The sequence below is a fragment of the Bradyrhizobium sp. WYCCWR 13022 genome (assembly GCF_030435535.1).
In the GTDB taxonomy this organism is placed as follows: domain Bacteria; phylum Pseudomonadota; class Alphaproteobacteria; order Rhizobiales; family Xanthobacteraceae; genus Bradyrhizobium.
The window spans coordinates 1-114,705 of sequence record NZ_JAUIZJ010000018.1 but is presented as its reverse complement, the minus strand read 5'-3'; the positions used below and the strand labels follow the sequence as shown (position 1 = coordinate 114,705).

Sequence of the window (114,705 nt, the reverse complement as noted above, 5' to 3'; positions counted from 1 at the left end):
GGATGACCGACTGGGCGTGACCCTTGGAGCGGCGCACGATCGCGTGGATGCGGGCGACCAGCTCGTCCTTGTGGAAGGGTTTGGTCATGTAGTCGTCGGCGCCGACGCCGAGACCCTTGACCTTGTCCTCGATGCCGGCGAGGCCGGAGAGGATCAGGATCGGTGTCTTGATCTTGGAAACCCGAAGCTGCTTGAGCACGTCGTAGCCCGACATGTCCGGCAGGTTGAGGTCGAGAAGGATAATGTCGTAATCGTATAATTTACCGAGATCGACGCCTTCTTCCCCCAAATCGGTCGTGTAGACGTTGAAGCTCTCAGACTTCAGCATCAGCTCGATCGACTGCGCGACGGCGCTGTCATCTTCAATCAGCAAAACGCGCATGCCAGTTCCCCATAGTCGCCGCTCCTGGGCGTCAGGTCGGCCGCATTCGCGGCACTCAACAAAACGCCTTTGAACAACTGATTCGGATCCTGACAACAGATGGTTAACAAATCCTGATTCTGGAACGCAAGTCCCCCCGGTGCAATTTTTGTCGAATCGCCCTAAGGTCTTGCGCGCGAAGCAGCTTTCGTTATCCGGCTCCGTTCAAGTTCCACTTTAAGAGACGGGCCTAACCGACTCCCGCGACTCAGCCTTCTTCTGAAGGGGAGTCACGCTCAGTCACAAAGACAGTGACGTAATGATTAATGATGCGGGTAAACACGAAGTTAAGCGGCGTTCAGAAATATGGCGAAATTTAAGGGTTTCGCCGCGGACGCCCGGATATCGAAGGCGGTCCACCTTAATGAAGCCCCTCTCATGAAGGCGCTCTCTTGATGAAAGCCCTTGCCGAACAGATCGGCGATATCGACGGCGTCAATATCTACGGCCGTGTCGTCGGCGTTCGCGGCCTGATGGTCGAGGTGGCCGGCCCGATCCATGCGATGTCGGTCGGCGCGCGGCTCGTGATCGAGACCGGCGCCAACCGGTCGATCCCCTGCGAGGTGATCGGCTTCTCCGGCAACAACGCCGTCGTGATGCCGTTCGCCGGCCTCGACGGCGTGCGTCGCGGCTGCAAGGCCGTCATCGCCAACGCTGCCAATCTGGTACGTCCGTCGGCCGCCTGGCTCGGCCGCGTCGTCAATGCGCTGGGCGAGCCGATCGACGGCAAGGGGCCGTTGCCGCAAGGCGCTTCGCCGATGCCGTATCGCAATTCGCCGCCGCCGGCGCATTCGCGCAAGCGCGTGGGCGCGCCGCTCGATCTCGGCGTGCGCGCGATGAACACCTTTCTCACCTGCTGCCGCGGCCAGCGCATGGGCATCTTCGCCGGCTCCGGCGTCGGCAAATCGGTGCTGCTGTCGATGCTGGCGCGCAACGTCGATGCCGCCGTCAGCGTCATCGGCCTGATCGGCGAACGCGGCCGCGAGGTGCAGGAATTCCTGCAGGACGATCTCGGCGAGGAGGGGCTGGCGCGCTCCGTCGTGGTGGTCGCGACCTCCGACGAGCCGGCCTTGATGAGGCGGCAGGCCGCGTATCTCACGCTCGCGGTCGCCGAATATTTTCGCGACGAGGGCCAGGACGTGCTCTGCCTGATGGATTCGGTGACGCGCTTCGCCATGGCCCAGCGCGAGATCGGCCTGTCCGCCGGCGAGCCGCCGACCGCCAAGGGCTACACGCCGACCGTCTTCACCGAGCTGCCGAAGCTGCTGGAGCGCGCCGGCCCGGGCCTCGGCGAGGGCGCCATCACCGCGATCTTCACGGTGCTGGTCGACGGCGACGATCACAACGAGCCGATCGCTGACGCCGTCCGCGGCATCCTCGACGGCCATATCGTGATGCAGCGCTCGATCGCCGAGCGCGGCCGCTACCCCGCCATCAACATTCTCAAATCCGTCTCCCGCACCATGCCGAAATCGGCCGACCCGCAGTTCTGGCCGACCATCCAGAAAGCACGGGCGGTAATGGCGACCTACGCCGACATGGAGGAGTTGATCCGGCTGGGGGCCTATCGGGCCGGCTCCAGCCCCGAGGTCGACGAGGCGATCCGCCTGCACGAGCCGCTGGAGGCGTTCCTGCGCCAGCGCAAGGACGAAAATGCATCACTTGCGGACGGCTACCGCCAGTTGGCGCAAATCCTCGGGAATTTGGAAACGGAACGCTAACTTTGTCCCGTCATCATCCGATCCCACAGAGTAGTAGAGCCGGTCTTGGCCTCAACGGGGCCTGTGGGGAGACCGGTGCCGTCCCACGTGCAGCCAAGGGACTTCTGGGGAGTACGAGTCGATGAAGTCACGTGATACCCTCATCCGCCTGAAGAAGTTTCAGGTCGACGAGAAGCGCCGCCGGGTCGCCCAGATCGAGTCGATGATCGCCGACTTCCAGCGGATGTCGGTGGATCTTGAACGCGAGATCCAGACCGAGCAGGACCGCGCCGGGATCAACGATCCCTCGCATTTCGCCTATCCGACCTATGCCAAGGCCGCCATCCAGCGCCGCGAGAACCTGACCCGCTCGGCCGACGAGCTGAAGGGCCAGCTCGAGGAAGCCAAGGCCGCGCTCGGCGAGGCCTTCGAGGAGCTGAAGAAGGTCGAGCTCCTGGACGAGCGCGACCAGGCCCGCGAGCGCGCCGAGGAAAATGCTCGCGAGCAGGCCGATCTCGACAGCATCGGCTTGATGCGTTCCCGGATCGGCGCCGTCGCGTAAGCGGCCGCCGGCGACAAAACCCTTGCGAATTTGCGAGCCCGGACCCGCAAGGTCCGGGTTTTTGCGTGCGCTGTCCACAGCGTGGCACCCCGCCTCTTGGTGACGGGCTAGGCCGCGCGCTATGGTAGCGGGAATGAATGCTGTGCCAGCGACGGCGGTGTCCACCTCTCCCTTGGGAGCGGTCGGCGCGGAGCGCCGGGTGAGGGGTTGCGGTCTCCCGTCAGCTCTCCGATTTGCTGCGCAAATCGACCTCTCTCCGTCGGGGAGAGGTTAGAGGGATGCGACTGGGCCGCGCGTTGGGGGGGCTGAATGCTGACGCCAGCAGAGCTGGTCGGGCTGATTGAGGCGGTGGCGAAGCGCGATCAGGCCGCGTTCGAGCGCCTCTACGCCGCCACGCGCGCGAAACTCTACGGCGTCGTCCTGCGTATCTTGCGCCGACAGGATCTCGCGGAGGAGGTCATTCAGGAGACCTACGTCAAGATCTGGAACAGCGCCGGCCAGTTCAATCCGACGCTGTCATCGCCGATCACGTGGATGGCGTCGATCGCGCGCAACCGCGCCATCGATGTCGTGCGCAAGAAGACCGAAGCCTCGCTCGAGGAGGAACCGCAGGCGATGGAGGTCGCCGCCGACAGTCCCGATCCCCTGGCGCGCCGGGAGATGTCCGAGGAATTGAAGCGGCTTCTGGAATGTATCGGCCGGCTCGAGCCGGACCGTCAGCGGCTCGTGCTTCTCGCCTACTACAACGGCTGGAGCCGCGAGCAATTGGCGGAGAAATTCGCAGCGCCCGTCAACACGGTGAAGACGTGGCTCCGGCGCAGCATGCTGGATATCCGGGAGTGCCTCGGGCTTTAGAGGATGATGAGAGTGGCACGAGCCAGAGCGGCAACGGCAGTTCACCTCTCCCCGTCGGGGAGAGGTGAAGGAAATTGAATTGATGGCCTACAGCGAGGACCATATCGCGCTTGCCGCGGAATATGCGCTCGGCACGCTCGATGCCGACGAGCGCGCGCAGGTCGCGACCATGATGGCGGTGGACGAGGAGTTCGCCGCAATCGTGCAGGCCTGGCAATTCCGGCTCGGTGCCCTCAACCAGATGGTCGGCACGATCGAGCCGCGGCCGATCGTGTGGGAGAACATCAAGCGCGAGATCGCGCAGGCCGTAGCGCAAGGCACGCCCGAGGTGCCGCCGGCGCTGTCGGATACGCTGCCGCCGTCACTGCCGGAGCTCTCTTCAGCGGAGCCTTCATCTCCAGAGCCGCCATCGCAGGAAGCTCCCTCGCTGGACGTGCAGCCGCCGGCGCCGTCCCAATCCGACTCCGATGTCATTCCTGAGATCGCCCCGCAATTCATTCCGCAGACCCATGCGCCAGATCCGAGCGTGACGCCCGCGACGCAGGTGCCTGTCGTCGACGACACCAACGTGATCTCCCTCGAGGGCCGCGTGAAGCGCTGGCGCACGATCGCCTCCGCCGTGGGTGCGCTCGCGGCCGCGCTGCTGGTGACGCTGTCGCTTCAGGTCTTCCTGCCCGATGCGCTGCCTGGCGCGCTGCGTCCCCCACCGCGCATCCAGACGGTCGAGGTGAAGACGCCGGCGGCGCCGCTGTCTTCGCCCGCGCAATATGTCGCGCTGTTGCAGGGGCAAAGCGGCGGTCCCGCCTTCATCCTCACCATCGATGGCGCGACCAAGAACTTCACGGTGCGCAAGGTCGGTGCGACGCCGGAGCCGGGCAAGAGTTTCGAGCTCTGGCTGATCTCCGACAAGCTGCCGCGACCGCGTTCGCTCGGCGTGATCGGCAGCAGTGATTTCACGGCGCGTCCTGTGCTCGCCGGTTACGATGCCGATGTCGTCAACGGCGCGACTTATGCCGTCACCGTCGAGCAGTCGGGTGGCTCGCCCAACGGCCAGCCGACCTCGGCACCGGTGTTCTCCGGCAAGCTGATCGAGACGGTGCCGCCGTCCCAGCCGCAGGTTCCGGCGAAGAAGTAGCCGCGACAGGCCTTTTCCTGTCGCCACGGTCCATTCTGTCGTCGCAATCCGACAAGTCCCTCCAAATCCTCATCCGCTTTGAACCTCCGTCCGTTCCGCGGCGTCAAATGCCCGGAATTTGCAGTCGGCACGGCCGATCATGGTGCCGGGAAGGGGCTAGAAATCAGATGGATGCAGCCAAGCCGCCGGGCATCTTTATCCACCAATATGCAGGCCTGCCGCACGGGCCGGCGTTCGAACATTGGCGCGACCGGGCCCTGGGGTCCTGCGGCCTCGAGATCGGGCCGAGCCATGGCGACAGCATCGATTGCAGGCTGCAGGTCAGCTTGGTCGACAACATCACGCTCGCCATTCCCGAAGGAGCCTCCGCGCAATATTCGCGCACGCAGAGCGGTCTTGGCGATGGCAGCGACGATCTCGTGCTGATCGCCGCGCATGCGGGCCTCGTCAACGTCAGGCAGAACGGCCATGCCGTCGAGCTTGCGCCGGCCCAGATGGTGCTGGCCGACATGAGCATCACCGGCAGCGTCGGTCACACCGACGAGAACCGCTTCACCACCATCCGCATGCCGCGCCGCGCGCTACTCGACATCAATCCGCGTGCCGAGGACAAGCTGTCGCAAGTTCTGTCGGACGGTGCGGTGGCCGAGACCATCTTTCGCTATCACGCGCTCGCCGCCCATCACGCGCCGCATCTCGACGCCGTCGGCCAGCGCCTCACCGCGCAGCACATGGTCGATCTCGTCGGCCTCCTGCTCGGCACCGATGCCGAGCACGCCGCGCTCGCGCGCGGTCGCGGCCATGCCGCGGCCCGTCTCGACCTCATGCGCGCCGATGTGATGGCGGCGCTCGGCCGTAACGATCTCTGCCTGTCCGAGGTCGCGACCCGCTCGGGCCTCAGCCCGCGCCAGGCGCAGCGGCTGTTCGAGCAGGCCGGTACCACCTTTACCGAATTCGTGCTCGAGCAACGCCTGCTGCAGGCGCGCAAACTGCTCGGCGACCCCCGCGCGCGAGCGCGCAAGATCAGCGACATCGCGCACTCCTCGGGCTTCTCGGATCTGTCCTATTTCAACCGTGCCTTCCGCAAGCGCTTCGGTGCGACGCCGTCCGAACTGCGCGAGGCCTGAGCCCGGATTTGCGCCGCGGCGCGCCGCGGCCGCATTTGGTCGATCCGGCTGAATGAGCTATATCTGTCGGCGCAAGGCAGATCGCCGGATTCCAGGGAATAGCGAAGTCAACGGACATGGCGCGTATCGTCGTGCTCGGTGCCGGATTTGCGGGCCTGTGGGCGGCCATCGGTGCCGCGCGCATGCGCGAGGCGATCGGTGAGGCCGGCCGCGACATCGAGATCCACCTCATCGACCGCAATCCCTACCACAATATCCGAGTTCGCAATTACGAGGTCGATCTCAGCGATGTCGCGCTGCCGCTCGCTCAACTGCTCGACCCTGTTGGAGTCACGCACGGTATCGGCGAGGTCGAGGCGATCGATCCGGCGCGGCGCCAGATCGCGCTGGTCACCAGCCGCGGCGAAGAGACGCTGAGCTACGACCGCCTCGTGCTTGCACTCGGCAGCGAGGTGATGCGTCCTGATATTCCAGGCCTCGCCGAACACGCATTCGACGTCGATACCTATGCCGCGGCGCGTCGACTGGAGGAGCATCTCACCTCGCTTGGCCACAGCGCACCGTCGCCGGGACGGTCGACAATCGTGGTGGTCGGTGCCGGCTTCACGGGCATCGAGGTTGCCGCCGAAATGCCCGATAGGCTCATGCGCGCCGGCATCACTGGCAGCCGCCGCATCATCCTGGTCGATCCTAATCGCGCGGTCGGCGCCACGATCGGCGACCGCGCGCGTCCCGTCATCGAGACGGCACTGTCCTCGCTCGAGGTCGAGACGCGGCTCGGCGTGCGCGTCGTGTCGGTCGAGGCATCGGGTGTTCGCTTGAGCTCGGGCGAGTTCATCGCGGCGCAGACGTTGATCTGGTGCGCCGGCATGCGTGCGAGCCGGCGGGCCGAAGATTTTCCGGGCGCACGCGATCGGCTCGGGCGCCTCCTGGTCGATCCGTTCATGCGGGTCGCGGATCTGCCCGGCGTCTTCGCCGCCGGCGATGTTGCGTCCAGCGTGGTCGATGGCCTGCATCCGACCGTGATGTCCTGCCAGTTCGCCCGACCCATGGGCCGATTCGCAGGCCATAATGTGGTGGCCGATCTCGTCGGCCGGCCGATGCTGCCGCTCAGGATCGACTGGTACGTCACCGTGCTCGATCTCGGCGATTGGGGGGCGCTCTACACGGAAGGCTGGGATCGCGAGGTGCGGACCACTGGTCAGGCCGCGAAGGCGACCAAGCAGACCATCAACTGCAAGCGCATCTATCCGCCGCTGAGTGGCAGGAAGGACGATCTGTTCGCTGCCGCAGCCCCGACGGTGCAGGCACCGCCGCCGACTTACGGAGCATCGCGTCGTTGAACTGCGCGGCGGACTTAGCGGCGCTGCAGCATCCCGGCCCCGCTACGTGGAGCGCCAGAATTGACCCTGCGCATGCAGCGGCGGCGGCTCGCTTGTCACGGGAGCTCTCTGATCGCTCGCAGCTTGAGCTTGAGAATGAGAGTGGCTAAGCTCGCTACCGGAGAACGGCGAAAATATTCTAGTCGTCCTCCGTTGGTATAACTTAAGTCCTTTGCGGCCCCGCCTTTCGGGTGCCTTCATGGCACGTTGGGTGCGACAGCATTCCTCCGTTCTTCCCAAAGGCTCCGAAGGCGGGTCCTTTTTTCGTTGATTGAAGAGCCGTCCTGGAGCCGGCGGCTCGGCTTCAGGTTCGAGCCAGATGTCTCTCAGGCCTTGGATGCCTTCCGGGCCCAGTCAACCGATCCCGTGGTCACAGGTATGACCTCTGCGACGTCGATCACGGGATGCACTTGTACGTCGTTCCAGAAAGTGAATTTCGAAACGAATGAAAGAATGACGGTTGGGTTGTTCGTCTCGACCAGGACGTAACCGGCATCACCGACCAGGTTCGAAACGAACGCGTGGACGTTGAGTCCATCCTCCGGCTTCCATTTGCTGAAGGCCGTAATGAGCCCTTCTGCCGTATTGAAGTTCTGCTCATGGCCGACACCATGCCGTATTTTGTAGTCGATCATGTACTTCATGATTTTTCTCCAATTGAATGATTTGCGCAATGGAGCACGCGTTGCCGGCGTTGCTCGGGTTCGATAACACCACAAACCCGTCGCTTCAGAAAGCTGGATTCCGACGCGGGTTTGGGGGCAGCGATGTTGCGGGACGACGCGCTTTCCGCGAAGTCCGTTCACGGTCCCTTGGCGGAAATCCCGGTGGCTGCGCGTGTGTCCGTCGTCGAGTAAAGAGAGGACCCTGCAGAGTCGGGTGCCATCGGCAGTTCGTGATCCGACGCAGACTCCCTGGTTTGGGCGACCGTTCGGGCCTGCGGATGAACCAGACAAGCATCCCCAACAACTAATCGTGAGACGGGGCGAGCCTGCGCACGACGCGAGCGTGCCGGCGGATTGGTCGACCCCGACGGAGCAGCAGGGACGAACCTCATGCCATACATCATCGGGCTGACTGCCGTGATCGGCATCGTGGTTCTGCAAATGACCGGTGCGATTCCGATGGATGCCGTCGGTGGCGGGCTGGTGATCGCGGCGGCTACGTTTGCCGCCGCACTGGCGATCGCCGTCCACGAGGCGTGGACGAAGAAGCGTGGTGTGCTCGGCTGGATCGTCAACATCGTCGTCTCGTTTGCCGGCGCCTTCCTTGCCGCGCAGTTCGGCGGGCCGCTCGTCGCCATCCCACTCCTGATGCTCGTGGGCGGGGGCGGCACGTCGCTGGCGGCCGCGGGAGAGGGCGTGATGTCCGTCGCGCTCGTCCTCATCATGGTCGTGACGCTCGCGGGATCGTCGGGCGCGCTGTGGCTCGTGAACCGGCGGCGATGAGTTTCTCTCGGTGACGTCAAGGCGGTTGGGAAAAAACGGCAAAAGAGAAGGAACGGTGAAACGTGGATCGGGTTGATCGAGCACGTGGAGCGCTTCGATGGACAGAACCTCGATCTATGATGAGTTGAGCCGTGTAGAACGCGACGTGGTTGCAGGAGAGCGCCAGCTTGCAGAACAGGAGCGGCTGGTTCTCGACTTGAAACGGGACGGTCAAAATACCGCAGGCGCTGAAAACGAACTGGAACGGCTGCGGAAATGCCAGCGCCTGCGCGATCAAGACCGCCAAAGGCTCCTGTCGCTCCTGCAGCCCTGACACGCGAACACACGGGAAGGGCTTCTTCTTTGCCAGGGCCGCTTCCGGGACAGGGTCTGCCCCTGGTCGGCCTCATCCACGAGCCCTTGCGTTGCCTGACCGGCAAAACACCCAGCCTTGGGGCAATCCACTTCGCCAAAAATATTCCACTTTACCGAAATTCGGAAATGGCGTATGTGTCGCGGCAACCCGGCCCTTGGAAGAGGGGCGTATCGCGATCGTCACGACGCGGGCCGGGCCGTGGTGGGCGTGGGTCTCATCGGCGCGAAGGGTTTTGCAGGGCGGGCAACCGTGAGCAAGACCATCGCGCACACGACCGGTGTGATCCGCGTACGGCAAAATCGTTTGGTCCTGGCGCCCGGAGCCTGTGCGCCAAGCCTTGCGGTGATGTGCGATGTCCAACCGGGCGCGCACATCAGCCATCTGCAGGGCGACGGGGGCAATAGTGCATCGCTCCCCGGGGAGATCGCGACATAAGCCGTCAAACCACTGCGCAGGGAAGGCCGGATGTTTGGCTTCACCTGTATGCCGCTGTGCAGCCTCCTGTAGCGCAACCTTCGCACAGTGGACCGCGGGTGCCAGGTCAGCACCCGGTCTTCCCTGCACCCTCTTTCATTTGAGGGTGAGGCGACAACGCAAAGCTCGGGCGGATAAAGCCGCGAGGATGATTATCCATGTCGAACGTTGAAATAGGTCTCTTGCCCCGGACGCGGGGCAGCGACGCAAGAGCGTTGCAGCGCATCCGCGACACCAGAGGAGCGATTGGCGAGTTTGATGCGTGCGCGCTCGCGAGGGATCCCCAGACATGAGAAAGCGCCCGTGGGGGGCGGGCGCTTTCTGTAGTCGACTTGGGGTTGGGGTCGTCTACATATCCACGTGGCGACTTTGGGGGGCTGGTAAAGAGCCGCGTGAATTCCTGAAACTCAAAATCTCCTTATCGAACGAGCGATGCGTCCGAACTTGTGATCGCAACCGGCTTGCCGGCCTTGATGACGCGGGCGGTCTGGGTGAGGCCGTCGTCCGAACCCGTGCGGGCCGTAATGCCGAAGCCAGCAACCGCGATCCCTGCGACGAGGGCCACGACCACAATCTTCAAATGGGTCGAGCGATCTGCGCTGTAGATCGAGTGGTTCATGGAAGCCTCCTGCCGCCACCTACCCGAAGTAGTCGCCAGCCTGTTCAGGCAGGTTCATGCTTCCGGTGCCCAACAACCTAGTATTGGGCGGATTCGTTCCCAAGGGGCTATCACAAGAGCGTGATTGGACGTGAAAGATCGCGATCAAGAGCGAGGCTGGATCGTTCAATTCTATAATTATTTCAATATCGTAATGTGCCAGTCGGGCGCCTTGTCAGCCTTTGGTCGACAGGGCGCCTGGAACTCAAAAACCATTTGCCTGTGGCCGAAAAACATACGGCTTCTTAAGGCAAATCAGATGCTTCCGACCGTTTTCAGCCTGGCCCGGGGATGGATTTCGGCCTGAGACAACACGGTCGTCTGGGCGCGGAATCGTTCGACCAGGGACCGGACGAAGGGACGAATTGCCGCAGAGGTCACCAGCACCGGCGCCTCGCCTTCGCGGGCGGCGCGCTCGAAGGCCTCGCGGACGGCGGTCATGAACTCCGACAGTTTCGAAGGCTGCATCGCCAGGCTCCGCTCCTCGCCCTGGCCGATGATGGATTCGGCAAAGGCCTGCTCCCAGCGCGCCGACAACGCGATCAGCGGCAGATAGCCGGCATAGGAGGTGTTTTGCGCACAGATCTGCCGGGCCAGCCGCGCGCGAACGTGCTCGACCATCGTGGCCGGGTTGCGCGAGAAGGCGAGCGAGTCGGCGATGCCTTCGAGGATGGTCGAGAGATCGCGGATCGAGATGCGCTCGGCCAACAGCAACTGGAGCACGCGCTGGATGCCGGAGACCGTGACCTGTCCGGGCACGATGTCCTTGACCAGCTCGCTCTGCTCCTTCGGCAGCTCCTTGAGCAGCTTCTGCACCTCGCCATAGGAGAGCAGGTCCGACATGTTGGCCTTGAGCAGCTCGGTGAGGTGGGTCGAGAGCACGGTTGCGGCGTCGACGACGGTGTAGCCCTTGAGCGACGCCTCCTCCTTGAGGCTGGCATCGACCCAGGTCGCGGGCAGGCCGAAGGTCGGTTCGGTGGTGTGGATACCGGGCACCTGCACCTGGCTGCCGCCGGGGTCCATGACCATGAACTGGTTCGGCCAGATCTTGCCGGTGCCGGCGTCGACCTCCTTGATCTTGATGATGTAGGTGTTGGCCTCGAGCTGGACGTTGTCGAGAATGCGCACCGCCGGCATCACGAAGCCCATCTCGATCGCCAGCGAGCGGCGCAGCGCCTTGATCTGCTCGGTGAGGCGGTCGGTGCCGTCGGGGCCGTTGACGAGCGGCAGCAGCGCATAGCCGAGCTCGATCTTGAGGTCGTCGATCTTCAGCGCTGCCGAGATCGGCTCCTCCGCGGCCGCGGCGCCCGGCGCGCCGGGCTGACCGCCAGCGGGCGTGGCCTTGGCGGCTTCCTCGGCCTTGACGGCAGTACGCTTGTGCTTGCGGGCCTGCCAGGCCAGCGCGCCGGCGCCGGCGCCGAGTGCGAGGAAGGGAATGGTCGGAATACCCGGGAGCGCCGCCAGCACCAGCATGACCGCCGAGGACATTGCGAGGGCCTGCGGATAGCCGGAGAACTGCTTCATCAGCGCCTTGTCGGCGGCGCCGGAGACGCCGGCCTTGGAGACGAGCAGGCCGGCCGCGGTCGAGACGATCAGCGCCGGCACCTGGGTGACGAGGCCGTCGCCGACCGTCAGCAGCGTGTAGCTGCGGCCGGCATCCGCAAAGGACAGGCCCTGCTGCGCGACGCCGATGATCATGCCGCCGACGACGTTGATGAAGACGATCAGCAGGCCCGCGATGGCGTCGCCCCGGACGAATTTGGAGGCACCGTCCATGGCGCCGAAGAAGCCGCTCTCGTCCTCCAGCGCCTTGCGGCGCTCCTTGGCGACCTTCTCGTCGATCAGGCCGGCCGAGAGGTCGGCGTCGATCGCCATCTGCTTGCCGGGCATGGCGTCGAGGTGGAAGCGGGCGGCGACTTCGGCGATACGGCCCGAACCCTTGGTGATGACGACGAAATTGACGATGATCAGGATGGCGAAGACGATGATGCCGATGACGAAATTACCGCCCATCACGAAGCTGCCGAACGCCTCGATGACGTGACCGGCCGCATCCGTGCCCTCGTGCCCGTGCGACAGGATCAGGCGGGTCGAGGCCATGTTGAGCGACAGCCGCAGCATGGTCGATATCAGCAGGATGGTCGGGAAGGCGGAGAATTCCAGCGGCGCCTGGATGAACAGCGAGGTCATCAGGATCAGGATCGAGAGCGTGATCGAGATTGCCAGGAACAGGTCGAGCACGATCGCGGGCAGCGGCAGGATCAGCACCACCAGGATGGTGAGGATGCCGAGCGCCAGCGCGATGTCGCCACGCTTGAGGATTGTGACGATTTCGGAGAGCGAGGGGATCCCCGGCTTGGCTGCGCCTACGCCCTGTCCCGCGGTGACGTCGACCATTGTAGCTGTCCCCCCGCGCGACTGCCGTCCGCGCGCCCCAAACGCCTGCGCGGCGGCCGATGGGCCGCCGTTCCGAAAGTGAGGCACCGCACTGGCGTCCACGGGAGCTCCCGTTCTACGCGGCTGACGACACTCGACTTCACCCGGCAATTCTTGCCGGGTGTATGGTTAGCAAAGGGTTAACGGAGGGGTGTTTGCAGGGGGCGATTTGGGCTGTGGTTCCGGGGCGGGCTCGCAGAGCCGAGCCCGGAACCTCGAGATTCCGGGCTCGATGCTTCGCATCGCCCCGGAATGACCGCTGAGGAGAAGGCCGACCCTATTTCGCCTTCTGCATCTTGGTGACGGTATACCCCGACGGAGCCTCCTCGGCCTCGAACGTCACCTTGTCGCCAACCTTAACCTGCTTGAGCATGGCGGGGTCCTTGACGCGGTAGACCATGGTCATGGGTTCGTCCATGCCGAGGCTCTTGGCCGGGCCATGCTTGAGGGTGATCTTGCCGGCGCCCTCGTCGATCTTCTTGACCTCGCCGCTGATGGAGGCGCCTTGCGCGAGCGCGCTCACGGTCAAGCCCAGCGTCAGCGCGAGCGCCGCGGCGATGCGGATGATCGGCTTCATATGTGTCTCCACTTGCTCATTTCACGGTGACGTGGCCGACCATGCCGTAGTCGCGATGGTCGGGGATCAGGCAGGAGAATTCGAACGTGCCGGCCTTGCTGAACTTCCAGACGATCTCGGCCGTCTTGTTCGGCGCCAGCCGCACCCCGTTCGGATCGTCGTGCTCCATATGCGGGTGCTTCTTCATCACCTCGGCATGCGCGAGATTCTCCTTCGTGGTGGCGAGCAGGAATTCGTGGTCCTCCTTGCCGACGTTGTGCAGCACGAAGCGGATCTGCTCGCCGCGCTTCACCTTGATGTTCGATGGCTCGTAGGACATCTCGCTCATTGCGATCTCGACGATGCGCGCGGGCTTGCCGGGATCGCCGGGCTCGCCCGCCGAGAAACCGTGATGGCCGTGACCCTCGTGCGCGAGCGCGGGTGCCGTCGAGAGCGCTGCAAGCGCAAGCGCGAGTTTGATCGTCGTCTTCATTGTGTTCTCCGGTTGGTGCTTCATCGAAACGCTCACATCTTCATCCTGCGCGCCGGCGTGCCCGGTTGCCGCGCCGGCTCCGCCGACGGCGAGGCGACCTCATAGGCGACGGTGCCTTGCGGGAATTGGTAGGGGCCGGGATCGCGATAATCGCCGCGCGCGAGGTTTTCGCGAATCTTCATCACCGTGAACATGCCGCCCATCTCGATCGGGCCGAACTGGCCCGCGCCCGACATCATCGGCAGCGTGTTGTCGGGGGCAGGCATCTCCATGTTGCCCATCGCCATGCCTGATTGCCCCATCACCATGGCGTCCGGCGCGAGCTTGCCAACGGCCTTGGCGAGATCCTTGCGCGAGACGCCGATCATGTTGCGCATGTCGTGCCCCATCGCATTCATGGTGTGATGCGATTTGTGGCAGTGAAACGCCCAGTCGCCGGGATTGTCGGCGAGCACGTCGAACACGCGCACCGCGCCGACGGGCACGTCGGTGGTCGTCTCCGGGTACTGCGCGCTCTCGGGAATCCAGCCGCCGTCCGTGCAGGTCACGGCAAAGCTGTGACCGTGCAGATGGATCGGATGGTTGGTCATGCTGAGATTGCCGATGCGCACGCGCACTTTGTCGCCGAGCCGCACCGGCAGCGGGTCGATGCCGGGAAACACCCGTGCATTCCAGGTCCACATGTTGAAATCGGTCATCTCGTTGACGCGCGGCAAATACGTGCCGGGATCGACGCGATAGGTGCTCATCACGAAGACGAAGTCGCGGTCGACGGGCCGGAAGCTTTGATCGCGCGGGTGCACGACGACCATGCCCATCATGCCCATCGCCATCTGCACCATCTCGTCGGAGTGCGGGTGGTACATGAAGGTCCCGCTCTTCTTCATCTCGAACTCGTAGACGAAGGTCTTGCCGGGCTGGATGTGCGGCTGGGTCAAGCCGCCGACGCCGTCCATGCCGCTCGGGACGATCATGCCGTGCCAGTGCACGGTGGTGTATTCGGGCAATCTGTTGGTGACGAAGATGCGGACCTTGTCGCCTTCGACGGCCTCGATGGTCGGTCCCGGCGATTGGCCGTTATAGCCCCAGAGATTGACCTTCATGCCCTCGGCGAATTCGCGCACCACGGGTTCGGCGACGAGATGAAATTCCTTCCAGTCGCCGTTCATGCGGAACGGCAGTGTCCAGCCGTTCAAGGTAACGACGGGGCGATAGTCCGGACCGCTGGCGGGATGCAATGGCGGCTGCATCACGGCCTTGTCCATATGGACGGCTTCCGGAAGCGCTGCCGCCTGGACGCGGCCGCTGACGGCTGACGCGCTGGCAAGTGCGGCCGTGCCCAAAAATCCTCGGCGGGAAAACATGCTGGCCTCCATGTCAGTGACCGCCCTCGGCAGGCGCTGCCGCGGCGATGGTGGTTGAAGTGTCGCCCGCACCCGCAAGTGAGCCGCCGCCATTGACGGCGGTCTGCAAGTCGGATTGGGCGAGGAAGAAGTTTTGCCTGGCGTCGATCGCGCCGCGCAACGAGGCAAGGCGCTGCCGCGCCTCGGTCAGGAGCGCGAAGATGTCGACCTGCATGCTGGAGAAGCGCAACTGCATCTCCTCGGTGATGATCTTGCGCAGCGGCAGGATCTCGCGCTGATAGTGGCCCGCGATGTCGTAGGTGGAGCGATAGACCCGATAAGCATCGCGAGCTTCGGAGCGGATGTTGACCGCGCGCTCGGTGAGGCGGTTGAAGGCGAGATTGTAGGTCTCCGCGGCTTGCCGCACTCGCACCTCGCCGCCGTCGAAGATCGGGATCTGGAATTGCACGTCGAAACCGCGCTCGCGGAAGGGAGCGCCTTCGGGATCCTGGGTCCGGCGGGAGATGCCGGCGAGATCGAGCAGCGTGACGAAGCGCGTTGCTTCAGTCAGATTCAATGACTTCGCCAGCGCGGCGAGTTCCAGCCGCGCGATCTGCAAGTCGATGCGATGGGCGACCGCATCGGCCTCGATCGAGGGCAGGGCCTGCGGCCGGCGCGGCAGCGACGGCAGTGCATTGGGCAGGCGGAAATCGAGACCGTCGTCCCACAGTCCCATCAGCCGCGCCAGCTTTTCGCGCGCGCTGGTCGTTGCCTGGCGCGCAGTGGCGAGGTCGGCCGTGGTCTCGGCGTAAAACACCTGCTCGCGGGCCTGGTCGAGCTTGTTGACCGAGCCGGTCTCGCCGAGCTTGACCGCGAGCTGGGCGGTCGATTCCGCCGTCGCCTTCGCATCCGTCAGCAGAGCGACCATCTCGTTGCCGGCGACCGCGCGGATGTAGGCACGCCGCACATCGGCGGCGAGCCGCAACGTCGCGAGCGCCGCGCGCAATTGCGCCTGGCGAAAGCGATCACGCGCGATCTCGGATCGGAACGGCAGGGTGGCCAGCGCCAGGATGTCGCCGACGACCTGGCGCTCGATTTCGCTGGCGCCATTGCCCGAGATCCGCGAGATCGAGAAGACGGGATTGGCCGGCAGGCTCTGCTCGACAAGATCGGTCTCGGCCAGCGCGAGCTCGTTATAGGCAGCTTGCAGCCCCTTGTTGTTGAGCAGCGCGATCTGCACGGCAGTCTCTGCGGTGAGCGTCCGCGACAGTAACTGGCGCACGCGCGCGTCGACGGCGCCAGCTACCTCGGGCGTGCGTACGAAGGCGACGTCCTTCTTGATGGTCTGGCTTGTCAGCTCCGAGACCGTTGTCATGCCGCCGTCGGGCGAGAACGCGGTGCAGCCGGAGAGGCCGAGTGCGGCGAAAACGAGCAGGCCCCGCGCCGTATGATGTATCATGGCGCGTTCCTACCGGTCTTGCTTTGGCTGCGGTGTCACGGCGTCGTTGCGCTCGCGCCATGGCATCGGCGCTGCGGGCCGCAGGCTCGTATAGGGCGCGACCGCAGAGCGATAGCCGACGCGCGCGACCTTCGCCGTGGGATCGGCCGGGTCGGCGGTGGTGGCAACTGACATCGTTGCCGGCATACAGCTGGAAAGAGCTAACGTGGCTGCGGCCAGCAGCGGCCAATGGAATCGAAAGTGTCCTCCACGCGCCGCGAATGCGGCGGCGGACTTCGCCCCGAGAAGCGTAAGCATGAGCAATCCCTGATCTGTCTGGAGACCACAGGTTCGTGCGCGCCGGAATGCGCGCTCGGCCTGACGTCGTCGCGTGTCAGATCAGGTGATGGGAGGGCGGTAGTGCAGGGGCGGCGCTGCGCTGTGCAGGCTCACCACGATTTCAGGCGCGCAAGCGGAAACCGGCTGAAGCGGCTTTGCGACGTCAGGAAGATCCGCTGGCAGCGCGCTAATGCACATCATCGCGCAGCACGGGCCAACCTTGCCCTTGCCGTCATGATGATGAGGGGCGGACGTGTCCTGAGCCGACTGGTGATTTGCATGCCTTGCGGCGTGGTCGTGCGTCGCGTTCCCATGCATGTGACCAGCCGAAATCTGATGATTGATAGGCACGAGATCAGCCAGCATCGCATCATCGAGACAAGGCGCCGGGCCGTTACCCCAGGCAAGTGCCGCTGCTGGCGCGAGCACGCAGAACAGATAGGCCAGCGCAATGAGGCGCCCCACCCTGATCCGCATCGATCGCGTTATCCGCAACAACATCCCGACAGTCGCTCCGCGCGGCCTTGTTGCACACGCAGATTGCAAACTAATGGCAAAGCGCGGTTTCGCCAAGCTCCTTCTTACCGCAGTGCACCGCGCATGCCCAATATCGCGGCACGATGCTTGACCGCGCGGCGATCCGCGAACATGGTCCGCGCCGTGCACGCGCCAAATCACCCAGGACAGAAGCCGCCTTCATTCGCCCCTGATTCCCGTCAGGCCTGGGTGCGGCTCGTCATCGCGCTCGTGATCGGCTCGATCGGTGCCGTGGGGATGTGGGCGGTCGTGGTCGTGATTCCCGTGGTGCAGACCGAATTCGCGGCCACCCGCGGCGCGGTGTCGCTTGCCTTCACGCTCATGATGTTCGGCTTTGGGCTGGGCGGCGTGATTGCCGGCAAGATCACAGACAAGTTCGGCATCGTGCCGGCGATGGCGATCAGCATTGCCTTCCTCGGCGTCGCCAATGTGCTCGCGGGACTGTCAACGCAGCTTTGGCAGTTCGTGGCAGCCTACTTTCTGATCGGCCTTGGGACTTCGGCGACCTTCGCCCCGCTGATGGCGGAGGCTTCGCACTGGTTCGAGCGCTATCGCGGGCTGGCCGTCACCATCGTCGCGAGCGGCAACTACGTCGCCGGCACGATCTGGCCGCCGATCGTAAGCTCGGGCATGCAGACGATTGGCTGGCGTTACACCCACATTGGCATCGGTCTGGTCTGCGCGAGCCTGATGTCGATCCTGGTGCTGGTCCTGCGCTCCCAGATCGGCGACGACAAGGTCCGCAATCACGCCAATGCGCCGCCTCCGCGCGTGGATCTGAAGCTCTCGACCAACGCGCTGACGGTGTTGCTCTCGATCGCCAGCATTTCCTGTTGCGTCGCCATGGCGATGCCGCAGGTGCATATCGTCGCCTATTGCGGCGATCTCGGCTATGGCGTGGCGCGCGGTGCCGAAATGCTGTCGCTGATGATGGCTTGCGGCATCCTCAGCCGTATTGGCTCGGGTTATCTCGCCGACAAGATCGGCGGCATTCGCACGCTGCTGCTCGGGTCGCTGGCACAAGGCTTTGCGCTTGTGTTCTACCTGTTCTTCGACAGCCTCACGTCGTTGTATCTGATCTCGGCGATGTTCGGCCTGTTCCAGGGCGGCATCGTGCCGAGCTACGCGATCATCGTCCGCGAGGCGATGCCGGCGAGCGAAGCCGCAACCCGCGTCGGCATCGTGATCTTCGCCTCGGTATTCGGCATGTCCTTCGGGGGCTGGGTGTCCGGCATCATCTTCGACGCTACCGGCTCCTATGCCGCAGCGTTCGCCAATGGCGTGGCGTGGAATGCCCTCAATGTCGGCATCGTCTTGACGCTGCTGATCCGCTCGCGGATGAATTCGGCCAAGACAGGGCCGAACTTCGCAACCTAAACCGCCTGTCCCGCCTTCAGCAGCGAGCAGCCGGTGATCTTGTAACTTCCGTCCGCCTGCTGCTCGAGCGTGTAGAGCGCTTCCCAGGCTTCGCCATTGGCATCGATGATGTGAACGCGCTGGGCAATCGAGCTGCCTTCGATCTTGCTGTCGCCGAACTCGAAGCTCTTGTGGCGGTAGACCGGCGCGTAGCCGTTCTGTACCATCGACATGAAGATCTCGGGTGCGGGGAAGATCTGCTGGATAGCCGGTGCTGCGTAGGAGTAGGCGGCCGTGGCGTCGTCATGGACGAAGGCCTGCTCCTGCGCACGGATCGCGTCCTGTGCGGCCGAGACATCGTCGGCGCGTGCGGCGAGGGGGCTAAGGGCGATAGCGATTGCGACGACCAAGGTTGCGATGCGCATGACAGGCTCCGCGTTGATATGCCGGCGATGCTGATTCTAGCACGACCATTGGCAATTACGGGCGAGCTATCGCGTCCGTTTCACTGCTGCCTTCGCTGGCTTGGCCGTACGCGTCTTGGCCTTTGCGACGGGCTGCACGCGCAATCCGTCCACGAACACGTCGAGCATCCGCAGCACCGAGGATTGCCAGCCTGGCTGATCGTGCATGTAGCACATGCCGAAGAACGCGCGCAGCAAGTCCTCGGGACTGACGTCGGCGCGCATCACGCCCGCCGCGGCTGCACGATCGAGCAGCGAGCCGATCGCCTTGGTCAGGCGCTCGAAGGAAAAGGCGTGCAGCTCGGACCCGCTCTGCACCGCGAGTGCCAGGGCTGCCACCATGCCTTTCTTGGTGGCGACGAATTCGACACCTGAGTGCAGCCAGCGCCTGAGCGCATCGACCGGGTCCTTGGCATTCTTCAACTGCTCGGCGAGCTCGCTGAGCTGCTCGACCTCGCGACGGTACACCGCCTCGAACAGATCCTCGCGCGTCGGAAAATGTCGGTAAAGCGTGCCGATGCCGACGCCCGCGCGTTTGGCAACGGCCTCCAGGCTTGCCTCCGGGCCGCCCGCGTTGAACACGACCTTGGCCGCCTCGAGCACGCGCTCGCGATTTCGCACGGCATCGGCGCGGGGTTTTCTGGCCTGGTCGGAATGGTCGTCCATTCAGGCAATGTAGATCACGAATTAGTTAGATTGAACCCTTGTGTGGCTGCATCGCGTTGTCCGCGCACGGGCTTTTGACGAATTCCAAATATTTTTCGGCGGCCCTTGTTAAGCGGAGGGTGCCTCCGTATCTTCGCGGGTGTCGGCCCGGAACATCTCCGGGGCGATGCGATATCGGCGGCGGCCACGGCGGTGGCGCGCCGGGCGATGAGCCATGTCCACATCTGATCGGAGCCATTTATGAACCACTCCATCAGCCTCACCGTGAACGGTGCACGGCGCGACTTCGTCCTCGACGATCCCCGCGTCACGCTGCTCGATCTCCTGCGTGAGCGCCTCCATCTCACCGGAACCAAGAAAGGTTGTGACCGCGGCCAGTGCGGTGCCTGCACCATTCTCGTCGACGGTAAGCGCATCAATTCCTGCCTCGCGCTCGCCATCAGCCATGACGGCGCCGACATTCTCACCATCGAAGGCATCGCGCGAGGCGACCAGCTTCATCCCGTGCAGGCCGCCTTCATCGCCCATGACGGCTTCCAGTGCGGCTTCTGCACCCCCGGCCAGATCATGAGCGCGATCGGCATGATGCAGGAAGCCCAGGCCGGCAACGATCCCGAACGTATCCGCGAATGCATGAGCGGCAATCTCTGCCGTTGCGGCGCCTATGCCGGCATCGTCGATGCCGTGCTGGAGGCGCAGGCCGGTGCCGACGAATCCAACCAGAGGCGTTCCGCATGAAACAGTTCGATTATGTCAGGCCCGCCACGGTCGTCGAGGCCGTTGCTGCCGCCGCCCAACCGGGCGCGACTTACCTTGCCGCCGGCACCAATCTGCTTGACCTGATGAAAGGCAATGTCAGCCGGCCGGATCGGTTGGTCGACCTCACGCATCTCGAGGGACTCGACAGAATCGAGCGCCTCGCCGATGGGGCGTTGCGTATCGGCGCGCTCGTCAGCAATGCCGATCTCGCGCATGACGTGGAGTTCGCGAAGACCTATCCGGCAGTTGCCGAAGCGCTGCTCTCGGGTGCTTCCGCGCAATTGCGCAACGCCGCGACTGTCGGCGGCAATCTGCTGCAACGTACGCGTTGCGCGTATTTCTACGACACCGCCAGCCGCTGCAACAAGCGCGAGGCCGGCACCGGCTGCGATGCCCGCGCGGGCGAGAACCGGTCGCATGCCGTGCTCGGCTGGAGCGAGAGCTGCATCGCGACGCACCCGTCCGACTTCTGCGTGCCGCTGGTCGCACTCGACGCCATCGTCGAGATCGAAGGCAAGAATGGCCGTCGTGAGATTGCGCTCGACGAACTGCATCGTCTGCCCGGCAATACGCCCGAGCGCGAATCTGCGCTCGAGCCCGGCGACCTCATCGTCGCGGTGCGGCTGCCACCCGCGGCGCGCAGCTTTGCCGCGCATGCGCGCTATCTCAAGGTCCGCGAGCGCACGTCCTACGCGTTCGCGATCGTCTCGGCCGCTGCAGCGCTGCGGATCGAGAACGGCAAGATCGCGGAAGCGCGGCTTGCGCTTGGCGGCGTCGCCGCAAAGCCCTGGCGTGCCCGCTCCGCGGAGGATGTTCTGAAAGGCGTCGCACCCACGGCCGACGCCTTCCAGGAAGCTGCCTGGCGTGCGCTCGCCGACGCAAAACCGTCCGGCGACAACGCCTACAAGATCGAGCTCGCCCGCCGCATCGTCGCGCGCGCGCTGGCCCTTGCCGCTGCCGGTACGCCCGAGCGCATCCCCGCGTTGCCGGCCTCTCCCCTTGCTTCGACGTCTGGAGCCATCCATGCCTGAGCTCAATCTCACCAGCGCACCCGCCCATCTCCGCCACGGCTCCAGCATCGGCCAGCCGCTCACCCGCCGCGACGGTGTGCTCAAGGTCAGGGGGCAGGCGACCTACGCCGCCGACAATCATCCACCCGGCATGCTGTTCGCGGTGATGGCGGTGTCCAGCGTCGCGCATGGCCGCGTCACCTCGCTCGATGTCGCCGCTGCCAGGCGGCATCCCGGCGTCGTCGACGTCATGACGACGGATCACAAGCCGCAGCTTGCGACCGATCCTGAAATCAAGACGAATCCCTTCGTGTTCCGGATGGAGGTGCTGCAGAGCAACGAGGTCCGCTACGCCAACCAGCCGATCGCCGTCGTGATTGCCGAGACGCTCGAGGCGGCGACGGAAGGCGCAGTGCTGCTGGCGCCGCGCTATGAAACTCAGCCGGCGCTGGTCGGTCTCGATGCCGGCAAGAGTTACGTGCCGCCGGTCGTCGGTGTCGGAAACCCGTCCGAAAATCACGTTGGCGATGTCGCGGCTGGCCTTGCTTCAGCCGACAAGCAGATCGACTCGATTTACGAGACGCCGGCGCAATATCACAACGCGATGGAGCCGCATGCCATCGTCGCTCACTGGAACGGCGACAGTCTTCAGATCGATATGCCGACCCAGGGATTGATGCTCTCCCTTGCTCGCGTCGCCGAGTTGTTCGGCATCGCGCACGATAAGATCCATATCCGCAGCCCGTTCCTCGGTGGCGGCTTCGGCTCGAAAGGACTGATGGCCGGCCCTCAGGTGCTCGGCATCATGGCGGCAAAGCTGGTCGGCAAGCCGGTCAAGCTCGTGCTGCGCCGTGAGCAGATGTATGGCCCGGTCGGCCATCGTGCGCCGACGCGTCAGCGCCTGCGCATTGGTGCCGACGCTGAAGGGCGTCTGACCGCGCTCGATCATCATGCGAGGACCGTGTCGAGCACGTTCGACGATTTCTACGAGCCCGCGGCCGATGCCTCGCACACGCTTTATGCCGCGCCAGCGATCCGCACCTCGCATGACGCCGTGCGCGTCAACACCGGCACGCCGCTGTTCATGCGCGCGCCGGGCGAGGCGACCGGATCGATTGCGCTGGAGAGCGCGATCGACGAGATGGCCTGGGCATGCGGCATGGATCCGCTGGCCTTCCGCCTGAAAAACTATGCCGAGGTCGAGCCGATCACGGGAAAGCCGTTCTCCTCGAAGGCGTTGCGCGCCTGCTACGAACAGGGCGCAGCGCGTTTCGGCTGGGCGAAGCGCGCGCTTCAGCCGCGACAGATGCGCGATGACGCCGGACTGCTGGTCGGCTGGGGAATGGGCACCGCGACGTTCCCCGCGCTCATGTTCCAGGCTGAAGCGCGCGCGGCGATCCGCCGTGACGGCACCGGTGCGATGGAGATCGGTGCGCATGACATGGGACAGGGCGCGTGGACGGCGCTTGCCCAGATCGCAGCCGATGCTGTCGGCCTCGATATCGAACGCGTCGAGTTCAAGGCCGGCACGTCCGACCTGCCCGATGCCGGCATTGCCGGAGGCTCGGCGCATACCGCGACCGCGGGTGCTGCGATCCACAGCGCCGGCGCGGCCGTCATCGCCAAGCTCGCCGACCTCGCCACCAAGGACGAGCGCTCGCCGCTGTTCGGTGCCGGCAATGCCGGAGTGATCGCGCGCGATGGTCGCCTGATTCGTCGTGACGACGAGAGCCGCAGCGAGAGCTACAGCGAGATCCTCGCACGTGCCGGCGTTGCGGAGGTCGAGGCGCGCGGCGCAGGCGCACCAAACCCGGCGGCGATGGAAGAATATGCCATGCACGCTCATGGCGCGGTGTTCGCGGAGGTGAAGGTCGATCCCGAGCTCGGTCAGATCCGCGTCACCCGCATGGTCGGCGCCTTCGCCGCCGGGCGCATCGTCAATCCGCATCTGGTGAAGAGCCAACTGTTCGGCGGCATGATCTGGGGCCTGTCGTTCGCCCTGCATGAGGAGGCCATCACCGACCGCCGCAGCGGGCGGATCATGAATGCCAATCTCGGCGAGTACCACATCCCCGTGAATGCCGACGTGCCGCCGCTCGACGTCATCACGGTCGAGGAGCATGATCCCCATGTGAACGCGCTCGGCATCAAGGGCGTCGGCGAGATCGGCATTACCGGCAGCGCGGGAGCGGTCGCCAATGCCGTCTGGCATGCGACCGGCGTGCGGGTGCGGCGCTTCCCGATCCGGATCGAGGAGTTGCTGACGCAGCTTTGAGACATAAGGCGGGGTGAGATCTTCTCGCTCCGCCGCGCGTCGTCAATGCAGCTTCTTGCGGAGGGCCTTGATCGCCTCTCGCTGCGTCTCGATGTGTTCGGCAATCGCCTTGCGAAGCTCCTGCGAATGGAGCTTGTCGGTGTCGCGCTGCACTTCATCGAGCGCAGCCTCTGCATTGGCGAGCGTGATCTTCATCTGCGAGCCCGGTTGTGAAGCAGTGCGGGAACGTCTCTCGGCTAGACTATTGCTCGCAACATATAGAAGACTGCCGCGCGGAAATTGAGATACCTCAAGCACCGTAAGATACCGGTGGCTCCGTAAGATCCCGGATAAAGCGATCGCGCTTCAGAATGTCGGTGGGGTGCAGGCCGAGATCACTTCGCATGGCTTGCCGCCGACGCAGCGGAAGCGATGCGGGCGCCGGCTCTCGAAATAATAGGCGTCGCCAGGATTGAGGATGCGGCGCTCATCCTCGACCGTGACCTCGAGCTTGCCCGAGATCACGATGCCGCCTTCCTCGCCGTCATGAACGAGGTGCACGCGACCTGTGTCGCTGCCAGGCTCGTAGCGCTCCTTCAGGATTTGCAGGCTGCGGCCGAACAGATTGTCGCCGACCTGCCGATAGGAGATCGGCTTCTTGCCGACCTCGGTGAGTTCCTCGGCGCGATAGAAGATCTTGCGGCGGCTCTCGGGCTCCAGCGCGAAGAACTCGGCTAGTCCCATCGGGATGCCGTCGAGGATGCGCTTGAGCGCGCCGACCGAGGGGTTCATCTGGTTGGACTCGATCAGCGAGATCGTCGAATTGGTGACGCCGGCGCGCTTGGCGAGCTCGCGCTGCGACAGCTTCTGGCGCGCCCGGATGAATCGCAGCCGTCCACCGATGTCGACGCTCATGCCTCTGGCCCTGTTGCAAGTGTTGCGGATCGCGCAAATATGGACCGGCTGCCCTAGTGAAATCAATGGCTTGCAGGTCGTCAGAAAAGGACTTGTTGCGCTATCGAAGCCGTGGCTCTGCTATGGCGTCAGCAAAGGAGCGTGGCCCGTGACCCTTCATCAGATTCCGAACACTATCAAGACCGACTCGTTCTGGATGCCGTTCACGGCCAACCGTCAGTTCAAGAAGGCGCCGCGCCTGTTCTCCTCGGCCGAGGGCATGCACTACACCACCGTCGACGGCCGCAAGGTGATCGACGGCTCCGCCGGCCTCTGGTGCGTCAACGCCGGCCACGGCCGCAAGCAGATCGCCGCCGCCGTCGAGCGGCAGCTGATGACGCTGGATTTCGCGCCGTCGTTCCAGATGGGTCATCCGCTGGCATTCGACTTCGCCGAGCGTCTCGCCGAGATCGCGCCGAAGGGCCTCGATCGTGTCTTCTTCACCAACTCCGGCTCTGAATCGGTCGACACCGCGCTGAAGATCGCGCTCGCCTATCATCGCGCCAACGGCCAGGCCAGCCGCACCCGGCTGATTGGCCGCGAGCGCGGCTATCACGGCGTCGGTTTCGGCGGCACCTCGGTGGGCGGCATGGTCGCCAACCGCCGCGCCTTCACCACCCTGCTGCCGGGCGTCGACCACATCCGCCACACCCACGACCTCAGCCGCAACGCCTTCGCCAAGGATCAGCCGGAGCATGGCGCCGAACTCGCCGACGATCTCGAGCGTCTCGTCGGCCTCCACGGCGCCGAGACCATCGCCGCCGTGATCGTCGAGCCGGTGCCGGGTTCGACCGCGGTGCTGCCGCCGCCGAAGGGCTATCTGCAACGGCTGCGCGAGATCTGCGACAAGCACGGCATCCTTCTGATCTTCGACGAGGTCATCACCGGTTTCGGCCGTCTCGGCACGCCGTTCGCCGCCAACTTCTTCGGCGTCACGCCGGACCTGATGACGACCGCCAAGGGCATCACCAACGGCACCATTCCCTGCGGCGCGGTGTTCGCGAGCCGCAAGGTGCATGACGGCATGATGGTCGGCCCCGAGAACCAGATGGAGCTGTTCCACGGCTACACCTATTCGGCGCATCCGACCGCCTGCGCCGCCGGTATCGCCACGCTCGACATCTACAAGGACGAGGGCCTGCTGACGCGCGGTGCGACGATGGCCGAATACTGGCGCGATACGCTGCATCAGCTGAAGGGCCTGCCGAACGTCGTCGACATCCGCAATTGCGGGCTGATGGGCGCGGTCGAGCTCGCGCCGCGCGACGGCGCCGTCGGTGCGCGTGGTTACGACGTCATGGTCGACTGCTTCAACACCGGCCTCTATCTGCGCATGAGCGGTGACAGCTTCGCGATGTCGCCTCCGCTCATCGTCGAGAAGAGCCACATCGACCAGATGGTCTCGATCCTCGGCGACGCCATCAAGAAGGTGGCCTGATAATTGCTCTCGCCGCTGGTGAGTTTTATCTTGCAGCGGCGAGCGTGATGCCGCGGGAGTTTGACCAAGCGTGAAAGTTCTGATCCTCGGCAGCGGTGTCATCGGCGTCACCTCTGCCTACTACCTCGCCCGTGCCGGCCACGAGGTGACGGTCGTCGACCGTCAGCCCGAACCGGCGCTGGAGACGTCTTTTGCCAATGCCGGCGAAGTGTCGCCCGGTTATTCCTCGCCATGGGCCGGCCCCGGCGTGCCGGTGAAGGCGGTCAAGTGGCTCTTGATGAAGCACGGACCGCTGGTGATCCGGCCGAAGCTCGATCCCGTCATGTGGGTCTGGCTGCTCAAGATGCTGCGCAACTGCACCAGCGCGCGCTACGCGGTCAACAAGAGCCGGATGATCCCGATCGCGGAATACAGCCGCGATTGCCTGCGCGATCTGCGCCGCGACATCGGCATTCAATATGACGAGCGCGCGCAGGGCACGCTGCAGCTGTTCCGCTACCAGGCCCAGCTCGACGGCACCGGCGAAGACGTCGCCGTGCTCAAGCAGTACGGCGTGCCTTACGAGACGCTGAGCCGCGAAGGCTGCATCGCGGTCGAGCCGGCGCTATCAGGCGTGAAGGAAAAATTCGTCGGCGGGCTTCGCCTGCCGCAGGACGAGACCGGCGACTGTCACATGTTTACGCAGGCGCTGGCCAAGCATGCGCAGGCGCTCGGCGTGCGCTTCATGTTCAACACCGGCATCGACCGCATCGTCACGGATGGCGGACGCGTCAGCGGCGTTGCGACCAGCGCCGGGATGTTGCAGGCCGACTCGTACGTGCTCGCACTCGGAAGCTATTCGTCGCGAATGGCTGCGCCGCTCGGCATTTCGCTGCCGGTCTATCCGGTGAAGGGCTATTCGATCACGGTGCCGATCAAGGACGCCTCCGGTGCGCCGGAATCGACCGTGATGGACGAGAGCTACAAGGTCGCGATCACCCGTCTCGGCAATCGCATCCGCGTCGGCGGCACCGCCGAGATCTCGGGCTTCTCGACCAAGCTCTACGGCGCCCGTCGCGCCACGCTTGATCATTCCCTGACCGATCTGTTCCCGCGCGGCGGCGATCTCGCCAAGGCGACGTTCTGGAGCGGCCTGCGTCCGATGACGCCGGACGGCCCGCCGGTGATCGGCCCGACGCAATACGCCAACCTCCATCTCAACACCGGCCACGGCACGCTCGGCTGGACCATGTCCTGCGGCTCCGGCCGCATCCTCGCGGATATGCTCTCGGGCAAGAAGCCGGAGGTGGATGTGAGTGCGTTGACGGTGGACCGGTATCAGCACCGGTTCGGGTGATTGATGACGTCATTCCGGGTTCGATGCTTCGCATCGCCCCGGAATGACGGTGAAACCTACCCCGCCCCTGTCACGCAATTTACCCACAGCACCACGGCCTTCGCATCCTGCGCCGGATTGGAAAACCGGTGCGGCCTGCGGCTGGCAAAGCGAAAGCTGTCGCCGCTCTTCAGCGACCACGTCTCGCTGTCGACCGTCAGCAGCATCTCGCCTTCCAGAACGAGGCCGGCTTCCTCGCCGTCGTGGGTGTAGAGCTCGTCGCCGGTGGAGCCACCGGGCTCCAGATGCACCAGGAATAGATTGAGCTTGTTGTCGGCGCTGGCCGGGCTCAGCAATTGCTTGGACACGCCCGTGCGCCAAAGCTTCAGCTCGGGCCGCTGCAATCCGCGTGTGACGACCTGATCGGATGCGCCATCAGCACTCGGGCTTGCGCCGAACAGTGCGGCGATGCCGACGCCGAGCACGTCGGCGAGCGTCGCCAGCACACGCAACGATGGTGACGACAGGCCGCGTTCGATCTGGCTGAGGAAGCCGATCGACAGATCCGTCCGCGCGGCGACCGCCTCGAGCGAGAATTGCCTGACCCGCCTGAGATCGCGGATGCGGCGGCCGACAGCAACGTCCATTGCGGGCTCTGTCGGCTGTGCGATAGCCTTTCGGCCGTTCTTGCCACGGTTCTCGGCTTTCTTCGCCGGCTTTGCGGCGGCCGGTTTGCGCATTCTTTTACCACCGCTCACGTCAAACCGCTTCCTTCATGTGCATGAAAATCGCTTGCATCGTCCGCGAAAGTGTGACCAAATTTTCATATCGGTGAAAATAGGCCGAAACGGCTTGGCCCGCAATGTCTGATCAGGACATGCACCAGCGCCGTCATCGGCAAGCCCAAAGGGGGATGCGATGAAGCGTATTGGTCTGGCCGCAATCGCGGCGCTCGCACTTTGCGCCGGGGCGCCCGCATCGGCGCAGCAGGTGCTCAAGGTCGGCTCGACGCCGACGGGCATTCCGTTCACGTTCCTCGACACCAAGACCAACACCATCCAGGGCATCATGGTCGATCTCGTCACGGAAATCGGCAAGGACGCCGGCTTCAACGTGCAGATCGAGCCGATGCAGTTCTCGGCGCTGATCCCGTCGCTGACCTCGAGCAAGATCGACATCATTGCCGCCGCGATGTTCATCACGGCGCCCCGGAAAGAGGTCGTCGATTTCTCCGATCCGATCTACACCTATGGCGAAGGCCTGGTCGTTCCGAAGAGCGATACCAAGGCCTATGCCACGCAGGACGATCTGAAGGGTGAGACGGTCGGTGCCCAGGTCGGTACCGCCTTTGTCGATGCGCTGAAGAAGACCGGCCTGTTCGCGGACGTGAAGGCCTACGACACCATCCCCGACATCCTGCGCGACGTGAACACCGGCCGTCTCAAGGCCGGCTACGCCGACTATCCGATCCTCGCCTACAATCTGAAGCAGGGCGGTTTTCCCGAGACGCGGCTCGTTGAGGGCTACAAGCCCGTCACCGTCGGCTCGGTCGGCATCGGCGTCCGCAAGGGTGAGACCGCGTTGCTCGGCAAGATCAACGCGTCGCTGGCAAAGCTCAAGGCCAACGGCACCATCGACAAGATCCTCGGCAAATGGGGCCTGAAGGCTCAGGGCTGATAGCGGTTCATCGCAGGCGACCCGATGAAAGGTTTCTGGCACGACGCCGTCGAGTTTTTCCCGATTCTGATGAACGGCGTCGCGCTGACGATCGTCGTCACGATCGGCTCGCTGCTGCTCTCGACGGTGCTCGGCCTGATTTGGGCGATGATGCGGGTCTCCGGCATCAAGGCGCTGGCGATGCTCAGCGCCAGCCTGATCAACGTGATCCGCGGCATCCCGATCATCGTGCTGCTGTTCTACCTCTATTTCGTGATGCCCGATCTCGGCGTTACGCTCAGCGCCTTGCAGGCCGCGATCCTCGGTCTCGGCATCGCCTATTCGGCCTACCAGGCTGAAAACTTCCGCGCCGGCATCGAGGCCATCGACAAGGGGCAGATCGAGGCGGCGCAATCGATCGGCATGGGCTGGTGGCTGACGATGCGCCGCGTGGTGCTGCCGCAGGCGGTGCGCATCGTGCTGCCGCCCTACGGCAACGTCATGATCATGATGCTGAAGGACTCTTCGCAGGCCTCGACCATCACGGTCGCCGAGCTCGCCCTGCAAGGCAAGTTGATCGCGTCCTCGACCTTCAAGAACACCAGCGTGTTCACGATGGTCGCCTTGATGTATCTCACCATGAGCATCCCGCTGATCCTGCTGGTCCGTCACTTCGAGAAGCGGGCGGGCAAGAAATGATCGAGCTGAGCGACGTCCACAAGAGCTTTGGCAAGGTCGAGGTGCTCAAGGGCATCACGGCCTCCGTGCAGAAGGGCGAGGTGGTCTGCATCATCGGTCCCTCTGGGTCCGGCAAGTCCACCATCCTGCGCTGTATCAACGGGCTCGAAAGCTACGACCGCGGCGAGATCAGCGTCGAAGGCCTCAAGGTCGATCGCGACGCGCCATCGATCGTATCGATCCGCACACAAGTCTCGATGGTGTTCCAGCGCTTCAATCTGTTTCCTCATCGGACGGTACTGGAGAATGTCATCGAAGGTCCGCTCTTCGTGAAGAACGAGCCCCGCGCCCAGGTGATCGAGCGTGGCCGCGCGCTGCTCGCCCAGGTCGGCCTTGTTGAAAAGGCCGATGCACATCCGCCGCAGCTCTCCGGCGGTCAGCAGCAGCGCGTTGCGATAGCACGGGCGCTGGCAATGCAGCCCAAGGCGATCCTGTTCGACGAACCGACCTCGGCGCTCGATCCGGAATTGGTCGGCGACGTCCTCGGCGTCATGCGCAAGCTCGCCGATGACGGCATGACCATGGTCGTCGTCACCCACGAGATGGGTTTTGCCCGCGACGTCGCCGATCGCGTGCTGTTCATCGACGGGGGCGTCATCGTCGAGCAGGGGCCGGCGAAAGCGCTGCTCAACCAACCCCGGCATCCGCGCACGCAGGATTTCCTGCGCCGCGTGCTGCATCCGCTCTGAACCGGACTTTTGCAATGACGCGCCTGCCGCTGCCGCCTTCGCTCTACGCCGACACCGCCGTCGCGCCGGTGGCGACGCCGCCGCTTGATACGGACAAGAACGTATCCGTCGCAATCGTCGGTGGCGGTTACACGGGGCTCTCCACGGCGCTGCATCTGGCGGAGCAGGGAGTCGAGGCGCTGGTGCTGGAGGCGCAGGAGCCGGGCTGGGGCGCGTCCGGCAACAACGGCGGCCACACCAATCCCGGCCTGAAACACGATCCCGATCAGATCGAGGCCGATTTCGGCACGGAGCTCGGCCGCCGCATGATCGAGTTTTCCTACGGCACGCCGAACTTCACCCATGATCTGATTCGCCGCTACCAGATCCCGTGTGAGGCGCGGCAGAACGGGACGTTGCGCGCGGCCTATAACGAGGCCAGCGCCGCTGCGATCGAGCAGACCGCACGGCAGTGCATCCGTCGCGGTATGCCGGTGACGTATCTCGATCGCGAGCAGCTGCGCGAGATGACCGGCACTGATCGCTACATTGGCGCCATGCTGGACGCCCGCGGCGGCGATCTGCACCCCCTGAGCTACGCCCGTGGCCTTGCGCGCGCCGCGATCTCGGCGGGTGCGAAGGTTCACAGCGAGACACCGGCGCAATCGCTGCGCCGCGACGGCAGTCGCTGGCGTATCGAGACGCCGCGCGCGGTCGTGCATGCCGACAAGGTGCTGCTCGCCACCAACGGCTTCACCGACGATCTCTGGCCGGCGCTTCGCCGCACCATCGTGCCGGTGTTTTCCTCGATCGCCGCCACCGCGCCGCTCTCGGACGATGTCGCGCGCTCGATCATGCCGACGCGGCCCGTGCTCTATGAGAGCGGCCACATCACGGTCTACTACCGCATTGACCAGAACAACCGCCTCCTGATGGGCGGCCGGGGGCCGATGCGCTGGATCAACTCGCCTGATGACGTCGCCTATCTCATCCGCTACGCCGAGCGGCTGTGGCCGCAGCTGAAAGGCGTGGCCTGGACCCACGGCTGGAACAGCCGGCTCGCCATCACCAGGGATCATTATCCGCATGTGCACGAGCCCGCGGAAAGCATTCTGATCTCGCTCGGCTGCAACGGCCGCGGGGTTGCGCTCTCCACTGCAATGGGCGCGCAGCTCGCGCGTCGGCTGATCGGGGGCGCCAAGGCCGAGATCGACATGCCCGTCACCGGCATCAATCCGATCCCGATGCACGCGTTCTGGCCGGTCGGCGTGACAACAGCGGTGATTGCTGGCCGCGTGCGTGACCGGTTGGGGATCTAGCCTTAACCTTCCGCTACCGCGTCGGCCCAGGGCTGGAATATCTCGACCGCACCGGAATTCGTATCGCCGTCGCGCATCACGACGCTCGGGCAGGCGAATTTCATCGGCAGGGTCTGCACCGGCGCTTCCCTGTAGTCGAAGCGTGCGGCAAGCGCCTTGCGTGTGTCCGCCGGCAGCCTGGTGTCGCCGAGAACGATCGCGCCTTCGCTGCAATCGATGCGGGGCTGGTGGATGGCGGCATCGAGATCCATGTCGAAATCCATCGCAAAGGACACGAGCTGCATCACCGAAGGCAGGATGCGGCGGCCGCCGGAGGCCCCGACCGCGAGGCGCTTGCCGTCCTTGGTCTCGGCGATGACAGGCGTGTAGTTGGTGAGGCAGCGCTTGCCTGGGGCGAGCGAGTTGGTGGTGCCCGGCGTCGGGTCGAACCACATGATGCCGTTGTTCATGGGAATGCCGGTGTGCGGCGTGACATATTTCGAGCCAAAAGACGAGAGCAGCGTCTGCGTCACCGCGGCGACGTTGCCGTCCCGGTCGACCACGGAGAAATGCGTGGTGCAGGCCGGCGCGAGATATTCGGCGCCGAGCGAGCGCTTGCCGTCGGCATCGCCCATGTCCTTGAGCCGCTCGCGATAGGCCTCTTGCAGGGCAACGGCATATTCAGCATAAGCGGCCGCATCCGGCGCGCGTGCCGGCATCAAATTCTGCTGCAACAGGCGCAGCGCATGCGCCATGGTCGGCCCGGCCGTGAGTTCCGGCGTCGCATACACCTTGCCGCCGCGATAGGGGATCGCCAGCGGCTCTCGCGGGTGGGCGCGGAATGCGGCGAGATCCTCGACCGACAGGGAGCCGCCGTCGGCCTTGACGTCGGACGCGATGCTCCTGGCGAGATCGCCCTGATAGAAGTCGCGCGGCCCGGCCTCGGCGAGGTGCAGCAGCGTGGCCTTCAAATTGTCCTGCGGCAGCCGGATCTCGGCCTCGATGCTCCAGGGCGGGCTCGGGGGCAGGCCGTCCTTCAAGAACATCGCTGCACTCGCGGGATAGCGCCGAAGATCTGTCGCCGAGCCCGCGATCGTCAGTTCGGTCCACCAGTCCACCAGCAGGCCTTCGCCGGCGAGCGCGGCCGCCGGAGCGACCAGCTCCTTCCACGACATCCTGGCGTATCGACGGTGCGCTTCTTCCATGCCGGCGACGACGCCTGGCACAGCGATCGCGCCGGGGCCGTGAACGTTGCGGTCGTCCTTCACCCGCGGCCACGGAAACAGGTCGGTCGCGAGGCGGTCTCCGACGATGGGGTAATCGGACGCGCGGATGCTCAGTGGCGCGCACATGCCGTAGTCGATCACCTCATACCGATTTTCCTTGGCGCGGTAGAGCACCATCGCGCCTCCGCCGCCGATCCCGCTGTTCCAGGGCTCCAGCACGTTCAGCGCAAAAGTGGTTGCCACGATCGCGTCGACGCAGTCGCCGCCCGCCGCCAGCACCTGCGCCCCCACCTCGGCCGCCCGCCGCGATTGCGACGCGACGATGCCGCCCTTGGATTTCACGGCGGGTTTGCGGACGGTTTGGTTGAGGCTGAACTGGTGAGGCATGATGTTTTCGGCTTTGCCTTGGCTTCGTTGCGTTGACGGTCGGCTCTTCAATCGGCGGCAGCGTCGCGGACAATGGCACATTGCGGTGAGCGAGAACATCCGTCTGCGAGATGGCTGATGTGAAGCTGGCGCGGCCGCGCGTCAATGATTCCGTGGGCCGGCAATAGGCGTCGGCTATCCGCCGATCCGTCCGAAGACGTCGTCTGTCGGGCCGGGTAGCTCGACATTGAACGTCTCTTGGAGCACCTGGCCTAGGTCATGGGCGCTGTCGATCGTGAGTTCGTGGCGCACCTCGCCCTCTCGCGCCTCGATCGTCAACCGACGGTTCGCGAGCTTGTAGCGCTTGTCGGCATCAACGCGTTCCAGGATCAGGGTGCTAGTGAAGGGCGCAAGCGAGCTGGTGGAGGTGAAATAGTTTCCTAGCTCGTAGTCGGACTGGATCTGGGGCTCCAGGTCAAAGACATACATCGTTCGCCAGCCCTGGGGTTGTCTGGCGCTGATTGAAAACAGCCCGTTGGTCTCGCCGAGCCGGAAGGTGCCCATTGCAGTCGGCTGCTCGATCTCGGTCTTGAACCGCAAGGGAGCATCCATCACGCAGGCGCCGAAACCGACATCGGCGATATGGGGGCCTTCCGGCAGGTCGACCTTGAGAAGCATATGGACTTTCGGACCGAGCGGGCTTTCTGGCGGCGACATCCAGCGCACGCGGCCGGACAGGCCGGTCACGGCAAAGCCGATCGTCTCAAGCGCGGCCTTGAACAGCGCGTTCTGCTCGAAGCAATAACCGCCGCGCCTGCTGTCGACGAGCTTGGCCTGGACCGAAGCGAGATCGAGTCGGACTTGCCGGCCGAGGAGCGGATCGAGACCTTCGAACGGGATCGCGTTGACATGGGCGGCATGGAGCGCGGTGAGCGTCGCGAGGTCCGGCCTTACAGGGCCGCCATGGCCGATCCGAGCCAGGTAATTGGACAGTCTAAATTCATTGGACATGAAAGCGCTCCCAGCTTGAAAATTGGGGCGCAACGTAGACAGGAACGCTCAATCTTGAAAGGGCCGGATGACCGCGGTGGGGCGTGGCAGGCGCCCGCCGCGCCCGGTATGGCGCGCTCAGAGCCCGCGGTTCAGGCGGCTGGCCTGATACTTGGCGTGCCATTTCGGGCCCGGGCCGCGCATGTAGTGCAGCTCGGGACGATAGGGGTTGCCGGCGATCTGCACCAGCTTCTGCCATTTTGTGGCGACGAAGGTGAAGGGTTGGCGGAGCAGGCTCAGTGAAGCAAGCAGCATGGCATCACCTCAATGCGGCTTGCCGAGCATGGCGGTGAAGGGGAGATCGAAGATCTCCTCGCCGTCGTCGTCGGCGACATGGATCACCCAGTCGCGCCAGTCTTCACTGCCGGGCGTCTGGATCATCGAATTCATGATCTGGGCAGCACGGTCGCGCGCCTCGGTCAGATTGGCGACGGCAGCGCCGTAGCGGTCGATCAGCGTGCCCTCGGTGTTGGAGCAGTGAAAGTAAACCTGGACCATAAGCGCCTCCTGCGGAAAGCGATTGGGACGGCAGACCGATACCACCCCAAGCATTCCCGAAACATTCGGGTCGAGCCCGGTAAGGGAATTTACGGAGGTTGGTCGGCGCGAAGGTCGTTACAGGTTTAATCACAGACGGGTGATGGCTGGACGACGCCGAGGCGCCATGGAACAAGCTTTCCGGAAAGTCCGGGGAGACACCGTGAACCAGTTCACATTCGCCAGCGAACGCCGAAATCTGCGTGTATTTGCAGTGGTTTTGCTCGGAGCGCTGCTCGGCATCGCCCCGGCCTCGTCCGAGCCGGTGAGGAAGAGCGGCTACGTGTTGGGATCGGAGACCTGCGGCAGCGGCGATCTCGCCTTTCCAAGAGTCCAGATCGACATGAAAGCCGGCTTCTGCGCGGGCCTCGTCGCCAGCGACGAGGACCATCTGAAATTTCCGCGGTCGATCATTCAGGTGCCGGGCCGCGATCTGTTCGTGGTCGCCGACATGGGTGGCTGGGGCCACACCGATGGCCGGCTGCTGCTGCTCGATCCGCACGCGGCTAGCGGTCAGCGGTTCAAGGAGCTTCTGACCGGCGTCGAATATCCGTTCGGCCTCGTGATCGGTCCAGACAAGAAGCTCTACGCCTCGACCGCGGAGAGCATCTTCCGCTTTGATCCGCTCGCTGACAACCCGCGCAGCACGGTCGAGACCATCATCCGCCACATGCCGGGCCGCCGCATCACGCTGCCTGACGGCACGAAGCTCGATGAGGCGGCACATCCGCTGAAGCAGTTCGTGTTCGACAGGAACGGGCGGCTGTTCGTCAATGTCGGCGCCCATAGCGACGATTGCATCACGTCGGCGCCTATCACGAAACCTTGTGCGGCCGCCGAAGGCGCCTCCGCCATGGCCGCGATCTGGCTGTTCACACCGCCGTCAGGTGGCGTCTTCCCGGCGCTGAAGCCGAACGATCCCGATCCGCCGCATACGATCTACGCGCGGGGCCTGCGCAATTCGATGGCGCTGGTGCTGCATCCGAATTTCCCGGATCCCGGCTACGCCTTCCTGCAAGGCGAGAACGGTCGCGATCTACCCGACATCTTCAAGCCGAACGAGGAGATCAACGCGATCGAGCAGGGCAGGCATTATGGCTGGCCCTATTGTTACGATCTGTCGACGCCGAGCCCCGAGTTCAAACTCGTACTGCAATCGGGCGTCTACAAATCGCTTTGCACCGGCAATCCGTTGTACAAGGCGCCCTTCTCACTGCTGCCGCCGCACGGTGCGCCGCTCTCGATGCTGTATTATCACGGTGCAATGTTTCCGGAGCTCGAAGGCAAGCTCTTGGTCAGTCTGCACGGCTATCGCCCGACCGGCAGCCGCGTGCTGATCTACGACGTCGACGACCACGGCTTCCCGAAGCCGGCCCCGCCACCGGTGCGTTACCACGTCAGTTGCGCGGCCGATCCGACTCATACCTTTCAGACCGACGCCGGCGACGTCACGGCTGCCCCGTTCGAGGAGTTGATCGCCGGCTGGCACCGCGTCAACGGTGCGCGGCCGCAAGGCGCCCCCGTCGGTATGACAGTCGCAGAGGATGGTGCGATCTGGCTGGTCGAGGACAAGAACCAGACCATCATCCGGATCGATCGCGCCGTGGGCGATCCACCGCCGCCGCTGCCCTGTGATACACGCAGCCAGGCGCTGATCGACCAGCTTGCCGCCTTCGTCGCCAAGGATGCGCAGAACAAGATCCGCATCACCGCGTTGCGCAAGAACCTCGTCGAAAAGCATTGTGTCGGCTGCCACTCCGATTTCGGCCTGAAGGCGGGGCAGTCGGACGCCGACAAGGACGCCGCCGTGCTGCGCTTCATGCTGTCGCAGGATGGCTGGATCTACCCGGGCGATCCTGCCTCCGGCAGACTGCGCGCGCGGCTGCGCGGCATCGGCGCAGAGAAGCTGATGCCGCCCGGCGGCGAGGGCCTGCCGAAGACCGAACCGGGTTACGCGGCGCTGCTCAACACGGTTGATCTGCTGGTTGCCAGGATGGTTCCGGGGACACCGATGCGCATCAAGCTCGGCCTGCCACAGCGCAAGTTCGTCAGCAAGGCGAACAAGGAATGCGGCGAAATACCGGCCGCCAAGGTCGTTGTCGTGACACAAAGGAACGCTGTAGACAAACCCGGCTTCAGCCGATTCTTCCGGCCGGCCGATCCCTACTTGAACGGCGAGTGCAGCGACGACGATGGCTATTACATCCGGCAGGATTTTCTGGTGCCTTTGCCGTAGCATTCTGCTCGTCGTCGCGACGCCGCTCCTCGCAGCCGAGACGAAGGTGTTCGAAAGCGTGCAGGTGACGCCCGCGGACGAATATACACATGGCATCGAAGGGCCCGCCGCCGATCTCGACGGCAACCTTTTTGTCGTCAATTTCGGCAAGCCCGGCACCATCGGCCGGTTGCGCGCGGGCGCTGCGGCGTCGGAGGCCTTCACCGCATTGCCCGAAGGAAGCGTCGGCAACGCCATCCGCTTCGATCGCAACGGCACGATGTTCATCGCCGACTACAAGAAGCACAACATTTTTGCGATCCCGAAGGGTGCAACCGAGCCCGCAGTCTGGTTTCACTCCGACGACATGAACCAGCCCAACGACATGACCATCGCCCGCGATGGCACGATCTATGCGAGCGATCCGAACTGGAAGGGCCGGGAAGGCCACGTCTGGCGCATGACGAAATCCGTGGACGGATCGGTGCAGGGGCAGGTGATGTCGGCGCCGCGCGCGATGGGTACTACCAACGGCATCGATCTCAGCCCCGACGGCAAGACGCTCTATGTCGGTGAGTCCAGCAACGGCCAGGTCTGGTCCTACGCCATCCGCGGCAACGAGCTCACTGACGCAAAGCTGGTCAAGACGTTCCAGCCCGACACGATCGACGGCCTGCGCACCGATCTTGCCGGGCGTCTCTATGTCGCGCGCATTCTCAAGGGCACGATCGCCCTGATGAAGCCCAATGGCGCGGTCGAGCGCGAGATCGCGCTGAAAGGCAAAGAGCCGACCAATCTCGCCTTTGGTGGCAGCGACGGCAAGACCGTCTTCGTCACCCAGCGCCAGGGCGGCTTCATCGAATCCTTCCGCACCGATCAGCAGGGCCGCGAGCATTGTCTCCAGCGGGGGCGCTGCTGAACTCAAGGGCGATCTGCTTCCCGCGCAGGGCGTGAGGACGAGGACGGCATTCTTCTTGCTTGCATCTGGACGCCGCAGGGATCAAGAAATCTGTGGCGCAGCCAAAGCGTTTTCGAGCGAAGTGGATACCGGTTCGCGTCAAGAAAACGCGTCAAGTCAGAAAGCATGCGAGCACGGAGTCATTGAGTGAGAGCCGTCCATACCGAACTGCACCGCAGCCACGATCCGCAATTCTTCCTGGTTCGCGGCGTCGTCAAGCGCACCACCGAGCAGCCCGAGCGTGCAGACCGCCTGCTCAAGGGCTTGAAGGACGGCGGGCATCAACTGGTCGAGCCGACCACATTCGGCCAGGGTCCGCGCGCCCGCATTCACAGTCCGGAATATCTGTCGTTCCTGAGCGAAGCCTGGGATGCCTGGACAGCGCTCGGCGATTCCGGTCCGGAGATGATCGGCAACATCCATCCGGTGCGTCATGCAGCGACTTATCCGACCCACGTTGTCGGCAAGCTCGGCTGGCACACCGCCGACACCGCGGCTCCAATCGGTCCGGGCACCTGGGCTGCGGCTTGCGCCGCGACGGACGTTGCGGTCAGCGCCGCGCAAATGGTGATGGACGGCGAGGATGCGGTCTACGCGCTCTGCCGTCCGCCCGGCCATCACGCCTATCGCGACATGGCCGGCGGCTTCTGCTTCCTCAACAACAGCGCGATCGCGGCCGCGCATCTGCGGCAGAAGCACGAGCGCGTCGTCATCCTCGACGTCGACGTCCACCACGGCAACGGCACGCAAGGCATCTTCTACGCGCGGCGGGATGTCTACACGATCTCGATCCACGCCGATCCGGTCGCCTACTATCCCTTCGTTTGGGGGTATGCGCATGAGCGCGGCGAGGGGCCTGGCCTCGGCACCAATCTCAACATTCCGCTCGCCATCGGCACCGGCGATGACGGCTACATCCAGGCGATGGACATCGCGCGCAAGGCCATCGAATCCTTTGCACCGGGCGCGCTCGTGATCGCGCTCGGCCTCGATGCCTCCGAGCATGATCCGCTGAAGGGCCTTGCCGTCACCACGCCCGGCTTCCGCCGCATCGGCCAGGCCATAGCCAGGATGGGCCTGCCGACTGTGTTCGTGCAGGAGGGCGGTTATCTCTCGGATATTCTCGGCGCGAACCTGACGTCGGTGCTGGCGGGGTTCGAAGAGGCAAGGTGATCTCCCCACCTCTCCCCGTAAGAACGGGAGAGAGAAGAGGCGCCTCAAAACATCCCGCTCGATTTGAGCGCCTTGCAGACGTGCTGCATCTCGGCTTCGTCCGCGACCATGTCCAGCATGATCGTGGTCAGACCTTTCGCGGCAAATTCCCTCAGCTTCGCGCCGATCTCGGCATAGCTGCCGACGAGATAAGGGCAGTCTGCCTGGAAGGTGAGGTAGGGCAGCAACCAATAGCCATTGTCGGCGAGATCGCCGCTCTGGCCCTCATAGAGCCGCCGCTTCCAGACGGAATCCGAGTTCTCCACCGTGAGCGCGAGCAGCTCGCGGTCGTCAGGATTGTCGCGGAAGCGCGCCTTCGCGGCCCGTCGCGCCTCGTCGCCGCTCTCGCGCGCAAAGATGCCAAAATTCATTCCGGGAGCGTTGAGGCCGCGATCGAGATCGGGCGGCAGCATCTGCATCTTGATGCAGCCGCTCTCCTTGGCGACGCGCTGTGCCGCGTCCGATTGCCCCGCGATCAGGAATTCCGGCATCAGCTCGGCCGGCAACCGCGGCCGCAGTTGCAGATTGCTCACGCGATAGAACCTGCCCTCGAAGGTGACCGGCCGCGGGCTCGAAAGCAGTTGGCGCACGATGGCGACGAACTCGCCGAGCCGGACATAACGATCGGCATGCGACTGCTCGTCGCCTAGCCCCTGCAGATCGCTGATCGCGGTCCCCGTGATCATGTTGAGATGGACCTTGCGGCCGTGGAGCTGTGCAAGGGACGAGACGAATTTCGCCACCGTGAACGGGTGCATGTAAACAGGATTGACGGCAATCAGCGGCGAGGATCGCGCGGTCGCCGCCATGATGTGCTGGGCCATGGCCCAGGGCTCGACGAAGACGTCGTTGCCTTCGAACAGCAGAATGCCTTCGAAGCCATTGCGATCGGCGAACTCCGCCACCCGCATCAGTTCGCCGACATATTTCTTGGGATCCCGGTTACGCGAGATCGCGGGAAAGACGCGCAGCCGCGCCGCCATCACTCCGCCGCTTCCTGGAATGGCCAGGCGTTGCGGGTGATACGCAGGCCGCCGGCCGCGCGCGAGCCGTCGGCGATCGCCAGGCGATGCGATGGTGACGGCGAGCACAGCGAGAAGCGCCAGCCGGCAGGATCGTCGGCGATGTCGGGCTTGAAGCTGATCCCGATCGCCTCCCGCGACACCTGCATCGCAAAGGCATCGAGCGGCAGATTGAGCCCAAAGCCTCTGGCCTTCAGATAAGCTTCCTTCAGCGTCCAGTAGTCGAAGAAGCGCTCGATCACGGCTGGCTCCGGTAGCGTGCGGAGCGTTTCGACCTCTTCCGGTGCAAAGAAGCGAAGCGCAGTCGACAGCGGCGCCACGCGCCGCGACACCGTCTCGACGTCGACGCCGACAGTCTCGTGCTTCGACACGACACAGGCGACGCATCCGTCGGCGTGGGACAGGCTGAAATGCAGCGCTGTCGACGTCGTGGGCGCCGCGACAAAGGGCCGCCCGTAGCGGCCGGTCGAAAACGACCAATCGGTCGGAGCAACCTCCGGGGCCGCGTGCGAGAGCGCCATGCGCAACATCGCGTGCGCGAAGATATACTGTCGCTGATGGCGCTCGAACATGAAGCGGTCGGCGCGCATGCGTTCGTCGAGCGAGAGCAGCCGCCGGTACGCATCGACGTCGCCTGGCGTGTCGATGCTCTCGATCAGTCCGACAAACAGTTCAATGCCGTCGTCTGCCATCAAACGGGCCCATAGCGTCAGGCGGAGGCCAAATCCGGCCTGACTGAAGGATCAACTAGGCAGGAATCGACTGAGCGGACTGCTCCTAGCGGTCCACCCAGGCGAATTCTTGGCGATTGCTGGCCAGTTCACATGTGCAAGCTTGTACGAGACCCCAACTCGACAGGCGAGCGGCCCAAATCTGGAAATGAAATCCGACGATTCGTGCGGCGTCCCGGCCGACAAATTCTACTTTTTCTTCTTGGCTTTCTTCGAGCCGCCCAACACCGAAAGGCTGGCATCGACGTCCTTCAGCGCGGACTGAAGCTTCTTCTTCTCAGCGGTCAGCAGCTTTTGCAGCGCCTTGCGGTCCTTGTCGCTCAGCGAGGTACCCTTGGTAAATTTGATGAAACCCATAACTCTCCCCCGGTTGAAAATAACAGTTCAAATCAAAACACGGGAATAATCTTGCGCGCCCGCACCAAAGAATCAAGATGCAACTTGTTCATTCACAGCTTTAGCGGGTGAACCCTTGTTCGCCGGCCCTGTCCAGCGGGTCATGCCGCCCTGCGGGCGAGCAACCGATCGAGCGGCGTATTCGGCTGGGTGACGGCAGCGCCCAGTAGCGCGACGAGGTCTTCCATCCACGTGCCCACCATGGTGCCTTCGAGCAGATCGCCCTTGTAATTGCACGAACCTGTGATCCCGGTCGGGCGCTCCTTCAGCATCAGCGACAGCCAGGTCTGGTCGACCGGCAGCACCGGCTGGCCCTCGCGCGCGACGTTCCCGATCGATCGCACCGCGACGTCGGGCAGGTCGAGCGGTTGGCGCAGCGGATTTTGCAGCGTGAAATAGACCTGGAGCAGCGATGTGGCATCGATGCCTTCCTGCTCCAGATGGTCGGCCAGGATGTTGAACGGCAGCTCCTGCCGCGCATGGGCGTCCAGCACGCTTTGGCGCACCCGCGCCAACCCTTGCGTGAACGAGAGATCCGGCGTGATTCGGCTGCGGACGATCACCGTGTTCTCGAACGGCCCGACGATTCGCTCGGTGTCCGGCTGGGCGCGGTTGGCCATGGCGGTGGCAATCGAGATGTCCGTGCGTCCGGTCTGGGCGAGCAGTAGGGCCTTCAGGCCGGTAAGTAGGCACATGAACAGCGTGGCGTTGTGCTGACGCGCATAGGCGGTGAGCCGGGCGACGAGATCGTGCTCCAGGCTGAGTGGATGATGACCGGTCGACGCGCCCGGTCGCGCTTCGCCGTCGAACAAGGGAGCTGCGCCGCGCAGATTTTCGGTCCAGTCGGCGGCCTGCCGGCGGGCGGCCTCGGTCCCGCACCACCAGCGCTGCCAGCGTGCGACATCGGAGTACGCGAGCGGCATCTTCGGCAAAGGCACCGACGGATGGCCCGCCAGTGTAGCGTAGCGGTTGGACAGTTCCTCGAACAGCACGCCGATCGACCAGCCATCTGCGATGGTATGATGCAGCGTCAGCAGCAGGATGTGATCCGCTGGGTGAAGGCGCAGCAGCCGTGCCCGCAGCAGCGGCGCCCGGGCGGTGTTAACAGGAGTATAGGCCTCCTGCGCGATCAGGAGTTCGATCTTCTTCAACTCGAGCGCTCTTCGCCGCTTGCTGTTGTGGGGCCGTCCCTCGCCGATGCTCTCGACGGTCAAGGCCGGACCAAGCGTGGCAGGCGCGATGATGCGGCTGACCGGCTCGTCGCCATTCCAGCCGAATGCCGTCCGCAGCGAATCGTGCCGGCGCACGATGTCGTCGATGGCTTGCGCAAGTCGGCGCGGATCGATCGGGCCCTCGAGGTGGAAAGCGAAGGGCAGGTTGAACAGGGGCAGATCAGGCAGGTTCCGCTCGATCCGCATCATCTGGTCCTGCGCGATCGACAGCGAGGGCGAACCGCTTTGGGCCAGGCGAGGGGGACTGGCCGCCGGCTTTTGCGGCTTCGTTGCCACGGCTTCGTCGACCCGCCGGGCGAGTTCTTCGATCGTCGGCGCCTCGAAGATGGTCTTGATCGGCAGCGAGACCCCGAGCGCACGCGCGATGCGCGCCATCGCCTGACCCGCCAGCAGCGAATGGCCGCCGAGGTCGAAGAAATTGTCGGTGACACCGAGGCTCTCGACCTTCAGCAGGTCGATCCAGATGTCGGACAGGACCTTTTCGGTGAAGCGACGGGCCGGCACGATGGTCTCCGTGCCGCCGGTTTCCGGTTGCGGCGACGCCAGCAAGGCCGAGCGATCGAGCTTGCCATGGGCATTGAGCGGGACCTGATCCAGGAACAGAAACGCCGACGGGATCGCATGAACAGGCAGCCGGCCCTTGAGGAACTCGCGCAGTTCGCTGGCGCTGGTCTGGCTGCCTGATCTGGCAACGACATGGGCGATCAGCCTGATATCACCATTGGCGTCGCGTCGCGGCTCGACGATGCCGGCGCGGACGCCGGCGTGGTCGGCAAGCACCGCCTCGATCTCCTTGAGTTCGAGACGATAGCCGCGGACCTTGACCTGAAGGTCGGTGCGGCCGAGGCATTCGATCGTCCCGTCGACACGGCGTCGGGCGAGATCGCCGGTGCGGTACAGACGGCTGCCTTTCTCGCGCGCAAACGGATCGGGGATGAAGCGCTGCCGGCTCTGCGCGGGATCATTGACATAGCCGCGGCCGACGCCGGCGCCGCCGATGCAGAGCTCGCCGACCACGCCGATCGGCTGCGGCTCCAGGTTCGGATCGAGTACGTAGAGCTGGGTGTTGGGCAGCGGTGCGCCGACCGGAACATTGGTCATCGTCGTGTCCGGCGCCTTGGTCAGCCGGTGCAGGGAGACGTCATCAGAACATTCCGAGGCGCCATAGGCGTTGATCAGGGGCACCTTCGGGCAGCGAGCGAACCAGGCGCGGCAGAGATCCACCGGCAGCGGCTCGCCGGTCGAGATCAGCAGTCGCAGCTTGGCAAAGGCGCGCAGCATTGGCGCCTCGTCGAGGCGTTCGAGGACGACGCGGAGCAGCGAGGGCACGATCTCGAGCACCGTGATGCCTTCCCGCTCGATCTCGCGTGCCAGCAGCATCGGGTCCCGCACGACCGCGTTGTTGCAGACATGGACCCGCGCGCCGGTCATGGGACCGGCGAGGAACTGCCAGACCGAGATCACAAAGCTCTGCGGCGCGGTCTGAGCGACCACGTCTTTGCTCGTGAGCCCAAGCTCGGAAATCAACGACGCCAGATGGTTCGACAGCCCGCGCTGCTCGATCATGACGCCCTTCGGCGCACCGGAAGAGCCGGACGTATAGACGAGGTAGGCAAGGCTCGCCCCCGCACGCCGCGCCGCGCGAGCCGGCCTGGTCGATTCGAGCGCGATCGCGTCCTCGATCTCGGCCACATGGATGCGCGCGACCAGCGGCTCGAGCAGCTGGTCGACCATGGTGGCCTGCGCGTGCCCAGCCAGCAACACGTTGGCGCAGCTCGATCCGAGGATGGTTGCGAGCCGTGCCGGCGGCTGCTCGGGATCGAGGTTCAGGAAGGCCGCGCCGGCGCGCTGCACGCCAATCATCGCCGCGAGCAGGTCGGGCCCTCGGTCCGCCAACAGCGCGACCACGCTCTCCGCGCCGACGCCTTCGCGCGTGAGCCAGCGCGCGATCGCCTGGCTGCGGCGGGCCAGCTCGCGATAGCTCAGGGACAACAACCCGTCGGATATGGCAACGGCATTCGGCGTCTTTTTCGCCTGCCGCTCGAAACGTTCGCAGAGATTGCCGCGCGTCGTGAAATTGGCGGGGCGGCCTTTCGCCGGCAGCCGCCTGCGTTCGGCGTCGGTGAGCAGCGGCAGGCGCGAGATTCGCTGCTCCGGATTGGCGATGGCTGCTTTCAGCAGGGTCTTGAACTGATCCGCCATGCCCTCGATCGTCACTGCGTCGAACAGATCGGTGGCGTATTCGAAGAAACCGGTGAAGCGGCCATCGGCTTCGACCAGTTCGAGCGTGATGTCGAAGCGCGCGACCTTCGGGTCGACTTCGAGCCGGCGCGTCGACAGGCCGGGAAAGCGCACCGCCTCGATCGAAGCGTTCTGGAGAATGAACATGATCCTGAACAGCGGATTGCCGTCCGTCCTTCGCGCGATCTGCAACGTGCGCAGGACTTCCTCGATCGGAAGATCCTGGTTGCGATAGGCATCGAGCGTGACCTGGCGCACCCGCCGCAGCATCTCGCCGAAGGTCGGGTCGCCACTGAAATCGTTGCGCAGGATGAGCGTGTTGGCAAACAGCCCGATCAGCCGCTCGCTTTCGATCTGGTTGCGGTTCGCGATCAGCGAACCCGTCGCGACATCCTCATGTCCGGTATGGCGGAACAGCAGGCACTGGAAGACTGCGAGCAGGGTCATGAAGGGCGTGACGCCCTGGTCCTGGCTCAAAGTGCGGATATCGGCCGAGAGCGGCTTGCTGAACTCGAAATAATGACGCGCGCCGTGGCCGCTCCAGACCTCAGGCCGCGGGCGGTCGGTTCGCAGCGGCAGCGTGGTGACCCCGTCGAGCTGGGCCTTCCAGTAATCGAGCTGCTCTTTCGCCGCCGGTGTCTGCGCCCAGCTCTGCTGCCAGCGCGCGAAGTCGCGATATTGGAAGGTTTGTGAGGGCCGCACCGCCGCGATTGCCTGACGCGCGGCAGAATACCCGGCGGCGAGCGCCTCCCAGAACAGCCGCTGCGACCAGCCATCGGTAACGAGATGATGGACGTTGACGACCAGCGCATGGCTGAATGTGTCGAACGAAAGCAGCGTGACCTTCAGCGGCGGCTCGCACGCAAGATCAAACGCATGTTGCGCGAGCTTCACGGCCTCGCGCCTGACGACCGCAGCGCGCCGCTGCGGCGGGCAGGGCTTGAGCTTGATCCGCTCGAACCGCGGCGCCGCCTGAAGCGCGCGCTGCATGGGCTCGCCCTCTCGCTCGACGAAGACCGAGCGCAGCGCCTCGTGCCGCGCGCAGATCGCAGCGCAGCCCGCCTGAAGCGCGGCGATGTCGAGCTCGCCCTTGAGCAGCGCGACCTCGACGACATTATAATTGTAGCGGGTCGGGTCGAGCCGCGAGAGCACATACATTCGCTGCTGCTGGAACGACAGTGGCGCGTCCCCTTCGGCAGTCTCCGCGCGCCATGCCGGCAGCGTTGGATCGCGATGTGCCGTGGTCTCGAGCCGGGCGGCCAGCGCGCCGACGGTGGCGCAGTCAAAGATGTCCTCGAAGGAGAAGTCGACGTTGAAACGCTCGCGCAGACGCGAACGCATCTGCGTGACCGCGAGCGAATCGGCGCCGAGCGCGAAGACGTCCTGATCGATTCCGACATGCGGAAGTTCCAGGAGACTGGCCCAGATCTCCGCGAGCTGGGTCTCCAGCGCGTTGCGCGGCAGCTGCGTCTCGTCGTCGTCATGGGCCGATGAGATCATCTCGGCCAGGGCGTTGCGCTTGACCTTGCCGCTGGCGCCTTTCGGCAACGCCGCCACGTTGCGGATCAGGCTCGGCACCTTGTAGGCGGCGAGACGTTTGCGCGCGAACTGGCGCAACTGGTCGGAAGTCGCCTCGGAACCGGGACGCAGCACCACGACGGCGGCGACGTTCTCGCCGAGCTTGGCATGGGGAACGGCGAAGACGCCGGCTTCCAGCACCGCCGGGTGGGCCAGCAGAACCTCTTCCACCTCCAGCGGCGAGATCTTCTGGCCGCCGCGGTTGATGACATCCTTGATGCGCCCGACGATGAAGAGATAACCGTCGGCATCGAGATAGCCGAGGTCTCCGGTCCTGAACCAGCCATCGCGGAATGCGGCCTGTGTCGCCGCCTCGTCATTATAATAGCCGCGGCTCATGTTCGGCCCGCGCAGCATGATCTCGCCGCGCTCACCGCTGGCAAGCCCGCGGCCCGTCTCGTTCATGATCGCGATTTCAGGGCCCGCGGCACGGCCGACCGACCCGATCTTGCGCAGCTCGAATGGATTGGCCGCGATCTGCGAGGCCGCTTCGGTCATGCCATAGGTCTCGAGCACGGGGACGCCGAAGGTCGTCTCCAATCCGTTGAGAATCGCTGGCGCGAGCGAGGACGAGGCCGAGCGGATCACGCGCAGCGACGACGATCGGACGCGCTCTGGGTTTGCTTCCGCGGCGGTCAGCAACGCGCGGTGAATGGTCGGCACCGCCGTGTACCAGGTCGGTTGCAGATCCCGCATCCAACCGAAGAAGGACGGCGCGTCGAAACCGTTGGTGCAGATCACGCTGGAGCCGGCCGCCAGCGCCGTCAGCAGGCCGGAGATCAGTCCGTGGGCGTGAAACAGCGGCAGGGCATTCAGCAGCCGATCCTGCGGAGCGAGCGACAGCACCCGGCCGGCATTTTGGGCGGAGAGACACACATTGCGATGCGTCAGGGGCACGATTTTCGGGCGCGCCGCAGTGCCCGACGTCAACAGGATGAACGCATCGTCCTCGGCGCGCGCAGCGCCGCTTGCGCAGGCCGTACCAATCCGCGGGCCGATGAACTCGCAGCCGCCGAGATCCGTATCCGGTCCCGGCACGAAGTCGATCACCGCAACATCGAGTGATCTGGCGACGTCGCGGCTGGGCGAGTTCATATCGGACCACGTCACGAGGGCCGTCAGCTTCATCTCGCTGAAATAGCGTTGCAGCTCGTCCGCCGTCAGATCAGGGTTGACGGGAACGCATGCACAGCTTGATGCGACCGCGATCAAGGCCAGCGCGCTGTCGGCGCCGCGTGGCAGCGCAACGGCGATACGGTCGGCAGGTGAAATGCCGAGGCCGCGCAGCGTGCGGAGCAGGTGCTCGATCCTGGCGCCGAGCCCGCCGTAAGACAGAGGCGGGCGGCCGGGCGCGAGCAGGGCCGGCGCCGCCGGGGTCGTTCGGGCATGAAACGCGAGCAGGCCGCCGATATCGGCAAAGCTATTGGCTTCGGCGGTGCGGCCGACAGTTACCTCACCCGCCCCGCATGCAATCTCCGACAATGCCATTCCCTTTTGATCCGATTGGGCTATTCTTCCCAAGAGTTAGGGAACGCGTCCAGTCTGAGGTGAAGTTTAGGCCCCAAAATCTGTGGTTGAGGGACCTTAAGCCCTTCGACGGAGGGAGTGTCGGGGTGGAATCACCATGCTGGAGAAAGAGCCGGAGACGGAAGTCGGGTTGAAGCGCTGGCTCGAAGGCATCGGTCTTGGTCACTACACCGATCTGTTCGCGCAGCACCGCCTCGATCTCGACGTCATGGGCGACCTGACGGAGGCCGACCTTGCCGAACTCGGATTGCCACTCGGCGATCGCAAGCGGCTGCAGCGGGCGACGGCCGCGTTGTTCCACGCCGAGACGGCGGAGGCACCGGTTGCACCGGCGCGCCCGCCTGTTCGCAGCGAGGTCGGCGCCGAGCGGCGGCAGCTCACCACCATGTTCTGCGACATGGTGGATTCCACCGCGCTCTCCGCCCAGTTCGACCCCGAAGACGTGCGCGACATGATTGCGAGCTTTCGCGAGACCTGCGTGCGCGTGGTCAAGCATTATGAAGGCTATGCCGCCCGCTTCGTCGGCGACGGCATTCTGGTCTATTTCGGCTACCCGACCGCACATGAGGACGATGCCGAGCGCTCGGTGCGCGCCGGGCTCGAGATCGTGCGGGTGCTGTCGACGGCGCGCGCGATCGAGCCGCGCGGCGCGCTCAGCCATGCGCCCGCCGTTCGCATCGGCATTGCGACCGGCCTCGTCGTGGTCGGCGATCTCGTCGGGCAGGGCACCGAAGAGCGCGACTCCGCAGTCGGCGAGACCGTCAATCTTGCCGCGCGTTTGCAGGCGCTGGCGCCGCCCAACGGCGTCGTGATCTCCGCCTCGACGCAATCGCTGCTCAAGGGCAAGTTCGATTACCGCAATCTCGGCGCCCATGCGCTGAAGGGGATATCGGAGAAGACCCAGGCCTGGCACGTCGTGCGCGCCACGCGCGTGGAAACCCGCTTTGCCGCCGCCATGGGCACGCGGTTGACCCCGCTCGTCAACCGCGAGGAGGAAATCGCGCTGCTGATGGCGCGCTGGCAGCAGGTCAAGGAGGGCGACGGTCAGGTCGTCGTCAAGTTCGGCGAGCCCGGCATCGGCAAGTCGCGCATCATCCAGGAGATATTTGAGCGGATCTCAGGTGACCGGCACGGACAGGTCTCGTTCCAGTGCTCGCCCTATTACACCTCCACTGCGTTCTATCCCTTCGTCGAGCAGCTTAAATTCTCGCTCGGACTCGATCGCGAGGATGCGTCCGCGCTGTCCCTGGCGAGTCTGGAAACGGCGATTGCCGCAGCACACGGCGACATCGAGCAGGTGGCGCCGCTGTTTGCCGCTCTGCTGGCGATCCCGACCGGAGAGCGCTATCCGCCGCTCGACCTGTCGCCGCAGCAGCAGAAGGACGCGACTGTCGCGGCGCTCGTGAACCACTTCCTCGGCCTCGCGCGCGAGATGCCGCTGGTGATGGCCTTCGAGGACCTGCACTGGATCGATCCGACCTCCCGCGAGGTGGTCGACCTGCTGGTCGACCGGGTGCAGAACCGGCCGATCCTGGCCATCATCACCGCGCGCTCCGAATTCCAGCCGAGCTGGAATGCGCATTCGCATATCACCACCCTCGTACTGAACCGGTTGAGCCGGCCGCTGCGCACGACGCTGGTCGAGCGCGTTGCGGGCAGAGAGCTTCCCAAGGAGGTCGTCGAGGAGATCATCGTCAAGACCGACGGCGTACCGCTGTTCCTGGAGGAGCTGACCAAGACGGTCCTCGAATCCAACCTCCTGACGGAGCGCCACGGGCGCTTCGTGCTCTCGGGCCCATGGCGGCAGCTCGCGATCCCCGCGACCCTGACGGACTCGCTGATGGCGCGTCTCGACCGGATGGGTCCGTTCAAGCGGATCGCGCAGATCGGCGCCACGATCGGCCGCGAGTTCTCCTACGAGACCCTGCACGCGGTTGCCAACACGCCGGCGGAGCAGATCGAGGCGGCCCTGACGCATCTGGAAGAAGCGGGCCTGATCATGCGCCGCGGTCATCCGCCCGACGCGCTCTACTCCTTCAAGCACGTGATGATCCAGAACGCGGCGCATGACAGCCTGTTGCATAGCGAGCGGCGCAAGCTGCATGCGAGCATCGCGCAGGTGCTCGCCGAGATGTATCCGGAGAAGACCGAGCGTGAGCCGGAGCTGCTGGCCCATCATCTCACCGAGTCCGGCCAGAGCGAGGGCGCGGCGAGCTTCTGGCTCAAGGCGGGCAAGCAGGCGGCCAAGAGCGGCGCCAATCTCGAGGCGATCGGTCATCTCCGCCGGGGCTTGAGCGTGGTGCAGGCCAATGCGCGCATGCAGGGCGCCGACGAGATGGAGCTCGAGCTGCGGATCGCGCTCGGCAACGCGCTGATCGCCGCCAAGGGCTATGCCGTGCAGGAGGTCGAGGAAAATTACATTCGTGCGCTCGAGCTCGGCCAGCAGCTCAACGACGACGAAAAGGCCTTTGCCGCTACCCGTGGGCTCTGGGTCTGTCATTTCATTCGCGCAGACCTCACCCGAGCGCACGATCTCAGCGTCGAGCTGCTGAAATTCGCCAAGCGCGAGAGGTTGAACGAGGACACGGCGCAGCAGACCGGCTATCTGATCGAGGCGCACCGCTCGATCGCGATGACCATGCTTTATCGCGGGCGCTTCGCCGCCGCGCAGCATCATCTGCATCGCTGCATCGATCTCTACAGCCCGGATCTGCATTCCGACCTGATGGAGCGCCACGGCACCGATCCCGGCGTCGTCTCGCTGTCCTATCTCGGCTATCTCCTCTGGTTCCTCGGCCAGCCCGACGCGGCGCGACAGCACAGCGAGCAGGCGATCCAGCTTGCGGAGAAGATCCGTCATCCGTTCTCGCTCGCGTTTGCCTTGGTGTTCGGCGCCTATCTCTGCCAGCATCTGCGCGACATCGAGGGTACGCGGGACTATGCCAACCGCGCCATGATCATCGCCACCGAGCACAATTTCCTGCATTGGAAGCAGCAGGCTGCGATCCTGCGCGGCTGGGCGCTGGCCCAGCTCGGCGAGGCCGAAGAGGGCATCAGCCAGATGCGCTTTGGCCTCGACGAATATGAGGCCATGGACTCCTGGCTTGCCGGCTGCTGGTTTCGCTGCCTGCTCGCCGAGGCCTATGCCAAGGTCGGCATGCGCGACGCCGCCTTGCGCGCGCTGGACGGTGCGCTTGCGACCGCAAGGCGGACCGGCGATCACTCCTATCTTGCCGAGGTCTATCGCCTCCAAGGCGAGATCACCTTGTCGGGCGGCAATCCGGTCTCGGTGCAGGAAGCCGAAGATCTGTTCGGCTTGTCGCTCGAGACGGCGCGCAAGCAAGGCGCGTTGTCCTGGGAGCTCAGGACGGCCGTCAGCCTGGCGCGGCTGTCGCACGAGGCCGGCAAGCGCGAACATGCGAGCCTTCTGCTGCTGCCGATCGTCGGCAAGTTCAACGAGGGCTTCCTGACGCCGGACCTGAAGCTGGCGATGCAGCTCGTGCACGAGCTCGGCGGCGACACGCCGGCGCGTCCGCAGGCCGACCCGGTGAAATGAGCGATCTCTCGGCGGCGCGCGCCCGCTACGTCGCGCTGATTGCAAAGCGGGAGCGGATTACCTCGCCACGCCTGCTCGACGCGCTCGCGACGGTGCCGCGCGAAAAATTTCTGGCGAAGGGGCCCTGGCGTATCAAGACCGAGGCGGCGCGCGGCTACCGCCGGACACCCGACGCCGACCCCATCCATCTCTACGACAATGTGCTGGTCGCCATCGACGCACGCCGCAAGCTCGACACCGGGCTGCCGAGCCTGTGGGCGCATTTCATCGACGTGCTCGGCGTCGGAGAGAAGCACCGCGTGGTCCAGATCGGTTGCGGGCTCGGCTATTTCTCGGCGATCCTGTCAGAGATCGTCGGGCCGCAGGGCAGGGTGCAGGCGATCGAATGCGACGCGCGGCTCGCATCGCGCGCCGCGGCCTATCTTCGCGCCTATCCAAATGTCGATGTCGTCAGCGGCGACGGCTGCCGCGATATCAGCGAGCCGGCCGATGTGATCATCGTGCATGCCGGCTTTTCGCATCCGCATCCGCTTTGGCTTACCTCGCTCCGCCCGCGTGGTCGCCTGCTGGTACCGCTGACGCAGCGCGATCGCGAAGGCGCCGTCATCAAGATCGCGCGCAAGGGCAAGGGCTTCGAGGCCGAGGCAGTGCAGCAGATCCGGATCTTCCCCGGCCAGGGCCGCGGGGTGGCGGCGCTCGACGATCGTGTCGCCGACTGGTGGCTGCGGGCATCGTCGCTTGCGCCGCTGCGCTTTCGCGGTATTGCGCAAGGATTGCCGTCGGACGGCTAGAATTTGCGGCCGCGCCGGGCCTTACACGTCCTTTGTAAACTTGCTGATCACGTCCATGAACCGCTTCGGCTTGAAATCGCCGTCGAGCGGCAGCGGACGGTTCGGCTGCTTGTCGGGGCGCTTGACGAAGCCGTTGATCCAGCTGTAGCGATCGGAAATGCCCCAGGTCAGGATCGAGCGTACCGGCCCGCTGGTCGAGATCGCCGTCAGGAGATCGTCGACGCGTTTGGCAACGATGGCATCGCGCTCCGACGGACTCCCCGTCAGCTTCTGGTCGTCGACGTCGAGCTCGGTGACGAAGACCTCGAGGCCCCACGAGCGCACTTCGGTGACGAACTCGGCGAGCCCGTGGGTGTCGATCTCGAGCTCGGCGTGCAGATGCGATTGCAGCCCGACCGCGTGCAGCGGCACGCCTTGGTCCAGCAGCTCCATGATGAGGTTGCGGTAAGCCGCGCGCTTGGCGATGAACGAGTCCTTCGCCGACTCGATGTCGTATTCGTTGATGGCGAGCTTGACGTAGGGATCGGCCGCCGCGGCCGTGCGGAATGCCAACGGAATCCAGCGACTACCCAGGTGCTGCGTCCAGAACGTGTCGCGCCGGTCGGTGACGCTCTTGGGATTGTCGGGGATGGGTTCGTTGACGACGTCCCAAGAGGTCAGCTTGTCCTTGTAGTAGGATACGACAGTGTTGATGTGATCGACGAAGGCGCGCTCGACGCCCTTCGAATCCTCGATCTGCTTGGTCCAGTCGGGAATGTCATGATACCAGGCGAGCGTATGGCCGCGCATGGTCAGGTCGTTCTTCTGCGCGAAATCCAGAATCGCGTCCGCGCGCTCGAACGCGAAGGTGTGCGCGTCCGGCCGCAGCACCGGCCATTTCAGCTCCAGCACCGGCACCACCTGCGTACAATAGGTGCTGATGGCTTCGCCGAGACGCGGATCGGCTTGCAGGTCCCATAGCGTGGCGGCCGCGCCGTAGCCCGGACGGCGCTGCACGAGTTTCGACACCGGCAGTGCCGACGCCGATGCGCCCGCCGCGAGCGCGGCGGCGCCGCCGAGGAGAAATTCGCGTCTGTCGAGCTTCATCAGATGGCCGCAGTCCTTCCGGAACCAACGCACCATCGTACCAAGCGGCGCCTTGCGATGCCGTGGTTTCCCTTTGTTGGGTTAACTTTTACGGACGGCCGTCTCAGCGCGTCTGGCGCTGCATCACCGCTTCAGCGATGCCGTAATAGTGAAGCGCACCCTTTTCGAGAGTGAGATTGTCCATCACATAATCGCGAGGTGCGAAGTCGCCCGCGCTCACATGCGACCAGAAGTCGCTCCAGCCTGCGACGAAGCCGGCCGCGTCGATGAACGTGCGGCCACAGCGTGCGTCGAAATAGGGCACGGAAGACACGCCGCCTTCGTATCTCACGCGATCCGGGAAATAATCCGGATCCTGCCACGGGCCACCGCGATCCCACGCGAACACTGGCACGCCGCTGGACAGCGCCTGCTGGCAGGCGATGCCCTGGCTCTCGTGCTCGCAGAGGAAGACCATGCTGCGGCAGCGCGCCAGCGCCGCCTTGTAGTCGTCTTCCTTGTAATGGCCGTAGCGGATCACTTCGACCGAGCGGCCGGTCGCTTCGAGATGCCGCCGGACCGGGCCGATCAGTTCGCTCTCGTAGCGCTCGTGTTCCCAGCGCACCTTGTCGTAAAGCAGCACGTCGACGCTCTTCTGCGCGGCCGGCGTTGGCGTCCACAAGTCGGTTTCGATGCCGACCGGCCACACCTCGACGTCAGGCCAGTATGGCCGGCACATCTCCGCATACCAGTTGCAGGGCACCAGGATCGTCCTCTCGTGCCGGTCCTGGTGACGCTCGGGCACGTCGATCGGATGGTTGTACATGACGACGCCGAGCAGGAGCGGGTTCTTCCATGCGAACCAGTCGAGCACGAACGGGCGCCCGAGGATGCAGGCGAGTTCCTCAGGATGCTTGCGGATGTAGCTGTAATCGTTGACGCGATAGGGAATCCCGACCCGGTCGAGCCCGGCGCAGAGATTGAGGAACACGCGACGCTGCCCGCTGATCCAGGATTTTCCGATCAGCATGCGCCGCAGCAGCGGCCGGACGTGGCGGTCGCCCGGAAACCAGCGGTCAGCCCGCTCCTCGAAGAACAAATTGAGCGTCATCCGCTCGCCTCCGTCCGCAGGGGAGGCCGGGACCAGGGACGCATCCGTCCCGCCATGGGGCAGGGAGGCTGGATTTGCTCGCAAACGTTCGACAACGTCCATCTTAGTCACGTCCACGCATTAACCAAACGCCGGGCGACGCCTTGGAATCATGGTTTCTTTTCGGTGATCGCGAGGGCCCGTTCAAGGACAGGGCAAATTTAACGCTAACGCGCGAAACCTGCCGCCCCGCCCCATTCGCGGTCCGATTTGCAGACTTATGTGACACTCTTGGGAGATGCTGCGACGCAGTCCAATCGCCAAGGGCCGCCAGTCCCGTGCACGCATGCTGAACCGCCATTTCTCCATTTACCTCGTCAGCTACATCCTGTCCGCAGCGGTCGGCTTCTTCGCCGTCACCGCCTATACGCGGCTGCTAACGCCGGCGGAGTACGGCGTCTATGTCGTCGGCATGAGCATTGCGGGCATTCTGGGCGCGATCTTCTTCGCCTGGATCAAGCTGTCGGTGTCGCGCTATCAGGCGATGTCCGCGGAGGCGGATTTTCGCGGCACGGCGATGGTCGCGTTTGCGCTGACCGTCCTCGCAATGTGCGCGGCGACGCCACTTGTATTCCTGTTTCGCGGCGACGTCGGCGTCGAGCTGGTGCTCGCCAGCATGTTCGTCGCGATCATGTCGAACGGGTTCGACGTCGGCCAGGAGTTCGAACGCGCCAAATTTCGGCCGTTTCGGTTCGCGGCGATTGCGATCGTGCGCAGCGTGTCGAGCGTCGGCTTCGGCCTGCTCGGGATCTGGCTTGGTTGGGGCGGCATGGGCCTGCTCGGGGCATTCGGCCTCGGCTCGCTCGCCGGGATCATCCTCAATCTCGTCAGCGATCGCGCCAGGATAGCAAGCTTTTCGCGCAGCCAATTCATGCAGCTCGCGCGCTATGGCCTGCCGTTGACGCTGGCAGGGCTCTCGGTTGCGGTCTACTCGGCCAGCGACCGGCTCATCGTTGCCTATCTGCTCGGTAAGGATTCCGCCGGCATCTTCGGCGTCGCTGCCGATCTGCCGCGCCAGTTCATGGTCATGATCGCCACCAGCGTCGCCGCGGCCACCGTGCCGCTGGTGTTCCGCTCGCTGTCGGAGAAGAACGGCGACACGACGCGGGAACGGCTGACCGAGAGCCTCGAACTGCTGCTCGTCGTCGTTGCGCCCGTCGCGGTCTGGCTTGCGCTCGGCGCTGACCAGGTCGTCGGCACGCTCGTCGGCGTCGATTTTCGCGCCGGCGTGTCCGCGCTGCTGCCGACGCTGGTGCTCGCTCGCTTCTTCGGCATCGCCAATCAGTTCTACGTCCAGCTCAGCTTCCAGCTCGCCGAGCGACCGTTCATGCTGGCGGCGCAGTCGTTCCTCACTCTGGTTCTCAGCGTGGTGTTGATGTTCTCGCTGGTTGCAGGCTACGGCATCTACGGCGCGGCGCTGGCGACGCTCGCCACCGAGGTGATCGGCTTCGTCGTCGCCGTCGTGCTGATGCACCGGGCCCATCCCTTGCCGTTCGACGTCATCAGGCTCGCCGGTATCGCTGCGTCCGCCGTGGCGATGGCAGGAGCAATCTTCATCGCGCGTTCGCAGGTCGGCGGCACCGGTATCGTGGCGCTGATGATCGTGAGCGCTTCCGGCGGTCTCGCTTACGTCACCGCGGCGTGGCTGCTTAACGTCGCGAACGTACGGACGCTGTCGCTGCGCTTCCTGCGGACGTTCAATCGCAAGGCGCTGGGCGTCTAGCGCCCCGTTACCCCGCCAGAAAGCCTCCATCCACCGCAATGACGGTACCGGTCGCGTATTGCGAGGCCGGCATGCAGAGGAAGGCAACCGCTCCTGCAATGTCCTCCGGCTGTCCCCATCGCTTGAACGCGGTACGATCGGCGATGCGCTGATAATGCGCAAGGTCGGTCCGGCCGGCGGCGTTGATCGCGGTCTCGATGTAGCCGGGCGCCACCGCGTTGACGCGGATGCCCTCCTCGGCCCACTTCAAAGCCAGCGCCTTGGTCAGCATCACGACGCCGCCCTTGCTGGCGCAATAGGCCGGAATGCGCGGCAGCGCCAGCGTCGCGTTCATCGAGGCGATGTTGACGATCGCCCCCTTGGACTTCGACAGCATCGGGTGGAACGCCATGCAGGTCCGAAACGTGCCGGTCAGATTGACGTCGATCACCTTCATGAAGGTCTCGATCTCGAATTCCTTGTCGCGCGCGAGAATGCCGGCGCAATTCACCAGCGCGTCGACGCGCTTGTGCCGGCTCGCGAAGGACGTCACGGCCGCGTCTTCGGTTACGTCGAGCGCCGCAAGCGTCAGCCCCGCGCGCGGCTCGAGCAGGGTGCGCGCGAGCTCGGCTTCGTTTGCGCCGGTTGCCGTGACCGTCGCGCCGAGATCGCAAAGCTGGTTGCTGATCGCAGCGCCAATGTCGCCGGCGCCGCCGATCACGACGGCATGAAAGCCGGGCGCGAGTGAGAAGTTCGAACTCATCTTGGGGGTCTCACGTGAGGGATTTCGGTGGCGGAGCCGTCGATTCACGGACCACCAGCGAGAAGTCGATCTCTCGATGCATGATGGTCTGCTCGCCGGCGAGGCTCCGAACCAGATATTCGCCGGCGCGCTGCCAGGTTTCCCCGGTCGGAACGTGGATCGTGGTCAGACTCGGTCGCAGATGGCGGCTCCAGTCGAGGTCGTCGAAGCCGATCACCGACAGATCGCGCGGCACCGAGAATCCGTCGCGCTCGGCCTCGAGCAGCACGCCGTAGGCGATGACGTCGTTGCCGCACAACACGGCGGTGGGACGGTCCTTCAGGTTCAGGAGATAGCGCGCCGCCTCGCGCGCGTCGTCCAGCGTATAGGGCACTTCGACGTGCCATTGCGCAGGCAGCTCGATCCCGTTCTCCGCGAGCGCACGGCGAAAGCCGGCGACACGGGCGCTGGCGCGATCGTTGTTGCGCTGGAGCGCCGAGACGATCCCGATGCGACGATGGCCGAGCTCGATGACGTGCGCGGCGGCGCGATGGGCGGCGGCTTCATTGTCGGTGCCGACGCAGGGATAGGGCCGGTCAGGCTGGTAGATGCCGACATTGATGAACGGTGTCGCATTGTCCGCCAGCAGCTTTCGCAGGCCGTCGTGGTGGCAGTCGCCGCGCAGCACGAGGCCGTCGACACCGCGGCTGATGAGGTTGCGCGCCTGCTGTAACTCGACGTCGAGATCGTATCCGCTGGTGGTGAGAAACAGCATGTATCCGACCGAAGATAGATACTGCTGCAGCGAGGCGATGCCGCGCGCGAACATCGTGTTGTCGATCGTCGGCACGATCGCACCCAAGGTGCGGGAACGGCGCGACGACAAAATGCGCGCGGGCGCATGCGGGATGTAGCCGAGCGCATCGATGGCCTGTTCGATCCTCGCACGCAGCGACGGGCTGACCGCATCGGGATTGTTGAGCGCGCGCGAGACCGAGGCCGTCGAGACGCCGGCCCGGGCCGCTACTGCGCGAATCCCCTGTTTTGCAGATTTGGCGTTGGTCAATCTCATGAATGTAACGTTACATGATGCGGCGCGAACCGCCAAGTGCGACAACTTTGCAAATTATCCGCGGATTATGCGGCTTGTCCATCGCTTGACACGGCCGATGCGAGGTCTATTTTGTAACCGTTTTCAGTGAAGCTCAAATGCGTTCAAAATGGTCCGCCAAGTTAAGGCGGACAGCCGGGAGGAGAGTTCGATGAAGGCCAGGATGCTCGCGACGCATGTCGCATTGCCCGTTCTCGCGATGGCCGTCGGTGCGCAGGCGCACGCGGCCGATTTCGACTGGATGAAATTCAAAGGCAAGACCGTCACCTTTCTCGCCAACAACAATCCGGTCTCGCAGGCGCTGCTGACCTACAAGGCGGATTTCGAGAAGTTGACCGGCATGACCCTGAAGGTCGACGGGTATCAGGAACAGCAGATGCGCCAGCGTCTGGTGACGGTCATGAACGCGAACAGCGACGAAGTCGACGTGTTCATGACGCTGCCCTCGCGCGAGGGCGAGCAGTTCGCTGCCGCCGGCTGGTACGGCGATCTCACCGCGATGGCGAAGAGCGAGGTCGCCAAGGACTACGATCCGAACGGGCTGAGCCAGGCCCTGCTCAAGGCCGCGACCTTCAACGGCAAACTTACCAGCATGCCGATGAACATCGAGGGCCCGATCTTCTATTACCGCACCGATATCTTCAAGAAGTGCGGTCTCGAGGCGCCGAAGACGATCAAGGACGTCGAGGCTGCGGCTGAGAAGATAAAGGCTTGCGACAGTTCGGTGACGCCGTTCGTCTCGCGCGGCCTCAAGCCCGCCGTCGCCTACACCTTCAGCAACATGCTGCACAATATCGGCGGCACCTACATCGCCAACGGCAAGTCGAACCTGTGCTCGGCCAAGGGCAAGGAAACACTCGACACCTATAGCCGCCTGCTGCGCGACTTCGGGCCGCCCGGTGTCGTCAACTACAGCTTCCAGCAGATTTCCGCGCTGTATCGCAGCGGTCGCGCCGCGATGGCGTTCGAATCGTCCAACGAGCTGCGCACGGTGATGGACGGCGGCGCGCGTCTGAAGGACACGGGCCTGTTGCCGTTCCCGGCGGGAGAAGCCGGCCAGGTGCCGACCACGATCGGCTGGGGCATGGCGGTGTCCTCGCACAGCAAGCAGCCGGACGCCGCCTGGTACTTCGTGCAATGGGCGACCAGCCCCGAAGTGCAGAAGAAGATGGCTCTGCAGGGCATTGCGCCGCCGCGTCCGTCGGTCGCCAAGGACCCCGAGTATCGCAAGTGGATCGATGAAGAGCCGGTGCGCAAGGAATGGCAGGCCGCGCTCGACGTGCTCGCCACGAAGGGCTCCTCCGAGGTCGGCTATCCCATCGTCGCCAATCCGGAGTCGCGCGAGTTCATCGGTCAAGCGGTGCAGGATCTGATCCTGAAGCAGAAGTCGGTTGACCAGGCCTGCGCCGATGCCGACAAGGCGCTCGATGCGCTGATCGCCCAGAAGTAACGGCCTGACGCCGGCAGGCGTGCTGCCTGCCGGCACCTCACTCCCAGGGAAGCGGACGCATGTCTGATACGGCTGCGACATTCACGCAGGACCGGCAGAGGCTGGAGATGGCAGCGCTCTCCGCGCCGGCCGTGATCTTCACGGTCGCGATGATCGCGTTTCCCGTCGTCTACACGATCTGGCTCGGCTTCCAGACGTTCTCCTCGACCGGCAGGCAGTCCTTTGCCGGCCTCGCCAATTATTCGAAGCTGATCTCCGACGTCGAATTCTGGCACGGGCTTTGGATCACGATCGCGCTGTTCGTGCTGTCGTTGGCGCTCCAACTCGTCTTCGGCGTCTGGCTCGCGCTGGTGTTGTTTCACGCCAAGCGCCTGCCCGGCATCGTGCGCTCGCTGTTCATCTCGCCCTTCATGATGCCGCCTGTCGTGGCCGGCATGATGTGGCTCGTGATCCTCGATCCGTCGCTGGGCGCCGCCAATTACATCCTCCAGGCGGTCGGCCTGCCGCCGTCGGATTGGCTGGCCTCGCCGACATGGGTCGTTCCGACCGTCGCGCTGATCGACAGCTGGCAGTGGACGCCTTACGTCGCCTTGATCGTGCTGGGCGGATTGCAGTCCCTGCCGCCGAGCGTCTACGAGGCCGCGCAGATCGACGGCGCATCCCCGTTCAGGACCTTCCAGCGCATCACGCTGCCGCTGCTGCTGCCGACCATCGTCACCGCGGCTATCCTGCGCAGCGTCGATCTCCTGCGCTTCTTCGACATCATCTACATCACTACACAGGGCGGTCCCGGCAACGCCTCGAACACGCTCAACATCTACGGCTTCCGGGTCGGCTTCGAATTCTTCAACATCGGCTATGCCAGCGCTCTGATGCTGACGCTGACGGCGATCGTGTTCGGTGCCGTGCTCGCCTTCAATCGCCTGCGCGGCGCAGTGGCGTGGTGACGTCATGAACGATGCCGCCAACACCGACCGCTGGATCCGCTGGCTCAACACCCTGCAGCTCGTGCTCGCCGGCGTGCTGATCATGGCGCCGACGGTCTGGATGGTGCTGTCTTCGTTCAAGCCGTCCTTCGAGGTCACGGCCTATCCGCCGACGCTGGTCTTCTCGCCGACGCTGGACAATTACGTCGAGCTGACCAAGACGACTCCGTTCCTGAGCTACGCGCTCAACAGCCTCATCGTCACCGTCGGCTCGACCGCGCTCGGGCTGCTGTTTGGAGTCCCCGCCGCCTTCGCCGTCTCCTGGACGCGGATCTCGTGGCCGGCGATCCTGACGCTCGCCGCGCGCATGGCGCCCGGCACGCTGTTCCTGTTGCCGTGGTACGTCATGTTCCGGCAGGTCGGCATGATCGGTTCCTACACCGCGCTGGTCCTCAGCCATGCCGTGATCACGCTGCCGATCGTGATCTGGGTCCTGCTGCCGTCCTTCGACGGCATCCCGCGCAGCGTGTTCGAAGCGGCGCAGGTCGATGGATGCAGCGTCACGCGCATCCTCTGGCGCATCGCGCTGCCACTGGTGGCGTCCGGCGTCGCGGTCTCGGCGATCCTCGCTTTCGTGTTCTCCTGGAACTACTTCCTGTTTGCGCTGGTGCTCTCCAATGGCGACACCAAGACGCTGATCGCGGCGGCCTTCAACTTCATCGGCGAAGGCTCGACGCAGTGGGGCGCCCTCATGGCCGCGGCGACGCTGATCGCCTTGCCGCCACTGGTGCTGGCGGCTCTGGTTCAGCGCTGGCTGGTGTCCGGACTGACGCTCGGCGCGGTGAAAGGCTAGGTATCCGATGAAGACATCTCCCCGACCGAATTCGATCATGCAGGCCGCGGTCTTCCACGGCAACGACCGCATCACGATCGAGCGCGTGGCCATGCCCGATGTCGGCACCGGCGAGGTGCTGGTCCGCGTCTCGCGCACCGCGCTGTGCGGCTCGGACTTCAAGCTCTGGCACAAGGGCGCCGAGTTCACGGCCGGCCACGAGATCTTCGGCGTCGTCGAGCAGCCGGGTCACCGTCTGCATGGCCGGCGCTGCGCCGTCTACATCCCCCTGCACTGCGACCGCTGCGCCGCCTGCAGGCGCGGCGACACCCAGATGTGCCTGGAGGTCTCCAGCCTGATCGGCTGGAACAGGCCGGGCGGCTATGCCGAATATGTGCCGGTGCCGGAAAACTGCCTGTTGCCGGTCCCCGATGATATCGAGGACAGCCTTGCGCCGCTGCTGCTCGACACCATCGGCACATCGGGCCATGCCGTGCGCTTCGTCAGTCGCGTGGTGCCGCCGCGAGAGGCCGGACCGGTGCTCGTGATGGGCGCGGGACCTGTCGGCCTCGGCGTCGTGCTGGCGCTTCGCGCGCTCGGCTATGACGATATCCATGTCGCCGATCCCAACGCCGCGCGACTGAAGATTGCGCAATCGTTCGGCGCGAATGCGCACCCGGTCGGCGATACCTCGAAGCGCTTTGCGCTCATCATGGAATGCTCGGGCGCGCACGCCGCGCGCAATCTCGGCATCGAGCTCGTCCTGCCGCGCGGCGCGCTGGTGCTGGTCGGCGAGAACGCCGCACCCTGGACCATCGAGGAAGGGAAGGTGTTCCGCCGCAAGGATTTCTACATGATCCGGACCTTCTACTTCCCGGTGTCGGATTTCGAGCCGAATGTCGAGCTGCTGCGCAAGTACAAGGACGAATACCGCGTCCTCGTCGACGGCGAGTTCGGCCTCTCGGCGCTTCCTGAGAATTTCGCCCGCTTCGCCAAGGGCGAGCTGATCAAGCCTGTGCTGGCGCTGGACTGAGCGATCATGGCCTCGATCTCGATCCGCAACCTCGTCAAACGCTACGGCAATTTCACCGTGATTCCCGATCTCAATCTGGAGATCGCGGACCACGAGTTCGTCGTGTTCGTCGGCCCGTCCGGCTGCGGCAAGTCGACCTTGCTGCGGATCATCGCGGGCCTCGAGCCGATCTCGTCGGGCGATCTCTACATCGGCGACGTCCGCGTCAACGGCGTGCAAGCCGCGCAGCGCGACATCGCCATGGTATTCCAGGATTACGCGCTCTATCCGCATATGAGCGTCTACCACAATATGTCGTTCGCGTTGGAACTGCGGGGCACGCCGAAGGCCGAGATTGACGGGCGGGTGAAGCGGGCCGCGGAACTGCTGCACATCGAGCCTTATCTGGGCCGCAAGCCGAAGGAGCTCTCGGGCGGGCAGCGCCAACGCGTCGCCATGGGCCGCGCGATCGTGCGTAACCCCAAGGCTTTCCTGTTCGACGAGCCGCTGTCCAACCTGGACGCAAAACTGCGAGGGCAGGTGCGCGCCGAGATCAAGGCCCTCTCGCAGGAGCTGAAGACCACCATGGTCTTCGTCACCCACGACCAGATCGAAGCCATGACCATGGCAGACCGCATCGTCGTGCTCCAGAGCGGCACGATCCAGCAATACGACACGCCTGAGGCGGTCTATGAGCGGCCGGCCAATCAGTTCGTCGCAGGCTTCATCGGTTCGCCCGCGATGAACTTCTTCCCGGTCGAGTGGCGCCAGCAGTCCGCGGTTCTCTCGCAGAGTGGCGCTGCGGTGCCGCTGGATGGTGAGGCCGCGGGCCGTCTGCGTCAGGCCGGCAACGGTGTGCTCGGCATTCGCCCCGAACATTTCGCCGTGGCGGCGGATTCCGCCGATGGTCTCGCCATCGACGTCAAGCTGGTCGAGCCGCTCGGTTCGGACACGCTGATCCATTTCGAGCTCGCCGGTGTCTCCGCCATCGCGCGGGTCGATCCGGCGCTGCGGCCGAAGGTCGGCGATCGCGTCACCCTGCGTCCGCAGCCGGGCAAGACGCATCTGTTCGATGCAACCAATGGGCAGGTCTTGCGGTGAGCGCGTCGGCCAACATCGTTGACCTCTCGGCGCTGGCGGAAGTTGCGTCCAGAGCCAGGCCGGTGCACGTGATCTGCCTGGGGCTGTCCGCGCTCGATCAGGTCTGGCGCGTCGGTCGGCCGTTCGCAGGCGGAAGCGAGAAGATCAAGGCCGTCGCCTACGGCACGCTCGGTGGCGGCATGGCCGCCAATGCGAGCGTCGCGGTGGCGAAGCTCGGCGCATCCGTCGCGTTCTGGGGGCGGGCAGGGCATGACGCCGCCGGCCACGAGATGAAGTCGGCCTTCACCGCTGAAGGCGTCGATGTCGAAAACTTTCGGCTGTTTGCCGATGGCCGCTCGTCCGTCTCGGGAATCATCGTCGATAGCAGCGGTGAGCGGCAGATCGTGAACTTTCGCGGGCTCTATCCCGAAGCCGCGGATTGGCTTCCGCTCGAAGCCGTCGCGCGCGCATCCTCCGTGCTGGCCGACCCGCGCTGGGTCGAGGGCGCCGCGACGCTGTTCCGGGAAGCGCGAGCGCGTGGCATCCCGACCGTACTCGATGGCGACGTGGCGGATGCCGACGTGTTCGAGCGGCTGCTGCCGCTGACCGACCATGCGGTCTTCTCCGAGCCTGCGCTCACCGCCTTTGCCGGCTCTGCGAAGGACGAGTCCCTCGCAGCGCTCGCCCGCTTCGGCTGCCGTGTCATCGCTGTGACGCGCGGCGAGGGCGGCGTGAACTGGTACGAGAACGGCCGGCTGCACCGGCAGGCCGCCTACACCGTCGACGTCGTCGATACCACGGGCGCGGGCGACGTCTTCCACGGCGCTTACGCGCTCGCGATCGGCGCCGGTCTCGACGTGCGTGCCGCCATGGCGTTTTCGGCGGCCACGGCCGCCATGAAATGCCGCCACGCCGGCGGCCGCAACGGAATCCCCACCATCAACGAGTGTCTTGTATTCATGAGGACGAAGCCATGAGAACGATTGGAAAGAACCGCGGCCTGGCACGGCTTGCTGACGCGGATGGCCACTTTCGCATGGTCGCATTGGACCAGCGGCCGCCATTGTTCGATGCCATCGCCAAGGCAAAAGGCATCACGCGGGACCAGGTCGAATATTCCGACGTCACGGCGGCCAAGCGACTTCTGGTCGAGAACCTCGCACCGCATTGCAGCTCCATGCTGTTCGATCCGAACTTTGCCGTGCCCGCCGCAATCGACCTGCTGCCGCCGCGCTGCGGCCTGATCATGACGCTGGAAGAGCATCGCGTCGAGGAGACCGCGGGCGGCCGCAAGTCGCGCGCGATCACCAATTGGAGCGTCGACAAGATCCGCGCGATGGGCGGCGACGCGGTCAAGGTGCTGGCGTGGTACCGTCCGGACGCCGATGCCGCTGTCAACGAGCACCAGAAGACCTTCGTGCGCGAGATCGGCGAGGACTGCGCCCGCCACGACATTCCCTACGTCCTGGAGCTGCTGGTCTATCCGTTCCTCGGCAGCGCCAATCACACCGCCGACTACGTGGAATCGCCCGGCAAGCTGCCCGGTCTCGTCATCGACAGCGTGCGCGAGTTCGCCAAGCCCGAATACGGCGTCGATCTCCTCAAGCTGGAGAGCCCGCTTGCCGCCAACAGCCTGCCGGCCCGTGACGGCAGCGCCGAAGCAAAAGCCGCACAGAAGGAATTCGATGCGATCGGCGATATCTGCCGCGACCGCAGCATCCCCTGGGTGTTGTTGTCGGGGGGCGCCGCGCCCGAGAAATTCGAGCGCGTGCTCGACTACTCCTATGCTGCGGGCGCGAGCGGGTTCCTGGCGGGCCGCACCATCTGGCTCGATGCCGTGCTGAAGAACTTCCCGGACCGCGCCGCGGTCTCGGCGAGCCTGCGCAAGGATGGCCTCAACGTGCTGGAGCGGCTCAACAGGCTGACGACGGCCAAGGGTGCGGCCTGGAAGGCGCGCTTTCCCGTCTTCGCCGACATCAAGCAGGAAGGTGACTTCGCGCGCGCCTATTGAGATGGTAGAGGCTGCAAGATGACCGACAGCTTCACCATCCGCTCGATCGAGGCCTTCTGCTATCGCTACCCGCTGGCGACGCCCGTGGTGACGTCGTTCGGCAAGATGCTCAACCGTCCCGCCGTCTTCGTCCGGGTGATCGACGAAGACGGGGTCGAGGGATGGGGCGAGGCCTGGTCCAACTTCCCCGCACCGGGCGCGGAGCATCGCGGCCGGCTCGTGAATGAAGTGCTCGCACCCGGCCTCGTCGGTCGCAGGTTCGACCGTCCCGCTCAGGCCTTCGACGTCCTGACCAAAGGCACCGAGGTGCTCGCCCTTCAATGCGGCGAGCCCGGTCCGTTCGCGCAAGCGATTTCAGGCATCGATCTCGCGCTGTGGGATCTCGTTGCCCGGCGGCAGCAGGTGCCGCTGTGGCGGCTGCTCGGCGGCCAGTCGCGCAGGATCAAGGTCTACGCCAGCGGCATCAATCCCGGCGGCGCCGCGCGGACGGCCGAAGCAGCGCTCGAGCGCGGCCATCGAGCGCTGAAGCTGAAGGTCGGATTCGGTGCCGAGACCGATCTTGCCAACCTCTCAGCACTGCGTGCCATCGTCGGCGCCGGCATGCTTGCCGCCGATGCCAATCAGGGTTGGTCGGTGGATCAGGCATTGGAGATGCTGCCGCGGCTCTCCGCTTTCGATCTGCGCTGGCTGGAGGAGCCGATCCGTGCCGACCGCCCGCGCGAGGAATGGCGCAGGCTGCATGCGAGCGCGAAGATGCCGATCGCTGCGGGTGAGAACATCTCCAGCGTCGCAGGATTCCACGAAGCTCTCGCCGAAAACGTGCTTGGCGTGGTTCAGCCCGACATCGCGAAGTGGGGCGGGCTCAGCGCCTGCGCTCGACTGGCGCACGATATTCTGAAGTCGGGCAAGACATTCTGTCCGCATTATCTCGGTGGCGGCATCGGATTGCTTGCCTCGGCGCATCTGCTCGCCGGCGCCGGCGGCGATGGCTGGCTCGAGGTCGACGCCAATGACAATCCGCTGCGCGATTTGTTCTGCGGTGCCGTCGCTGATGTGACGGATGGTACGATTGTTCTCGGCGAGGAGCCGGGGCTCGGGTTCACGCCTGATTTGTCGGGCATCGCGGACTATCGCAGCCTTTGACGAGCGCAGTCACGACGCGATCCGTGCGAATTCCCCCTGGCGGTCTATTCTGACGAACTGCCGGTCGCTGATAGGCGATCCTGGTTTGATCATGATCGACGAGCCGACCGAAGGGCTCGCGCCGCTGATCGTGGACGTCGAGCGCGGCCATGCGAGCCCGTGCGTCGATGCGCTATGCCAGGGAAGGAGATACCGCGCATGCCCGGCCAAACATTCAAGTTCGTCGGCGGAGCCGTCGCTCTGCTCGTCGTCATGGGCGTTGCACCCCGGTCGAGCAGGTGACGCCGATCCGCCAGTTGCAGATGGGGCGGTTCAACGGAAAATCCTGGGAGCTGTTCGGCGACGTGCTGGGCGAGTAGTCTCGACCTATCGTGGCGGGCGGGCAGGGCGTTGGCCTTTCCCGCCTCCCACCGCCCACCCGTGATTGCTTCCTCCAACAGCAGTGATGACATATGACGACACCGACCGGCCCTCTGAGCGGCATTCGCGTTCTTGATCTCACGAGCGTGTTGTTCGGTCCCTATGCCGCGCAGATGCTCGGCGACTGGGGCGCCGATGTCATCAAGATCGAGCCGCCGTCGGGCGACACCTGGCGCTACACCGGCGTGTTCCGGAACCGCGGCATGAGCGGTCAGTTCATGGCTGTCAACCGCAACAAGCGCAGTCTCGCGCTCGATTTGAAGCATCCGGACGGCAAGGCGGCGCTTGCAAGGCTGATCCCGACGGTCGACGCGCTCGTCACCAATGTGCGCCCCGCCGCGATGGCGCGGCTCGGCTTTGGTTACGCCGACTGCGCAAAGCTCAACCCGCGGCTGATCTATGCCGCGGCGACCGGCTTCGGCCAGGACGGCCCCTGGGCGGCACGCCCGGCCTTCGACGAGATCATCCAGGCGGCCTCGGGTCTCGCATCGTCGATCGGATCGGACGAGAAGCCGGAATTCGTCCCCAGCCTGATCGGTGACAAGATCTGCGCGATGGCGATGGTTGGCGCCGTCTCTGCGGCTCTGTTCCGGCGCGAGCGCACCGGGAAGGGCCAGATGGTCGAGGTGCCGATGCTGGAGACGATCGCCGGCTTCAACAGCATCGAGATGCTGGGCGGCCACGCCTTCGATCCGCCGATCGGGCCGACCGGCTACAAGCGGATGAAGAACCGGCGTCCGGTCAGGACAAAGGACGGCTGGCTGACGATGCTGCCCTATTCCGGCGACAATTGGTGCGCCTTCTTCGAGGCCGTTGGTCGCCCTGAATTGAGCGACGAACTCGGGGTGCGCGACCCCGTGCGGCGCTCGCAGAACATCGACAAGATCTACGACCGCATGAGCGAGATCGGGCCGACCCGCACCACTGCGGAGTGGGAGGAACTCTTGCTGCGGCTCGACGTGCCGCACACCGCGTTTGCCAAATTGACCGAGATCGGCGAGCAGCCGCATCTCGAGGCCGTCGGCTTGTTTGCGGAGATCGATCATCCCACGGAAGGCCGCATACGGCAGGCACGGCCCGCGACCAGGTTCTCCGAAAGCTCGGCCGGCATCCACCGCATGGCGCCGCGCCTTGGTGAACATTCGCGCGAAGTGTTGCGCGAAGCCGGCCTGAGTGACGCCGAAATCGAAGCGCTGGTGGAGAACAAGGCCGTTGGCGCCCCGTAGGACCTGTTCATCCTCCGATAGTTTGCTCTTCGCCGTTGCCGGCCGGCGATGCGGCCATGTCCTGACCTCTGTGATTCCGGTCACACCCTGTTCCGCGACGCCTCCGACGGACATTCCGCCGCAGCTCGCCCGTCAGCTTCAGGCCAGCCGCGGCCGCGGACTGCCCTTCCGCCGGAACGGACCCTCGTATATGAGAGTTTCGTCGCCGGAACGGACTGAATATCGCCGGAAACGGAACAGATGGTGGCTGCGATTTCTTAATCCAAAGATCGCAATCTGATCGCTGATGGACCAAGTACGGACAGGCAACCGGGGAATGGCATGAAAGACCTGATGACGACGGCGCAAGCCAATGGAGCGATGCGGCGTTGCGGGGCTCCCGGAATTGTGATGTTCGCGGCGGCGCTTGCGCTGGCCGTCCCCGGCGTCGCCCTTGCCGCCAAGCAGCCGCGCCAGACCGCCGAGGCGGTGGCACCGCGCGAGGCCGGCGAGCCGATCATGGCGATCGTGTCGATCAAGAGCCAGCAGGTCACGTTCTACGATTCCGAGGGCTGGATCCTGCGCGCGCCGGTCTCCACCGGCACGACCGGACGCGAAACGCCCGCCGGCGTCTTCGCCGTCGTCGAGAAGGACAGGGACCACCACTCGACCATGTATGACGATGCCTGGATGCCGAACATGCAGCGCATTACCTGGAACGGCATCGCGTTGCACGGCGGGCCGCTGCCCGGCTACGCGGCCTCGCATGGCTGCATCCGCATGCCCTTCGGCTTCGCCGAGAGCCTGTTCGACAAGACCAATATCGGCATGCGGGTGATCATCTCGCCGAACGACGCCGCTCCGGTGGATTTCGCGCATCCCTCGCTGTTCGTGCCGAGCAAGGAGGCCATTGCGGCGGCCCCGGCGCGTGCCGACAAGCTCTCCGCCGAGGCGGAGGTGGCCGCGAGCGCGGCCGATGACGCCAAGAAGGCGGCCGTCGCGGCAGCGAAGGATGCCCAGTCGCTCCCGGCGACGCTGCGCAAGCTCGAGCAGCAGAAGGCCCGCGCCGATGCCGAGAACGCCTATGCCGACAAGCTGGTTGCAAATGCCAAGAGCGACCAGGCCAAGGCCAAGGCCGACGAACTGAAGCAGAAGGCCGCGACCAAGGCCGCCGATGCCGCTAGCCAGCTCGACGCCGCCAAGGCTGCCGCGCAGCCGAAGCGCGACGCGGTTGCCGCGACCAAGGAAGCGGCCAAGGTCGCCGCGGCCAAGAAGGCCGATGCGGTGAAAGCCGCGACCGACGCAAAACTCGCGCTCGGGCCGGTCTCGGTCTACATCAGCCGCGCGACGCAGAAGCTCTATGTCCGGCGCAACACCCACAAGCCGGCGCCGGATGGCGGCGGCGAGGTGTTCGACACCAGCATCGAAGTTCCCGTCACCATCCGTAATCCCGACCAGCCGATCGGCACGCACATCTTCACCGCGATGGCGAAGAACGACACGGGCCTGCGCTGGAGCGTGGTCTCCATCGACGACGGCGACAACGCCAAGGACGCGCTCGACCGCATCACCATCCCGCAGGAGGTATGGGATCGCATCGGGCCGACCGCCATGCCGCGCTCGTCGATCATCATCTCCGACGAGCCCTTGAGCGCCGAGACCAACTACCGCACCGAGTTCGTCGCAGTGCTGAGCAACCATCCGCAAGGTGGCTTCATCACCCGCAAGCCGACCGCACCGTCCGTCGAAATGGCCAGCGACGATGGCTGGGGCGGCGGCTTCGGCGGCAATAGCTTCTTCTTCTTCGGGCAGCGCGATCCCGCCCCGCAGCCGGTCAATCCCCGCCGGCGCGGCCAGTACCAGTACTATCAATCGACGCAGCCGATGCAGCGGAGTTTCTGGTAGGCGCGTGGCGAGGGCGTAGCGACTCCTGCCGCTACGGCCTTGCCGTGATCACCAGGGCCTGAATTTTGGCCTCGACCGGTCCGGGTCCGTGGCGTTTCCGGATCGCCTCGGCCACCGCGTCGGTTGCGGCCTCGAGCCTGCTCGCATCCCTGGCCTCGATCTCGCCGCGCAGCGGCGTGCCCTGGCAATACGCGATCGCCACATATTCCGCGGAGGGCCCGCGGCTCGTCGCAGTCACCGTTTCGATCGATATGTCCTTGAAGCCCGCGCGTTCGAGATCGGCCCTGATGACGGCCTTGTCGTGATAGCCGTGCGGCGTCCGCGCCATGAACAGCGGCGGATTGTCGGGGAACATCTTGCCGAGCGTGACGGTTGCGTCATCCGCGAACACATTGTCCTCGATCCGGTCCCACACGCCGAGCAGGTACGTGCCACCAGGCTTCAACACCCGCTTCGCCTCGGCATAACCCTTGCTGCGATCCGGAAAGAACATGGCGCCGAACTGGCAGCAGACGAGGTCGAACACCGAGGCGTCGAAGGGCAGCGCCAGCGCATCGGCCTGACGCCAGGTGATGCGGGGATCGTCAACCTGGCGCTGCTTCGCCACCTCGAGCATCGGCTCGTTCAGGTCGGTCGCGACGTAGCGGACACCCGACGGCAGCAGCGCCGCCGCAGCGCGCGTCACAGCACCCGTGCCGGATGCGATCTCCAGCAGGTCCGAGGGCGACAGCGCGGCGATGCGCCTGGCAAGGTCGTCGGCGTAGACGGAGAAGATCAGCGGAACCAGATATTCGTCGTAGAGCTTCGGGACCGAGCCGGCGAAAACCTTGTCGGTGCTGGACATGCTTGCCTCGCTGAAGGTTCAGACACGAGACTCATGTTACACAGATCGTCCTTTCCGGCGCCAGCAGGGATCCGGAGAGCGCGCCTACCACTTCGCGCCTACGACTTCGCGCCGCCGACCTCGCGGATCGGCCGCGAGCCGTCCCAGTTCAGAGCCGCCTGCCGCACCCTTTCGAAGAACGGGCCCTTGGTGCCGCTGATGTCGGAGATCTCGATGATCGTGCCCGGATGGGCCTGCGTGTCGAAATAGGCGAAGCGCCCCTTGTCGCCGCCGATCTGGCCCTCGTGGCCGACCGTGTAGCCGAGCCCGATCGCCTTGTCGTAGAGCGCCTGGTAGTCGTGGCTCCAGTAGGACATGTGCTGGAGGCCTTCGTGGCCGGCGTCGAGGAATTCCTTGTACAGCGAAGGCGCATCGTTGCGCTGCTGGATCAACTCGATCTGGAGATCGCCTGAGTTCGCCAGCGCAATGCTCATCTCGACGGAAGAGTCCCGGCCGCGGTGGCGGAACCAGTCGGTCGTGACGCGGTCCATGTAGTACCAGGGACCGACACCCATCACCTCGATCCAGTGCGTCATCGCGGCCTGGATGTCCCGCACCACATATCCGTTCTGGCGCACCGCGCCGAAGATGCGGCTCATGCCCACGCTCCCGTTCGCAACCTGCTCACTTGACCTCGATCGCTCGACTTCAATACTTGCTCCAACGAGCGCGGCCCGGCAAGCTCGGCGAGCCGGCTGGAGGAGGCGCGCGAGGCGATCGACCGCTATCTCGCCTCCTTCCCGTCGCTGATTGCGGCGGGCAATGATGCCAACGAGAAGAGAAAAACCAAGGGAGAGAATCGTGGCAAGGCTGCCCCTGATTGATCCGGAAGCGACGAGCGGCGACATCCGCGCCTCGTTCGACCGCATGCCGGTCAAGCTCAACATCTTCCGCATGATGGCCCATGCCGAGGCCAACATGATCCCGGCGATGCGGCTCGGCAATTCGATCCTGCACAAGCAGAAGCTTTCGGCCGTCAACCGCGAACTGCTGATCCTCCAGGCCGCCCAGCTCGAGGGCGGCGCCTATGAATGGCGCCAGCACGTGCCGATCGCGCTCGGCGTCGGCTGCACGCAGGCCCAGATCGATGCGGTCGAGCGTGGCGATTACGATGCCGTCGCGCTGAACGACGCCGAGCGTGCGCTGCTCAAGTTCGGCCGCGAGGTGGTCGAGAACGTCCGCGTCCCCGAGGCGATCTTCGCCGCCGCGCGAAAACATTTCAGCGACCAGGAGATCGTCGAATCCATCGTCGCGCTCGGCTTCTACATGATGATGGCGCGCGTCACCGAGGCGACCGAAACCGATCTCGATCCCGCGGCCGGCATGAAAGTCTATGACAGCGGCAGGAGATAGGCGGCCGAGATGACGGAGGCCGAGCGCCGGGCGGGATGTGAGACGAGGCGCGATGCCTCTCCGATGTCGTCCTGGCGAAAGCCAGGACGACGGAGAGATTGGGCTGGCTTCTGCGCCATCTGCGGGCCTTGCCCACCCCCAAATTCACATTGCGCCTGCTAGCCATTCCCTCTAGATGTCTTGTACATATGACCAAATAACATGGTCGTACGCCGAAGGCGTGTCAGGGACGGGAATCGCAGCATGTCGCAGGCGGATGGGTTTGGGCTGGCGGGCGTCATCGGCATGCCGGTCGCGCATTCGCGCTCGCCGGTCATTCACAATTACTGGCTGAAGGCGCACGGCATCCGCGGTTCCTATGTGCCGCTGGCGGTGAAGCCGGAGCGCCTCGCAGATGCGCTTCGCGGCCTGGTCGCGCTCGGGTTCCGGGGCTGCAACGTCACCATGCCGCACAAGCAGACGGCGATGGCGCAGCTCGACCGTGTCAACGAGACCGCCAGACGTATCGGCGCCGTCAACACCATCGTGGTCGAGCAGGACGGCACGCTGTCCGGCTTCAACAATGACGGCAACGGCTTCGTGCAGAGCCTGCGCGACGCCAAGGCCGACTGGCGCGGCGATGCCGGCCCCATCCTGCTGCTGGGCGCGGGCGGCGCCTCGCGTGCGGTCGTCGTCGCGCTGCTGGAAAACGGCGCGCGCGAGATCCGCATCGCCAACCGCACGGCCGAGAAGGCGGAAGCGATCGCGACCGAATTCGGTTCCGCCGTCAGCACCGTCGCGTGGGACGATCGCGCGGCCGCGCTCGGTGACGTCGCGCTGCTCGTCAACTGCACCGATCGCGGCATGGTCGGCAAGAGCGCGCTCGAGATCGACCTGTCGCGCTTGAAGCCTGCAACGCTCACCGCCGATCTGATCTACACGCCGCTGGAGACGCCGTTCCTGGCCGAGGCGCGCGCGCGCGGTTGCGCCACCGTGAACGGGCTCGGCCTGCTGCTCAACCAGGCCCGGCTTGCCTTCAAGGCCTGGTTCGGCGTCATGCCCGACGTCACGCCCGAACTGATCAAGGCCATCGAAGCCACGTTCTGAACCGCGCGGGGAGCTTTGCCATGACACTGCCGGCGGGCCCCAAGGTCGACTGCCACATTCACGCGCTCGATCCCGTTCGCTTTCCCTACGGCGCCGACACGCCGTACCGGCCGAGCGGGCAGGAGATCGCGACGGCCGCGCAGCTCATCCGCGTGTTCGACGCGTTCGATGTCAAGCATGCACTCGTCGTCGCTACCAACACCGGTTACGGCAGCGATAGTCGCATCCTGCTCGATACGCTGGAGCAGGGCGGCGGCCGCTTCAAGGGCGTCGCCGTGGTCGAGAACGACGTCGACATCCGCGAACTCGAAAGATTGAAGGCGGCCGGCGTCATCGGCGTCGCCTTCAACGTGCCGTTCCACGGCGCCGATTACTATCGCCACACCGCGCCGCTGCTCGAGAAGCTGGTAAGCCTCGGCCTGTTCCTCCAGATCCAGGTCGAGCAGGATCAATTGCTCGACTTGCTGCCGCTGATCGACAAATCGCAGGTCCGCCTGGTGTTCGACCATTGCGGCCGGCCACCGGTCGGGCAGGGAGTCAAAGGCAAGGCGTTCCAGGCGCTGCTCGCAATCGGCCGCGAGCGCGAGGCGCATGTCAAACTGTCAGGCTATTACAAGTTCTCGCAGCAGCCGCATCCGTACGAGGACACCTGGCCATTCATCGCCGCGCTGGTCGAGGCTTTCACGCTCGATCGCTGCGTCTGGGGCTCGGATTATCCGTTCCTGCGCGCGGCCGAGCGGCTCGACTACGGGCCGCTGCTCGCGGTGCTGACAAGATTGTTTCCGGATCCAGGCGACCAGCAGCGCCTGCTGTGGCGAACGCCGGCGAAACTGCTCGGCTTCGACGCGTCATAAACAAGAAAGCAAAGGGAGGACATCATGAAACATCTTGCAGGCACGCTCGCCATCGCCTTGGCGGCAGCACTTTCGGCAGGCGCGGTCCGCGCGCAGAGCACCGTCTACATCCCCGATGTCATCGAACTTTCCGGCCCCGGCGCCGTCTCCGGCACCAATTGGCGCGACGGCGTTTCGCTCGCGGTCGACGAGATCAACGCCGCCGGCGGCATTCTGGGCCGTAAGATCCAGACCGAGCATCTGGACACCCAGAGCAATCCCGGCATCTCGCGTGCGCAGGTGCAGAAGGTCCTGGACAAGAATCCCTACGTGGTGCTCGGGCCGATCTATTCCGGCTCGGTCAAGGTCAACATGGCGCTGACGCAGCAAGCCGAGATCCCGCAGATCGTCGGCGCCGAGGCCGCCGACATCACGACGCAGGGCAACCCGTGGGTGTTCCGCACCGCCTTCGGCCAGCAATTCTCGATGCCGAAGATCGCCAACTATCTGCACGACAAGCTGAACGTGAAGAGCGTTGCGGTGCTCTGGGTCAACAACGATTTCGGCAAGGGCGGTCACGACAATTTCGTGAAGGAGATGAAGGCGCGCAACATCGAGATCGCGGCCGATATCTCCACCGAGCAGGGCCAGGTCGATTTCGGCTCCGACGTCATCAAGCTCAAGGGCGCCAAGGCCGATGCCGCCTTCATCTACACCAACGAGGAGGAGAGTGCGCGCTTCCTGATCGAGGCGAAGCGGCAGGGCCTGTCGACGCCGCTGTTCGGCGAAACCACGCTGCTCAGCCAGAAGGTGGTGGAGCTCGCCGGCCCCGCCGCCAACGGCGTGCGCGGCCATGTCGGCCTCTCGGCGGACGCGCCGGTGCCGGCAATCCAGGAATTCGCGAAGAAGTTTTCCGCGCGCTTCAAATATCTGCCCGATCATAACGGCATCAAGGGCTATACCGCCGTCTACCTCGTCAAATACGTCACCGAGAAAATCGGCAAGTTCGACAGCAAGGCGTTTGGCGCGGCGATGAAGGGCCTGACCCTGACACCCGACAAGGCCCCGGGCATGCTGATGGAAGCAAGCTGGGACCAGAACGGCGACATCGACCGCGCCAGCTTCCTCGCCGAGATCGTCGACGGCAAGCAGAAGATCGTGGAGACCTTGCCGAAGCTGAATGGCGGGAAGAGCGGGGGATGAAAGGCTCGTGAGAACGAGGCGCCGCTCGACGCCAAGGCGTGAGACGATTATTGATGCGCGGGTGATCCTCTCCTGGGACGCCCGCAATTCATGAAAACCACGCTGCTGAAATCCGAAGACTACACCCGCTCGCCCTGGAAGAACGGCGGCGGCATCTTGACCGATATCGCGGACGCGCATCGGCCAGGTGCGGCGGTGAAGGATTGGGACAGCCTGCTGTGGCGCTTCGCCTCGACGCCGATCGTGGCGCCGGGGCCTTTCTCCTACATGCCTGGCATCGATCGCTTGCAGATGGTGATCGCCGGGCGCGGGCTGGTGTTGAAGGCGCCGGGCCAGGAGTTCGACGAGCGCGAGCCGTTCACCACCGTGCGCTTCACCGGCGAGATGGAGATCGTCACCGAGCTGGAGGCCGGCCCGGTCGAGGTCGTCAATCTGATGGCGCGGCGGGGTGCGGCGGAGATCGAGCTGGCGGCGCTTGGGGAGCCCGGCGAGCGGCTGCTGACCGCTGGCACGCATCTGGTCTATGCGGTGTCAGGCGATTGCGGCATTCGACTCAATTCCGAGGCATTTGTCATCCCCGCCGGCAGCACGCTGAAGATCGAGCTGACGGAGCCGTCGAAGCTCGCGCTCGTCTCGGGGCTCGCCGTGCTGGGGTCGATTCGGCCCGCCGGCTAGAGGGCGATCGTGCGAATGCGCACAATCCGTGCAACTGGCTAGGTTGACGCGGCTCGTTCGGGACACGATATCTGCCCGGATGAAGACCGAAGGCCAGGATATGCACGCGCCAGACAGGATTTCCGCTGCCACGCAAGCCGACGGCGTCGTCGACTGGCTGACCAACGGCACGCACAACGAGCGCTTCATCGACAACATCTTCGCGGAAATGTGCATCCGCATCCAGCAGGCCGGCATTCCGCTCAAGCGGTCGACGCTTCACGTCCTGATCCAGCACCCGCAATGGCTGGGGGCGCGTTTCATGTGGTCCGACGGCATGCGCGAGGCGGAGATCGCGCGGGTCGATTTCGACGTGCGGGAACGCTCCGAATATATCGGCAGTCCCGCCAACGAAATGCAGGACGGCGCGACAGAAGTACGCGAGAATCTGGAGCAGGATCCCGCGCGCGGCCGCAAGCATGCGCTCTATGACGAGATGCGGGCGACGGGGCTGACCGACTATGTCGCCTGGCCGCTCTACCACACCCTCGGCAAGCGCCATCTCGTCACCTTCGCAACCGATCGGCCCGGCGGCTTCGATGCGGCACACGTCGCCGCACTGAAGAAATTGCTGCCGGTGCTGGCGCTGGTCAGCGAGATCCGCATCAAGAATCGCCTGGCGCGGACGCTGCTGGAGACCTATGTGGGTTCCCATGCCGGCGAGCTGATCCTCGCCGGTGCCACCCGGCGCGGCACCGGCACGACGGTGCGCGCCGCGATCATGATCTGCGACTTGCGCGACTTCACGAAAATCTCCGACAACTGGCCGCGTGACGACGTCATCGATCTCCTCAACGATTATTTCGACGCGATGTCCGACCCGATCGCGCGACACGGCGGCGAGATCCTGAAATTCATCGGCGACGGCCTGCTCGCGATCTTCCCGCTGAGCCAACCCGACGCCTGCGCCAACCTCTTGCGCGCCGTCACCGAGGCCCGTAAGGCCATGGCCGCGCTGAACGTGCGCAACGACGGCACGGGCCGCGCGCCGTTGAATTACGGCATCGGCGTCCATGTCGGCGACGTCATGTACGGCAATATCGGATCGTCGAGCCGCCTCGACTTCACCGTGATCGGTCCCGCCGTCAACATGGCCTCGCGGCTCGAGGCGCTCACCAAGCAGATCGGCAAGAAGGTGCTGCTGTCGCGCGACTTTGCCGAGCTCGTGGCGCCGGAGTTCGCGCTCGAGCGGGTCGGCCAGCACGCGGTGCGCGGTTTCAGTGAGCCGATCGAGCTGTTTGCGTTTGAGCCGGGCGAACGCGCAGACTAACGGCGGCGCCGATATCGCGTCCTCGGCCGGCCCGGCCTCGCCGCCCGTAGCGGCACTGTCTCGGCGGCCAACGGGGAGAAGCCCCGGGGATCCGGGGCCTCTCCCAAGGCCGGACGGTGGGGAAGAGGTATGCTGACCTCGGCGACCGGGCTAGGTCACGCTGCCGCCCCAGCGGCCGCTGTACTTGAATTCCGGCGCCGACTTGAGCTGGTCGGCCGTGGCGCTCATGCCGGCGTGCCACTTGTTGTCATTGTAGGTGACGTGAATCGCCGAGGGGGCGACCGCGACGTAATGTTCGCCCAGCCCCAGGAACCCGCCGACGGACAGGATGTAGGCGTTGGCGTGGCCGCTATGGTCGAGCGCGATGTCCTTGATGGTGCCGATGTCCTTGTTGTCGTTGTTGTAGACGTCGAGACCGATGAGCTTGGATGCAATGTCGTCGGACTTCTGGACGGTGACGTAGTCGCCGGCATTGCCGGGGCGAGCCGCGCTGGTGTTCTGATCCGTGGCGCTCGGATGGCTGTCGCTGACGGTGATCATCTCGGCGAAGCTGTCCGGCCCGATCGACATCCTCACCGGATTTCCGTCGCTATCGACAGCCTTCACGTCGAACGAAGTCGGCGCGAGCCTGATGTCCCTGTATCCGGATTTTTGCAAGGTCTTCGTCACGTCCTGCCGGATGTCCGACGCTTGCGGAGTATTGTCCTTGTTGGACGCTGCCCACGCCGCAGAGCCCAGTGCGATCGTGGCGGTGGTCGCAAGTAAGATGGCAACACGCATTGTACGTTCTCCCTGTCGCTCAAAAGTTCATCCTGCCTTCGCAGGATCAACGTCACGGAAAATCGCCGGTTGCATGAAATTTTGATCAGGTTGGGAGGGGCAGGGGGTGATGGGCGCTGCTGTTGCCAAGGTGCGGGCGTCCAACTACGCTTCAGCTCCGCCAAAAATGGTCCAGCGATCGCCGCTGCGTCATGCCCAAATTCCTTCGCATCGGTCTGCATCAGTCGAACGTCTCAGGGTACACCTCGAAGGCGTGGTGCGTGCGGCGGGTCGGCTCGGCGGTGTTCCTGAAATGGGGCGCGGTCGAGGTGCAAGGCGCCGGCAAGGGCCGCAAGGTCTCCTGGACGCATCTGCCGCAGGAGAAAACCATCCGTTGCGGCACCGCGCAGCGCGCGCAGGACTACACCAAATCCGCGATCGCACGGCGGCGCAGCCATGACTACGAGCCGCTGAGCGGCGCCATCGCGACCCGGCGCAAATCCGCGAACGGCAGCGCCGACCTCAAGCAGGCGCTCGCCACGATCCTGATCGTCGACATCGTCGGCTCCACGGCAAAGGCCGCGAAGCTCGGCGATGCGCGCTGGACCAAGGTGATGGGCCTCTATTACGCCGCGGTCCGGAAAGAGTTGAAGTCGTCGCGCGGCAAGGAAGTGGTGACGACCGGCGACGGCGTGCTCGCGACCTTCAAGGCGCCGGCCGCCGGCATCAATTGCGCAACCGCGATCCAGAAGGCCGTGCGTACGCTCGGCCTCGAGATCAGGGTCGGCCTGCACGCGGGCGAATACACGATCAGCGGCGGCGAGATGGTCGGTCTCGCATTCCACATCGGCACCCGCGTCGCCGCCAAGGCGCGCGCCGGCGAAGTCCTCGTCTCGAGCGCGGTGAAGGACCTGCTCGCGGCGCAATCCCAGATCCGCCTCAGGGATCACGGCAGCCATCAGCTCAAGGGCGTGCCGGCGCGGTGGCGGCTATACCGGGTGGAAGGTTAGGCGGGCGCGCCGCGCGCGCCGGAGAGGTGACCGACGCTGGCGTCGACCGCGATCACTGGACCGAGACAAGATGGCAGCGCCGCTGGTGTCGCTGAAATCGTCGGGATGCTCCGAGCCGCGGCATTCCCTGGCGCCAGGCTGGTGCGAACCTGGCGCCGCCTGAAAGGGCCTTTTCGCAACGAAAGAGGCCGCCCTGACGGCGGCCTCTCCTCTGTTCTCACCAGCGACCGGGACCAACGCCGATCGTGACATCAGGGCCGTCATATCCGCGGTCGTAGTAGCCACGGTCGTAATAGCCGCGGGCCGGCGCCTGATAGTAGCCGTAGCTGTCGCGCCACCTGGCGTGGCGATGGCGGCAATTTCCGACGCCGGCCATCAACTGGCCGCCACTCATGGCGGGGCCTTCGGCGCCGACGGCCATGTTGCCCGAGCTCGTGCAGGGACCCGGGCCTTGAGCGAAGCTCGGGGTTGCCACCGTGGTCACGGCGATCGCCGCGGCGATCATGCCGACACATGGAACAATCTTCATGTCTGTTCTCCAGTTGCGAGCACCACCAACGGCGCGCAGCTTTCGATGTTCCTGCGATGGGCGATGTTGCTCGCGGCAGTTTGACGGGCGGCCCGATCCGGCTTCCGCTCCGCTTCAGCCACGCGGCCGCGCGGCAACGAGCTCAGCTCGACATCAGCGTGCGGGCGGCGCGGGCAAGGCGGCGGCCGACGGTCTTCTGCCGAAGCGCCTCCGTCCAGTCGAACATGCTTGAATTGACGTCATAGTCGCCCCGCTGGGCGTCCGGTATCGCACCGGCGACGACGCGAGCGATCAACTGTGGCAATTCGCGATAGAATGTATCGGTGCGGTACGGCGGATGCAGCGAGTAGAGCCCGGCGCCCGAACCGAGAAAGTCGATCCGCGAGAGTTGCCTGCGCAGCATGGCGGCGGAGATGATCTCCTCGGCCGGCATCGTCAGCGGCGACTGGTGGAACAGTCTCGCGCGGATCCGGCGCCGGAGATTCGGGCGCACCAGGTCCAGCGCCCCGATCGACGCGTCGAACCTGACCTGATCGAGAACGAAGATACGCGTGCTCACGGTGCGAAAGCGGTAAGCCGGGTAGGCGGCAGCGAGCCGCTCGGGCGGCTGGACGTGGGTCAAGCCCGGAAACCCGCCGTGCAAATCGCCGAGCGTGCCGTCGGCGCGGGGCGGACCGGGAAGTGGTCCGGCGAACAGTGCGTCGGGCGTGGTCTTGAGCCAGCCGATCGCCTCCTCCAGCCAGACCTGGCTGCCGCCGCCGAACAGCATGTCGCTGTCCATATGCACGACATAGTCGGCGTCGGTCTTCAACAGACCGTAGAAATAGGCATGGAACGGTCCGCCATCGAAGGCCTTTTCCGGATAGACGCGGCTCGTCGAGAAATAGCGCTGCCGCACGGCCTCCAGCGCCGCCGGCGAATAATCGACCTCGGAAATCTCCGCCTTCGGCGACTGCCGCGCGATGGCTTCCAGCAGCGCAAACAGGCGTCCGCGGCACTCCTCGTAGGCGCTGCCGGTGTAGCGGCCGCTCCTGCTCTGCCTGGTGTCGACAGTGAAGACGATGCGATCGACCTGATCGCCCCACACCTCGAGCTGATGCGGAAGCGTGTGAACGACATGGCGCACGTCCAGCGGATGCAAATTGATCTGAAGGGCCGATCTGACCTGCATCTCAACTCTCCTCGCCGGTGTACCGGGTGGTCGCGTTCACGAACGGCTCGCGTCTGAATTCGCCGTCCAGGGGGACGCGGCCAGTTGCGCGACCGGCCTGGATTGGTGCCTCTGTGGTCCTATGCGAAATTTATCAAAGATGGGCTTCTCCAGAAGCCAATTCGCACTGCGTCGTTAATGAACCGCGGCCGATGAACGAGAGATCATGCAGGCGATGCGTTGCTCGACCCGATTTGCCCAAACATGCGAGGGCCGGCGCAGCGGCGCGCTCGGCGCGAAGGGCGGTCACGACTTGCGTCCCCGTAGAGCGTCAATGATTGAGTAACCACTTTTGTTAAGGCGAGTGTGCTGGGAACTGCCGCTGGTTGATCGAACCGGCAAGGCGCATCCGAAATATCCCGGCTGGCGGCCGGGAGCAGCGACCCACGCCGCTGCGATGGCGTCCGGTACTAACCGCCCCATCCCGCAAACGGATTGTGGCCTGGTTCTGGTTGATCATCGTAGTGCGGGGTCGGCTGAGGGCGGGCCGGCGCAGCCGGCGAATAGGCCCAGGCGGCAGCGGGCCCCCTCGTCCAAACGTGGGTGGAGTGAACAGTTGCATGATGCCGATGTCCCTGGGCCGCCATAGCGGCGCTGACCGGTGCGCACAGGACAATCAAAAGGCTCAAGACCAGACCCGATCGCATGGCAATGTCTCCGATGGACCCACGATGAGCAGTTAAGTGAGCCTCGGTCGATGTTCTCGCAATCCGCGGCTGCCTCACGGCGGGTAACATCCGCGGCATCATGCACGGGTTGGCGGTGCAATTCGTGCGAATCTGCAAACCCGTCTTGCCGTGAAGCGTTGCCTGCCGGAGCAATGATCGAGGGAGCTGACGACGGGATCGAGCGACCGGAGACGACCGGCGTGATCGACTTGTTCTGTTTTTCGTCTGCGTTCGATCGCAAGGTGGGATTAGCTTAACCGGGTGTCCATCAAACCGGCATCAGCTCAATTGCATCGATTGGAACGATGGCTCGGCTTGAGTGATGTGGAGTTGCGATGTGCTGGAGTTCGAGGCGGAGCTTGCGGCAACGGTCCGTCTTCGTTTCCGCTTTGCTCCAGCTACGCCGGACACGCTTCGTGCTTCGGGCTCCTGCGTGGCTGCGCCACGCGCAACCCGAAGGGCGAAGCGTGGTGGGCCCGGCAGGACTCGAACCTGCAACCAGACCGTTATGAGCGTGGTTATTTCTCGCTAAATAATTGATTTAATTGATATTTTCCTCCCGATTCTTCCCGCCAAATCCTGTTTATTCCCGTTCATGCTGTGCCCCAAGTGTGCCCCAACGGGCGTGCAGGAAACCCTATAGCTGAAGGGGTTTTCCTCACTATTTCCTGCCAATTCATCGAGATTTCGAGTTGCAAGCTGCGGTTGCGCCGATAATTATCATCCGCGCGACACGTAGCGAGCCGGTGCTAGCCAATGTTCGACCGCTCTGTCAGCATACGAGGAGCCGGCCTTGCGGATTTCGCTTCTGGAGATCAAGAATTTTCGCGGCATTAAGCAGGGTCAACTTCAGTTTCGTGGCCACACCGTTATCATCGGCCCGAACAACAGCTGCAAGACGACAATCATCGAGGCTTTGGCGCTTGTTCTTGGCCGCGACCGTCTCATTCGCACGTTGACCGAGCACGATTTCTTTGAATCTACCCCGCAACCCAACACGCGCATCTCGATCACTGCAACTGTTACTGGGTTCGAGCCGGAAGACTTTACGCAACATCCTGATTGGTTCGGGGATAGACGCGCCGTTCCCGCTTGGTTCGACCCTGATAACGGACGTGTACTGCCTGAGCAGGCAAACGCGCGCCAACTTCTTGCCTGCCAAATGGTGTTCGCGGCGCGGTTCAACGCTGAAACGTTGGAAGTCGAGACAGTCCGATACTTTAATGATAGCGAAGATAGGGACGTATTCGAGGAAGACAACTTCGTCAGCGTGCCGCCGAAACTCATCCGTGACGTAGGATTCTTCCTCGTTCCGGCGAGCCGGTCATGGGATCGAATGCTATCCTTTAGTTCTGAGCTGTTCCGGCGCGTTATCAGGATGGCAGACGGATTGCCCGCCACGACGGTCTTGGATGAACGCGATAAGCTCCGCAGACCTGCCCCGAAGCTCGAAGATGATACGCGTCTTGCGCCTGTAGTGGCGGAGGTTGATGCTGAAATGGCGAGGTTGTTCGGCAGAGACATCCCGCTACGGCTTCGGATCACCGCGACTGACAGTGCAAGCGTCCTGGAAGCGATCACGCCCCATTTTCAAACGGGGGGCCAACTGCCTGTCCCGGCGAAACGGCAGGGGAGCGGCTTGGTTTCCCTACAAAGTCTGTTCCTGCTTCTTCATTTTGGACAACGCCGGATCGCAGACGGTGAGAGCTTCTTTATGGCATTGGAGGAGCCGGAGCTTCATCTGCCACCAGCAGTGCAGCGCCGTGTTCTAGCAAGGCTCCAGGCCTTGTCGACGCAAACAATTGTTACAACACATTCGCCACTGGTTGCCGGGTACTGCGATGCGACGTCGCTTCTGATAGTCCGGAATAACGAGGGTATACTGGACGTGCGTCCAATGCTCGCTAAACCTCTTGAACAAGAGGCGACTAATGCGGTGCGGCGACTGTTTCAAATAAATCGCGTCGAGACCGCGGCTGCCATGATGAACGACTACGTCCTTGTGCCGGAAGGGCGATTGGATTTCGATTGGCTCACGCTGCTACTGCGTGTCGCCGAAGTTGATCGGGACGGCGCGCAGCCCTGCTTGTTTGGCGTTCGGGTTGGAGTCGTTCCAACAACCGATGCCAAGGTTAAGGAGACATGCGAGGTTCTCAGCAAAGCTCACCCAATGGTATGCGCGCTGGTCGACGGTGATGCTGAAGGAAAGCGCTATGCCGATCTACTTGATGCACCTACTGTCGGAGCGAAGCGCGTGCTGCTTTGGCCTGATGGCTGGACCATCGAAGACGTAATTGGCTGGATAATCCAAGCCGATGAAGCTGTGGTGATCGCTCGGCTCAACGCAGATCTAGCAGTCGCCCCGGGCAACCGCGCAACTCTCGTCACTCGCCTCAAGTCCGTTGAGCGCGGCACGCAAGGCCTCAAAGGTGATGGCGTCGCGTACGAAGTGATTGCGAACTCCTTGTCGGAAAGTGCAGCCTGCCGCAACCGCACGCGCGTTGTGTTACATGCAATCGCGGAAGCCTGTGCCGGGGCGGCTACTCCCCGCTTTCAGACTCAAACGCGGGAGCAAGGTCAGATCTCAAGGCTGGTGTTTACACCATGAGCGTGATGGCGTTCGAGGGGCCCGCAGGCTCCGGAAAGACCCATCGGCTCATGGATGAACTGGCTAGCGAACTTCGAGCGCGTCCATTAAATTCCCATCAGCGTGTGCTTGCGCTAACCTTCATGCATGGATCGCGTCGTCGACTCGATGCCCGGCTGCGCACGATTGACGGTCTTACTGGACGTTTCGAAGCCACTACGCTTGATAGCTTTGCGTGGCGGTTGACGCAACGTTTCCGGCGGTTGGTGGCTAGTCTTGGGCGAGCCATTCCGCCGGAGTCTGAGTACTCAGCGACGTGCGCTTTGGCTGCCGCATTGCTGGAACGTCCGGTTGTTCGTGCGTGGATGCGGATGTCATATCCGATCATTGTCGTTGATGAGGCCCAAGACCTCAGCCCCGAACGATCTTCAATGATCGCGGCATGCGCCTCGGAAGGAAAGACATTTTTGGCGTTTGATGAATTTCAGTGTCTCGACGCCACGCTCCTGCCTATCTCAATTGAAACGTGGCTCCGCAATCACTGTGCTCCCGTGTCCCTAACCGGATGCAGGCGCACAAGCGACAGTGAACTTCTCGAGGCCGCACATGCCGTCCGTGAAGGACGAGCGCTCAAGCCGAATGGCAGAAAGTTCAAGATCATCGCAACACCGGGTCATGTGAACTTGGCAGCCACGTGCCTTGCGAACGCGATCGCGTGGAGACAGGGTGGAAATGTTGCGGTGCTTACGCCATCGCGGCAGGGTGGCTTCGCGGAAAATGCTGTGGCACGTGTGGCTCAGGGACCGGTCGGCCGGAAACAAAATGGGCCCTTTAGCGTCGTGTGGGAGAGTAACGACAAGGTCGAATTGCAACAGACATGGGATTTGTTGGGCATCACTGACGACTGTGCGGTTGCAGAGGCCCTTAGTGCCCTCGCCGTCCACCGGAAAAACCCAATAGTGAAGGCAACATACGCGTGGTTAGCTCAGCGGCGCAGCAGGACGGGCCTGGAAACGGTTCAGGCCGCCGAAGTGAAGCGAAGGCTTGATCGGGCGATTTCTCAACGGCGACACTATGCGGGACGAGTGGAAGTTCGGTTCGCCGCTATGAGCATCCAGCAAGCCAAAAACAGAGAATTCGACCATGTGATTGTGTTCTGGCCATACGCAGTTCGGGCTGGCAATGAGCAGAAGCGACGGCTCCTCTACAATGCGATCACACGCGCCAAACGGAGCTGTACTGTCCTAACTCAATCCGCAGAGATGTTGCGCCAACCGCCATTTGTGCCTTAGCAACAGCTTTGGGGGGCGCGAACTGCCGTTGCAGGGCCATAGCAGGCAAGCTTCAGCTAACGTCCGTTCTGAGCTGAAAGCGGGCGTCGGTAACTCAATTGCGAAGGTCGGTTCCTGCATTTTCAACGGTTCAGTGCGGAGATCGTCGGCGGCTGTCGTTGAAGCGGCTTCGGATGAAAAAGTCTGGAGTTCGCTATTTGAATTTCGTGAAAGCAAATGACTGGCGGTGAGTTCGATACATTGCATGTCGCAATTGGTCGCCACACTCGATCGATGCGAACCTGCGAGCAGGCCGTTCCGCACGGTCGTCTTCCCATCGAAGCGCTCGTCGCAACAAAGGAAGTAGCAAAATAGAGAGCGAACGGCTCTGGATTTGCTCGAAAACACTCGAATGCAGGCCAGTCGCGGCGCGTTGAAGTGTGCCGCGAATGAAGCAATGCGTCCACACAGATCAAACCTGTGCCCCAAGCTGTGCCCCGCAAGAATACTCAATTCTTTAAGTCATTGATATCCTTGGTGGGCCCGGCAGGACTCGAACCTGCAACCAGACCGTTATGAGCGGCCGGCTCTAACCATTGAGCTACAGGCCCCGCCGCGAGACGGCTCGCAGGAACGCGCGGCCGGCAACGGTGCGCGGTTCGTTTACAGGGATGGAGGCGGGGGTGCAATGCCGCGGCTGGCGCAGCGAACACCTCGGCGCTGCGTCGAAGATGGTTTTTGAAATACCGAATTTTGCGATGATGCCGTTATGAACCTGTTTTGCCCGACGGGTCAACCGTTTTCCGCGGGCTTTTGATTTTCCCTACTGTAACCCGCTGAAATCGCCTGACTTTCTACTGTGCATGGGGTTGTTTTCGCGTTTTGCCGGGAGGGGACCCTTAACTCCCCTCCGTCCCGCCGCCCGATGGCGGGTCGCCGGCCCGCCGGTCAGTCCACCGAGACCCCGGCGAACTCCACGACCTTGCGCCACTTCTCGGTCTCGTCAGCGACGAGCTTGCCGAACTCGGCCGGCGTCATCGGCCTCGGGATGCCGCCGTTCTCGGTCAGCCGCGCCATCACCTTCGGGTCCTTCAGCGCTTCGTTGACCGCCTTGTTGAGGAGTTCGACGATGTCGGCTGGCGTGCCCTTCGGCGCGGAGATGCCGTAGAAGCCGACCGATTCGAAGCCCGGCACGGTCTCGGCGATCGCCGGCACGTCGGGCAAGGCGGGCCAGCGCTGGGGCGAGGTCACGCCAAGCGCGCGCACGTTGCCGCCGCGCGACTGCTCGAGCGCGGAAGGCAGGTTGTCGAAGATCAGCTGCACCTTGTTGGAGATGATGTCGGGAAAGGCGAGCGCGGAGCCGCGATAGGGCACGTGGATCATGTCGCACTTGGTCATCGCCTTGAACAGCTCGGCCGACATGTGCACCGAGGTGCCGTTGCCGGACGAGGCGAACGAGATCTTGCCGGGGTTGGCCTTGCAATAGTCGATGAACTCCTGGACCGTCTTCACCGGCATCGCGTTGGAGACGACCAGCATGTTGGTGAGCTGCATGATGCTGGCGACCGGCGTGGTGTCGCGCAGGAAGTCGAACGGCAGCTTCTTGTAGAGCGAGGTCGAGATCGCGTTGTTGGGCGCGACGAACAGCAGCGTGTAGCCGTCGGGGGCTGCGTTGATCGCGGCACCCGCCGCGATGTTGCCGCCGGAGCCGGCGCGATTCTCGACGATGAATTGCTGGCCGAGCCGATCCGACAGCGCCTGCGCCATGATGCGCGCGACGATGTCGACCGGGCCGCCGGCGGCAAAGCCGATCAGCCAATGCACCGGACGGTCGGGGTAGGCGGCGGAGGCGGGAGGGGCGGCGGCGAAAAGACCTGAAAGAATGACCAAACCGAAAACAGCATTACGCAAGATTCGCAACATGATGCCTCCCATTGTTCTATTGTCGTTATGGGGCATGCTTTCACAAAAACCGCTCGCTGCCTACATCACCCCGCGTCGACGTTGACGCAGGGGCCTATTCGAAACAGTCCGAGCCGATCGCCTCGCTCGGCTCCTCGAGCTTCGTGCTGACGCGTGAGGACGATCGCTTCAAGCGATCGTCACTTCTTCACCAGCGGACACGCGGGGTCCGGCGGCCCAAACGCCTTGTCGCCGGGGATCTTCGCGAGGATCTTGTAATAGTCCCACGGATATTTGCTCTCCTCCGGCGTCTTCACCTGCACCAGCCAGAGGTCGTGCACCATCAGATTGTCGTCGCGAAGCTTGCCGTTGCGGGCGAAGAAATCCTCGACCGGCGTCTCGCGCATTTTCGCGGCGACCTTGAGCGGATCGTCGGTGCCGGTCGCCTTGATGGCGTTGAGATAGTGGATCACGCTGGAATAGACGCCAGCCTGCCACATCGTCGGCATCTTGTTCATCTTGGCGAAATAGCGCTTCGACCATTCGCGGGTCTTGTCGTCCATGTCCCAATAGAACGACGTCGTCAGCAACAGGCCCTGGGCGGCCTGCAGGCCGAGGCCGTGGATGTCGGTGATCAGCGCGAGCAGCGCGGCCATCTGCTGGCCGCCCTTGAACACGCCGAACTCCGAGCCGGTCTTGATCTCGTTCATGTTGTTGGGCGGACCGGCCGCAATGCCGATGATCTTGGCCTTGGAGGCCTGCGCCTGCAGCACGAAGGAGGAGAGGTCGGGCGTTGCCAAGGGCGGCTTCACCGAGCCCAGCACCTTGCCGCCATTGGCGGTGATGACGCTCGAGGCATCGCGCTCGAGCGAATGGCCGAAGGCGTAGTCGTCGGTGATGAAGAACCAGCTGTCGCCGCCGCGCTTGACCACGGCATCGGCCGTGCCGACCGCGAGCGCGCGGGTGTCGAACACCCACTGCATCGCATAGGGCGAGCAGAACTTGCCGTGGAAATCGGCGGTGCCGGTGGAGTGGGTGATGAACAGCTTCTTCTTCTCGTTGGCGATGTTCTGCACCGCAAGGCCCACGGCCGAGACCGGCACGTCGACGATCAGATCGACCTGGTCGACGTCGTACCAGCGTCGCGCGATCGCGGCACCGATGTCGGCCTTGAGCTGGTGGTCGCCGATCACGATGCTGATCGGCTTGCCGAGCACGGTACCGCCGAAATCGTCGATCGCCATCTGCGCCGCGGTCACCGAGCCCTGGCCGGTCGGCGCGGAGGCCGGGCCGTTCATGTCGGTGAGCACGCCGATCTTGACGACGTCGTCGGACACCTGCGCCGTTGCGGCACCCGACAGCAGCGCCGCCGTCAAGGCGGCCGCGACCGGCAGTCCAAATTTCATTGGATTCACGCTTGTCCTCCCCTGATCCGGCACGTTGGCCGAAAGTTGCCTGCGCCGGGTACGGCCCGGCTGAATTGGTTTCTTTTGCAACTATTTTGGGGTGGGCGTCAATCTCAGCCGGCGAAGCGGATCTGGCCGGCGGGCGAGGGATCGTAGCCGGTCAGCTCCTCGGCGCGCTGGCGCAGCCGCCGCTCGCCGAGGAACCGGATCAGGGCCTGCATGGCGGGGCGGAAATAACTGCGCTGCCGCATCGCAAGATCGAAATTCTCCCAGACCAGCGGCACGAAATCGAGGCCCGCGGACCGCGCCGCGGCGCGCGTCGCGACGCCGCAATCGGCCTGTCCGGCGCGGACCAGCTCGGCGAGATCGGGCCCGGTGAGGGCCGGCGTCTGCACTCGCCGCAAATCCCGCGTCGAGGCGCCCGCGCGCGTCAAGAGCACGTCGAGCAGCATCTGCGCGCCGGTGCCTTGCTGTCGCATCGCCATTCGGGCGCCGAGCGCAAGCACGTCGGCGAGCCCGCGCAGCCGCTTCGGATTGCCCGGCGGCAGCACGAGACCCTGCTCGCGGCGCACGAATGCGACCAGCAGCGCATCGTGCAGGTCCGGTGCGTCCCGCAGCGCCGTCACGCTGGCATCAGCGGCGAGGTTGCCCTCGGCATCGAGGCTGTGGAAGTGCACGGCCACTGCCATTACCTCGTCGCGCTGCAGCCGTTCGAGCCCGCGCGCGCTGCCCTCGGTCATAAAGCCGAGGCCCGAGCCGGATTCGCGCAAGCTCCAATCGAGCAGTTCGTCCTGGCTGCCGCCCACCACCGGCGGCGGCTCCGCCGTCAGCATGCCGGCGGGGCGCGCCATGCCCGACAGCACCCAGAGATCGAGCTCGTGTCGCGGGAAGAGCCATTTTCCGGTCACCTTGGTGCAGGGGATCGCGCCGTTGGTGACGAGTTCGTAGAGCTTGCGTTCGCCGAGACGGAGATAGTCAGCGGCTTCGCTGGTCGTCAGGAATTCCATCCTGCATTCCTATGCAAATTCTTGCTTCTTTTTGACGTTCAACGCAGGTGGAATTCTGCACTTCGAATTTTGTCCGCGCGGACCATGCCCGATGATCTCGTTGCTTTGCAACACATCCTGACGCGTGTTTTGATTTTGGTTGACGATCTTGCGAGGCGTTGATGGTTGCGGGCCTTGGAGCCTGCACTCGTACGCGTGAGTGCAATCGACGTGCCCGTTGGTTGCCAAAACTTCCCGAATGGCGCACTTCGGCTCGACGACCGGCGCATCGCGAGCTTGCCCTTCGGTAAGCCTAAACCCAGCTCTATTTCTTGCTGGCCTCGCGACGGCCGGATCCGTCACGAGTGCGGCGCAATCGATCATCATGATCGGGTCGTTTTCACTGGGAACCCGTCATGGCCGTTCGCCGACTGACCGTTGCAATTGCGTTGCTCTGCGGCCTTGCCCTGGGCATCGTGGCCTCACCTGCCGAGGAGCGCGCGATTGTCCTGGCGTCGACGACGTCGACGGAGGACTCCGGCCTGCTCGACTATCTGCTGCCGATTGTCCGTGACAAAACAGGCATTGCGGTAACGGTGATCGCACGCCGCAGCGACGAGGTGCTCGACGGCGCGCGTAGAGGCGAGGCCGATGTCGTGTTGATGCACGCCCGGCCGCAGGAAGAGAAATTCGTTGCCGACGGTTTTGCCACGAAGCGCTACGACGTGATGTACAACGATTTCGTCCTGATCGGGCCGAAGAGCGATCCCGCCGGCGTGAAGGGCAAGGACATCGCGACGGCGCTGAAGGCGATCGAGGCCAGGGGCGCGCCCTTCGTGACGCGCGGCGATCGTTCCGGCACCCACGCGGCTGAGCTCGCGCTGTGGATCGTCGCCGGCATCGACATCGCCAGCGCCAAGGGCGCCTGGTATCGAGAGAGTGGGCAGGGCATGACGGCCGCCCTCGACGCCGCACGCGGGGCGAAAGCCTATGTGCTGTCCGACCGCGCCGGCTGGATCGCCTTCAGGGATCGCGGCGATCTCGACATTGTCGTCGAAGGCGACAAGCGCCTGCTCAATCAGTACGGTGTCATGCTCGTGAACCCGGAAAAGTTTCCGGACGTCAAGAAGGACCTGGGACAGACTTTCGTTAAATGGCTGGTCTCGCCGGAGGGACAGGCGGCGATCGCCGGCTACAAGGTCGATGGCCAACAAGTGTTCTTTCCGAATGCAGACAAGTCGGCCCGTTGATGGTCGGGGCGCGAGCGGTTGCAAAACCACGCGATGCATGGTCCATCATGAGGCATGACCCAACGCCTGCCGCCCTCGCTGACGCCGCTCGATACCGCGCTCGCTGCGCTGTTGCGCGGCGTTGATCCCGTCATGCCGATCGAATTGCCGTTGGCGGAAGCCGCCGGCTGCATCGCTGCGGGGACGCCGTTGCTGCCGGCGCGGCCGCCGCGCGACATCGCCGCCGTGGATGGCTGGGCGCTCGGCGCCAACGATTTTGTCGGTGCGTCCTCCTATTCGCCACTGCCTCTGACCGAGCTTCCCGTGTGGGTCGACGCCGGCGACGTGCTGCCGGCAGGGTGTGATTGCGTGCTCGATATCGACGCAGTCGAGCTGTCGGGCCCACTCGCCCAGGCGTTGGCGGAGGGCGTTCCGGGGCAGGGCGTCGCGCGCGCCGGTAGCGATATTGCCCAAAACACACCCGCGGCCGCTGCGGGATGTCCCATCGATGCGGTGGCTCTGCTGCTCGCGCGTGTCGCGGGCGCGGACAAGATGAGTGTCAGGCGACCGCGTCTGCGCATCGTCAACGTGCCGGGCGCAACCGCGACGATGCAGATGATCGCAGGCCTCGCGCGCGCAGCGGGATTCGATGTGGCCGCGGATGAGGCCGCTTTGCGCGATGCGACATCGATCGCCGAGGCGCTCGATGTCTCGGCCTGCGATCTCCTGCTCACGATCGGCGGCAGCGGCGTCGGTCGGGCGGATGCTACCGTCACCGCGTTGGCTCAGCGCGGAGCACGGTTCGTCCACGGTCTTGCGCTCCAGCCCGGACGCACCGCAGCCACTGGGCGGCTCGGAAAAGTTCCCGTCCTCGCTTTGCCTGGGTCGCCTGGTCCGGCTCACGCGGTCTGGCTTGCGCTGGTGCTTCCGCTGATGGATCGGTTGTCGGGGCGGCAGCCGCGTCGCATAGCGCCCTTGCCGCTCGCGCGAAAAATCGCGTCCAGCGTCGGCATCGCCGAGGTCGCGCTGCTCGCGGAGGAACATCAGGCGTGGATGCCGCTTGCCGTGGGCGAATGGCCGCTCCAGGCCGTCGCCCGCGCGGATGCATGGCTGCTCATTCCTGCCAATCACGAGGGATTTGCGGTGGGCGAGTCGGTCGATGCTTATCTGATGCGGGAATGATATGGATTCCGGCATGGTGATGATCCCAAAGCCGCCAGACCGCGGCGCGCTCGAGCAACAGCAGTTTCTCAAGATCCTCTCGCGCGAGGAGGCGCTGGCGCGCTTTGAAGCTGCTCTGTTCCCGCGTCCGATCCCGAACGAGGCGCGCAAGCTTGGCGATGCGCTCGGCGCAGCGTTGGCTGAAGACATCTCCGCGCCGATCGATGTACCGCCGTTCGACCGCTCGAATGTCGACGGCTTTGCCGTGCGATCGGCGGATCTCTCAACCGCTGGCGAAGGCGCGCCCGTGCGGCTGGCGCTGAACGGCGAGACCATTCACTGCGGCACCGCGCCCAAGCGGCAAGTGGCGACAGCAACCGCAGCGCCGATAGCGACCGGCGGTCCGCTGCCGCGTGGCGCCGACGCCGTGGTCATGGTCGAACACACCCAGCCGGCCGGCGCAGATGCGATCGATGTCCGTCGCGCGGTCTCGCCGGGACAATTCGTGTCCTACGCCGGCTCCGATATCGCGCGCGGCGAAGCGCTGCTGCGCGCTGGCACGATCATCGGCTCGCGTGAGATCGGCATGCTGGCGGCCTGCGGCATTGCAGAGGTGAAAGTTGCGAGGAGACCGCGTGTCGCTGTCATCTCGACAGGTGACGAATTGGTGCAGCCCGGCGAGGCGCTCCCGCCGGCCGCGATCTATGACACCAATGGCGCGATCGTCGCCGCCGCGATCGACGAGAACGGCGGCGAGGCGATCTTCCTCGGTGCGATTCCCGACGACGAAGCCAAGCTCGAAACCGCCATGCGCTCGGCGCTGGCCGATGCGGACATGCTGGTGCTGTCGGGTGGCACGTCGAAGGGCGCGGGGGACCTGTCCCATCGGATCATCGGTCGGCTCGGCCAACCCGGCATCATCGCCCACGGTGTTGCGCTCAAGCCTGGCAAGCCGCTGTGCCTTGCGGTGTGCGGCGGCAAGCCGGTGGTGATTCTGCCGGGCTTTCCGACCTCGGCGATGTTCACTTTCCACGACATGATCGTGCCGGTGCTGCGCAGAATGGCCGGGCTGCCGCCGCGCTCCGATGCCAAGGTGAGTGCGACCGTGCCGGTGCGCATCGCGTCCGAGCTCGGACGTACCGAATTCGTCATGGTCTCGCTGGTCGAGGGTAAGGACGGGCTGATTGCCTATCCCACCGGCAAGGGGTCCGGCGCGATCACCTCGTTCGCGCAGGCCGACGGCTTTTTGCGGGTCGATGCGCTCGCCGACCAGATGCCGGCGGGCACCGAGGCCGAGGTGACGCTGTTCACGCCTCATGTGCGGGTGCCCGATCTCGTGATCGTCGGCAGCCATTGCACCGGCCTCGATCTCGTCACCGCACCGCTCTCGCATGCCGGCCTCACCGTGCGCTCGATCGCGGTCGGTAGCCTCGGCGGACTTGCGGCAGCGAAGCGCGGCGAATGCGATCTCGCGCCGATCCATCTGTTCGACGACAAGAGCGAAACCTACAACACGCCTTATCTCGCCGATGGGCTCGAGCTCCTGCCGGGCTGGCGGCGCATGCAGGGCGTCGTCTTCCGCAAGGGCGACAAGCGCTTCGATGGGCTCGGCGCGAAGGAAGCTGTCGCGGCCGCGCTCGCCGACCCCGCCTGTATCATGGTCAACCGCAACCAGGGCGCCGGCACGCGCATCCTGATCGACCGTCTGCTCGGCGGCGCGCGGCCGGAGGGATACTGGAACCAGCCGCGTTCGCACAACGCCGTTGCTGCGGCGGTCGCGCAGCACCGCGCCGATTGGGGCATGACGATTGCGCCGGTCGCCCATGCAATCGGCCTCGGTTTCATTCCGTTCGCGGAAGAGCATTATGATTTTGCGCTGGTGACGGCGCGTAAGCAGCGGCCGGCTGTGCAGGCCTTTCTCGATGCACTCGGCTCCAACGTAGTGCGGGCGGCGTTGGAGCGGGCGGGTTTTCGGCCAGCGTAGACGACGACTCGGCATTCAAGCCGTGCGACGGACAGGGTGGGGGCGCGATGGCAAGGCCGCTTTCGGTTGCGATCGTTGGTGCCGGCATGGGCGGGCTGGCAACGGCCGCGGCGCTCAGGCGCGTCGGCATCGATGTGATGGTCTACGAACAGGCCTCGCAGTTCGCTCGCATCGGCGCGGGCATCCAGATCGGCTGTAACGCGATGAAGGTGTTGCGCGCGCTCGGACTCGAGCAGCGAATGCGTGAGCAGTCGTTCTATCCACGCTCCTGGAACAACCGCGACTGGAAGAGCGGTGACATCAAGTTCGACATGATCTTTGGCGAGAGCGCGGAGGAGAAGTTCGGTGCGCCCTATCTGCTCGCCCATCGCGGCGATCTCCATGCGGCGCTCGCAAGTGTGGTGCCGGATGAGTTCGTGAGGCTCAATCACAAGCTCGTCGGCCTCGACGAGGCCAGCGATGGCGTCCGGCTCACCTTTGCCGACGGCACCAGCGCCGTTGCCGACGCGGTCGTTGGTGCGGATGGTGTTCATTCAGCCGTGCGCGACATCCTGTTTAACACCGCGCCGGTCAAATTCACCGGCCGGATCGCCTACCGCACCACCTATCCTGCCGCGCTGCTTGGCGAGAAGATCGACGATTGCACAAAGTGGTGGGGCGAGGACCGTCACATCGTCATCTATTACGTCAAGCCCGATCGTAGCGAAGTCTATCTCGTCACCAGCCAGCCTGAGCCCAACTTCCGCATAGAGTCCTGGTCCGCGAAGGGTGACGTGCGCGAATTGCGCGCCTCGTTCGAAGGCTTTCACCCGCAGGTCGGTCAGGTGCTTGCAGCTTGCCCCGACGTGCACAAATGGGCGATCATGGATCGCGACGCGCTGGATCGCTGGGCTGATGGCAAGGTGACGCTGCTCGGCGACGCCTGTCATCCAATGACACCCTATATGGCGCAGGGCGCGGCGATGGCGATCGAGGATGCCGCTGTGCTCTCGCGTTGCCTCGACGGCGTCGACCGCGACGGCGCCGCGGATGCCTTTCGCCGTTTCGAGGCGACGCGCAAGGAACGGACCACGCGGGTGCAGGAAACCTCGCGCGCCAACATCTGGCTGAAACAGCGCACCGATACAAGCTGGGTTTACGGCTACGATGCCTGGTCGGCGCCTTTGGCTGCTTGAGCGGCCGCCTCGCGCGCACGCTCGCGTTCCTCGGCCTCGGCGAGCGCACGCTGTGCAGCGGGCGGTAGCGGCTTCGGGTCCGGGGGGACCTCAACGATCTTGTCGCTGCCCGTCGCCTGTTGGCTCAGCCGCTTCGTCCGATCGATCGTGATCGAGAGATCGAACACGAAATCGACGACTGTGAAGATGGCATTCAGGAAAGGGGCGATCATGGCTGATCCGCGGCGTGTCCCAATCGGTAGTCGCCGCCGACCTTGGCTCGGTTCGATTGGCCCATGAACTTGGACGGCCGCCGCCGCGACCAAGGGACATGACTGCATTAACGTCCCTTAATTACCGCAAAATCGCCGTCCTCGTGGCGACCGCCGGCACGCTGTTCTGGCTCTATACGTTCTATGCAATCGCCCATGTCCCGCAGGGCGACGGCACCGGCTTTCAATGGCTCGCGGTGTTTCCGCTCGGCATGGTCTTTGGGCTGTTCTTCCTGCCGGCCTGGCTGCTGGTCGCAATCAACTGGCTACCGCGGTTCACCACCTTGGTCGGCCTTGCCGGTCTGATCGCCTTCGCGATCATCTGGGCCGAGCTCCTCAGCGAATTTCCCAAATCGTAAAGCGGCTCAGGCCGCGTCATCCAGTGCCGCGAGCCGCTCGGCCTCGGCGATGTCTTCGACCGTGTTGGCATTGAAGAACGGATCGAGCGGCTTGGCCGGCCACGTTACCGTCGCCAGCGGATAGCGCGCGGTCCAGCGGTCGATCTTGCGGAGATCCTCGTCGACGAGCGCGTGACGCAGCTCGTCGCGCAAGGCGACGTGCCACAGGCCGATCACCGGATGGGACTGGTCGCCGGATGCGGCGACTGCGAGCTGGGCGTTCTCTCGCATGCGTGCCTTATGCAGGCGCGCCACGAGATCTCGCGGCAGGAATGGACAGTCGCCGGCGGCGCTGAGCACCCATTCGATCTCGGGCCGGTTCGTCGCGGTCCAGTCGAGCGCGGCCAAAATGCCGGCGAGCGGACCGGGGAAGCCGGGCACGTCATCGGCAATGACCTGCAAGCCGAACGCAGCGAAGCGTGCCGGATCGCCGTTGGCATTGAGGATCAGCCCACTACATTGCGGCGACAGACGCGCGATCACGCGCTCCAGAATGGTGCGGCCGCCGATCGTTCGCATCGGCTTGTCGCCGCCGCCCATCCGGCGGGCGAGGCCGCCCGCGAGCAGGACACCTTGCGTGGCCGGAATGTCAGTCGTCACCACCTTCACCCTTGCGCTTGTGCTTGGCCGATTCCTCCTCAACATAAGCGAGGTTCTGGTCGTAGACGATCCGCTCTTCGCCGGCGAGCGCGATGAAGCGTTTTCCGCGCGTGCGCCCGACCAGGGTCAGGCCCACTTGTCGCGCGAGATCGACGCCCCAGGCGGTGAAGCCGGACCGCGACACCAGGATCGGAATGCCCATCCGCACCGTCTTGATCACCATCTCCGAGGTCAGGCGGCCGGTGGTGTAGAGGATCTTGTCGGAGGCATCGACACCGTGGCGGTACATCCAGCCCGCGATCTTGTCGACGGCGTTGTGGCGGCCAACGTCCTCGGTATAGCAGAGCGGCTCGCCCTCCTTGCACAGCACGCAGCCATGGATCGCGCCGGCCTCGAGATAGAGCGAGGGCATGGTGTTGATGGTCTGGGTCATCTGGTAGAGCCAGGACGTGCGGAGCTCGGCCTTTGGCAGTGCCGCGCTCTCGACCGCCTCCAGCAGGTCGCCGAAGGCGGTGCCCTGCGCGCAGCCCGAGGTCTGCGTCCGCTTCTTCAGCTTGGCTTCGAAATTGGTGTGGTGCTCGGTGCGCACCACCACGACCTGGAGGTCGTCGTCGTATTCGACCTCGGTGACCGCGTCGTTATATTTCAGCATGTTCTGGTTCAGCAGATAGCCGAGCGCCAGATATTCCGGATAATCGCCGATCGTCATCATGGTGACGATCTCCTGCGCATTCAGGTAAAGCGTCAGCGGCCGCTCCATCGGCACCTTGATCTCGACCTTGGCGCCGGTCTGGTCGGTCCCGGTCACGCTCTGGGTCAGCCGTGGGTCGTCGGGATTCGGGATAATCAGGGGCACCGGGGCCTTGTCGATCTTCATCATGGCGGTGAGGTTAGCATGACATTCGGGTCAAGCCGATATAAGCATGCGCAGGACGAAGGAGAAGCGGTTCCGGCCGCGTGATGCGGCCGGCGGAGATCGAGTTGCGATGAAAGTCATCGGCCTTGCAGGCTGGAGCGGGGCGGGCAAGACCACGCTGTTGACGCGGCTGATCCCGCATTTCAACGCGCAGGGCCTGCGCATCTCCGTCATCAAGCATGCGCATCATCAGTTCGACGTCGATGTTCCCGGCAAGGATTCCTGGCGCCATCGTGAGGCCGGTGCGGCCGAGGTGCTGGTGGCCTCGTCGAACCGCTGGGCCCTGATGCATGAATTGCGCGGCGCGGCTGAGCCGCAACTGCCGGAACTCTTGAGCAAGCTGTCCGCGGTCGATCTCGTCGTGGTCGAGGGTTTCAAGCGCGAGCCGCATCGCAAGATCGAGGTGCATCGTGCCGCCAACGACAAGCCCCTGCTGTTTCCTGACGATCCCGGCATTGTCGGAATTGCGACCGATGCTGCGGTTGAAACCCGGCTGCCGACCGTCCATCTCGATGATATCGAGGCTGCGGCGGCACTGATGCTGCGCGTGGCGATGCCAGTCGAGGAAGCGGTGGCAAAAAGCACGGCGATTTGCTGACGAGGCACGATGGCACAATTGTCGGACGATTGCTTTGCCTTCGGTGGACCGATGATGTCGGTCGACGAGGCAGTTGGCCTGATCACGGCGCGCGTCAGCGCGATTGCCGATCTCGAGGTGGTTGCGCTTGCCGACGCCGACGGACGCGTGCTGGCGCGCGATGTCGCCGCGCCGCTGCCATTGCCGCCCTTCACGAACTCCGCCGTCGACGGTTACGCCGTCGGCAATGCCGATCTTCCGCAGAGAGCGGAACAGGCATTCCCGCTCGATGGCCGCATCCAGGCCGGCGGCCTTGCACAAGCACCGATCAAGCCGGGCCACACCGCGCGCATTTTCACGGGCGCGCCGATGCCGCCGGGTGCCGAGACCGTCTTCATGCAGGAAGATGTCCGCCTCGACGCGTCAGGCAAGGTCGTGCTGCCACCCGGACTGAAGCCCGGCGCCAATGTCCGGCCGGCAGGCGAGGACATTCCCGTTGGACACGTCGCGCTGCGCGCTGGCCAGCGGCTGCGTCCGCAGCATGTCGCGCTTGCCGCTGCGTTTGGCTTGACGCAACTCGACGTCGTCAGGCGCATCCGTGTCGCGGTGTTTTCCACTGGCGACGAACTGGCCTCGCCGGGCGAGCCGCGCGCGGCCTCGCAGCTGTTCGATTCCAACCGTTTCATGCTGATGGCGATGCTGCGTCGCCTCGGTTGCCAAGTCTCCGATCTCGGCATATTGCGCGACGAGCGCGCCGCGCTCGCGAGTGGTCTGAAGCAGGTTGCAGGTCACCACGATCTGATCCTGACCACGGGTGGTGTCTCGACCGGCGAGGAGGACCACGTCAAGGCGGCGGTCGAAAGCGTCGGCTCGCTCGTGCTGTGGCGGATGGCGATCAAGCCGGGCCGGCCGGTGGCGATGGGCATCATTGGCGGCACGCCGCTGATCGGGCTGCCCGGCAATCCCGTCGCAAGCTTTGTCACCTTCGTGCATGTGGTACGGCCGACCGTGCTGGCGCTCGCCGGCAGTTTGCCGGAACCGCTGTTGCCGATCCCGGTGCGCGCCGCGTTCGCCTACAAGAAAAAGCTTGGCCGCCGCGAATATGTGCGCGCGTCCTTGCGACGTGCAGGGGACGGCACGCTCGAAACAATCAAGTTCCCGCGCGAAGGTGCTGGGCTGCTGTCGTCATTGGTGGCGACAGACGGCCTGATTGAACTGGGCGAAGACATCACGCGCGTCGAGCCGGGCGAGAGCGTGGGTTTCCTGTCCTATGCAGGCCTGATCTGAAGCCACTGCGTTGACGCCCTCGCTCCCTCCCGCCATGTTGCGCACATGACCCGAACGACACTTGATCTCACCGGCCTGAAGTGCCCGCTGCCAGCCTTGAAAACACGCAAGGCGCTGAAGCCATTGCAGCCGGGCGATCAGCTCGAAGTGCACTGCACCGATCCGCTGTCGGTGATTGATATTCCGAACCTGATCCGCGAGACCGGCGACACGGTGGAGATAACCGAGCGCAACGATGCGCGCATCGTGTTCTTGATAGAAAAAGCGAATGGCTCGATAGGCAACGCAAATGCTGCGCTGCGTTCTTGATCGCGTTACCGCGCGGATACCGACCATTTAACTATCGACATCGATCACGGCTTCTGCCCCAATTGACTTTGTCCGTGTGGGCGCGGAGGTTGAGTCTCGTCCGCGATACCCGGATCAACAGGCCATGCACGAAGCCTGCAGATCGATAGGGCATAGAGCCCCGTTAGAGGGGTTAACTTTTCAGACACGCGTGACGATCCTGGCGCGTGTCGGGTGATTGTGCGGAGCAGCAGGGGCAACGGCTGCGCCGTAATGGGCTGAGGAACGGGATCGTAGCGGCAGTCTCGCTCAGAAGGGCGACTGCAGGGGAGGAGTGCATGACGACAATTGAGGGCACTGGGAGCATTTCGGGTGCTGGCGCGGGAATTCTCGATCGCGAACATACAGTAGCGAAGGCCGGCTTCAATCGCTGGCTGGTGCCGCCTGCGGCGCTGTGCATCCATCTCTGCATCGGCATGGCCTATGGCTTCTCGGTGTTCTGGCTGCCGCTCTCGCGCGCGATCGGATTGACCGCGCCCAAGGCCTGCCCGGATATGTCGCTGTGGCAGGAGCTCTTCACCACCACCTGCGACTGGAAGGTCGCGAGCCTGGGCTGGATGTTCACGCTGTTCTTCGTCCTGCTTGGCGTCTCCGCCGCGATCTGGGGCGGCTGGCTCGAACGGGCCGGTCCGCGCAAGGCGGGCTTCGTTGCCGCGCTTTGTTGGGGCGGCGGGCTCCTGGTCGGCGGGCTTGGGGTCTACGTCCATCAACTCTGGATCATGTGGCTCGGGGCCGGCGTCATCGGCGGCGTCGGGCTCGGCCTCGGCTACATCTCGCCGGTGTCGACGCTGATCAAGTGGTTCCCCGATCGCCGCGGCATGGCGACCGGCATGGCCATCATGGGCTTTGGCGGTGGTGCAATGATCGGCGCACCATTTGCCAATCTGCTGATCAACTTTTTCAAGTCGTCGACCGACGTCGGTGTCTGGCAGACCTTCATCGTCATGGGCGTTGTCTATTTCATCTTCATGACGATCGGTGCCTTCGCCTATCGCGTGACGCCGGCTGGCTGGAAGCCTGAGGGCTGGACGCCGCCGAGCGAAAAGAAGACGATGATCACCGAGCATCACGTCCATCTCGACAACGCGCACAAGACGCCGCAGTTCTGGCTGATCTGGTGGGTGCTGTGCTTGAACGTATCTGCCGGTATCGGCGTGATCGGTATGGCTTCGCCGATGCTTCAGGAAATCTTCGCCGGCAAGCTGATCGGGCATCCCGAGCTCACCTTCAGCCAGCTCTCGGCCGATCAGAAGACCGTCATCGCCGGCATCGCGGCCGGCTTTGCCGGCCTGCTCTCGCTGTTCAACATCGGCGGCCGGTTCTTCTGGGCCTCGCTGTCCGACTACATGGGCCGCAAGAACACGTATTATACGTTCTTCATTCTCGGTATCGCGCTCTACGCGCTGGCGCCGACCTTCGCGGCGATGGGCTCGAAACTGCTGTTCGTGCTCGGCTTCGGCATCATCCTGTCGATGTATGGCGGCGGCTTCGCGACGGTGCCGGCCTATCTCGCCGACATGTTCGGGACGCAGTTCGTCGGCGCCATCCACGGCCGGCTGCTGACGGCATGGTCGACCGCAGGCATTATCGGCCCGGTCGTGGTCAACTACATCCGCGAGTTCCAGCTCGCGGCGGGTGTGCCGCGTGATCAGCTCTACAACACCACCATGTACATTCTCTGCGCGATGCTGATCGCAGGTATCATCTGCAACTACCTGATCAAGCCGGTCGCTTCGAAGTGGTACATGAGCGAGGCTGACGTCGCGAAGGTACAGGCGGCAAACGTTGGCGCGGGGCCGGCCCAGACGGGCTCGTTCGGGATCGGCACCGGCGGCCTCGATGGCAAGGCTGCGTTATTCTGGCTCTTCGTCGGCGTTCCGCTGATTTGGGGTGTGTACAAGACGCTCCAGAGCGCGTGGCAGATCTTCTGATCGCAAGGCCATATCGTTGCGGGATGCCGACTGTTCGGCATCCCGCGACATCTGTCTTCCAAATCGAAATGGGACCTAGGGGGATTCCTATGCTTCGCACCCGTATCTGCCTTGCCGCCATGATGCTGGCAGCAAGCCTGCATGCCGCGTCTGCCCAAACCGCGACGGCGGCGCCCGCGACGCCCGCACCTGCTGCTACAACCGACGCCAAGCCGCCGGGCAAGATCAAGCTGACCATGCAGAAGCTGAAAGACATGAAGGCGAAGTGGGCCGCCAACAAGCCGAAGTTGAAGGCGTGCCGCGCTGAGGTGAAGGCCAAGGGGCTTATCGGCGACGATCGCTGGTTCTACATCCAGGATTGCATGGACAAGACCTGAAGCGGGTTCCGCGTTGCGCTTGCATGAGGGGGTATGGCAGGGCGACTGCCTGCCCCCTAACGCATTATAGAGTCGTTCTAAATTTCTCTCTTGCCTCTGGCATACCAGAGATTAAGGTCTGTTCGATGAGGCTCGATCCGTAGGACTCGCGAAACGCGGTTCCCGGGTGGTCGAGGCTGGAAATGAGGGCGGATCGCGATGGTGGTTCCACCTGAGTTCATCGCGCTTTTGAGGAGAACGCGACGTTTCCATGAGCAGCAACGACGACGTTCACAAGGTCAGGGAATTCGAGCATCCGGGCGAAGGACGCCGGCGCGCCAAGGCCACGCCGAAAGGGCGTCAGGTCGATCCGACCGCCTTGCATGAGATCGAGCAGTTGCTCGGCGATCGCCCGAGGCGGCGCGATCTCCTGATCGAATATCTGCACCTGATCCAGGACGAATATCACCAGATCTCGGCGGCCCATTTGGCGGCGCTTGCCGACGAGATGAAACTCGCCTTCGCCGAAGTGTTCGAGACCGCAACCTTCTACGCGCATTTCGACGTGGTGAAGGAAGGCGAGCCCGACATCGCGCCGCTGACGATCCGCGTCTGCGATTCGCTGACCTGCGCGATGCTCGGCGGCGAGAAACTGCTCGAGGATCTGCAGAGCGCTTCGGGTCCCGGCATCCGCGTCGTGCGCGCGCCCTGCGTCGGCCGTTGCGACACGGCTCCTGCCGCGGAAGTCGGCCACAACTTCGTCGACCACGCGACCGTTGCCAATGTGTTGGCGGCCGCAAAGGCCGGCGACCCTCACGCGCATCTGCCGAAATATGTCGACTATGACGCCTACGTCGCGGGCGGTGGCTACAAGCTGCTGGCTCGCCTACGTTCCGGCGATTTGTCGACCGACGATCTGCTGAAGGGGCTCGATGACGCCTCGTTGCGCGGCCTCGGCGGCGCCGGCTTCCCGACGGGACGCAAATGGCGTGCCGTGCTCGGTGAACCCGGCCCGCGCCTGATGGCGATCAACGGCGACGAAGGCGAGCCCGGCACGTTCAAGGACCGCTATTATCTCGAAACCGATCCGCACCGCTTCATCGAGGGCATGCTGATCGGCGCGCATGTGGTGCAGGCCTCCGACGTCTACATCTATCTGCGCGACGAATATCCGGCCTCGCGCGAGATTCTCGAGCGCGAGATTACGAAGCTCCCGGCGGACGGCCCGACGCTGCACATGCGTCGCGGCGCCGGCGCCTATATTTGCGGCGAAGAGTCCTCGCTGCTCGAAAGCATCGAGGGCAAGCGTGGCCTGCCCCGGCACAAGCCGCCTTATCCGTTCCAGGTCGGCCTGTTCGGCCTGCCGACGCTGATCAACAACATCGAGACGCTGTGGTGGGTGCGCGACATCGTCGAGAAGGGCGCCGACTGGTGGAAGGGCAACGGCCGCCATGAGCGCCATGGCCTGCGCAGCTTCTCGGTCTCCGGCCGCGTGAAAAATCCCGGCATGAAGCTCGCGCCCGCTGGCATCACCGTGCGCGAGTTGATCGACGAATACTGCGGCGGCATGGCCGACGGTCATCAGTTCTACGCTTATCTGCCGGGCGGCGCGTCCGGGGGCATCCTGCCGGCATCGATGGACGACATCCCACTCGATTTCGGCACGCTGGAGAAATACGGCTGTTTCATCGGATCGGCCGCGATCGTGATCCTGTCGCAGAAAGACAGCGTGCGCGCGGCGGCACTCAACCTGATGAAGTTCTTCGAGGACGAGAGCTGCGGTCAGTGCACGCCGTGCCGGGTCGGAACCCAGAAGGCTGCGCAGCTGATGCAGAAGCCGGTCTGGAACCGCGCTCTGCTGGAAGAATTGAGCCAGGCGATGCGCGATGCCTCGATCTGCGGGCTCGGACAGGCGGCATCGAATCCGCTGTCCTCCGTGATCAAATATTTCCCTGACGAGTTCAAGGAAGCGGCCGAATGACGAAGATTACGTTCGAGCTCGACGGCAAGCAGGTCGAGGCCAAGCCCGGCGAGACGATCTGGCAGGTCGCAAAACGTCAGGGTCGCGAGATCCCGCATCTGTGCTATTCGCCGGCGCCCGACTATCGCCCCGACGGCAATTGCCGCGCCTGCATGGTCGAGATCGAGGGCGAGCGCGTGCTGGCAGCGTCCTGCAAGCGCACGCCGTCTGTCGGCATGAAGGTCAAGACCGAGAGTGCGCGCGCGGTGTCGGCGCAGAAGATGGTGATGGAACTGCTGGTCGCCGACCAGCCGGCGCGCGAGACCAGCCACGATCCGGATTCGAAATTCTGGCACTGGGCCGAGACGACCGGGGTCACCGAGAGCCGGTTCCCCGCCGCCGAGCGCTGGGCAACCGATGCCAGCCATCCGGCGATGCGCGTCAATCTCGACGCCTGCATCCAGTGTGGCCTCTGCGTGCGCGCCTGCCGCGAGGTCCAGGTCAACGACGTCATCGGCATGGCCTACCGCAACCACGGCGCCAAGATCGTGTTCGACTTCGACGATCCCATGGGCGAATCCACCTGCGTCGCCTGCGGCGAATGCGTGCAGGCCTGCCCGACCGGCGCGCTGATGCCGGCCGTGATGCTCGATGACAAGCAGACCCGCGTGACCTACGCGGACAAGAAGGTGGATTCGCTCTGCCCGTTCTGCGGCGTCGGTTGCCAGGTGACCTATGAGGTCAAGGACGAGAAGGTGATCTATGCCGAGGGCCGCGATGGTCCGGCCAATCACAATCGTCTTTGTGTGAAAGGCCGCTTCGGCTTCGACTATATCCACCACCCGCATCGCCTGACGAAGCCGCTGGTGCGGCTGCCGAATGCGAAGAAGGATGCCAACGACCAGGTCGATCCCGCCAATCCCTTCACCCATTTCCGCGAGGCGAGCTGGGACGAAGCGCTCGACATCGCCGCCAGGGGCCTCGTCAAGATCCGCGACGAGAAGGGCGTGAAGGCGCTGGCCGGCTTCGGCTCGGCCAAGGGTTCGAACGAAGAGGCCTATCTGTTCCAGAAGCTGGTGCGCACCGGCTTCGGCTCGAACAATGTCGACCACTGCACCCGCCTGTGCCACGCCTCGTCGGTGGCGGCGCTGTTCGAGGGCTTAAGCTCGGGCGCGGTGTCGGCGCCGTTCTCCGCCGCGATGGATGCCGAAGTGATCTGGGTGATCGGCGCCAACCCGACCGTGAACCACCCGGTCGCGGCGACCTTTATCAAGAACGCGGTCAAGCAGAACGGCGCCAAGCTGTTCGTGATGGACCCGCGCCGGCAGACGCTGTCGCGTCATGCGACCGAGCATCTCCAGTTCAAGCCCGGCTCCGACGTCGCCATGCTGAACGCGATGATCCACACGATCATCACCGAAGGCCTGACCGACGACCAGTACATTGCCGGCTACACCGAGGGGTTCGAAGACCTCGAGGAGAAGATCAAGGAATTCACGCCCGAGAAGATGGAGGCGATCTGCGGCATCCCGGCGCAGACGCTGCGCGAGGTCGCGCGCACCTATGCGCGCGCGAAATCGTCGATCATCTTCTGGGGCATGGGCATCAGCCAGCACGTCCACGGCACCGACAATGCGCGGTGCCTGATTGCGCTGGCGCTGATCACCGGCCAGGTCGGCCGCCCCGGCACCGGCCTGCATCCGCTGCGCGGCCAGAACAACGTGCAGGGAGCGTCGGATGCCGGCCTGATCCCGATGTTCCTGCCGGACTACCAGCCGGTCGGCCGCGATGATCTGCGCGGCAGTTTCGAAAAGCTCTGGCAGCAGGATCTCGATCCCGTGCGTGGCTTGACCGTGGTCGAGATCATGAACGCGATCCACGCCGGCGAGATCACGGGCATGTATATCGAGGGTGAAAATCCTGCGATGTCCGATCCTGATTTGCAGCACGCGCGCCAGGCGCTCGCGATGCTCGATCATCTTGTGGTGCAGGATCTCTTCGTCACCGAGACCGCGTTCCACGCCGACGTCATCCTGCCGGCCTCGGCTTTTGCCGAGAAGGACGGCTCCTTCACCAACACCGATCGCCGCGTGCAGCTCGCGCGCCAGGTGATCAAGCCGCCGGGCGATGCGCGGCAGGATCTCTGGATCATCCAGGAGATCGGCAAGCGCATGGGCCTGCCATGGAACTATGCCGGCCCGGGCGACGTCTACACCGAGATGGCCGAGCTGATGCCGTCGCTGAAGAACATCAGCTGGGAGCGGCTGGTGCGCGAAGGCGCCGTCACCTATCCGGCCGACGATCCGCTACTGCCGGGCAACGAGATCATCTTCACCACGGGCTTTCCGACCGCGAGCGGCCGCGGCAAGATCGTGCCGGCCAAGGTCATTCCGCCGGACGAGCTGCCCGACGCCGAATATCCGATGGTCTTGTCCACCGGCCGCGTGCTCGAACACTGGCACACCGGGTCGATGACCCGCCGCGCGCAGGTGCTCGACCAGATCGAGCCGGAGGCGGTCGCGTTCATGTCGCCAAAGGACATGCGCAAGAAGAAGCTGGTGCCGGGCGATTTCATCCGGCTCGAGACCCGCCGCGGCGCCGTCGAGGTCAAGGTGCGCTCCGACCGCGACGTGCCGGAGAACATGGTGTTCATGCCGTTCTGCTACGCCGAAGCGGCCGCGAACCTGTTGACCAACCCGGCGCTCGATCCGTTCGGCAAGATTCCGGAATTCAAGTTCTGCGCCGCGCGGGCCGAACGGGCGGAGATGCGGGACGCGGCGGAGTAGCAATCCGCGCAAAACAACCCCATGTACAGTAGAACGGGGGTTGAACGGCTTGAGCAATTTTCGGTCTTGCCGAAAATTGCTTGCGGCGTCGGGCAAAACACCTGTATGATTGCATGATCACCAACAGCGTCCGGCTTCGCCGCCCGTAACGACGGTGGTAAAGGTGACCAATGTCCAAAGTCACCCCGGCCACCCGCGCGCTGACAGTCGCCGGTGTCGCCTTCACAGTCCATGCTTACGACTACGATCCCGACGCCGAGAGCATCGGCCTGCAGGCGGCCGCCGCGCTTGGCGAGGACCCTGCGTGCGTGTTGAAGACCCTGATGACGCTGGTCGACGGCAAGCCGGTCTGCGTGATCGTCCCGTCCGACCAGGAAGTCTCGATGAAGAAACTCGCCGCCGCCGTGAGCGGCAAGTCGGCGCAGATGATGAAGCCGCCGGAGGCAGAGCGCGTCACCGGCTACAAGGTCGGCGGCATCAGCCCGTTCGGGCAGCGCAAGCAGGTCGCCATCGTGATCGAGCAGAGCGCCCTCAGCCATGAAATGGTCTATCTCAATGGCGGCCAGCGCGGTTTGCAGGTGCGGATGAAGCCAACCGATGTGAGGGACGTCGTCAAGGCGGTCGTGGCGGACGTGCTTGCCTGACGGCCCGTGAGACAAAGCGAGAGATCGGCGTGCGGCGCGTGCCCATATTTCCGGCAATCGCCAAGCTGATCGATCCCACCGGGTTTCCGCAATAGGAGGCAGCATGTTCACGCGAACCGATATCGCCGTGGCTCGTGTTTGGGCGGAGGTCCGCTCCGGGGCAATGCTGACGGTCGGCGGGCAGCGTGCCAAGGTCGGCTATGGGCGACAAGCTGACAAGCTATGCTTCTTGGCCAGCAGCCGCGGACCTTAGGCTCGGTAGGCCGTTAACGCTCCGGCCGCATCCATTGCCGCACACCAGCCAAATACGATTGCCGGGCCCAGCATTGTACCCGGTCCCGGATAGGTCCCGCGAAAAATTGAAACGGCGTCGTTGCCTGCCGCATAGAGCCCGCTCAACACCTCGCCGTCACTCCGAAGCACACGTCCGCGTTCATCGGTTCGTAATCCGGCGCTGCTTGCGAGATCGGATGGCCAGACTGCGAGGGCATAGTAGGGGCCCCGTCCGAGGCTGCGCATGCACGGGTTCGGCTTGTTCGCCGGGTCGCCGTTGAAACGATTGAGTTCGCTTGCGCCTCGGCCGAACTCTTCGTCGACGCCGGTCTCCGCGTAACCATTGTAGCGCTCGATCGTGGCGTGAAGCTCGCCCGGCTCGCTGCCGATCTTTCGCGCCAACTCCTCGATTGAATCAGCTACGATCAAGTAGCCGGCGTCGCAAAATCGTTTGAGGTTACGTGTGCCGGGGTGGATGAGACCGAGCCCGTATTCGGCGATGAAGCGTCGATCGCAAACGAGAAAAGAGGGCACCCGGGAGGCCTTGCCACCTGCTCGAAGCATGGCTGCAACGAAGTCGTGGTAGGAGTCGGCCTCGTTGACGAAACGACGGCCGGAGCCGTCGACAGCAAGAAGCCCCGGCTTCGCGCGGTCGAGGATGATGTGGGGGAAGACGGAGAGATATCCGTCGGGCTGCCGCATGACCGAACTCGGCATCCACAGCGCAGGGCTCTCCAGATCGGAGACGATCTCGCCACCAACAGCTTCGGCGGCGCAAAGTCCATCTCCGCAATTGGATTCGGGCGCCAGCGAGAAGCGCCGTGCCGGAGGCGGAAGCAGTCGTTCGCGAAGTTCAGCACTCCATCCGATGCCGCCGGTCGCCAGTACGACACCCTTGCGGGCACGTATACAGAGCGTGCGACCAGGAACGTTGACGATCAGGCCAATCACCCGCCCATCTTCGACCACCAGTTGCCGGAGGACAGCTTCAAATCGCACATCGACGCCTGCTCGGCGCACATCGTAGAACAGCCGGGCGGCAAGCGCGTTGCCCATGACGAGGCGGGTTCCGCGCTGGAAGCGAATGCGGTCGAGCCCGTGTCGCGCCAGCATACCGAAAGCGTGTATCAAATTCTTCCATGACCGAAACGGGTGCAGGAGCGGATCGATGTCGGCTTTTCCGATCATCATACCGCCTAGCACCGTGAATTCGCGACGCGGCGGCCTCAGCCGGTCGAAGTCGGCGCCGAGCTTGCGGCCGTCGAAGGGGACAGCGGCGAGAGCCCTTCCACCGATGGCGGCCCCCGGAAGCGCCTTGTAGTCAGGGTGAACAGGGGGCGCGGTGAATCGAACGCTTGATCGTGCTTCAAGATCGTCCAGCACCAGAGGTCCCATCCGGAGATATGCATCCAAACGCGCGTCGCTAGCATGGTTGCCGAGCAGCGCACCCAGATAAGTTCTCGCGGCTTCGACGGTGTCCGGTCTGCCCACGCTCCAGCTTAGGCTGCTGCCGGGAATCCAGACGCTGCCTGCCGAAAAGGCGGTGGTGCCACCCACCTTGTCCGTTTTTTCACAGAGGACAACCTCGAGCCCTTCGAGCGCGCCGACGAGAGCCGCGGTCATGCCCGCGGCACCCGCTCCTACCACAACAAGGTCAGTCTCGACGTCCCACGGTTGTTCGCGATGCGCCTGCGCAGCCCAGACCTCAGGAGCGCGCGCCTGCATGCTCGTATCGCCGACGTTACCGGGCACCCCGGTCGCGCCAGCGACGATCGTCACTCCACGTCCTCCGCTGTCAGGAGATAAGCGAGATCGTATATGCCATCCTCATGCGAGGTGACGGTCAATGCTGTATGCAGCAGCTCTTGCACGTCGGGAACCACCCGGGTCAGTTCACGACGGCCGACGCCGTCGACCAGAACGACCGCGTCGAAGACGTCCTCGCCGGTCGAGGCACGGAGTTCGCTTTCCCGTGTCCTGATCCGTGTCGTCTGCGGTGCGGCCACGCCGAGATGGGCGCCGCAGACGCCGTCGAGAAGAGCGATGCGATGCGCCAGACGGTCGGCAATCGCCTCGAAACCGGCCAGAGCTTCCTTACCCATAGCAAGCCTGATCGTGGCCATTGCGCCCCCCATCCCGCGTCCCACGCTGGCAGATAGAATGCAGGCCGAACGCGCGAAGTTGCGAAAGTTGGGTTGGACGCGGTTGCTCCAATGCGTCGGGTTGTTGAGGCGTGCCCGGTAGTCGTCGGAGCTCAGCACTTCGAGCGTACGCGTCTCGTAAAGCGTGAACCAGCGCTGGTGGACCAAATTCCAGTCGACGCCACGCCGACCGGCGAGAAAGCCCGGGACGCCGAGCCGCTCGGGCATATGCTGGCGCGTATGCCAGTCGCTGTATTCCGCCTCGCCGCTGGCCTCGATATCGTGCCAGATCGCCATGAAAGCCCTGCCTTTGAGCGGCATCGCGATTCCTCCTGAAAACAAGCCCTGAAAATCTGCCGCTCCGGACGGCCGGTTAGCCCAGTATCTCCTTCATCGCTGCGACTGCGATGCGATATCCGTTGGCTCCAAGGCCGGCGATCACGGAGGTCGCGACCTTCGATACCAGCGAATTGTGATAGAGGCTCTCGCGCCGATGAATGTTGGAGATATGCAATTCGATGATCGGGCCGGAAAACATCTTCAGCGCGTCCATCAGGGCGATCGAGGTGAAGGACCAGCCGGCCGGATTGACGATGACTCCAACGCCGCCGTCATCGGTCGCCTCGTGAATCCATTCGATCATCTGGCTCTCGGCGTTGGTCTGGTGGAACGCTAAGGGACGATCGCCGGCTTCCTTGCGGCACATCGCCTCGATTTCGGCGAGCGTGGTGCGTCCATAAATCTCCGGCTCGCGTTTGCCGAGCCGGTTCAGGTTCGGCCCGTTGAGAACGTAGATCGCATTCTGCATAATTTTCAGCCCTTATAGCCAAACAGCCGCGGCAACCAAAGCACGGCATCGGGGATGGTCGCGATGATGACGAGCACGATCAGAGACATGATGATGAACGGCGCCGCTTCCCGCACGATGCGCGCGAGCGGCTGCTTGGTCATGTTGGCCAGCACGAACAGCAACAGCCCATAGGGCGGCGTCAAGAGGCCGATCATGATGTTGACTACGACCACCACGCCGAAATGCACCAGATCGATACCCAGGGCTTTTGCCGTCGGGATGAAAATGGGCACGATGATCAAGAGTATCGTCGTGCCCTCGAGCAGGCAGCCGAGGACCAGCAACAAGACGTTCACAGCCAGCATGAATACCGGTGCGCTCATGGCATGGCCCTGCATGAGGCGCGCCAGAGAGGCTGGAACATTCTCGATCGTGACCACGTAATTGAAGATCATCGCTCCTGCGATCAGCATGCCGATCGAGGCCGTGGCCTTGCTGCTGGTCAGGATGGTCTCGTAGAGCTGCCTCCAACTCACGGCGCGGTAAAGCACGGTCGAGGCGAATAGCGCATAGAAGGCGGCCGCCGCTGCACCTTCCGTCGGCGTCATCACACCGCCATAGATGCCGAACAGCAGGATCACCGGCAGCATCAGCGCCGGGAAAGCCCGCAATGTGATCCGTGGCACCTCTTTCAGCGGGATCGCCGGCTCAACCGGGTAATTGCGCCGACGCGCGATGATCGAGTTCATCACCATGAAGGCGATGCCGAGCATGACGCCCGGCACGAAGCCGCCGAGGAACAGGTAACCAATGGAGGTGTCGGAAACGAGGGCATAAACCACCATCGGGATCGAGGGCGGAATAATGGGGCCGATGATGGCGGCGGAGGCGGTGATCGCCGCCGCATAAGCCACCGGGTAGCGGTTCTCTTTGGTCATCATGCCGATGATGATCCGGCCGATGCCGACCGCGTCGGCGATCGCCGAACCGGACATGCCGGCGAAGATCATGTTGGAGACGACATTGACGTGGCCGAGGCCGCCGCGGAAGCGGCCGACCAGCACCAGACAGAACCGCAGCAGCCGGTCGGTCAGGCTACCGATGTTCATCAGGTCGGCAGCGAGGATGAACAGCGGGATCGCAAGAAGGACGTAGCTGTTGAACAGGCCGTTGAGGATCTGCTCGGCGGCCGTGCCGAGGTCAAGGCCCTTGAGCAGCAGATAGAAGATCGACGAGACGATCATCGCGTGACCGATCGGCAGGCCGAGGGCGCCGAGCAGCACGATGCCGATGATGCAGAGGGCGAAGGGGGAGATAATCATTCTCAGTCCCCGAGCTCCGCGGGGTTGGTCGTGGGCGACGCATCGCCGCGGAAGGCGCGCCACATCAGCCAGAGGTAGCGCACGATACATGCGACCGCAAAGATGATGAAGACCGAATACATCCAGTTGAGCGGCACGCGCAGATAGGCCGAATGCTCGACCTTCATGAAGCTGACGTAGCTGTAGGCCGCCGGCAGCGAGATGGCGTACATCAAGACCAGCGCAAGGCCGGTGATGACGGTGAAGACCCGTCGCATGCGCTCTGAAATCTGCGAGTAGATGATGTCGAAGCGGATCTCCTCCGCCTCCTTGACCGTGAATGCCGCTCCCCACAAGACCGTCCACAGCCAGGTGGTGATGATGAGTTCCTCCGACCACCCGAGTGGATCATTGAGGACGTAGCGGAAGACGATCTGCAGGATAAACGTGCCAAACATCACCGCCAGCAACGCCACGGCAACGTTCTCTGCGCGATGCCTGAGCCAGTGCGCGACGGCGATGAGACGGGGATGCATTGGCGCTCTTTCGGCGGTGCGTATCCGGAGCAAGCAAGCCGCTACGGCGGACGACCGGCTGTAAGAGGCGTCGGTCGTCCGTGTAAGGGGCTTGCCTTACGCGATTGCGTTGATGGCTTCGAGCGCGCCGGTCGGCCAATCCTTGCCGTACTTGTCGATGTACTTCTTCTGGGCATAAGTCCGAAAGGCGGCCACGTCCGGCGCGTAGACCTTCTTGCCCTCCTTCTTGAAGTATTCGAGCGTCTCGGCCTCCTGAGAGTCGAAACGCTTGATGTTCTCCGCCGACATCTTATCCGCGGCCGCCTGGAATTCGGCTTGCTGCGCTGGACTCAGCGCATCCCAGATCTTGGAGCGGATGACCATCACGTCGTAGGCGATGACATGCTTTGTCAGGACGAATTGCGTCGTCACCTCGTCGAACTTCATGAGCTTCGAGGCGACGACCGGATTGTCCTGCCCATCGACGGTGCCCGTCTGAAGTGCCGTGTAGAGCTCGGCATAGGCGACCGGCGTCGGGTTGGCGCCGAGCGACTCGCCGAGGAACTGCCAGAACTCCCCTGGCGGCATCCGCAGCTTGATGCCGGCCATGTCGGCGGGCGTCTTGATTTCCTTCGTCGGCTTCAAATTGACACTGCGCGGGCCGAAATAGACCGGCGTGATGACCTGGATGCCGAGCTGATCCTTGGCCATCTTGATGAAGGTTTTCCCGATGTCGCTCTTGAACGTTTTCGCCATGTGGTCGGCATCGCGGAAAAGGAACGCCGAAGTGAGCAACGACCAGGCCGGGATCTGCTTGGAGATGTCGGCAGGCGCGAGGTTACACAGATCCAGATTGTCCCGCTGGAGCGCGACCAATTCGGCGCCCTGCTTGAACAGGGTGTTGCCCCAATACGGCTCGAACTCGAACTGGTCTTTGATCGCCGCAGCGAATTCCTTGTAGGCCTGGGCTCGCAGGTCAGTTTCGGTGAAGGCGGCACTGAAGCGCAGCTTTGTGGCGGCACGGACGGTTGTGGGGACGATTGTCGCCGCGGCGAGCATGGAGGCGCCGGCAGCCAGAACGCGACGGCGCGAATAGGACGCTCTCATTGATATTCCTCCCAGGGCGTTCTTGTACTTTCTGTGAGCCAACTATCCCTCTTGCGATCCGCGGTTCAATGGTCAAAAATACAATCGTCATATGATTTGGAGATCATCGGTTGATCATGCACGGCAACCAACCTCGGACGCTCGCCGAAACGGCTGGCGAAAGGGCTTACCGCCGGATCCGGGACGACATAATCGCCGGGGCTCTCGCGCCTTCACAAAGGCTCAGGCTCGACGCGCTGAAGGAGACCTACGGCGTCAGTGTCAGCACGCTACGCGAACTCCTCAACCGACTGACTTCGGAAGGACTGATTGTTGCCGAGGGCGCGCGCGGCTTCGAGGTGGCGTCCATCTCGGTTCAGAACTTCAAGGAGGTTGCGAACCTGCGCCAGCTTTTGGAGAGCCATGCCCTGGAGGCATCGTTTGCAGGCGGCGATATGGAATGGGAAGGGCGAGTTGTAGCGGCGCACCACAAGCTTTCCGTGGTCGAGGCGCGCCTGCTCGCGGGCAATCGCACGGGTACCGACGTCTGGAAGCGCTACGATTTCGAATTCCATCATGCGCTGCTGTCGGCTTGCGGCTCGAAGGTGCTGCTCGATACGCATTCGGCCGTTTTCGATAAATATCTGCGTTACCTGATTATCGCCGTCGTCTTTCGCGGCGAGGTCACCGCGCGCGAGCATCGCGCGCTGCTCGAATGCGCCCTCAAGCGCGACGTCCGGACCGCCAAAGACGTGCTCGTCCGGCACATCCAGGAGTGCGTCGCGTTCACATTGGCTAAAGGTCAGATAGCCGGGAACGCTACTGGCCGAACGACGATGAGAGGCAAAAGGTCAGCCCTTGGCGTCGACTGAGTTGGAGCAAAGGTCCGCGCCAATTACGTCTGCAGGGCATCATGCAATTGAAGAGGCTGGCTTGCACCTTGGGCAGCGGATGATCGTCCTAGCGGGAACTTGGGACCCCGCCACTAGGAGCAAGCCGCAAGGACGGCAACGGATAAGAACGACCAGTCCGCTAATGGGATGGTCCGGCCGTGCTCCCGCCCCGCCAGCAAGCGAAGCTGGCAAGGGGCTAAAGACAA

General features: G+C 64.3%; 102 protein-coding genes, 1 tRNA gene and 1 pseudogene (1 of these 104 only partly in view). 59 read left to right on the top strand and 45 right to left on the bottom strand.

The features are described from left to right. On the bottom strand, positions 1–382 hold the 5' portion of the coding sequence (gene ctrA, locus QY049_RS25325; protein ID WP_016848562.1) for a response regulator transcription factor CtrA. The gene continues 320 nt to the left of window position 1, outside the view; only the first 382 of its 702 coding nucleotides appear in the window; the start codon lies at positions 380–382; its stop codon lies off the left edge, out of view. A gap of 434 nt (positions 383–816) precedes the next feature. Between ctrA and fliI the strand changes: the two genes are divergently transcribed. From fliI to QY049_RS25295, 6 genes are all read left to right on the top strand, one after another. Then, positions 817–2,142, top strand: a complete 1,326-nt coding sequence (fliI, locus tag QY049_RS25320; RefSeq protein ID WP_194477602.1) for a flagellar protein export ATPase FliI — start codon at positions 817–819, stop codon at positions 2,140–2,142. A gap of 121 nt (positions 2,143–2,263) precedes the next feature. Beyond that, positions 2,264–2,683, top strand: a complete 420-nt coding sequence (gene fliJ, locus QY049_RS25315) for a flagellar export protein FliJ (protein ID WP_092302166.1) — start codon at positions 2,264–2,266, stop codon at positions 2,681–2,683. A gap of 309 nt (positions 2,684–2,992) precedes the next feature. Then, on the top strand, positions 2,993–3,538 hold the full coding sequence (locus QY049_RS25310) for a sigma-70 family RNA polymerase sigma factor (protein ID WP_194477601.1): 546 nt from the start codon (positions 2,993–2,995) through the stop codon (positions 3,536–3,538). 82 nt (positions 3,539–3,620) lie between these two features. Continuing rightward, positions 3,621–4,673 (top strand): anti-sigma factor, encoded by a 1,053-nt coding sequence (locus QY049_RS25305; RefSeq protein WP_258765373.1) that lies wholly within the window; start codon positions 3,621–3,623, stop codon positions 4,671–4,673. A gap of 167 nt (positions 4,674–4,840) precedes the next feature. Then, complete coding sequence (locus QY049_RS25300) at positions 4,841–5,800, top strand: AraC family transcriptional regulator (protein ID WP_258765374.1); 960 nt, start codon at positions 4,841–4,843, stop codon at positions 5,798–5,800. 116 nt (positions 5,801–5,916) lie between these two features. Beyond that, positions 5,917–7,143: an NAD(P)/FAD-dependent oxidoreductase gene (locus tag QY049_RS25295; protein WP_258765375.1), complete on the top strand. Its 1,227-nt coding sequence runs from the start codon at positions 5,917–5,919 to the stop codon at positions 7,141–7,143. Positions 7,144–7,508: 365 nt separating this feature from the next. Here the strand turns inward: QY049_RS25295 and QY049_RS25290 are convergent, their stop codons facing one another. Next, positions 7,509–7,826, bottom strand: a complete 318-nt coding sequence (locus tag QY049_RS25290) for a DUF3303 domain-containing protein (protein ID WP_258765376.1) — start codon at positions 7,824–7,826, stop codon at positions 7,509–7,511. Between the two features lie 411 nt (positions 7,827–8,237). Between QY049_RS25290 and QY049_RS25285 the strand changes: the two genes are divergently transcribed. Beyond that, positions 8,238–8,630 carry a hypothetical protein gene (locus QY049_RS25285; protein WP_194477596.1) on the top strand — a complete coding sequence of 131 codons (393 nt, stop codon included), beginning with the start codon at positions 8,238–8,240 and terminating at the stop codon, positions 8,628–8,630. Positions 8,631–8,727: 97 nt separating this feature from the next. Further along, positions 8,728–8,943 (top strand): hypothetical protein, encoded by a 216-nt coding sequence (locus QY049_RS25280; RefSeq protein WP_258765377.1) that lies wholly within the window; start codon positions 8,728–8,730, stop codon positions 8,941–8,943. A gap of 934 nt (positions 8,944–9,877) precedes the next feature. Here the strand turns inward: QY049_RS25280 and QY049_RS25275 are convergent. The 8 genes from QY049_RS25275 to QY049_RS25240 all read right to left on the bottom strand — a co-directional run bounded on the left by QY049_RS25275 (position 9,878) and on the right by QY049_RS25240 (position 17,295). Beyond that, positions 9,878–10,078, bottom strand: coding sequence for a hypothetical protein (locus QY049_RS25275; RefSeq protein WP_194477594.1), 201 nt, complete (start codon positions 10,076–10,078; stop codon positions 9,878–9,880). 294 nt (positions 10,079–10,372) lie between these two features. After that, entirely contained in the window at positions 10,373–12,514 is a 2,142-nt protein-coding gene (gene flhA / locus QY049_RS25270; protein ID WP_194477593.1) for a flagellar biosynthesis protein FlhA, read from the bottom strand. Between the two features lie 316 nt (positions 12,515–12,830). Beyond that, on the bottom strand, positions 12,831–13,130 hold the full coding sequence (locus tag QY049_RS25265) for a copper-binding protein (RefSeq protein WP_194477592.1): 300 nt from the start codon (positions 13,128–13,130) through the stop codon (positions 12,831–12,833). A 16-nt stretch (positions 13,131–13,146) separates the two neighbouring features. Next, positions 13,147–13,602, bottom strand: a complete 456-nt coding sequence (locus QY049_RS25260; protein ID WP_258765378.1) for a cupredoxin family protein — start codon at positions 13,600–13,602, stop codon at positions 13,147–13,149. Positions 13,603–13,634: 32 nt separating this feature from the next. Beyond that, positions 13,635–14,966, bottom strand: coding sequence for a copper oxidase (locus QY049_RS25255; RefSeq protein WP_301270082.1), 1,332 nt, complete (start codon positions 14,964–14,966; stop codon positions 13,635–13,637). 13 nt (positions 14,967–14,979) lie between these two features. Next, entirely contained in the window at positions 14,980–16,404 is a 1,425-nt protein-coding gene (locus QY049_RS25250) for a TolC family protein (RefSeq protein ID WP_258765380.1), read from the bottom strand. 9 nt (positions 16,405–16,413) lie between these two features. After that, positions 16,414–16,701, bottom strand: coding sequence for a hypothetical protein (locus QY049_RS25245; protein WP_194477588.1), 288 nt, complete (start codon positions 16,699–16,701; stop codon positions 16,414–16,416). An 81-nt stretch (positions 16,702–16,782) separates the two neighbouring features. Beyond that, positions 16,783–17,295: a hypothetical protein gene (locus QY049_RS25240; RefSeq protein WP_301270081.1), complete on the bottom strand. Its 513-nt coding sequence runs from the start codon at positions 17,293–17,295 to the stop codon at positions 16,783–16,785. Positions 17,296–17,370: 75 nt separating this feature from the next. Here QY049_RS25240 and QY049_RS25235 point away from each other — a divergent pair, with 75 nt between their 5' ends. Beyond that, on the top strand, positions 17,371–18,636 hold the full coding sequence (locus tag QY049_RS25235) for an MFS transporter (protein WP_194477587.1): 1,266 nt from the start codon (positions 17,371–17,373) through the stop codon (positions 18,634–18,636). Here QY049_RS25235 and QY049_RS25230 read toward each other — a convergent pair. Next, on the bottom strand, positions 18,633–19,040 hold the full coding sequence (locus QY049_RS25230) for a DUF4864 domain-containing protein (protein ID WP_258765381.1): 408 nt from the start codon (positions 19,038–19,040) through the stop codon (positions 18,633–18,635). The genes QY049_RS25235 and QY049_RS25230 overlap by 4 nt on opposite strands. A gap of 66 nt (positions 19,041–19,106) precedes the next feature. After that, a complete protein-coding gene (locus tag QY049_RS25225; protein WP_194477585.1) occupies positions 19,107–19,745 on the bottom strand; it encodes a TetR/AcrR family transcriptional regulator in 639 nt (212 codons plus the stop codon). 240 nt (positions 19,746–19,985) lie between these two features. Between QY049_RS25225 and QY049_RS25220 the strand changes: the two genes are divergently transcribed. From QY049_RS25220 to QY049_RS25210, 3 genes are read left to right on the top strand one after another with little or no spacing between them, the layout of a single operon-like run. Further along, on the top strand, positions 19,986–20,483 hold the full coding sequence (locus QY049_RS25220) for a (2Fe-2S)-binding protein (protein ID WP_258765382.1): 498 nt from the start codon (positions 19,986–19,988) through the stop codon (positions 20,481–20,483). Beyond that, entirely contained in the window at positions 20,480–21,535 is a 1,056-nt protein-coding gene (locus tag QY049_RS25215; protein ID WP_258765383.1) for a xanthine dehydrogenase family protein subunit M, read from the top strand. Before QY049_RS25220 ends, QY049_RS25215 begins: the two co-directional genes overlap by 4 nt. Beyond that, the gene (locus QY049_RS25210) at positions 21,528–23,789 is read left to right on the top strand and encodes a xanthine dehydrogenase family protein molybdopterin-binding subunit (RefSeq protein ID WP_258765384.1); all 2,262 of its coding nucleotides are present in this window, start codon (positions 21,528–21,530) and stop codon (positions 23,787–23,789) included. Before QY049_RS25215 ends, QY049_RS25210 begins: the two co-directional genes overlap by 8 nt. Positions 23,790–23,831: 42 nt before the next feature. Here QY049_RS25210 and QY049_RS25205 read toward each other — a convergent pair whose 3' ends face one another. Together QY049_RS25205 and QY049_RS25200 are read right to left on the bottom strand one after the other, a co-directional pair. Then, complete coding sequence (locus tag QY049_RS25205) at positions 23,832–23,984, bottom strand: hypothetical protein (RefSeq protein WP_194477581.1); 153 nt, start codon at positions 23,982–23,984, stop codon at positions 23,832–23,834. Positions 23,985–24,134: 150 nt separating this feature from the next. Further along, positions 24,135–24,683: a cupin domain-containing protein gene (locus QY049_RS25200; RefSeq protein ID WP_011085008.1), complete on the bottom strand. Its 549-nt coding sequence runs from the start codon at positions 24,681–24,683 to the stop codon at positions 24,135–24,137. Between the two features lie 148 nt (positions 24,684–24,831). On the opposite strand from QY049_RS25200, the gene QY049_RS25195 reads away from it, so the two are divergent. Together QY049_RS25195 and QY049_RS25190 are read left to right on the top strand one after the other, a co-directional pair. After that, positions 24,832–26,160: an aspartate aminotransferase family protein gene (locus QY049_RS25195; protein ID WP_258765385.1), complete on the top strand. Its 1,329-nt coding sequence runs from the start codon at positions 24,832–24,834 to the stop codon at positions 26,158–26,160. A gap of 70 nt (positions 26,161–26,230) precedes the next feature. Next, the gene (locus tag QY049_RS25190) at positions 26,231–27,496 is read left to right on the top strand and encodes a D-amino acid dehydrogenase (RefSeq protein WP_258765386.1); all 1,266 of its coding nucleotides are present in this window, start codon (positions 26,231–26,233) and stop codon (positions 27,494–27,496) included. A 56-nt stretch (positions 27,497–27,552) separates the two neighbouring features. Here the strand turns inward: QY049_RS25190 and QY049_RS25185 are convergent, their stop codons facing one another. After that, the gene (locus QY049_RS25185; protein WP_258765387.1) at positions 27,553–28,215 is read right to left on the bottom strand and encodes a helix-turn-helix domain-containing protein; all 663 of its coding nucleotides are present in this window, start codon (positions 28,213–28,215) and stop codon (positions 27,553–27,555) included. Between the two features lie 178 nt (positions 28,216–28,393). Between QY049_RS25185 and QY049_RS25180 the strand changes: the two genes are divergently transcribed. The 4 genes from QY049_RS25180 to QY049_RS25165 are packed head-to-tail and all read left to right on the top strand — an operon-like array spanning position 28,394 to position 31,856. Continuing rightward, complete coding sequence (locus tag QY049_RS25180; protein WP_194477577.1) at positions 28,394–29,152, top strand: ABC transporter substrate-binding protein; 759 nt, start codon at positions 28,394–28,396, stop codon at positions 29,150–29,152. Between the two features lie 24 nt (positions 29,153–29,176). Continuing rightward, positions 29,177–29,830 carry an amino acid ABC transporter permease gene (locus QY049_RS25175; protein WP_258765388.1) on the top strand — a complete coding sequence of 218 codons (654 nt, stop codon included), beginning with the start codon at positions 29,177–29,179 and terminating at the stop codon, positions 29,828–29,830. Next, positions 29,827–30,558, top strand: a complete 732-nt coding sequence (locus tag QY049_RS25170; protein ID WP_194477575.1) for an amino acid ABC transporter ATP-binding protein — start codon at positions 29,827–29,829, stop codon at positions 30,556–30,558. Before QY049_RS25175 ends, QY049_RS25170 begins: the two co-directional genes overlap by 4 nt. A 14-nt stretch (positions 30,559–30,572) precedes the next feature. Then, positions 30,573–31,856: an FAD-binding oxidoreductase gene (locus QY049_RS25165; RefSeq protein ID WP_258765389.1), complete on the top strand. Its 1,284-nt coding sequence runs from the start codon at positions 30,573–30,575 to the stop codon at positions 31,854–31,856. A gap of 2 nt (positions 31,857–31,858) precedes the next feature. Here the strand turns inward: QY049_RS25165 and QY049_RS25160 are convergent, their stop codons facing one another. The 4 genes from QY049_RS25160 to QY049_RS25145 form a co-directional block, all read right to left on the bottom strand. Next, complete coding sequence (locus QY049_RS25160; RefSeq protein ID WP_194477573.1) at positions 31,859–33,448, bottom strand: gamma-glutamyltransferase family protein; 1,590 nt, start codon at positions 33,446–33,448, stop codon at positions 31,859–31,861. Between the two features lie 174 nt (positions 33,449–33,622). After that, a complete protein-coding gene (locus QY049_RS25155; RefSeq protein ID WP_258765390.1) occupies positions 33,623–34,438 on the bottom strand; it encodes an arylamine N-acetyltransferase in 816 nt (271 codons plus the stop codon). Positions 34,439–34,555: 117 nt separating this feature from the next. Then, positions 34,556–34,732 carry a hypothetical protein gene (locus QY049_RS25150; protein WP_194477571.1) on the bottom strand — a complete coding sequence of 59 codons (177 nt, stop codon included), beginning with the start codon at positions 34,730–34,732 and terminating at the stop codon, positions 34,556–34,558. Positions 34,733–34,741: 9 nt separating this feature from the next. Beyond that, the gene (locus QY049_RS25145) at positions 34,742–34,975 is read right to left on the bottom strand and encodes a hypothetical protein (RefSeq protein ID WP_194464114.1); all 234 of its coding nucleotides are present in this window, start codon (positions 34,973–34,975) and stop codon (positions 34,742–34,744) included. A 202-nt stretch (positions 34,976–35,177) separates the two neighbouring features. On the opposite strand from QY049_RS25145, the gene QY049_RS25140 reads away from it, so the two are divergent. The 3 genes from QY049_RS25140 to QY049_RS25130 all read left to right on the top strand — a co-directional run bounded on the left by QY049_RS25140 (position 35,178) and on the right by QY049_RS25130 (position 39,360). Then, on the top strand, positions 35,178–37,250 hold the full coding sequence (locus QY049_RS25140; RefSeq protein ID WP_258765391.1) for a sorbosone dehydrogenase family protein: 2,073 nt from the start codon (positions 35,178–35,180) through the stop codon (positions 37,248–37,250). Next, on the top strand, positions 37,207–38,148 hold the full coding sequence (locus tag QY049_RS25135) for an SMP-30/gluconolactonase/LRE family protein (protein ID WP_258765392.1): 942 nt from the start codon (positions 37,207–37,209) through the stop codon (positions 38,146–38,148). The genes QY049_RS25140 and QY049_RS25135 overlap by 44 nt, the downstream gene beginning before the upstream one ends. A 186-nt stretch (positions 38,149–38,334) precedes the next feature. After that, positions 38,335–39,360 (top strand): histone deacetylase family protein, encoded by a 1,026-nt coding sequence (locus tag QY049_RS25130; RefSeq protein ID WP_258765393.1) that lies wholly within the window; start codon positions 38,335–38,337, stop codon positions 39,358–39,360. Positions 39,361–39,404: 44 nt separating this feature from the next. Here the strand turns inward: QY049_RS25130 and QY049_RS25125 are convergent, their stop codons facing one another. From QY049_RS25125 to QY049_RS25110, 4 genes are all read right to left on the bottom strand, one after another. Then, a complete protein-coding gene (locus QY049_RS25125) occupies positions 39,405–40,385 on the bottom strand; it encodes an LLM class flavin-dependent oxidoreductase (protein WP_258765394.1) in 981 nt (326 codons plus the stop codon). Further along, on the bottom strand, positions 40,382–41,113 hold the full coding sequence (locus QY049_RS25120; protein WP_258765395.1) for a 4'-phosphopantetheinyl transferase superfamily protein: 732 nt from the start codon (positions 41,111–41,113) through the stop codon (positions 40,382–40,384). The genes QY049_RS25125 and QY049_RS25120 overlap by 4 nt, the downstream gene beginning before the upstream one ends. A 228-nt stretch (positions 41,114–41,341) precedes the next feature. Further along, positions 41,342–41,509 carry a hypothetical protein gene (locus QY049_RS25115; protein ID WP_258765396.1) on the bottom strand — a complete coding sequence of 56 codons (168 nt, stop codon included), beginning with the start codon at positions 41,507–41,509 and terminating at the stop codon, positions 41,342–41,344. A gap of 140 nt (positions 41,510–41,649) precedes the next feature. After that, positions 41,650–48,087, bottom strand: a complete 6,438-nt coding sequence (locus QY049_RS25110; protein WP_301270080.1) for a non-ribosomal peptide synthetase — start codon at positions 48,085–48,087, stop codon at positions 41,650–41,652. A gap of 136 nt (positions 48,088–48,223) precedes the next feature. Between QY049_RS25110 and QY049_RS25105 the strand changes: the two genes are divergently transcribed. Together QY049_RS25105 and QY049_RS25100 are read left to right on the top strand one after the other, a co-directional pair. Next, positions 48,224–51,682, top strand: a complete 3,459-nt coding sequence (locus QY049_RS25105) for an AAA family ATPase (protein WP_194477564.1) — start codon at positions 48,224–48,226, stop codon at positions 51,680–51,682. Next, on the top strand, positions 51,679–52,473 hold the full coding sequence (locus QY049_RS25100; protein ID WP_258765397.1) for a protein-L-isoaspartate O-methyltransferase: 795 nt from the start codon (positions 51,679–51,681) through the stop codon (positions 52,471–52,473). Before QY049_RS25105 ends, QY049_RS25100 begins: the two co-directional genes overlap by 4 nt. 21 nt (positions 52,474–52,494) lie before the next feature. On the opposite strand, the gene QY049_RS25095 is transcribed toward QY049_RS25100, so the two are convergent. Then, positions 52,495–53,562: an endo-1,4-beta-xylanase gene (locus tag QY049_RS25095; protein ID WP_194482843.1), complete on the bottom strand. Its 1,068-nt coding sequence runs from the start codon at positions 53,560–53,562 to the stop codon at positions 52,495–52,497. Positions 53,563–53,662: 100 nt separating this feature from the next. Beyond that, positions 53,663–54,751: a glycosyltransferase family 1 protein gene (locus QY049_RS25090; RefSeq protein ID WP_258765398.1), complete on the bottom strand. Its 1,089-nt coding sequence runs from the start codon at positions 54,749–54,751 to the stop codon at positions 53,663–53,665. A 223-nt stretch (positions 54,752–54,974) separates the two neighbouring features. Here QY049_RS25090 and QY049_RS25085 point away from each other — a divergent pair, with 223 nt between their 5' ends. Further along, a complete protein-coding gene (locus tag QY049_RS25085; RefSeq protein ID WP_309493981.1) occupies positions 54,975–56,411 on the top strand; it encodes an oligosaccharide flippase family protein in 1,437 nt (478 codons plus the stop codon). Positions 56,412–56,418: 7 nt separating this feature from the next. Here the strand turns inward: QY049_RS25085 and QY049_RS25080 are convergent, their stop codons facing one another. Further along, positions 56,419–57,153 carry an SDR family NAD(P)-dependent oxidoreductase gene (locus tag QY049_RS25080; protein WP_258765400.1) on the bottom strand — a complete coding sequence of 245 codons (735 nt, stop codon included), beginning with the start codon at positions 57,151–57,153 and terminating at the stop codon, positions 56,419–56,421. Positions 57,154–57,163: 10 nt separating this feature from the next. Continuing rightward, complete coding sequence (locus QY049_RS25075; protein ID WP_258765401.1) at positions 57,164–58,204, bottom strand: LacI family DNA-binding transcriptional regulator; 1,041 nt, start codon at positions 58,202–58,204, stop codon at positions 57,164–57,166. Between the two features lie 190 nt (positions 58,205–58,394). Between QY049_RS25075 and QY049_RS25070 the strand changes: the two genes are divergently transcribed. The 12 genes and pseudogenes from QY049_RS25070 (at position 58,395) to QY049_RS25015 (ending at position 70,227) form a co-directional block, all read left to right on the top strand. After that, positions 58,395–59,693, top strand: coding sequence for an ABC transporter substrate-binding protein (locus QY049_RS25070; RefSeq protein ID WP_258765402.1), 1,299 nt, complete (start codon positions 58,395–58,397; stop codon positions 59,691–59,693). A gap of 59 nt (positions 59,694–59,752) precedes the next feature. After that, positions 59,753–60,640 (top strand): carbohydrate ABC transporter permease, encoded by an 888-nt coding sequence (locus tag QY049_RS25065; protein ID WP_194477558.1) that lies wholly within the window; start codon positions 59,753–59,755, stop codon positions 60,638–60,640. Positions 60,641–60,644: 4 nt separating this feature from the next. Continuing rightward, a complete protein-coding gene (locus QY049_RS25060; protein ID WP_194477557.1) occupies positions 60,645–61,472 on the top strand; it encodes a carbohydrate ABC transporter permease in 828 nt (275 codons plus the stop codon). A gap of 7 nt (positions 61,473–61,479) precedes the next feature. Continuing rightward, positions 61,480–62,484 carry a zinc-binding dehydrogenase gene (locus QY049_RS25055; protein WP_258765403.1) on the top strand — a complete coding sequence of 335 codons (1,005 nt, stop codon included), beginning with the start codon at positions 61,480–61,482 and terminating at the stop codon, positions 62,482–62,484. A 6-nt stretch (positions 62,485–62,490) separates the two neighbouring features. Beyond that, on the top strand, positions 62,491–63,564 hold the full coding sequence (locus QY049_RS25050) for an ABC transporter ATP-binding protein (protein ID WP_258765404.1): 1,074 nt from the start codon (positions 62,491–62,493) through the stop codon (positions 63,562–63,564). Further along, positions 63,561–64,520: a sugar kinase gene (locus QY049_RS25045; protein ID WP_258765405.1), complete on the top strand. Its 960-nt coding sequence runs from the start codon at positions 63,561–63,563 to the stop codon at positions 64,518–64,520. Before QY049_RS25050 ends, QY049_RS25045 begins: the two co-directional genes overlap by 4 nt. Then, positions 64,517–65,554: a tagatose 1,6-diphosphate aldolase gene (locus QY049_RS25040; protein WP_258765406.1), complete on the top strand. Its 1,038-nt coding sequence runs from the start codon at positions 64,517–64,519 to the stop codon at positions 65,552–65,554. Before QY049_RS25045 ends, QY049_RS25040 begins: the two co-directional genes overlap by 4 nt. A gap of 18 nt (positions 65,555–65,572) precedes the next feature. Further along, the gene (locus tag QY049_RS25035; RefSeq protein ID WP_258765407.1) at positions 65,573–66,697 is read left to right on the top strand and encodes a mandelate racemase/muconate lactonizing enzyme family protein; all 1,125 of its coding nucleotides are present in this window, start codon (positions 65,573–65,575) and stop codon (positions 66,695–66,697) included. Positions 66,698–66,737: 40 nt separating this feature from the next. Continuing rightward, positions 66,738–66,830, top strand: a pseudogene (locus QY049_RS25030) (ABC transporter ATP-binding protein); the annotation flags it as partial. Between the two features lie 34 nt (positions 66,831–66,864). Then, positions 66,865–67,056, top strand: coding sequence for a hypothetical protein (locus QY049_RS25025; protein WP_301270085.1), 192 nt, complete (start codon positions 66,865–66,867; stop codon positions 67,054–67,056). 93 nt (positions 67,057–67,149) lie between these two features. Then, positions 67,150–68,343 (top strand): CaiB/BaiF CoA-transferase family protein, encoded by a 1,194-nt coding sequence (locus tag QY049_RS25020; protein ID WP_301270079.1) that lies wholly within the window; start codon positions 67,150–67,152, stop codon positions 68,341–68,343. Positions 68,344–68,664: 321 nt separating this feature from the next. Further along, positions 68,665–70,227, top strand: a complete 1,563-nt coding sequence (locus tag QY049_RS25015) for a L,D-transpeptidase (protein WP_258765409.1) — start codon at positions 68,665–68,667, stop codon at positions 70,225–70,227. Positions 70,228–70,258: 31 nt separating this feature from the next. On the opposite strand, the gene QY049_RS25010 is transcribed toward QY049_RS25015, so the two are convergent. Together QY049_RS25010 and QY049_RS25005 are read right to left on the bottom strand one after the other, a co-directional pair. Beyond that, positions 70,259–71,071, bottom strand: a complete 813-nt coding sequence (locus QY049_RS25010; RefSeq protein ID WP_258765410.1) for a class I SAM-dependent methyltransferase — start codon at positions 71,069–71,071, stop codon at positions 70,259–70,261. A gap of 98 nt (positions 71,072–71,169) precedes the next feature. Beyond that, positions 71,170–71,709 (bottom strand): VOC family protein, encoded by a 540-nt coding sequence (locus QY049_RS25005; protein WP_258765411.1) that lies wholly within the window; start codon positions 71,707–71,709, stop codon positions 71,170–71,172. Between the two features lie 202 nt (positions 71,710–71,911). Here QY049_RS25005 and QY049_RS25000 point away from each other — a divergent pair, with 202 nt between their 5' ends. The 6 genes from QY049_RS25000 (at position 71,912) to QY049_RS24975 (ending at position 77,569) form a co-directional block, all read left to right on the top strand. Beyond that, positions 71,912–72,463: a carboxymuconolactone decarboxylase family protein gene (locus QY049_RS25000; protein WP_194477547.1), complete on the top strand. Its 552-nt coding sequence runs from the start codon at positions 71,912–71,914 to the stop codon at positions 72,461–72,463. Between the two features lie 243 nt (positions 72,464–72,706). Continuing rightward, positions 72,707–73,549: a shikimate dehydrogenase gene (locus QY049_RS24995; protein ID WP_258765412.1), complete on the top strand. Its 843-nt coding sequence runs from the start codon at positions 72,707–72,709 to the stop codon at positions 73,547–73,549. Between the two features lie 20 nt (positions 73,550–73,569). Next, a complete protein-coding gene (locus QY049_RS24990; protein ID WP_258765413.1) occupies positions 73,570–74,403 on the top strand; it encodes an amidohydrolase in 834 nt (277 codons plus the stop codon). A 24-nt stretch (positions 74,404–74,427) separates the two neighbouring features. After that, a complete protein-coding gene (locus QY049_RS24985) occupies positions 74,428–75,585 on the top strand; it encodes an ABC transporter substrate-binding protein (RefSeq protein ID WP_258765414.1) in 1,158 nt (385 codons plus the stop codon). 90 nt (positions 75,586–75,675) lie between these two features. After that, positions 75,676–76,260: a HutD family protein gene (locus QY049_RS24980; RefSeq protein WP_258765415.1), complete on the top strand. Its 585-nt coding sequence runs from the start codon at positions 75,676–75,678 to the stop codon at positions 76,258–76,260. A 100-nt stretch (positions 76,261–76,360) separates the two neighbouring features. Continuing rightward, positions 76,361–77,569 carry an adenylate/guanylate cyclase domain-containing protein gene (locus tag QY049_RS24975; protein WP_258766892.1) on the top strand — a complete coding sequence of 403 codons (1,209 nt, stop codon included), beginning with the start codon at positions 76,361–76,363 and terminating at the stop codon, positions 77,567–77,569. Positions 77,570–77,719: 150 nt separating this feature from the next. On the opposite strand, the gene QY049_RS24970 is transcribed toward QY049_RS24975, so the two are convergent. Continuing rightward, complete coding sequence (locus QY049_RS24970) at positions 77,720–78,349, bottom strand: PRC-barrel domain-containing protein (RefSeq protein ID WP_258765416.1); 630 nt, start codon at positions 78,347–78,349, stop codon at positions 77,720–77,722. Between the two features lie 191 nt (positions 78,350–78,540). On the opposite strand from QY049_RS24970, the gene QY049_RS24965 reads away from it, so the two are divergent. Next, positions 78,541–79,338, top strand: coding sequence for an adenylate/guanylate cyclase domain-containing protein (locus tag QY049_RS24965; RefSeq protein WP_258765417.1), 798 nt, complete (start codon positions 78,541–78,543; stop codon positions 79,336–79,338). A 217-nt stretch (positions 79,339–79,555) separates the two neighbouring features. On the opposite strand, the gene QY049_RS24960 is transcribed toward QY049_RS24965, so the two are convergent. Together QY049_RS24960 and QY049_RS24955 are read right to left on the bottom strand one after the other, a co-directional pair. After that, the gene (locus tag QY049_RS24960; protein WP_194477540.1) at positions 79,556–79,867 is read right to left on the bottom strand and encodes a hypothetical protein; all 312 of its coding nucleotides are present in this window, start codon (positions 79,865–79,867) and stop codon (positions 79,556–79,558) included. Between the two features lie 142 nt (positions 79,868–80,009). Further along, the gene (locus QY049_RS24955; RefSeq protein ID WP_258765418.1) at positions 80,010–81,038 is read right to left on the bottom strand and encodes a glycosyltransferase family A protein; all 1,029 of its coding nucleotides are present in this window, start codon (positions 81,036–81,038) and stop codon (positions 80,010–80,012) included. 1,500 nt (positions 81,039–82,538) lie between these two features. Between QY049_RS24955 and QY049_RS24950 the strand changes: the two genes are divergently transcribed. After that, positions 82,539–84,353 (top strand): ATP-dependent endonuclease, encoded by a 1,815-nt coding sequence (locus QY049_RS24950; protein WP_258765419.1) that lies wholly within the window; start codon positions 82,539–82,541, stop codon positions 84,351–84,353. Then, positions 84,350–85,624, top strand: a complete 1,275-nt coding sequence (locus QY049_RS24945; RefSeq protein WP_258765420.1) for an ATP-dependent helicase — start codon at positions 84,350–84,352, stop codon at positions 85,622–85,624. Before QY049_RS24950 ends, QY049_RS24945 begins: the two co-directional genes overlap by 4 nt. A gap of 514 nt (positions 85,625–86,138) precedes the next feature. Here QY049_RS24945 and QY049_RS24940 read toward each other — a convergent pair. From QY049_RS24940 to QY049_RS24925, 4 genes are all read right to left on the bottom strand, one after another. Then, a tRNA-Ile gene (locus QY049_RS24940) sits at positions 86,139–86,214 on the bottom strand. A 337-nt stretch (positions 86,215–86,551) separates the two neighbouring features. Beyond that, a complete protein-coding gene (locus QY049_RS24935; RefSeq protein WP_258763027.1) occupies positions 86,552–87,526 on the bottom strand; it encodes a tripartite tricarboxylate transporter substrate binding protein in 975 nt (324 codons plus the stop codon). 179 nt (positions 87,527–87,705) lie between these two features. Beyond that, on the bottom strand, positions 87,706–88,920 hold the full coding sequence (locus tag QY049_RS24930) for an ABC transporter substrate-binding protein (protein WP_258763025.1): 1,215 nt from the start codon (positions 88,918–88,920) through the stop codon (positions 87,706–87,708). 104 nt (positions 88,921–89,024) lie between these two features. Continuing rightward, the gene (locus QY049_RS24925) at positions 89,025–89,918 is read right to left on the bottom strand and encodes a helix-turn-helix transcriptional regulator (protein WP_258763024.1); all 894 of its coding nucleotides are present in this window, start codon (positions 89,916–89,918) and stop codon (positions 89,025–89,027) included. 395 nt (positions 89,919–90,313) lie between these two features. Here QY049_RS24925 and QY049_RS24920 point away from each other — a divergent pair, with 395 nt between their 5' ends. Genes QY049_RS24920 through QY049_RS24905 form a run of 4 tightly spaced genes read left to right on the top strand, consistent with a single transcriptional unit; the run spans position 90,314 to position 95,446 of the window. After that, positions 90,314–91,147, top strand: coding sequence for a substrate-binding domain-containing protein (locus QY049_RS24920; protein ID WP_258763023.1), 834 nt, complete (start codon positions 90,314–90,316; stop codon positions 91,145–91,147). Positions 91,148–91,201: 54 nt separating this feature from the next. Beyond that, a complete protein-coding gene (locus QY049_RS24915) occupies positions 91,202–92,308 on the top strand; it encodes a molybdopterin-binding protein (RefSeq protein WP_301270078.1) in 1,107 nt (368 codons plus the stop codon). Positions 92,309–92,321: 13 nt separating this feature from the next. Beyond that, positions 92,322–94,271 (top strand): molybdopterin biosynthesis protein, encoded by a 1,950-nt coding sequence (locus QY049_RS24910; protein WP_258763018.1) that lies wholly within the window; start codon positions 92,322–92,324, stop codon positions 94,269–94,271. Between the two features lie 47 nt (positions 94,272–94,318). After that, positions 94,319–95,446 carry an FAD-dependent monooxygenase gene (locus tag QY049_RS24905; RefSeq protein ID WP_258763017.1) on the top strand — a complete coding sequence of 376 codons (1,128 nt, stop codon included), beginning with the start codon at positions 94,319–94,321 and terminating at the stop codon, positions 95,444–95,446. Here the strand turns inward: QY049_RS24905 and QY049_RS24900 are convergent. After that, on the bottom strand, positions 95,413–95,658 hold the full coding sequence (locus QY049_RS24900) for a hypothetical protein (protein ID WP_194477528.1): 246 nt from the start codon (positions 95,656–95,658) through the stop codon (positions 95,413–95,415). The two genes, QY049_RS24905 and QY049_RS24900, sit on opposite strands and share 34 nt — an antisense overlap. Before the next feature lie 98 nt (positions 95,659–95,756). Here QY049_RS24900 and QY049_RS24895 point away from each other — a divergent pair, with 98 nt between their 5' ends. Further along, positions 95,757–96,056, top strand: coding sequence for a hypothetical protein (locus QY049_RS24895; protein ID WP_258763015.1), 300 nt, complete (start codon positions 95,757–95,759; stop codon positions 96,054–96,056). Between the two features lie 6 nt (positions 96,057–96,062). On the opposite strand, the gene mobA is transcribed toward QY049_RS24895, so the two are convergent. Both mobA and fdhD read right to left on the bottom strand, forming a co-directional pair. Next, a complete protein-coding gene (gene mobA, locus QY049_RS24890) occupies positions 96,063–96,740 on the bottom strand; it encodes a molybdenum cofactor guanylyltransferase MobA (RefSeq protein ID WP_194477526.1) in 678 nt (225 codons plus the stop codon). Continuing rightward, a complete protein-coding gene (gene fdhD, locus QY049_RS24885) occupies positions 96,685–97,575 on the bottom strand; it encodes a formate dehydrogenase accessory sulfurtransferase FdhD (RefSeq protein WP_194477525.1) in 891 nt (296 codons plus the stop codon). Before fdhD ends, mobA begins: the two co-directional genes overlap by 56 nt. Before the next feature lie 106 nt (positions 97,576–97,681). Between fdhD and mobB the strand changes: the two genes are divergently transcribed. From mobB to ybaK, 8 genes are all read left to right on the top strand, one after another. Continuing rightward, positions 97,682–98,209 (top strand): molybdopterin-guanine dinucleotide biosynthesis protein B, encoded by a 528-nt coding sequence (mobB, locus tag QY049_RS24880; RefSeq protein ID WP_194482840.1) that lies wholly within the window; start codon positions 97,682–97,684, stop codon positions 98,207–98,209. 9 nt (positions 98,210–98,218) lie between these two features. Beyond that, a complete protein-coding gene (gene glp, locus QY049_RS24875; RefSeq protein ID WP_194477524.1) occupies positions 98,219–99,475 on the top strand; it encodes a gephyrin-like molybdotransferase Glp in 1,257 nt (418 codons plus the stop codon). Positions 99,476–99,520: 45 nt separating this feature from the next. Then, complete coding sequence (locus QY049_RS24870; protein WP_194477523.1) at positions 99,521–99,784, top strand: sulfurtransferase TusA family protein; 264 nt, start codon at positions 99,521–99,523, stop codon at positions 99,782–99,784. A gap of 317 nt (positions 99,785–100,101) precedes the next feature. Then, positions 100,102–101,754 carry an OFA family MFS transporter gene (locus QY049_RS24865; protein ID WP_258763013.1) on the top strand — a complete coding sequence of 551 codons (1,653 nt, stop codon included), beginning with the start codon at positions 100,102–100,104 and terminating at the stop codon, positions 101,752–101,754. Positions 101,755–101,843: 89 nt separating this feature from the next. Further along, positions 101,844–102,131: a hypothetical protein gene (locus QY049_RS24860; RefSeq protein WP_258763012.1), complete on the top strand. Its 288-nt coding sequence runs from the start codon at positions 101,844–101,846 to the stop codon at positions 102,129–102,131. A gap of 250 nt (positions 102,132–102,381) precedes the next feature. Then, positions 102,382–104,091: an NADH-ubiquinone oxidoreductase-F iron-sulfur binding region domain-containing protein gene (locus QY049_RS24855; protein WP_301270077.1), complete on the top strand. Its 1,710-nt coding sequence runs from the start codon at positions 102,382–102,384 to the stop codon at positions 104,089–104,091. After that, the gene (fdhF, locus tag QY049_RS24850) at positions 104,088–106,856 is read left to right on the top strand and encodes a formate dehydrogenase subunit alpha (RefSeq protein ID WP_258763011.1); all 2,769 of its coding nucleotides are present in this window, start codon (positions 104,088–104,090) and stop codon (positions 106,854–106,856) included. Before QY049_RS24855 ends, fdhF begins: the two co-directional genes overlap by 4 nt. A 170-nt stretch (positions 106,857–107,026) precedes the next feature. Beyond that, positions 107,027–107,500 (top strand): Cys-tRNA(Pro) deacylase, encoded by a 474-nt coding sequence (gene ybaK / locus QY049_RS24845; protein WP_258763010.1) that lies wholly within the window; start codon positions 107,027–107,029, stop codon positions 107,498–107,500. A 249-nt stretch (positions 107,501–107,749) separates the two neighbouring features. Here the strand turns inward: ybaK and QY049_RS24840 are convergent, their stop codons facing one another. From QY049_RS24840 to dctP, 6 genes are all read right to left on the bottom strand, one after another. Next, positions 107,750–109,552, bottom strand: a complete 1,803-nt coding sequence (locus tag QY049_RS24840; protein ID WP_258763009.1) for an FAD-dependent oxidoreductase — start codon at positions 109,550–109,552, stop codon at positions 107,750–107,752. Then, entirely contained in the window at positions 109,549–110,235 is a 687-nt protein-coding gene (locus QY049_RS24835; RefSeq protein ID WP_258763008.1) for a hypothetical protein, read from the bottom strand. The genes QY049_RS24840 and QY049_RS24835 overlap by 4 nt, the downstream gene beginning before the upstream one ends. A gap of 52 nt (positions 110,236–110,287) precedes the next feature. Further along, positions 110,288–110,722 carry a type II 3-dehydroquinate dehydratase gene (locus tag QY049_RS24830; protein ID WP_194477516.1) on the bottom strand — a complete coding sequence of 145 codons (435 nt, stop codon included), beginning with the start codon at positions 110,720–110,722 and terminating at the stop codon, positions 110,288–110,290. 5 nt (positions 110,723–110,727) lie between these two features. Then, positions 110,728–112,026, bottom strand: a complete 1,299-nt coding sequence (locus tag QY049_RS24825; protein ID WP_258763007.1) for a TRAP transporter large permease — start codon at positions 112,024–112,026, stop codon at positions 110,728–110,730. Positions 112,027–112,028: 2 nt separating this feature from the next. Continuing rightward, positions 112,029–112,541 carry a TRAP transporter small permease gene (locus QY049_RS24820; protein WP_258763006.1) on the bottom strand — a complete coding sequence of 171 codons (513 nt, stop codon included), beginning with the start codon at positions 112,539–112,541 and terminating at the stop codon, positions 112,029–112,031. A gap of 96 nt (positions 112,542–112,637) precedes the next feature. Then, positions 112,638–113,627: a TRAP transporter substrate-binding protein DctP gene (gene dctP / locus QY049_RS24815; protein WP_301270076.1), complete on the bottom strand. Its 990-nt coding sequence runs from the start codon at positions 113,625–113,627 to the stop codon at positions 112,638–112,640. A gap of 116 nt (positions 113,628–113,743) precedes the next feature. On the opposite strand from dctP, the gene QY049_RS24810 reads away from it, so the two are divergent. Further along, positions 113,744–114,478, top strand: a complete 735-nt coding sequence (locus QY049_RS24810; RefSeq protein ID WP_194482838.1) for a GntR family transcriptional regulator — start codon at positions 113,744–113,746, stop codon at positions 114,476–114,478. Positions 114,479–114,705 lie beyond the last annotated feature (227 nt).

Bases quoted from the DNA above. Each gene is read 5' to 3' on its own strand.
- QY049_RS25295 (WP_258765375.1), top strand. From the start codon at position 5,917: ATGGCGCGTATCGTCGTGCTCGGTGCCGGATTTGCGGGCCTGTGGGCG.
- QY049_RS24925 (WP_258763024.1), bottom strand. From the start codon at position 89,918: ATGGAATTCCTGACGACCAGCGAAGCCGCTGACTATCTCCGTCTCGGC.
- QY049_RS25180 (WP_194477577.1), top strand. From the start codon at position 28,394: ATGAAGCGTATTGGTCTGGCCGCAATCGCGGCGCTCGCACTTTGCGCC.
- QY049_RS25305 (WP_258765373.1), top strand. From the start codon at position 3,621: ATGGCCTACAGCGAGGACCATATCGCGCTTGCCGCGGAATATGCGCTC.
- QY049_RS24830 (WP_194477516.1), bottom strand. From the start codon at position 110,722: ATGCAGAATGCGATCTACGTTCTCAACGGGCCGAACCTGAACCGGCTC.
- QY049_RS24960 (WP_194477540.1), bottom strand. From the start codon at position 79,867: ATGAAGATTGTTCCATGTGTCGGCATGATCGCCGCGGCGATCGCCGTG.
- QY049_RS25005 (WP_258765411.1), bottom strand. From the start codon at position 71,709: ATGAGCCGCATCTTCGGCGCGGTGCGCCAGAACGGATATGTGGTGCGG.
- flhA (WP_194477593.1), bottom strand. From the start codon at position 12,514: ATGGTCGACGTCACCGCGGGACAGGGCGTAGGCGCAGCCAAGCCGGGG.
- QY049_RS25040 (WP_258765406.1), top strand. From the start codon at position 64,517: ATGAGAACGATTGGAAAGAACCGCGGCCTGGCACGGCTTGCTGACGCG.
- QY049_RS24810 (WP_194482838.1), top strand. From the start codon at position 113,744: ATGCACGGCAACCAACCTCGGACGCTCGCCGAAACGGCTGGCGAAAGG.
- QY049_RS25070 (WP_258765402.1), top strand. From the start codon at position 58,395: ATGAAGGCCAGGATGCTCGCGACGCATGTCGCATTGCCCGTTCTCGCG.
- QY049_RS25245 (WP_194477588.1), bottom strand. From the start codon at position 16,701: ATGCTTACGCTTCTCGGGGCGAAGTCCGCCGCCGCATTCGCGGCGCGT.
- QY049_RS24895 (WP_258763015.1), top strand. From the start codon at position 95,757: ATGACTGCATTAACGTCCCTTAATTACCGCAAAATCGCCGTCCTCGTG.
- QY049_RS24920 (WP_258763023.1), top strand. From the start codon at position 90,314: ATGGCCGTTCGCCGACTGACCGTTGCAATTGCGTTGCTCTGCGGCCTT.
- QY049_RS24965 (WP_258765417.1), top strand. From the start codon at position 78,541: ATGCCCAAATTCCTTCGCATCGGTCTGCATCAGTCGAACGTCTCAGGG.
- QY049_RS25085 (WP_309493981.1), top strand. From the start codon at position 54,975: ATGCTGAACCGCCATTTCTCCATTTACCTCGTCAGCTACATCCTGTCC.
- QY049_RS24995 (WP_258765412.1), top strand. From the start codon at position 72,707: ATGTCGCAGGCGGATGGGTTTGGGCTGGCGGGCGTCATCGGCATGCCG.
- QY049_RS24980 (WP_258765415.1), top strand. From the start codon at position 75,676: ATGAAAACCACGCTGCTGAAATCCGAAGACTACACCCGCTCGCCCTGG.
- QY049_RS24955 (WP_258765418.1), bottom strand. From the start codon at position 81,038: ATGCAGGTCAGATCGGCCCTTCAGATCAATTTGCATCCGCTGGACGTG.
- QY049_RS24820 (WP_258763006.1), bottom strand. From the start codon at position 112,541: ATGCATCCCCGTCTCATCGCCGTCGCGCACTGGCTCAGGCATCGCGCA.
- QY049_RS25185 (WP_258765387.1), bottom strand. From the start codon at position 28,215: ATGCGCAAACCGGCCGCCGCAAAGCCGGCGAAGAAAGCCGAGAACCGT.
- QY049_RS24910 (WP_258763018.1), top strand. From the start codon at position 92,322: ATGGTGATGATCCCAAAGCCGCCAGACCGCGGCGCGCTCGAGCAACAG.
- QY049_RS24860 (WP_258763012.1), top strand. From the start codon at position 101,844: ATGCTTCGCACCCGTATCTGCCTTGCCGCCATGATGCTGGCAGCAAGC.
- QY049_RS25115 (WP_258765396.1), bottom strand. From the start codon at position 41,509: ATGGGTTTCATCAAATTTACCAAGGGTACCTCGCTGAGCGACAAGGAC.
- QY049_RS25035 (WP_258765407.1), top strand. From the start codon at position 65,573: ATGACCGACAGCTTCACCATCCGCTCGATCGAGGCCTTCTGCTATCGC.
- QY049_RS25155 (WP_258765390.1), bottom strand. From the start codon at position 34,438: ATGTCCAATGAATTTAGACTGTCCAATTACCTGGCTCGGATCGGCCAT.
- QY049_RS25260 (WP_258765378.1), bottom strand. From the start codon at position 13,602: ATGAAGACGACGATCAAACTCGCGCTTGCGCTTGCAGCGCTCTCGACG.
- QY049_RS25200 (WP_011085008.1), bottom strand. From the start codon at position 24,683: ATGAGCGTCGACATCGGTGGACGGCTGCGATTCATCCGGGCGCGCCAG.
- QY049_RS25025 (WP_301270085.1), top strand. From the start codon at position 66,865: ATGCGCTATGCCAGGGAAGGAGATACCGCGCATGCCCGGCCAAACATT.
- fliI (WP_194477602.1), top strand. From the start codon at position 817: ATGAAAGCCCTTGCCGAACAGATCGGCGATATCGACGGCGTCAATATC.
- fdhF (WP_258763011.1), top strand. From the start codon at position 104,088: ATGACGAAGATTACGTTCGAGCTCGACGGCAAGCAGGTCGAGGCCAAG.
- QY049_RS25100 (WP_258765397.1), top strand. From the start codon at position 51,679: ATGAGCGATCTCTCGGCGGCGCGCGCCCGCTACGTCGCGCTGATTGCA.
- QY049_RS25060 (WP_194477557.1), top strand. From the start codon at position 60,645: ATGAACGATGCCGCCAACACCGACCGCTGGATCCGCTGGCTCAACACC.
- QY049_RS25300 (WP_258765374.1), top strand. From the start codon at position 4,841: ATGGATGCAGCCAAGCCGCCGGGCATCTTTATCCACCAATATGCAGGC.
- QY049_RS25055 (WP_258765403.1), top strand. From the start codon at position 61,480: ATGAAGACATCTCCCCGACCGAATTCGATCATGCAGGCCGCGGTCTTC.
- QY049_RS24835 (WP_258763008.1), bottom strand. From the start codon at position 110,235: ATGCCGCTCAAAGGCAGGGCTTTCATGGCGATCTGGCACGATATCGAG.
- QY049_RS24865 (WP_258763013.1), top strand. From the start codon at position 100,102: ATGACGACAATTGAGGGCACTGGGAGCATTTCGGGTGCTGGCGCGGGA.
- QY049_RS25170 (WP_194477575.1), top strand. From the start codon at position 29,827: ATGATCGAGCTGAGCGACGTCCACAAGAGCTTTGGCAAGGTCGAGGTG.
- QY049_RS25120 (WP_258765395.1), bottom strand. From the start codon at position 41,113: ATGGCAGACGACGGCATTGAACTGTTTGTCGGACTGATCGAGAGCATC.
- ybaK (WP_258763010.1), top strand. From the start codon at position 107,027: ATGTCCAAAGTCACCCCGGCCACCCGCGCGCTGACAGTCGCCGGTGTC.
- QY049_RS24985 (WP_258765414.1), top strand. From the start codon at position 74,428: ATGAAACATCTTGCAGGCACGCTCGCCATCGCCTTGGCGGCAGCACTT.
- QY049_RS25135 (WP_258765392.1), top strand. From the start codon at position 37,207: ATGGCTATTACATCCGGCAGGATTTTCTGGTGCCTTTGCCGTAGCATT.
- QY049_RS24900 (WP_194477528.1), bottom strand. From the start codon at position 95,658: ATGATCGCCCCTTTCCTGAATGCCATCTTCACAGTCGTCGATTTCGTG.
- QY049_RS25285 (WP_194477596.1), top strand. From the start codon at position 8,238: ATGCCATACATCATCGGGCTGACTGCCGTGATCGGCATCGTGGTTCTG.
- QY049_RS24915 (WP_301270078.1), top strand. From the start codon at position 91,202: ATGACCCAACGCCTGCCGCCCTCGCTGACGCCGCTCGATACCGCGCTC.
- QY049_RS24975 (WP_258766892.1), top strand. From the start codon at position 76,361: ATGCACGCGCCAGACAGGATTTCCGCTGCCACGCAAGCCGACGGCGTC.
- QY049_RS25210 (WP_258765384.1), top strand. From the start codon at position 21,528: ATGCCTGAGCTCAATCTCACCAGCGCACCCGCCCATCTCCGCCACGGC.
- QY049_RS25050 (WP_258765404.1), top strand. From the start codon at position 62,491: ATGGCCTCGATCTCGATCCGCAACCTCGTCAAACGCTACGGCAATTTC.
- QY049_RS25205 (WP_194477581.1), bottom strand. From the start codon at position 23,984: ATGAAGATCACGCTCGCCAATGCAGAGGCTGCGCTCGATGAAGTGCAG.
- QY049_RS25090 (WP_258765398.1), bottom strand. From the start codon at position 54,751: ATGGACGTTGTCGAACGTTTGCGAGCAAATCCAGCCTCCCTGCCCCAT.
- QY049_RS25250 (WP_258765380.1), bottom strand. From the start codon at position 16,404: ATGATACATCATACGGCGCGGGGCCTGCTCGTTTTCGCCGCACTCGGC.
- QY049_RS25080 (WP_258765400.1), bottom strand. From the start codon at position 57,153: ATGAGTTCGAACTTCTCACTCGCGCCCGGCTTTCATGCCGTCGTGATC.
- QY049_RS25020 (WP_301270079.1), top strand. From the start codon at position 67,150: ATGACGACACCGACCGGCCCTCTGAGCGGCATTCGCGTTCTTGATCTC.
- QY049_RS25255 (WP_301270082.1), bottom strand. From the start codon at position 14,966: ATGTTTTCCCGCCGAGGATTTTTGGGCACGGCCGCACTTGCCAGCGCG.
- fdhD (WP_194477525.1), bottom strand. From the start codon at position 97,575: ATGATGAAGATCGACAAGGCCCCGGTGCCCCTGATTATCCCGAATCCC.
- QY049_RS25275 (WP_194477594.1), bottom strand. From the start codon at position 10,078: ATGAACCACTCGATCTACAGCGCAGATCGCTCGACCCATTTGAAGATT.
- QY049_RS25230 (WP_258765381.1), bottom strand. From the start codon at position 19,040: ATGCGCATCGCAACCTTGGTCGTCGCAATCGCTATCGCCCTTAGCCCC.
- QY049_RS24945 (WP_258765420.1), top strand. From the start codon at position 84,350: ATGAGCGTGATGGCGTTCGAGGGGCCCGCAGGCTCCGGAAAGACCCAT.
- QY049_RS25280 (WP_258765377.1), top strand. From the start codon at position 8,728: ATGGACAGAACCTCGATCTATGATGAGTTGAGCCGTGTAGAACGCGAC.
- QY049_RS25145 (WP_194464114.1), bottom strand. From the start codon at position 34,975: ATGGTCCAGGTTTACTTTCACTGCTCCAACACCGAGGGCACGCTGATC.
- QY049_RS24825 (WP_258763007.1), bottom strand. From the start codon at position 112,026: ATGATTATCTCCCCCTTCGCCCTCTGCATCATCGGCATCGTGCTGCTC.
- QY049_RS25265 (WP_194477592.1), bottom strand. From the start codon at position 13,130: ATGAAGCCGATCATCCGCATCGCCGCGGCGCTCGCGCTGACGCTGGGC.
- QY049_RS25075 (WP_258765401.1), bottom strand. From the start codon at position 58,204: ATGAGATTGACCAACGCCAAATCTGCAAAACAGGGGATTCGCGCAGTA.
- QY049_RS25150 (WP_194477571.1), bottom strand. From the start codon at position 34,732: ATGCTGCTTGCTTCACTGAGCCTGCTCCGCCAACCCTTCACCTTCGTC.
- QY049_RS25235 (WP_194477587.1), top strand. From the start codon at position 17,371: ATGGTCCGCGCCGTGCACGCGCCAAATCACCCAGGACAGAAGCCGCCT.
- dctP (WP_301270076.1), bottom strand. From the start codon at position 113,627: ATGAGAGCGTCCTATTCGCGCCGTCGCGTTCTGGCTGCCGGCGCCTCC.
- QY049_RS25175 (WP_258765388.1), top strand. From the start codon at position 29,177: ATGAAAGGTTTCTGGCACGACGCCGTCGAGTTTTTCCCGATTCTGATG.
- QY049_RS25290 (WP_258765376.1), bottom strand. From the start codon at position 7,826: ATGAAGTACATGATCGACTACAAAATACGGCATGGTGTCGGCCATGAG.
- QY049_RS24870 (WP_194477523.1), top strand. From the start codon at position 99,521: ATGACCCGAACGACACTTGATCTCACCGGCCTGAAGTGCCCGCTGCCA.
- QY049_RS25015 (WP_258765409.1), top strand. From the start codon at position 68,665: ATGAAAGACCTGATGACGACGGCGCAAGCCAATGGAGCGATGCGGCGT.
- QY049_RS25215 (WP_258765383.1), top strand. From the start codon at position 20,480: ATGAAACAGTTCGATTATGTCAGGCCCGCCACGGTCGTCGAGGCCGTT.
- QY049_RS25010 (WP_258765410.1), bottom strand. From the start codon at position 71,071: ATGTCCAGCACCGACAAGGTTTTCGCCGGCTCGGTCCCGAAGCTCTAC.
- QY049_RS25160 (WP_194477573.1), bottom strand. From the start codon at position 33,448: ATGCCTCACCAGTTCAGCCTCAACCAAACCGTCCGCAAACCCGCCGTG.
- QY049_RS25225 (WP_194477585.1), bottom strand. From the start codon at position 19,745: ATGGACGACCATTCCGACCAGGCCAGAAAACCCCGCGCCGATGCCGTG.
- QY049_RS24990 (WP_258765413.1), top strand. From the start codon at position 73,570: ATGACACTGCCGGCGGGCCCCAAGGTCGACTGCCACATTCACGCGCTC.
- QY049_RS25105 (WP_194477564.1), top strand. From the start codon at position 48,224: ATGCTGGAGAAAGAGCCGGAGACGGAAGTCGGGTTGAAGCGCTGGCTC.
- QY049_RS24855 (WP_301270077.1), top strand. From the start codon at position 102,382: ATGAGCAGCAACGACGACGTTCACAAGGTCAGGGAATTCGAGCATCCG.
- QY049_RS24935 (WP_258763027.1), bottom strand. From the start codon at position 87,526: ATGTTGCGAATCTTGCGTAATGCTGTTTTCGGTTTGGTCATTCTTTCA.
- QY049_RS24905 (WP_258763017.1), top strand. From the start codon at position 94,319: ATGGCAAGGCCGCTTTCGGTTGCGATCGTTGGTGCCGGCATGGGCGGG.
- mobB (WP_194482840.1), top strand. From the start codon at position 97,682: ATGAAAGTCATCGGCCTTGCAGGCTGGAGCGGGGCGGGCAAGACCACG.
- glp (WP_194477524.1), top strand. From the start codon at position 98,219: ATGGCACAATTGTCGGACGATTGCTTTGCCTTCGGTGGACCGATGATG.
- QY049_RS25220 (WP_258765382.1), top strand. From the start codon at position 19,986: ATGAACCACTCCATCAGCCTCACCGTGAACGGTGCACGGCGCGACTTC.
- QY049_RS25310 (WP_194477601.1), top strand. From the start codon at position 2,993: ATGCTGACGCCAGCAGAGCTGGTCGGGCTGATTGAGGCGGTGGCGAAG.
- QY049_RS25110 (WP_301270080.1), bottom strand. From the start codon at position 48,087: ATGGCATTGTCGGAGATTGCATGCGGGGCGGGTGAGGTAACTGTCGGC.
- mobA (WP_194477526.1), bottom strand. From the start codon at position 96,740: ATGTTGAGGAGGAATCGGCCAAGCACAAGCGCAAGGGTGAAGGTGGTG.
- fliJ (WP_092302166.1), top strand. From the start codon at position 2,264: ATGAAGTCACGTGATACCCTCATCCGCCTGAAGAAGTTTCAGGTCGAC.
- QY049_RS25165 (WP_258765389.1), top strand. From the start codon at position 30,573: ATGACGCGCCTGCCGCTGCCGCCTTCGCTCTACGCCGACACCGCCGTC.
- QY049_RS24970 (WP_258765416.1), bottom strand. From the start codon at position 78,349: ATGCGTGTTGCCATCTTACTTGCGACCACCGCCACGATCGCACTGGGC.
- QY049_RS25065 (WP_194477558.1), top strand. From the start codon at position 59,753: ATGTCTGATACGGCTGCGACATTCACGCAGGACCGGCAGAGGCTGGAG.